The organism is Aeromonas sp. sif2433 (genome assembly GCF_019218705.1).
GTDB lineage: Bacteria > Pseudomonadota > Gammaproteobacteria > Enterobacterales > Aeromonadaceae > Aeromonas > Aeromonas encheleia.
The window spans coordinates 112,486-227,458 of the sequence record NZ_JAHUXD010000008.1 but is presented as its reverse complement, the minus strand read 5'-3'; the positions used below and the strand labels follow the sequence as shown (position 1 = coordinate 227,458).

Genomic DNA, 114,973 nt, shown 5'->3' with positions numbered 1-114,973 from the left:
GAAGTCCTTGCCGGTCTGGCAGAAGAATTCGTAGGAGCTGTCGCCCAGCCCCAGCACGGCGAACTTGAGCCCCTCCAGCTTGCCTATCTTGCCCTTCTTGAGCTGTTCGAACAGATCCACCGCGCTCTCCGGCGGCTCCCCCTCCCCGTAAGTACTCACTACCAGCAGCAGGTGGCTCTCTTTCTTGAGCTGCTTGGGCTTGTAGTCGGCCATGGAGATCAGGGTGACGGGCAGGCCGAGGGCCTGCGCCTGTTGCTGGATGATGCTCGCCACGCCCTTGGCGTTGCCGGTCTGGGAGCCGTAGAGGATGGTCAGGCTGCCACCCGCTGCCGGGCTGGTAGCGGCGCCTGAGATCGGCTGGCTGCCGGATTGGGAGAGGCCATAGAGATAGCCGCTCACCCAGGCCAGTTGCTGGGTGTTGAGGGTCGCGAGGACCTGGTTCAGCTGGCGTTGCTGGTCGCCAGAGAGGGGAGAGATATCCGTAAGTTGCATCACACACGTCTTCCATGGTCTGATTTTTGGTCAGGTTAAGGGGCGCGATGGATAACAACAAAGAATAAAAATGTCTTCTTTATGCGATTTGTGAATTTATAAAGTCAGGATCCGGCTCAAGCCGCCCTTGACCCGTGTTATAAAAGCGCAGTGATGAGTCCTTCCGTCAGCCACACAGGATAGATGTCGATGACCAGATTGTTTCATGTCAATGCCTTCAGCCAGCGCCCCTTCGGTGGCAACCCCGCGGTGGTGGTGCTGGGGCCCGAGCGGTCCGATGCCGAGCTGCAGGCCATGGCGGCGGAGTTCAACCTGTCGGAGACCGCCTTCCTCAGCCCCATCGGGCCCGCGCACTATCGGCTGCGCTGGTTCACCCCGGCGGTGGAGGTGGATCTCTGCGGCCACGGCACCCTGGCGGCCGCCCATGTGCTGTGGCAGGCAGGGGCGGTGGCCCGTGCGCAGACCCTGCGCTTCGAGACCCGCAGCGGCGAGCTGCAGGCTTGCCGTGAGGGGGAGTGGATCCGGCTCGACTTCCCGCGCATCCCGCTGGCCCCCCTGACGCTGGATCCGGCCTACGCCGCAGCGCTCGGTTGCCGGCCGCTGCAAACCCTGGCGGCCGGCGCCAAGTTCCTGCTGGAGCTGGGGAGCGAGGAGGAGGTGAGGGCCCTGGCGCCGGATTTCCACGCCCTGCGCGCCCTGCCCGGTCGCGGCCTGATGGTGACGGCGCCGTCCAGCCGTGGGGACGATGACTTCGTCTCCCGCTACTTCGCCCCCTGGGTCGGGGTGGAGGAGGATCCGGTCACCGGCTCCAACCACTGTGCCCTGGTGCCGTTCTGGGCCGAGCGCCTCGGCAAGACACAGCTGCGGGCGCGCCAGATCTCCGCCCGAGAGGGGGAGCTGAGGCTCAGCCTGGCTGGGGAGCGGGTGCTGATGGCGGGTCAGGCGCTGACCCTGTGGCAGGGGGAGTGGCTGCTGCCACCCGGCGCGTAAGCCGCAAGCCGGCAGTTTCTCTTCGCCATAAAAAACGCCCCGCAGTTGCGGGGCGTTTTTAGTGCTATCGAGCATTCAGGCCAGGCCCGAGGCGATGGCTTATTTCTGTTGTGGGCGCAGGGCCGGGAACAGGATGACGTCGCGGATGGTGTGGCTGTTGGTAAACAGCATCACCAGACGGTCGATACCGATACCCTGACCGGCGGTCGGCGGCAGGCCGTGTTCCAGCGCGGTCACGAAGTCGGCGTCGTAGAACATGGCTTCGTCGTCACCGGCTTCTTTCTGGTTCACCTGATCCTGGAAGCGCTTGGCCTGATCTTCCGCATCGTTCAGCTCGGAGAAGCCGTTGGCCAGCTCGCGGCCACCGATGAAGAACTCGAAACGGTCGGTCACGTCCGGGTTCTGGTCGTTGCGACGGGCCAGCGGGGAAACGGCGGCCGGGTACTCGGTGATGAAGGTCGGTTGCAGCAGCATGTGTTCCACCGTCTCTTCGAAGATGGCGGTGATCACGTGACCCAGCTCCCAGCCCTTCATCAGATCGATGTGCAGACGCTTGGCGACGGCCTTGGCGCTCTCCAGGGTGGACAGATCTTCCAGCGTCACGCCCTCGGCGTACTTCAGGATGGAGTCCACCATGGTGAGGCGCTGGAACGGCTGACCGAAGTCGATGGTCAGGCCCTCTTCGCCCTCTTTCGCGTAATGGATCTTGGTGTCACCCAGGATGTCCTGGGCCAGGGTGCGCAGCAGCTCCTCGGTCAGGTCCATCAGATCGATGTAATCGGCATAGGCCATGTAGAACTCGATCATGGTGAACTCGGGGTTGTGACGCACCGAGATGCCTTCGTTACGGAAGTTGCGGTTGATCTCGTACACGCGCTCGAAACCACCGACCACCAGCCGCTTCAGATAGAGCTCGGGGGCGATACGCAGGTACATGTCGATGTCCAGCGCATTGTGGTGAGTGACGAATGGACGCGCGGAGGCACCACCCGGGATGACCTGCATCATGGGCGTTTCCACTTCCATGAAGCGCTTCTCGTTGAAGAACTTGCGGATGCCGGAGACCACCTGGGTGCGGATCATGAAGGTCTTGCGGGACTCTTCGTTGGCGATCAGATCCAGGTAACGCTGGCGGCAGCGCGCTTCCTGATCGGTCAGGCCCTTGTGCTTCTCGGGCAGCGGACGCAGCGCCTTGGTCAGCAGACGGATGGTGGAGACGTGGACGGAGAGCTCGCCGGTGTTGGTGCGGAACAGGGTCCCTTCCACGCCGACGATGTCGCCCAGATCCCACTTCTTGAACTGCTCGTTGTAGAAGCCTTCCGGCAGATCGTCACGGGTCACGTAGATCTGGATCTTGCCAGCCATGTCCTGCAGGGTCGCGAAGGAAGCCTTACCCATGATCCGGCGGGTCATGATACGACCGGCAATCTTCACCCGTTTACCCAAGGCCGTCAGCTCGTCGGCGCTCTTGTCGCCAAACTCGGCGTGCAGATCGCCGGACAGGCTGTCACGACGGAAGTCGTTGGGGAAGGGATTGCCCTGGGCGCGCAGAGCGGCCAGCTTGGAGCGACGCTCGGTCATCTCGTTGTTCAGTTCGAGCTGATTCTCGACTGCCGGAGTGGTGGTTTGTTCAGACATGGTGATTCCTGCTGCTCTGTTTACAGGCCTGATTTCAGGCTGGCTTCGATAAACTTGTCCAAGTCGCCGTCGAGTACCGATTGGGTATTACGGGTCTCGACGCCGGTGCGCAGATCCTTGATACGGGCATCATCGAGCACGTAAGAGCGGATCTGACTGCCCCAGCCGATATCGGACTTGGTCTCTTCGAGGGCTTGCTTCTCAGCGTTCTGCTTCTGAATTTCCAGCTCGTAGAGCTTGGCCTTCAGCTGCTTCATACACTGATCTTTGTTCTTGTGCTGGGAACGGTCGTTCTGGCACTGCACCACCACCCCGGTCGGGATGTGGGTGATACGCACCGCGGACTCGGTCCGGTTGACGTGCTGACCACCGGCGCCGGAGGCACGGTAGACGTCGATGCGCAGATCGGCCGGGTTGATGTCGATCTCGATGTCATCGTCGATCTCGGGGTAGACGAACACCGAGCAGAACGAGGTATGACGACGGCCACCCGAGTCAAACGGTGATTTACGGACCAGGCGGTGCACGCCGGTCTCGGTGCGCAGCCAGCCGAACGCATACTCGCCGGTGAACTTGACGGTGGCGGACTTGATACCGGCCACGTCGCCGTCAGACAGCTCGATCAGCTCCGGCTTGTAGCCGTGGGCATCGCCCCAGCGCAGGTACATGCGCAGCACCATGTTGGCCCAGTCCTGGGCCTCGGTGCCACCGGAACCGGACTGGATGTCGATGTAGCAGTCGGAGCCATCGTGCTGGCCGGAGAACATGCGGCGGAATTCGAGATCAACCAGCTTGGCTTCCAGCTGATCGGCTTCGGCCACGGCTTCGTTGAAGGTCTCCTCGTCTTCGCCTTCAACCGCCAGGCTGACCAGCATCTCGACGTCCTCAGCACCTTGTGTCAAGACGTCTATGGTGTTGACCACGTTGTCCAGCGACACGCGCTCTTTGCCCAGCGCCTGTGCGCGCTCTGGCTCATTCCAGACATCCGGCTGTTCCAGCTCGGCATTGACCTCTTCTAGACGCTCTTTCTTGGCGTCATAGTCAAAGGTACCCCCTAAGCAGCTCGGTCCTCTCAGACAGCTCCTTAAGCTTGTTTAATACAGGATTGACTTCAAACATCGTGAAAACTCTCGGGGTCGATGTGATTTAAAAACGGGATATTCTAGCCAATTGCGGAAGGAATAGACAGGGTTGGCTGCCCCTGACCGGCTTTGGAGGCCGATTTCCGCGCTCATTTGCCCGCATCAGCGGAAAATATCGCCTGTTACCACATTCTCAGCTTCAGTTTCGACTGGATTGGCCGCTAACAATACATGGTGCTATGCGCCGTCCTGGTAATCCTGTTCCTGACTCACAAGAAGAAAACACGATGAAAAACCTATCACTCAAGCAGAAGATACTGTTGTCTGTGGTGATCGCCCTGTCGCTGGTGATCCTGCTGCTCTCCTGGCAGAGCTATACCAGTCAGAAGTCACTGCTGCTGCAAGGCAGTCAGGAGCAGGTACAACGGCTCGGCAGCCAGCAGGCCGAGCGGATCAGCGACTGGCTCTCCGCCCGTCGCGATGTCATCCAGGCGCTGGGCAACAAGGCCAGCCCCGAGCCCCTCAACGCGCTGCAACAGGCGCAGGTATCCGGCCGCTTCCAGCTCACCTATTTCGGTGAGGGCAGTGGCAAGATGAACGACTCGGATCCCTCCATCAACCGTGACGGTTACGATCCCCGCTCCCGTGGCTGGTATCAGGAGGCCATGGGCAAGGGCGGCATGATAGTGACCAAGCCCTATCTGGATGTGGCCTACAACATCATGGTGGTGACCCTGGCCCAGCCGGCGCAGGGCGGGGTGGTCGGCGGCGATCTCTCCATCGCCTCTCTGGTGGAAGACGTCACCAAGATGAAGCTGCCCGCCGACGGCATCGCCATCATGATACACAAGGACGGCACCGTCATCGCGTACAAGGACGCGGCCAAGGCGATGAAGCCGGCCACCGAGATCGACAACGATCTCTCCAACGCCCTGATCGAGCAGAGCAAGAGCAGCGCTGGCCTGGTGCCCGCCTATTTTGACAACGAGGGCCGCGACAAGCTGCTGTGGGCCATGGATATCCCGGACACCGACTGGGAGCTGGTGCTGGTGCTGGACAAGGCCACCCTGGAGGCGCCGCTCTCCTCCCTGCTGATGACCCAGCTCGGCCTGGCTCTGCTGGTGCTGGTGGGCAGCATCCTCGCCATCTCCTGGCTGGTCAGCCTGCTGCTGGGCCCGCTCGGCAAGGTCTCCCAGGCCCTGGCCCGCATCGCCGACGGTAACGGCGATCTGACTCAGCGTATCAAGATCGACGCCAACGACGAGGTGGGTCAGCTGGCCAACAGCTTCAACCGCTTCGTCGGCAGCCAGCATCAGCTGATCGGCAACATCCGCCAGCTCGCCAACGAGCTGAACGCGGATGCCGAGCGCAGCCTGGTGACCAACCAGGCCGCGGTGGACGAGCTGCAGCGCCAACAGCAGGAGGTGACCATGGTCGCCACCGCGGTGACCGAGATGGCGAGCGCCACCATGGAGATCGCCGGCAACGCCGAGAACACCGCCGCCGCCGCCCAGCAATCTGCCCAGAGCAGCGAGCAGGGCAAGATGCTGGTGAACCAGACCCGTCAGTCCATCAACAGCCTGGCCGAGGAAGTGGGTCAGGCGACCGGGGTGATCGGCGAGCTGAGCCGCCATGCCCAGGCCATCTCCGGCATCCTCTCCACCATCCAGGGCATCGCCGAGCAGACCAACCTGCTGGCGCTGAACGCGGCCATCGAGGCGGCCCGTGCCGGCGAGCAGGGCCGTGGTTTCGCCGTGGTGGCGGACGAGGTGCGGGTGCTGTCGCGCCGCACCCAGGACTCCACCCAGGAGATCCAGTCCACCATAGAGACGCTGCAGCAGACCACGGCCCGTGCGGTCAGCCTGATGCAGACCAGCCAGGGGCTGGCGGACAACAGCGTGAAGGATGCCGATGCCGCCGCCGCCGCGCTGGAGGAGATCACCCAGGCGGTCTCGCTCATCTCCGACATGGCGGGTCAGATCGCCACCGCCGCCGAGGAGCAGACCCAGGTGACCGGCGAGATCACCCAGAACACCACCGCCATCAAGGATGTGAGTGACGAGATCACCGCCGCCGCCATGCGGGATCTGGATCAGGCGCAGGGCCTCAAGGGCCGTGCCGCCAACCTGAACCAGCAGGTCTCGACCTTCATCCTGTAAGGGTGGCTCAGAAGGCGCCACCCCGGCGTCTCATGTAAAAAGCCCCGCACTCTGGTGCGGGGCTTTTTGTTGTCCGCCATCTGGCCATGCTCTGGCGGGGCGGGCCATGGCGGTTACTGGCGTGGGCAGCGTCATGGGCTGCCCGCTCGGCCGCTATGGGGCCGCGCCGGCGGGAGCCAGCAAGCAAAGAGCCCACCAAAAGGTGGGCTCTGTTCATATAGTGTCTAGCGCGGCGCGTTACAGGAAGGGCAGCGCCAGGAACAGCTTGATCACCATGGCATTGATGATGTCGATGAAGAAGGCGCCGACCATGGGCACCACCAGGAACGCCATGTGGGACGGACCGAAGCGCTGGGTGATGGCCTGCATGTTGGCAATCGCCGTCGGGGTGGCACCGAGGCCGAAGCCGCAGTGACCCGCCGCCAGCACGGCCGCGTCGTAGTTGCTACCCATGACCCTGAAGGTGACGAAGACGGCATAGAGCGCCATCGCCACGGTCTGGACGGCCAGCAGGACGAAGATCGGCAGCGCCAGGCTCGCCAGATCCCACAGTTTCAGGCTCATCAGGGCCATTGCCAGGAACAGCGACAGGCTGACGTTGCCGAGCAAGGAGACTTCCCGATCGCTCACCTCGTGCCATTTCAGCAGGGAGAGCAGGTTACGCAGCAAGACGCCGGTGAACAGCACGCAGACGAAGACCGGCAGCTCGAGGGCACCGCCCTTGAGGTAGAGGGAGATCAACTCGCCGCCCTTCAGGCAGATGGCAATCAGCGTCACCGTCTCGATCAGGCTGTAGGTGGTGATTGGGCGCTCTATTTCGGGCATCTCGAAGCCCTGGGGGGCTTCGTCCCTGTTGTGCTCCTCACCGGGCACCTGCACCTTCTTCACCAGGTAGCGGGCGACCGGGCCGCCGATCAGGCCACCCAGCACCAGACCGAAGGTGGCGCAGGCCATGGCGAGTTCGGTCGCCGATTGCAGACCGTACTTCTCGCTGAAGATGGCGCCCCAGGCCGCCCCGGTGCCGTGGCCACCGGAGAGGGTGATGGAGCCGGCCAGCAGCCCCATCAGCGGATCCAGCCCGAGCAGGGTGGCCAGGCCAATCCCCAGGATGTTCTGCATCATCAGCAGGCCGGTCACTACCAGCAGGAAGGTGAACACCGCCTTGCCGCCCCGCTTGAGGTTGGCGAGATCGGCGGAGAGGCCGATGGAGGCGAAGAAGGCCAGCATCAGCGGGGTCTGGAATGCGGTATCGAAGCGCAGTTCCACGTCCATGCTGGCGCGCAACAGCACCAGCACCAGGGCGACGACCAGGCCACCGGCCACCGGTTTGGGGATGCTGAAGGTGCGTAGCACGCCGATCCGGTTGACCAGCGAGCGGCCGAGCAGCAGCACCAGGGTGGCTGCGACCAGGGTGGCATAAGGATCAAGTTGTATCATTCGGTACTCCCATGTTGATTGGCTGTGTCTTCGCTGATGAAGACGCACAGATTCAGCCGGGATGAAAAACAGTGTGGCTAAGACGCCAATTTCAGGAGGGGCGACAGGCCCCACCCCATGTGGATATGGGGTTTATACGAGCCTGATTCCATCAGGCATCCAGAGGTGATTTAATCAAAATCCGCCGGATAGTAGCAAAAAATACCAACTCCATCCATATTTGTCAGATTAATGGTTGTTTTTTAACATTGTTGTGATATTTATCACTTTTTCAGAAAGCCGGAGCCGGCCCTAAAAAACCTGCCGGCGACGCTCCTTTTTGGGCGTCGACTTTGATGCTCAGACGGCTTAGACGCCCTCGACAAAGTGGCGATGACGAGGCCGCTTGCTCACTGCCTCATTCGCCGGTTGTCGGCTCATCGCCAGGCGAGCGACATGATGCGAAACGGCCGCGTTGCCAGCGGGTGACGACTCGCCGCTTTCCCGTCTGAGAGAGGAATAGGAAGTGAAGAAATCGGGTGATCCCTATATGATTTGCCGGTTTCCAGCCCATAGAGAGGAGAGGGTGTGAAGAAGTCTATCTACATCGCCTACACAGGCGGCACCATAGGGATGCAGCGTTCCGACCACGGTTATGTGCCGATGGCGGGCTTTATGGAAGACTGTCTGGCACGGATGCCCGAGTTTCATCGAGCCGAGATGCCCGATTACCACATTCATGAATATGCTCCCCTCATCGACTCCTCCGACATGACCCCGGCGGACTGGCAGCGCATCGCCGAGGACATTCGCGACAACTACGAGAAGTACGACGGCTTCGTGATCCTGCACGGCACCGACACCATGTCGTTTACCGCCTCGGCGCTCTCCTTCATGCTGGAAGATCTGCACAAGCCGGTCATCATCACCGGCTCCCAGATCCCGCTCGCCGAGCTGCGCTCGGACGGTCAGCAGAATCTGCTCAATGCGCTCTATATCGCCGCCAACTACCCGATCCACGAGGTGACGCTGTTCTTCAACAACCAGCTCTATCGTGGCAACCGCAGCAAGAAGGTGCATGCGGACGGCTTCCACGCCTTCGACTCGCCGAACTACCCGCCGCTGCTCAACGCCGGCATCGCCATCGCGCTGGAGGCGGGGGAGCTGGGGGGGCCGTCCGAGCGTGCCCTGGTGCTGCATGACATCACCCCCCAGCCCATCGGCGTGGTGACGCTCTATCCCGGCATCTCCAGCGAGGTGATCGCCAATATCCTGCAGCAACCGGTGCGGGCGCTGATCCTGCTGTCGTTCGGGGTGGGCAACGCGCCACAGAATCCGGCCATGCTGGCACTCTTGTCCGAGGCCTCGGCCCGCGGCGTCATCATAGTCAACCTGAGCCAGTGCCTGCACGGCAAGGTCAACATGGGCGGCTATGCCACCGGCAACGCGCTCTCCCGGGCCGGGGTCATCTCGGGCTTCGACATGACCGCCGAGGCGGCGCTGACCAAGCTGCACTTCCTGCTGAGCCAGGACTTGCCGGCGCCGCGCATCCGCGAGCTGATGCAGCAATCTCTGCGCGGCGAGCTGACGCCCTGAGAAACTGTCCACGATCTTACTGCGAAGCCGTGATCAAGGCTCATGTGCTGCTCGGAATCCTCACGTATATCTATACGCTCCGGTTCCTGCGCTGCTCTTCACCTTGCTGACGCCTTCTCGCGACAGGTCGTGAACAGCTTCTGGCCTCCTCACCATGAGGGGGAGAGGAAAAGAGAGGGGAGCCATTATGGCTCCCCTCTTTGCTATGGCGTGCGAGCCAGGGCTCGCGGCAAGGCTCAGTGACTGATCTCGATACGGACTATCTCTTCCTCGTCACGATACTGACGCTTGAGCTCGCTCTTGCTCTTCATCACGATTTCACCGTCGCGGCCTATGTTCATGTGCTCGGGATCGGCAAGGTGCATCGCCTGCCAGGCCATCACCGCCTGCAGGGAGGTGGCCTTCTGCTCCTCGGTGAGGGGCTGGCCGTCCGGCCACTTGCCCAGCTCGACCGCGGTCTTGAGCCGCTCGTACACTTCCTTGGGCATCTGCCCTATCACCTGTTGAAACGACATCCGGCCTCTCCTTGCAAATTGAGCCATAAACCCGGGCTTATAACCTGTTCACGATCTTACTGCGAGGCCGTGTTCAAGGCTCATGTGCTGCTCGGAATCCTCATGTATTCATATACATTCCGGTTCCTGCGCAGCTCTTCACCTTGTTGACGACCTCTCGCAACAGATCGTAGACAGGTTCTTAGACGGGCAGATCCTGGCGTACCACGCCGGCCATCTGCTCCATCACCCGTACCACCTGACAACTGTACCCGAACTCGTTGTCATACCACACGTACAGCACGCAGTGATCCCCTTCGGCGATGGTGGCCTGGGAGTCCACTATGCCCGCGAAGCGGGAACCCACCATGTCGGAGGAGACCAGCTCGGTGCTGGCGCTGAAATCGATCTGGCGATGCAGGGCCGAGCTCAGCGCCATCTGCTGCAGATAGGCGTTGAGGCTGTCCCGGTCGGTAGCCTGCTCCAGCGACAGGTTGATGATGGCCAGCGACACGTTGGGGGTCGGCACCCGGATGGCGTTGCCGGTCAGCTTGCCCTTGAGCTCGGGCAGCGCCTTGGCCACCGCCTTGGCGGCGCCTGTGCTGGTCATCACCATGTTGAGCGCGGCACTGCGGCCACGGCGCTCGCCCTGGTGATAGTTGTCGATCAGGTTCTGATCGTTGGTGTAGGAGTGCACCGTCTCCACGTGACCGTGGCGGATGCCGTACCTGTCCTGCATCACCTTGAGCACAGGGGTGATGGCATTGGTGGTGCAGGAGGCGGCGGAGATGATCTTGTCATCCGGCCCGATCACCTGGTGGTTGACCCCGAACACCACGTTCTTCATCTCCCCCTTGCCGGGGGCGGTCAGCAGCACGCGGGCGGCGCCGCGCGCCTTGAGGTGCTCGGAAAGACCCGCCTCATCGCGCCAGACCCCGGTGTTGTCGACGATCAGCGCATCCTGGATGCCATAGGCTGTGTAGTCGATGTCGGCCGGGCTATTGGCGTAGATCACCTGGATGAAGGTGCCGTTGGCGATGATGGCGCTGCGCGCTGCATCCACCTCGATGGAGCCGTTGAAGGGGCCGTGCACCGAGTCGCGGCGCAGCAGGCTGGCGCGCTTCTCCAGATCCCCCTCGCGGCCGCCGCGCACTACTATGGCCCGCAGGCGCAGGGAGTTGGCGGCGCCGGTGCGCTCGATCAGCAGCCGGGCCAGCAGGCGGCCGATGCGGCCAAAGCCGTACAGCACCACGTCGGTCGCGGGGGGCACGGTGCCGTGCAGCGCCGGTGCCAGCTGGGCGCGCAGGTAGTCGTCGAGGCCGGCCTCGTCCTGGTGATCCTGCCAGTAACCGACGGCCAGCTTGCCGATGTCTATCTCGGCGGCGGTCGGGTTCAGGGCGAGGATGGCTTGCAGCAGGGGGAAGCTCTGCTGGATCGGGAGAGGAGTGCCCTGGTGGCGGCGAACGACCCTGTGGGCCTTGAGGATGTCGATGGTGGAGGCGTTTTGCAGGGGGCGTCCAAAGATGGTGATCTCTATCCCTTGCTGGCGGTAGAGACGACCGATCAAGGGTTGCATGGCTTCGGCGAGCTCCTGGCTCTCCTGCCACGCCTGCAAGTAGTGCTCGTGGGTCATTAACCAGATCCTTTATTTCACGTTGTTGAAGCAAATTGCCGGGGCAAATTGAAATTCGTCGAATGCAGATCGGTGTAGGGCCGTTCATTTCGTTATATTATTCTGCAGTCGCGGCCTTATACGGCGCGCGCATTGTAATGGATATGTAGCCTGTTTGCTAGTTGGCGGTGGCCATGGCGGGTTGCAATTGTTACCAACCAGAAGTGAGCCATGACCCCATTTTCCCTGCGTCCGTTACTGCTCGGCCTGTCCTGTTGTCTGACGCTGATGGCCTGCGACGGCGATCGGACCCACGACATCTGTGCCCATCATCAGCAGCTCTGCGTGGATCTGGTGGACGACGGCTGGTGTCGCCCCGAGCGCGGTGAGGTCATCCAGGCCCGCTACCGTCTGCAGGAAGAGGGTTCGGACCGGGACAGCTACGTGCTGATGCTGGGTCTGGAGCGCTACCTGCAGTGCGCCGAGCACTCCACCAACGTCGAGTACAAGCGGGCAAGGGAGCAGAAGAGCCCCAGGGTGGAGGGCATGCTGGCCGCCGGCACCCAGCTGGAGCAACTGGCGGTGCAGACCCGGGCCTCCCGGGATCCCTACCTGCTGCTCTGGCACTGGACCCATCACCGCAACCCGCAGGCGCGGGCCGATTTTCTCGCGCTGGAGGGCAGCCCCGCGCTGGAGGAGCCCGAGCTGCAGCTGGCGTTGGGGGGCATCTATGCCCAGCGCGAGCCGCGCAAGGCCATCGCGCTGATGCACCACGCCCTCAGCCTCTATCGGGAGGGGGACAAGGTCAACGGCCGCATCCTCACCTCCCTCAGCACCCTCTACATGAGGCAGCAGGAGTTTGGGCTGGCCTATCAGTGGGGCAAGGTGAGCGAGTCGTTTCAGGACAGCCCCGAGCTCTCGGCCAACCGGCTCGGGATCTACCACGCCATCGGCAAGGGTGAGCAGGATGCCGGCGATCGGCTGGCCGCCACCATAGTCCAGCAGCTCCAACAGGGGGTCTACCGTCCGCTATGAACGTGCTTGAGTCATCACCGGAGTGGAGCGATCCCTTCGACATTCGTCTGTTCCATGCACAGGTCGTCGGCGACGGGCGGGTGCTCGAGCGCACCACTGTCCGGGCCGTGGTGCTGCGCGGCGATGAGCTGCTGCTGGTGCACTCCAGGGTCAATGGCGATCTCATGTTCCCGGGCGGCGGCGTCGAGGCCGGGGAGTGCCACGGCACCGCGCTGGCCCGGGAGCTGCGCGAGGAGTGCGGCGCCGAGCTGCTGGAGGTGGGGGGGCTGCTCGGGGAGACGCGGGAGTTTCGCGCCGCCCGCGAGGCGGATTATGACGCCTACTGCATCCACTCCTTCTACTACCTCTGCCGCTTGGGGGAGGCGTGGAGCGAGCCGCGGCCCCAGCCCTACGAGATCAGGCTCGGCTTCACCCCCGGCTGGTTCACGCTGGATGAGGCGCTGCAGCGCAACAAGACCCAGCTGGCCGGCCCCTGTCCGCAATGGACGGTGCGGGAGACCCGGGTGCTGGCCGAGCTGCAGCACTGGGTCGACGCCGGCCTGTTGTGAGCCGGGCCGCCTGGCCTAAGTTCGCAGATAAAAAAACCGCCAGAAGGCGGTTTTTTTATTGTTGCTGCCGGCTCAGGGCTGGCAGACCGGGCAGAAGGCATAGGTGCCTTGCGGATCGTTGAAGCGGGTCAGCGGATCGAGACCCCGGTTGAGCTCCAGCATGGCCTTGCCCAGACCGGCGGGCAGCCAGCTCTGCAGATGCGGGGCCAGCGCCCGGGCGCTGCTGTCGAACAGCTCGCGCAGGAACCTGTCCCTCGCCGACTCTTCCTGCTCGATGGGGGTCACCTGCCAGCTCTTGAGGTTGGCCAGATCGGCGGCGGCCTTGAGGGCGTCGTCCAGGTTGCCGAACTCGTCCACCAGGCCAAGATCCTTGGCATCCTGGCCGGTCCAGACCCGGCCTTCGGCGGCTTTCTCCGCCTCTTCTGGGCTCAGGCCCCGGCCCTTGCCGACCAGGCCGACGAAGCGCTGGTAGGTGTCTTCCACACTCAGCTGGATGGCCTGACCGACGTGCTCCGGCAGGGCCCGGGTCAGGCCGACGCCGGCGAAGTCGGTGGTGCCGACGCCGTCGGTGTGCACCCCGAACTGGGAGAGTGCCTTGTCGATGGTGGCGAACATGCCAAACACCCCGATGGAGCCGGTGAGGGTGGTGGGGGAGGCGAAGATCTTGTCCGCATCGGCGGAGATCCAGTAGCCCCCGGAGGCGGCGTAGCTGCCCATGGAGATGACCACCGGCTTGCCCGCTTGTTTCAGGGCCAGCAGCTCGGCGCGGATCTGCTCGGCGGCGAAGGCGCTGCCGCCGGGGCTGTCGACCCGCAGTACCAGGGCCTTGACCTGATCGTCGCGGCGGGCATCGGCCAGCAGATCGGCCAGGCTGTCACCGCCTATGGTGCCGGCAGGCTGGACCCCATCCATGATGGCGCCGCTGGCGACGATGAGGCCCACCTCATCCTTGCCGCTCTGGGGGTATTGCTCGGGGAGGGCGGCCAGATACTCCTTCAGGCCGACCCCTTTCCAGCCGTGATCCTCGTCTTCCCCCACTTCCTTGATGACCGCCTGGGTCATCTCGTCGCGGGTGGCGAGCTGATCCACCAGGCCGTTGTCGAGGGCGTAGCTGGCGGCATTGCCACCGGCCTTGCGCAGCAGCTCGAGGAAGCGCTCCTTGCTCGGGGCGACGGCGTCGGGCTCTATCTCCCGCTGCCCGGCCACGTCGGTTACATAGGATTGCCACAGTTGATCCAGCCAGCGCTGGTTCGCCTCCTTGCTCTCCGGGGACATCTCATCGCGGATGTAGGGCTCGACGAAGGACTTGTAGGTGCCAACCTTGAACACGTGGGGGGTGACGTTGAGCTTCTCCAGCGCCGACTTGAAGTAGGTCTGGTAGACGCCGAGCCCCTCGATCAGCACGGCGCCGCTCTGGTTGAGCAGCACGTGATCGGCGTGGGCGGCGATCAGGTAGGCACCCTGGCTGTAATAGTCGGCCATGGCGATGACCGGTTTGCCGCTCTCCTTGAACTCGTCGATGGCGTTCGCCACCTCCTGCAGCTTGGAGAGGTTGGAGCCTTGCAGCCCCTGGGGCTTGAGCACCAGCGCCTTGATACGATCGTCATCCTTGGCGCTGTGAATGGCCCACAGCAGATCGGCGAGGACGATTTCGCTCGGCTGATCGTCGCTCTTGTCCACCTGCTTGAGCAGCTGCACGGTCGGATCGGTTTGGGTGCGCTGTTCGACCAGCACGCCGGCGAGATTGAGGGTGAGGGCGCCCTCGATGGGGGTGTTGGGCGCCTCGGTCTGGCCGACGCTGAAGACGATAACCAGCACTATGATGAGAAACAGCAGATTGACCAGCATCAGCCGGGTAAAATTGAGCAGACGCCAGAGGCTGCGAAACAGCCACCCCAGACCTTTGAAAATAGACATAGCCGCGTTATCGCCCTGTTAATGGGTAGAGAAGGGCCATTATTAACCAGTTGGCCCGTCAATTGCCATTTCCGCTTGGGGGCGATCCGCACCCCACTCTTCGGAACACGCCTGTTCGCTGAAAAAATGTCCAAACATTTGTTTGAAAAAGAAATTTCGATTCTTTACTCTAGCCTCAGTTTGATAACAAAAAATTAACTGGAGGCCCTGTGAGCCGCTACCCGACGTTGCCGACCCCCCTCGATCCAGCTTGTACCCCCTCGCGTCGCAGCGTGCTCGCGATCCCCTGTGCCCCTGTCTTGCAAGGAGCCGCATCATGAGCCGCTACCCGAACCTGCTGGCCCCCCTCGATCTCGGTTTCACCCAGTTGCGCAACCGGGTGCTGATGGGCTCCATGCACACCGGCCTCGAAGAGGAGAAGGGCGGCTTTGACAAGCTGGCCGCCTTCTATGCCGAGCGGGCCCGCGGCGGCGTCGGCCTCATCGTCACCGGGGGCATAGCGCCGAATCTGCGCGGGCGCCTGGTGCCGCACGGCTCGCAGCTCAGCTTCCCCTGGCAGGTCGCCAAGCACAAGAAGGTGACCGCGGCCGTGCATCAGGAGGGGGGCAAGATAGCGCTGCAGATCCTCCATGCCGGGCGCTATGCCTACCATCCGTTCAGCCTGGCGCCGAGCGCCCTCAGGGCCCCCATCTCCCCGTTCAAGCCGCGTGCCATGAGCGAGCGCCAGATCCGTGGCACCATTCGCGACTTCGCCACCACCGCGGCCCTCGCCAAGGCGGCGGGCTATGACGGGGTCGAGGTGATGGGGTCGGAAGGCTATCTCATCAACCAGTTCATCTGCGAGCGCACCAACCAGCGCAGCGATGGCTGGGGCGGCAACAATGACAACCGCATGCGCTTCCCGCTGGAGATAGTGCGCGCCATTCGCGAGCGGGTCGGCACCGACTTCATCATCATCTTCCGCCTCTCCATGCTGGATCTGGTGGAGAAGGGCTCCTCCCTGGAGGAGGTGATTGCCCTGGGCAAGGCGCTGGAGCTGGCCGGGGTGAGCCTCATCAACACCGGCATCGGCTGGCACGAGGCGCGCATCCCCACCATAGCCACCAGCGTGCCGCGCGGCGCCTTCAGCTGGGTCACGGCCGAGCTGAAAAAACACCTCACCGTGCCGCTCATCACCACCAACCGCATCAATACCCCCGAGGTGGCCGAGCGCATATTGGCACAGGGGGAAGCGGATATGGTCTCCATGGCGCGCCCCTTCCTGGCCGACCCCGAGTTCGTCATCAAGGCCGCCGAGGACAGGGCGGACGAGATCAACACTTGCATCGCCTGCAACCAGGCCTGCCTCGATCACGTGTTCAAGCAGAAACGCGCCTCCTGCCTGGTCAATCCCCGCGCCTGCTTCGAGACCGAGCTCAATTTCGGTCGGGTGCCCCAGCCCAAGAAGCTGGCGGTGGTGGGCGCCGGCCCGGCCGGGCTGGCGTTCGCCTGCTACGCCGCCGAGCGCGGCCATCAGGTGAGCCTGTTCGATCAGGCGCAGACCATCGGCGGCCAGTTCAACTTCGCCAAGCAGATCCCGGGCAAGGAGGAGTTTCACGAGACCCTGCGCTACTTCGCCAGGCGGCTGGAGAAGTGCGGCGTCGAGCTCTATCTCGGCCAGCGCCAGAGCGCCGAGAGCCTGCTCGGCGGCGGCTTTGACGAGGTGATCCTCGCCACCGGCATACGCCCGCGCACCCCCAACATTCCCGGCATCGATCATCCCAAGGTGCTGAGCTATATCGATGTGCTGCGGGATCACAAGCCGGTGGGTGACAAGGTGGCGGTGATCGGGGCCGGCGGCATCGGCTTCGACGTGGCGGAGTACCTGGTGGAGGGCAAGGGGGATCGCAGCCGCGATCACTGGCTCAAGGAGTGGGGCATCGACAAGAGCCTCGGCGAGCGTGGCGGCCTGATGACCCCGGTGATCGACGCCCCCGAGCGCCAGATCTGGCTGCTGCAACGCAAGGAGAGCAAGGTGGGGGATGGCCTGGGCAAGACCACCGGCTGGATCCATCGCACCGTGCTCAAGAACCGCAAGGTGCAGATGCTCTCCGGCGTGCAGTACCTGCGCATCGACGACGAGGGGCTGCACATCCAGGTGGGCGATACCCAACAGTGCCTGCCGGTGGATCAGGTGATCATCTGTGCCGGTCAGGAGCCCCTCAAGGAGCTGCAGGCCGGGTTGCAGGCGGCGGGCAAGCCGGTGCACATCATCGGCGGTGCCGACGTGGCCGCCGAGCTGGATGCGAAGCGGGCCATCCGCCAGGGGGCTGAGCTGGCCGCCGTCATCTGAGCCGGCTCATCGGGTAAGGAAGGGACCAATGGGTCCCTTTTTTTATGGCTCACCCCGGCCCGGGCAGTTTCACCGGGGACGGTATTGTTGTATTTGTGGTATGCAAACGTTCTCTGTTTGTATCCATTGCATGGGCGAATGCCATTGGGGCAGGGCGCAGATGGGAATGTCGGCCAGATCCCGGCGAGCCCCGGAAGCGGGCAATGGGCGCCGTCTATCGATGGGAATTCTCTGTCGGGTGCCGGATGCACCTGGATTTGGTAAAGGAAACCAAGCAAATGAGCCTAGCTAAATCACGGATGCCTACCCAGGCGTCGGGTCGTCGCTTGAGTGCCATCGTCTTGGGCATGGCGATGACCCTGCACGGCACCGCCGCCGCCGACCCCGCGGGACGGCTCATCTTCCTCGGCTGGACCGCCGATCAGCAACATTCCGTCTGGCTCTCCGCCATCTCCCCCGGCCAGTTCGAGGTCGAGTCTGCCAAACAGAGCCAGATCTACGACAGCTGGCGACAGGATCACAAGGGGCTGCACCTGACCGTCTCGCCGGAGGCGCAGAACGGGGGCACGCACAAGCTGTATGCCTACGTCGACTCGAGCGGCAAGCGGGTCCTGCTCGACACTGATAACCAGCAATCCGGCCACTTCACCTTCCCGGACCACTTCACCCCGCCTAACCTGCCCTCCAGGCCGACCTCGCCACCCCAGGGGATGATGCCGACCCGGCCCCCTCTCGGCGGCATCACCCGGCCCGGTGGCGTGCAGCCACCGATCGGCACATTGCTGCCCCAGGGAGTGATGCCGACCTTGCCCGGTGGCGTGCAGCCGCCGATCGGCACCCTGCCACCCCAAGGGATGATGCCGACCCGGCCCCCCCTCGGCGGCATCAGCCGGCCCGGTGGCGTGCAGCCGCCGATCGGTACCCTGCCGCCGCAGGGGGTGATGCCGACCCTGCCGGGGGGCGTGCAGCCACCGATCGGCACCCTGCCGCCCCAGGGAGTGATGCCGACCCTGCCCGGTGGCGTGCAGCCGCCGATCGGCACCCTGCCACCCCAGGGAGTGATGCCGACCCTGCCCGGTGGCGTACAGCCGCCGATCGGTACCCTGCCGCCGCAGGGGGTGATGCCGACCCTGCCCGGTGGTGTACAGCCGCCGATCGGCACCCTGCCGCCTCAGGGGCTGATGCCGACCCGCCCGCCTCTGGGGGAGCGGCCCTTTATTCCCCTCCCGGCTCCCGTCACCTTGCCGGGCCGGATGACGGCGGGCCAGCAGGCGAGCGAGCGCGCCCTGAACGAGCGCACCCTGTGCGTGATGGCCGACGAGCGGGACCAGCTGACTCCCGAACAGCGAGATCAGTATCCCGCCTGCCCCTTCACCCGTGCCGAGCTGGCGGCGGGCCAGGTGGCCAGCCAGAGCCAGCCGGTCCCCTTGCCGGAGGGACGGCGCTGGAACCTGTGGGCGGACGAGGTCTATTACGACATCTCGGATCACCGGGAGGGGCTGGACATGTCGGGCTCGACCAATGTGTTCAGCCTGGGGGCGGATACCCGGCTCGACAACGATCTCATCCTCGGCCTTAGCGTCGCCCGGGTCGACAGCAGGGTGGACTCCTTCAATGGCGGCATGCGGCTGTCGGCCGGCGGTTACAACATTGGCCCCTATCTGGCCTATCCGGTATCGGCCAGCTGGATGCTGGATGGCAGCCTGGTGTACGGCTGGATGGATAACAATCAGGACCTCCTGTTCCTGTCCGGCGACTACGGCTCGACCTCCGTTGGCGGCAGCCTGGGGGCCACCGGCCAGTACTTCTGGGAAGAGACCTCGGTGCGCCCGCGACTGGCCATCAACTACAGCCACAACCGCAGCGACGGCTACCGGATGGAGGGAGATTACCAGGGGCTGGCACTGCGGCTGAACCAGGACAGCGACAGTTACAACCAGGGCAACATGACGGGGACGGTCGAATTCAGCCGCGTCTATTACACCAGCCAAGGGCTGCCGCTGATGCCTTATGGGGAGCTGGGGCTGGATTATGGCTTTGAGCGGCCGAACGATGGCTATATCCTGACGGGCGATCTCAGCTCGGCCCGCACCGAACCGCTCAGCGGCACGATGCGACTGGGGATGCGTACCCTGATCGGCGGCGAAGCCACCCTGACCACCAGTGCCGGGTACACCAGCATAGGGCAGGATGGGCTCAACATCTGGGAGTGGCGCATCAACCTCTCCAAGCCGTTCTGACCCTATCGATAGGGCGGTTCACCGCCCTCATGACCAAGAAGGAGCATCGAATGGATGCACTGACACTGCTGCTCAACCGCCACTCCTGTGGCCGCCTGACCACCCCGGCGCCGAGCGGCGAGGTGCTCGACAACATCCTCAAGGCGGGCCTGCGCGCACCGGATCACGGCACCCTGACCCCCTGGCAGTTCATTCTGTTTGAAGGGGAGGGGCGTGAACGGCTGGGGGCCGTGCTGGCCGAGGCCGCCCGCGCCCGTGGCGAAGACGAAGAGAGCATCAAGAAGAGCCGGGAGGCGCCGCTGCGGGCCCCCCTGCTGGTGGCGGTGGCGACCCGTCATCAGGATCACCCCAAGGTGCCCAAGCTGGAGCAGGAGCTCTCCGCCGGTTGCGCCCTGATGGCGATGCAGATGGCGGCCCAGGCGCAGGGGTTCAACGGCATCTGGCGCTCCGGCTGGTTCATCTTCGATGAGCGGGTCAATGCCGGGCTGGGCTTGGCACCGGCGGATCAGCTGGTGGGCTTCCTCTACCTCGGCACCCCCATGCTGGAGGCGCGCAAGCTGCGCGAGCTACCGCTAAACGAGTTCATCCGGCACTTCTAAACGAGGCCTGTTGAAGCAAAAAGCCCTGATGCATCAGGGCTTTTTTCATCTACTGACAGGACCATCAGGCTGTACGCATAAATAGGCGCTTGCCAAGGGGGGAAAAGAGGTTGGCTGGGAATTTTTTAAATAGTGAGAGGCCGTTCTCAATCCTGGTCGATTACGCTACGTAAAACGTTTGCGCCCCGTTATTATTCCTCTCGCCAGTTTAGAAGGCGACCCCTTCTAATTTTCTGCGATGAGAGTCGCAATTCCGTAGCACCTTTTTATAGCCCAACGTCTTGATGACATTGGGCTTTATTTTTATGGGCGTTTTTTGACCTATGTCCCTGGCATCCGGCAGCCCCTTTTTACAGTCCAATGTGGCTCATGACATAGGGCTCTATTTTTATGAGCGGATTTTGAGCTGTTCCCCTAGGTCACTGGCATGGCTGCCTTGGCGGGCAGGATCCGGGCCGGGTTGCCCACCACCCGTGCGCCGGCCGGCACGTCCCGGGTCACCACGGCACCGGCGCCGACGATGGCCTCCCGCCCTATGGTGACCCCCGGCAGCAGTATGGCGCCGCCGCCGATCCAGACCCTGTCCTCTATGGTGACCGGCAGCGCCGTCTCCACCCCCTGGATGCGCTCATCTGCCGCCAGGGCGTGGGCGGCGGTGTAGATCTGCACGTTCGGCCCTATCATGACCGCGGCGCCGATGCAGATCGGGGCGTTATCCAGCAAGGTCGCCCCCATGTTGATGTAGGAATCCTTCCCCAGGCTGATGTGGCGGCCATAGGTGCAGTAGAACGGCGGGCAGATGAAGGCCCCCTCCGCCAGCTCGCCGATCAGCGCCCGCAGCAGGATCTGCTGTTCTGCCTCCTCATCGGCCCGGTTGAAACGACGGTACAGGCGGGCCGTCTCCCGGCGCAGGGTATCCAGCTCGGAGGCCATGCAGTTATAGGGCTGGCTGCTGATCATTTTCTGGTAGTCGCTCATAAATGGCCTCCGGTCGGGCTGGCATGGTTGCCGGCTGATGCCTCATCGCTCCCGGAATGGGCACCATCGGCTGTCGGGAAGGACATTCTACGCGGTTATGGGCGAGAGAAGAGTGAGCCCGGACTCAGCCTTGGCATCCTCATACAGCTCCGTGGGGGGAGGGCAGAGGAGCGGAGCCGGAAAACAACAAGGGCACCCCGGGGTGCCCTTGTTGTTTCAGAGATCTCAGCGCCTTGCCGGTGGCGCCGTACCCATCAGCCCTGCTTGCGGCCGCAGAGTTGATTCAGTACCCATCAACCGTGCTTGCGACCTGAGAGGCGGCACCACTCCTCTTTCACCGCGGTTTGGTCCATGTCGAACCACTGGCCGTAGATGGTCTCCAGCTCTGGCGCCTGGCTTTCCAGCACGCCGGAGAGGGCCATCAGGCTGCCCGCTTTGCCGTGCCCGGCGATGAGTGGCGCCAGCTCGCGCAGCGGGCCGGCCAGGATGTTGGCGACCACCACGTCCGCTTCGACATCTTGCGGCTGATCAGCCGGCAGGTAGAGTTCGATCTGGCCGGCGACGCCGTTGCGTTCGGCGTTGTCATGGCTAGCCTGGATGGCCTGGGGATCGATGTCGATGCCGATGACACGGGCGGCGCCGAGTTTCAGGGCGGCGATGCCGAGAATGCCGGAGCCGCAACCGAAGTCGACCACCGTCTTGCCGGCCAGATCCAGCCCGTCCAGCCACTGCAGGCAGAGCGCCGTGGTGGGGTGGGTGCCGGTGCCGAACGCCAGGCCCGGATCCAGCATGACGTTGACCGCATCCGGGTTGGGCACATCGCGCCAGCTCGGGCAGATCCAGAGCCGCTCGCCGAACTGCATGGGGTGGAAGTGATCCATCCACTCGCGCACCCAGTCCTTGTCTTCCAGCTGCTCGACCTTGTAGCCCACGTCTTCCCCGAAGATCTGCTGGAAGAAGGCGATGGTGGGGGCCGGGTCGGTTTCGGCGTCGAACAGGCCCATCACCTCGGTCTCACCCCAGAGCGGGGTCTCGCCGGGCAGGGGCTCGTAGACGGGAACATCCTGGGCATCCATAAAGGTCACGGCCTGGGCTCCACGCCCCAGCAGCATGTTGCTCACCTTGTCCGCGGTCTTGGCGGTGGCGTTGATTCGAATTTGTATCCAGGGCATGGCGTCGACTCTTCATAAATGTGAAACCGCGGAAGTCTATCATCATGGGCCTGTGCTGTCGTGGTTTGCCCATGTCGGCATGGTGCAGGAAGAGAACTCTGCCGAGTTGGCACGGTTAATGTATTCCTCATTGGGTGACGGGAAGCAACCTGTTCCCGCTGAATGCTTTGCTCTATGAAAGTTCCGTCATCTTTTTTCAGCCACCTTCGGGTGGCTTTTTTTGATGGGCGCTAATGGCCGGGAAAAGGGAGTGATCGGGTGGAAAAACGGCGGGTTGGCACGCAAGCTGCAAAGCTTAGTCTGTCCTGCATAAGGATATGTGTGTGATTGTTACCCCAACGTTCAGGTATTTAGGGCCATCCCGGCGGGATGGCCCCTTTTTTATGCCGCTTTCGCGGGGAGGCTGGGTGGTGAGGGTCTGGCGCTAGGCCGAGCTGTGCACTCTTGGGGCCTATCACTGGTGAGTCCACCCCATGATGGTGCAGTTTTTACCCATTAGGGATTAGTCTGCAAACCCGGCCATGTCGATCACCAGCTTGCCCACCATGCGACCCGCCTCCACCTCGGCATGGGCCTGAGCCAGGGTAAGCGCGGTCAGCTCGGGGATCGTCTTGGTGAGCGTGGTCTTGAGCGTGCCGTCATCCAGCAGCGCGGCGACCCGGCCGAGCAGATGGTGCTGCTCTATCATGTCCGGGGTCTGGAACAGGGAGCGGGTGAACATGAACTCCTGGCTGAAGGTGGCGCTCTTGGGCTTGAGCAGGCCGAGATCCCAGGGCTCGTTGGACTCGGCGATGGTGCAGATGTGGCCGAACGGGCGAATGAGACTCGCCATGGCGGCCCAGTGCTGCTCGGTGGCGTTGGTGCAGAAGATGGCATCGAGCTGGCTGATGCCGAGCCCCGCCAGCTCAGCCTGCAGGTTGTGATGACTCACTACCTGGTGGGCGCCCATGGCCAGGCACCAATCACGGGTTTCAGGCCGAGAGGCGGTGGCGATCACCTCCATCCTGGTGAGCTGGCGAGCGAGCTGGATGGCGATGGAGCCGACGCCGCCGGCGCCGCCGATGATCAGCAGCCGTCCCTCGCTCTCGCGGTTGAGGCCGATGCGCTCGAACAGCGCCTCCCAGGCGGTGATGGCGGTCAGCGGCAGGGCGGCGGCCTCCACATCCGTCAGGCTGGTCGGGGCGAGGGCGGTGATGCGCTCATCGATCAGCTGCAGCGCACTGTTGCTGCCGGGACGGCTGATGTCGCCGGCATACCAGACTCTGTCGCCGGCCTTGAACAGGGTCACCTCGCTACCGACGGCCACCACCTCTCCCACCGCATCCCACCCCAGCACCCGCGGGCTCGCTTCCACCTTGGCCTTGGGGGCGCGCACCTTGGTATCGACCGGGTTGATGGAGGTGGCCTTGACCCTCACCAGCAGATCCCGTGGGCCCGGGGTCGGGGTGGGCAGGTTGGCCTCGATGAAGCAGTGGGGGTGATCGCTGGGCAGGTAGTGGGTCAGGGCGATGGCTTTCATGGCAATTCCTTTCAAATCGGTATGAGTGGGATTGCTTGCCAGTCTAGTCTGGTTAATTATCCTCATTAAGATGGGTAATCAAGAAAGACTGTTTGAATATATGAACAATGTCGAACTGGAGTTGATGGGGCTGTTCGCCACAGTAGTGGAGCAGGGCAGTTTCACCGGGGCGGCCGAGGTGCTCGGTATGCCCAAGTCGTCGGTGAGCCAGAAGATCTCGCGCCTCGAATCCCAGCTGGGGGTGCGCCTGCTGCAGCGCACCACCCGCAGGCTCAGCCTGACCCCGCAGGGGGAGCTCTATGTGGAGCACTGCCGGGGGCTGTTGACCCTGGCGCGCAGCGCCAATCTCGCCATGGCCAGGCTGCGCAGTGCGCCGGCCGGCCGGGTGAGGGTCACGGCACCGGAGGCGACCGGTACCCTGCTGCTCGGCAAGATACTGGCGGAGTTTCGCGCCCTCTACCCCGAGGTGGTGCTGGAGTTGACCCTGAGTGACGAGCAGTTGGATCTGGTGGGGGAGGGTTACGATCTGGCGCTGCGGGCGGCGCCGCTGAAAGACTCCAGCCTCATCTGCCGGCGCATCGGCCAGGTGGCGCGCCATCTGGTGGCGGCCCCCGGCTATTTAGCTAGCCACGGTGCGCCGCAGCAGCTGGCGGAGCTGGGGCGCCATGCCTGCCTGGTGCATTCGGCGCTGCCGGTGTGGCCGCTGCAGGAGGGAGGCTGGCGGCCGCAGGGGGCCTGCATCAGCAACAGCCTGCTGGCGCTGCGGGAGCTGGCCCTGCATCAGGGGGGGATAGCCCTGCTGCCGGATCACGTCTGTCGGGACGATCTCAGTGCGGGGCGGCTGCTGAAGGTGCTGCCGGATCACCCCATACCGCCCAACCCCTTCTACCTCATATACCCCAGCCGGGAGCACCTGGCGCCCGCCCTGCGCAGCCTGATGGACTTCGTCGCCGAGCGGCTGCCCTTCGCCTGATCAGAGACTCTGGCTGAGGGGGGCCTGGCTGGGCTCGAGGCCGAGCGGCACCGACTGACGCTCGGCCAGCATGCGGATCTGCCCCTCGACCAGGCTGGCGTTGGGGCCCAGCACCAGCACCAGCTGATGCTCGTTCAGCTCGATCCAGGAGAGGCAGCCGAGCCCGGTCAGGCGGAGCTGATCCACCAGCATCATGTCGCGCACCCGCAGGCTGAGGCGGGTCAGGCAGACGTTCATGGCCAGCAGGTTGTCCATCCCCCCCAGCACCTTGAGGTACTGGATGGCCAGCATCTGCGGATCGGTCGGTGCCACGTTGGCGAGCCGTGGCAGCTCATCGGCGATGGGTCGGCTCGGCAGGCTGAGGGGGGCGTGATCCAGCAGCAGGGAGAAGATCAGGGCATAGGCGACGAAGAACAGGATGCCGAGCGGGATCAGCCAGAAGCTGTGCTCGCCGGCAGAGTAGCTGAGCACCAGATCCAGCAGCCCGGCGGAGAAGTAACTGCCCACCTTGATGCCGAGTGAGCTGCAGATGCCCAGCGAGATCCCGGTGAGCAGGGCATGGGTCAGAAACAGCCAGGGGGCGACGAAGGCGAACAGGAACTCGATGGGCTCGGTGATGCCGACCAGGGCCGAGGTGAGCGCCAGGGTGAGCAGCAGGCCCCCCTGTGGCAGCCGTTGCAGGCGCTGGCGGTGCAGCCAGATGGCGAAACAGGCACCGGGCAGACCGAACATGATGATCGGGTAGAGCCCGGCCACATAGCCCTCGTGCAGGGGCTGGGCGGTGGCGAGCGCCTGCAGGTTGCTCTCGCCGAGGCCCACCAGGCTGCCCAGCACCTGATGCAGGCCGAGGGGGATCAACAGCCGGTTCAGCACGCCGTAGCAGAAGGCGCCAAACGGCGTGGTGAGCAGATCGGAGGCGACCAGTGTGATGCCCTGCTCCAGCAGCGGCCAGAGGAGCGAGAGGGGGAGGACCAGCAGCAGGCAGATCAGGGCCGAGAGCAGCAGGCCCGGCAGCTCCCCCTGCAACTGTTGCAGCCAGGCGGGCAGGGGCAGGCTGCGGGTCCAGGAGCAGACCAGCGCCGTGGTCAGCCCCGCCAGCAGGCCGCAGATCATGTCCGCATGCAGGCCGGGGGCCAGGGTCGCCAGGGCCGAGCTCAGCAGCAGGAAGTTGACCGCCCCGGCCATCGCCTGGGCGCCTTGCCCCTGCCGGCTCAGGCCGAAGGCGATGGCCACCGCATAGATGAGCGGCATCTGGCTGAACAGGGCACGACCCGCGAGGGAGAGCACCGCCAGATCCAGCACATCCGGCTGGCCGAGCCGATAGAGCAGGGCGGCCAGCGGCAGGATGGAGACCGGCAACAACAGGGCATAGCCGAGTCGTTGCAGGGATTGAGTCAGGATCTGTCTGGCGTTCTGTACGGGCATAAACGGGCGCTATTTTGTGATGCAGCGCACAGTTTACCTGCAAGGCACCCATTTGGGGATAGGTGCCTGCCTTTTATCGAGCCATTTATTATTTCTGATCAAATAAACGGCGCACGGCCTGATCCGGTGGCGGCGTCAGCAGGCTGACCAGGATGAAGGCGACCAGCCCCAGCCCCAGGCTGGGCACTATGGCGTGCAAGCCGGCCAGCTTGATCCCCCACTGGCTCAGGCCCCCATAGCAGAGGATACCGCTCAGCATGCTGGCCAGCGCCCCCGGGCCATTGGCCCGCGACCAGTAGAGGCCGAGCACCAGCGGCCAGAGGAACACCGCCTGCAGGCCGCCGAAGGCGAGCAGGTTGAGCCAGATGATCATCTCGGGCGGCTGCAATGCCGCCAGCAGCACCAGGGTGCCCAGGATCAGGGTACAGAGCAGGGAGAGGCGTGGAATGCGCACTTCCAGCTTCTCTTGGCGAGGATTGAGGTAATTGAGGTAGAGATCCTTCACCAGGGTCGCCGAGGCCTGGATCAGCTGGGAGTCGATGGTGGACATGATCGCCGCCATCGGCGCCGCCAGGAAGACCCCCGCCAGCCAGGGCGGCAGCACCTCCATCATCAGCGAGGGCATGATCTTGTCCGGGCTGTCCATGCCGGGCAGGATGGCGCGCCCCAGGGCGCCGGCCAAATGCATGCCGAACATCAGCAGGGCGCTGACCACGGTGCCGATGAGGATGCCTCTGTGCAACGCCTTGCTGTCCCGGTAGCCGAAGCAGCGCAGGGCCGAGTGGGGCAGGCCCACCACCCCGATGCAGACCAGCACCCAGAAGCTCAGCATGAAGGGCTGGGTCAGCATGTCGCCTGCCCCCTGCGGGCTGACCAGCTTGGGATCGATCACCTTGAGCTGATGGATGAGGTTCGGCAGGCCGTCTCCGGCGATCAGGATCCCGGCCAGCAGGGCGCCGGTGCCGATCAGCATGATGATGCCCTGCAGCGCATCGGTCATCACCACGGCGCGAAAGCCGCCGATCACCGTGTAGAGCAGCACGCAGCTGGCAAACAGGAAGAGTCCCTGCTGATAGCTAAGGCCGGTGGCGGTCTCCAGCAGGCGGGCGCCGCCGATGAACTGCACCACCATGGTGGCGATGAAGGCGAGGATGATGGTCACCGAGCCCAGCACCACCACCCACTTGCTGCGGTAGCGGGCCCACAGCATGTCGTTGATGGTCACCGCATTGACCCGGCGGGCGATGATGGCGAACTTCTTGCCGAGCACCCCCAGGGTGAGCCAGACGGTGGGCAGCTGGATCATCGCCAGCAGCACCCAGCCTAGGCCTATCTTGTAGGCGGCGCCGGGCCCGCCGATGAAGGAGGAGGCCGAGGTATAGGTGGCCACCAGCGTCATGGCCAGCACCAGGCCGCCCATGCTGCGGTTGCCGATGAAGTACTCCTGCACGAAGTCCCCGTTGCTGCGATGGCGGCTGGCCCAGAAGCCGACCCCCAGCACCAGCACCAGATAGATGACGAGGGGGAGCATCAACTCAAGATTCATGTGACGACTCCTCGGTATCCAGCGGGATTTCGATGAACAGGCGATCCACCATCAGCCCGCACAGGCCGATAAACAGCAGTGGCATCAGCATGCAGCTGAGCAGGAACCAGAGCGGCATATCCCAGAGTTCTATCTCTTCCGGGATGAAGTAAGCGGTGCCATACCAGGCAACGAAGTAAAGCAGGGTGAGCAGCAGGCAGAAGGCTGCTTCCCGACGGGCGAGAGCGAAACGGTTCACCTTGGCCTCCGACGATTGAGAGGGGCGCAAGAATAACAAAAAAGGGCCATGTCGCCATGGCCCTTTTTTCGTTGCCGATCCGGAGGGACCGGACAATCTCTGTTGAAGAGTCCTTACAGACCCAACTTCTTGTGCAGATGGTGGCTGTTAATGCCACCGTGCGGCAAGTCATCGGGTCCTGGCACCTCTTACAGACCCAACTTCTTGTGCAGATAGTGGCTGTTAATGCCACCGTGCGGCAAGCCGTCGGGTCCTGGCACCTTTTACAGACCCAACTTCTTGTGCAGATAGTGGATGTTGGTGCCACCGTGCTGGAAGTTTTCGTCCTTCATGATCTCTTTTTGCAGGGCGATGTTGGTCTTGATCCCTTCCACCACCAGCTCGTCGAGGGAGTGACGCATGCGGGCGATGGCGATGTCGCGGTTCTCACCGTAACAGATTAGCTTGCCGATCATGGAGTCATAGTAAGGCGGCACCTTGTAGCCCGCATAGATATGGGACTCCCAACGCACGCCCAGACCACCCGGCGCATGGAAGCGCTGGATCAGGCCAGGAGACGGCATGAAGGTGGCCGGATCTTCGGCGTTGATCCGGCATTCGATGGCATGGCCACGGATGCGGATGTCCTGCTGGGTGATCGACAGGGGCTGGCCGGCGGCGATGCGCAGCTGCTCCTTGATCAGATCCACGCCGGTGACCATCTCGGTGACCGGGTGCTCGACCTGGATCCGGGTGTTCATCTCGATGAAGTAGAACTCGCCGTTCTCGTACAGGAACTCGAAGGTACCGGCACCGCGGTAGCCGATCTCGAGACAGGCACGCACGCAGCGCTCACCGATGAACTTGCGCATCTCTTCGGTGATGCCGGGAGCCGGCGCCTCTTCCACCACCTTCTGGTGACGGCGCTGCATGGAGCAGTCCCGCTCACCCAGGTAGAGGGCGGTGCCCTGACCGTCCGCCAAGATCTGGATCTCGATGTGACGCGGGTTCTCCAGGTACTTCTCCATGTAGACCATGTCGTTCTTGAAGAACTGGCCTGCTTCGGATTTGGTCAGGGCGATGGCGGCGGCCAGTTCGGCCTCATTGCGCACCACGCGCATGCCACGACCACCACCGCCACCGGCGGCCTTGATGATCACGGGGTAACCGATCCGCTTGGCGATGGTGGCGTTGCGCTTGGTATCGTTGTCCACCGGGCCGTCGGAGCCGGGTACGCAGGGCACGCCGGCCTTCTTCATCGCCTCGATGGCGGAGACCTTGTCACCCATCAGGCGAATGGTCTCGGCGCGCGGGCCGATGAAGATGAAACCGGATTTTTCGACCACTTCGGCGAAGTCGGCGTTCTCGGAGAGGAAGCCGTAGCCAGGGTGAATGGCGACGGCACCCGTCACCTCGGCGGCGGCGATGATGGCCGGCACGTTGAGGTAGGAGTCCCCACTGGCAGGCTTGCCGATGCAGATGGTTTCGTCGGCCAGCAGCACATGTTTGAGCTCCCGATCGGCGGTTGAGTGAACGGCCACTGTCTTGATCCCGAGCTCTTTGCAGGCGCGCAGGATCCGCAGGGCAATTTCACCTCGGTTGGCGATGACTACTTTGTCCAACATGGGTGGCGTCTTCCCTTATTCGATGATGAACAGCGGCTCGTCAAACTCGACGGCCTGACCATTTTCAGCCAGGATCGCTTTGATCACTCCGGCCTTGTCAGACTCGATTTGGTTCATCATTTTCATGGCTTCGACGATGCACAGGGTATCGCCGACATTGACGTGCTGACCAACTTCCACGAACGGCTTGGCTTCCGGGCTGGAGGAGCGATAGAAGGAGCCAACCATGGGGGAGCGCATCAGATGACCACTCGGGGTGGTATCGGCAGCCGGAGCGGCGGCCGCTGCAGCTGTAGCGGCAGGGGCGGCAACCTGTTGCATGGGCGCCTGCTGCATCATCATCTGCGGGGCAACGCTAACCTGGCCGGAGAAATTACGGCTGATGCGAACAGATTCTTCCCCTTCGGAGATTTCCAGCTCGGCGATGCCGGACTCTTCAACCAGTTCAATCAGCTTCTTGATTTTGCGGATATCCATTAGCATTCTCTTTCTTCTTTATCTGATCAGTGATTATCAAGCCGCGCGCAACTGATGCACGGCCGCGGTTAAAGCGAATTGGTAGCCATCGGCACCCAGCCCACAGATCACCCCCTTGGCGACATCAGACAGATAGGAGTGATGACGGAAGGGCTCCCTGGCGTGCACGTTTGACAGGTGCACCTCGATGAAGGGAATGGCGACACCCAGCAGGGCATCGCGCAGGGCGACGCTGGTATGGGTGAAGGCGGCCGGGTTGATGATGATAAAATCCACCTGGCCCATGGCCTGGTGGATGCGGCCGACCAATTCATGTTCGGCGTTGGATTGCAGGTGATCCAGAGTGACACCGAGTTCGCTGGCGCTTAGCTGCAGATCGGCGACGATCTCATCGAGCGTCTTGCTGCCGTAGATACCCGGTTCCCGCTTGCCCAGCAGATTCAGATTGGGACCGTTGAGCAGGAGAATTCGGTGATGTTGCGACATATTGAGTACATCCTCGATGATAATGCTGCTATCTATCAGCTATCTTGCGGATGACCAGAAATCTAGCCATTTTCTGCGCAATTCGGTGTGCACTGGCACACAGATTTCGCAATTATATTGATTTCGTGAAAATTAGCAGCACTTTACTGGTCTAATCTCTACATCTGTCTATTTTTTGAGCTTTTCAGCGCCTGCCGGCAAAGGTGGGCGGCAGGGATGACAAAGCCGGCGCAAGGCCGGCTTTAGGGGTCGTAGGCAGGGACCTGCGTCAGGCCGCTTCGGACTTCTCGCGGATGAGCTTGTCGACTACGCCCGGATCCGCCAGGGTGGAGATATCCCCCAGGCTGTCGGTCTCGCCGGTGGCAATCTTGCGCAAGATCCGGCGCATGATCTTGCCGGAACGGGTCTTGGGCAGCCCCTCGGCCCAGTGGATCACGTCCGGGGTGGCGATGGCGCCTATCTCCTTGCGCACCCACTCCTTCACCTCTTTATGCAGCTCACGGCTCGGCTCTTCCCCGGCGATCAGGGTGACATAGGCGTAGATGCCCTGGCCCTTGATCTCGTGGGGAACGCCCACCACCGCCGCCTCGGCGATCTTGGGATGGGCGACCAGCGCCGATTCGATCTCGGCGGTGCCCATGCGGTGACCGGAGACGTTCAGTACATCATCCACCCGACCGGTGATCCAGTAGTAGCCATCCTCGTCGCGACGGGCGCCGTCGCCGGTGAAGTAGCGACCGGGGAAGGTAGAGAAATAAGTCTGCTCGAAGCGATCATGATCGCCGAACACGGTGCGCATCTGGCCCGGCCAGGAGTCGGTGATCACCAGGTTGCCCTCGGTGGCCCCCTCCAGCGGCTCGCCCAGGTTGTCCACCAGCGCAGGTTGCACGCCGAAGAAGGGGCGGGTGGCCGAGCCCGGTTTGAGATCGGTCACACCGGGCAGCGGGCTGATCAGGATGCCGCCGGTCTCGGTCTGCCACCAGGTATCGACGATGGGGCAGCGCTCGTCGCCTATGGTGCGGTAGTACCACTCCCAGGCTTCCGGGTTGATGGGTTCCCCCACAGATCCCATGATGCGCAGGCTGGAGCGGGAGGTACCCTCGATCGCCTCCTTGCCCTTGGCCATCAGGGCGCGGATCGCGGTCGGCGCGGTATAGAGGATGCTGACCTGGTGTTTGTCCACCACCTGGCTCATGCGGTTGGTGGCCGGGTAGTTCGGCACCCCTTCGAACATCAATGTGGTGGCGCCGTTGGCGAGCGGGCCGTAGACCAGGTAGGAGTGGCCGGTGACCCAGCCCACGTCGGCGGTACACCAGTAGATGTCTTCTTCGTGATAGTCGAACACGTATTTGAAGGTGAGGGCGGCATAGACCAGGTAGCCGCCGGTGGTGTGCAGCACCCCCTTCGGCTTGCCGGTGGATCCCGAGGTGTAGAGCACGAACAGCGGATCCTCGGCGCCCATCGCCTCGGGCGGGCAATCCGGGCTGGCCGTGGCGATGGCGTCGTGCCACCAGATGTCCCTGTGACCGTGCCAGGCGACGTTGCCGCCGGTGCGTTTGAGCACGATCACCTTGCTGATCCGGGTGTCCGGGTTGGTGAGCGCCTCGTCCACGTTCTTCTTGAGCGGGATGGGGCGACCGCCGCGCAGCCCCTCGTCGGCGGTGATGACGACGGAGGAGCCGGAGTCGATGATGCGGCCGGCCAGGGCCTCCGGCGAGAAGCCGCCGAAGACGATGCTGTGCACGGCACCGACCCGGGTACAGGCCAGCATGGCGATGGCAGCCTCAGGCACCATGGGCATATAGAGGCAGACCACGTCGCCACGCCTGACCCCTTGCGCCTTGAGCACATTGGCAAACTTGCACACCTCGCCATGCAGCTCGCGGTAGGTCAGCTTGCGATCCTCGGCCGGGTTGTCCCCCTCCCAGATGATGGCCACCTTGTCGCCGCGTTCCACCAGATGGCGATCCAGGCAGTTGGCCGAGACGTTGAGCAGGCCGTCCTCATACCACTTGATGGAGACGTGGCCCGGATCGTAGGAGGTATTCTTGACCCTGGTGTAGGGCTTCATCCAGTCGAGGATCTTGCCCTGCTCCCCCCAGAAGGCGTCCGGATCCTGTACCGACGCCTGGTACATGGCCTCATAACCCGCCTTGTCCAGCAGGGCACCCTTGCTGATGTGGGCCTTGACCGGGTAGACCTTGTGCTCGCTCATCTGTCACTCCTTTGAATACATTCTCGTCATGATTAGATAACAACTTATACCTTTGGTGTGTGAGGGCAATTAGACTTTTGGATAGCGACGAGAGGATGAGGAGAGGGGCCCCTGGGCCAAGCGGGATGACAGCAGAAAGGGAGCCAGGGGCTCCCTTTTTCGCGCCATGGGGGCGCTAGCAGCAGAGGCCGCCGTCTGGGGCCAGCTTGCTGGCCAGGTGGGACTTTGACAGCGGGTGGCTGAACAGATAGCCCTGCCCCTCCTCGCAGCGCAGTGACTGCAAGAACTGGCGCTGGGACTGGGTCTCGATGCCTTCGGCGGTGACCGCCATGCCGAGGCTGCCCGCCAGATGGACTATGGTGCGGCACAGCTCCCGGCTGTGCTTGTCATCGGGCAGGGCCTGGACGAAGGTCCTGTCTATCTTGATGCGATCGATGGGCAGGCTTTTCAGCAGGCTCAGAGAGGAGAAGCCGGTGCCGAAATCATCGATGGCGATCTGCACCCCCAGCGCCTTGAGACGGGTAAACAGCTGCAGGCTCTGATCCACGCTCTGGATGATGCTCTCGGTCACTTCTAGCTCCAGCAACGCCGGCGGGAAGCCGGTCTCCGCCAGGATGGCGGCTACCCGCTCCACATAGTCGAGGGCGCGCATCTCCCTGACCGACACATTGACGGACAGGCGGGGCACCGAGAGGCCGTTCGCCAGCCAGCGCTGACCCTGCTGACAGGCGGTGCGCATCACCCACTCGCCGAGCCGCTCTATCAGGCCGCACTCCTCCGCCACCGGGATGAAGCGGGCGGGGGAGATGACGCCCTCGCTCGGGTGTTGCCAGCGCACCAGGGCCTCCAGCCCACTGAGCCGATCGCTGGCCAGATCCGTCATGGGTTGATACAGCAGGCGAAACTGCTGCTGGGCCATGGCCTTGATCAGCCCCTGCTCCAGCAGCATGCGCTCTCTGCGCTGCTCGGCCATGGCGGGGGAGTAGAACAGATGGCCATTATGGCCCTGGCGCTTCGCCTCGTGCATGGCGCTGTCGGCCGCGCTGATGAGGGCGTCCGCGCTCTGGCCATGATCCGGGTAGAGCGCTATGCCGATGCTGGCCGAGACGGCCACCTGCTCCTGCCCCAGCTCGACCGGCTCGTGCAGGCTGAGCAGCAGCTGCTCGGCCAGGGCCACCAGGCGCTGTGGCTGCTCGACCCCGGGGATCAGCAGCAGAAACTCGTCCCCGCCGAGCCGGGTGGCCAGATCGCCTGGGCGCAGGCGATGGCGGATGCGCCGGGCCAGCTGCTTGAGCAGTTGATCCCCGGCGTCGTGCCCCAGGTTGTCGTTGATCAGCTTGAAGCCGTCGAGATCGATGAACAGCAGGGCAAGCTGGTGCTGGTTGAGCCTGGCCGCCTCGAGCTCCAGCACGAGTCGCTCCTGCAACAGGCGTCGATTGCCGAGATCGGTGAGGGGATCATGGTAGGCGAGGTGCTGGAGCCGGGCCTCGGCCTGTTGCAGCCGCGCTTCCTGGCTGCGGCAGATGGCCTCCTGATCGATATTGCGCATGGTGACGAGGAGGCTCTCCGGGGCGCCCCTGGCATTCAGCATGGGACTGCAACTGGCCTGCCAGTATCGCGACCGCGCCGGATGGAGGGGGTTGATCCCCTTCAGGATCAGTGAGGAGTGCGGTAGCACTTGAGTGATGGGGGGCGTCTGCAGGGTGGCGAGATCAGGGTTTATCTCGAGCAGGCTCTTGCCGAGCAGTTCCGCCAGGGGAAGGCCATGGATCTCGGCGAAGGTCCCATTGACGCTGCGGCATCTGAGCTCACGATCGAATACCCCGATGCCAAACGGCGCCAGATCGAATAACTGCTGCAATTCATGGAGGGACAGCTGCGGGAGACAGGGATCCTGAACCGATTCGGGTAGCGCTTTTGCCATGGAGGCTCCTGAATTGATGTTGTTGTCATTTACTGCTGAGAGTCAGTATGGCAGGAAGTCACCGGAGGGAAAGCAAGCCAGGGAATGGAGTCAAATCAAGGGGATGTCAGCCTTTCTGGCGACCGAATGCCTGGATGCCGCGCACCAGTACCAGCAGACCCAGCAGGTGAAAAGGCAGGGCGAGGGCGAGCAACAGCAGCCAGTGGGCGGTGCTGCCGCTGCAGTTGATGAAATCTGCCCAGGCCACCAGCAGGGTGAGCATGCCGGCTATCTGGAAGCGGCGGCGCAGCACGACCTCCACCCCCAGGTTGGCGAGATAGAGGGTCAGCAGTATGCCGGCGAAGCCGGTGAGCTGGGCGGCGCCGTAGAGCTCCCTGTCCGGGTTGAACAACAGGGCCGCCAAGGGAAGCAAGCCCTGGTCCACCGGAATAAAGGTGAGCAGCCAGCAGGCGATCAACAGCAGGGCCGTCTTCATGGCATCGAGCGTCGGCAGATCATGAACAGCGGGCCGTTTTCATCCGATCAGTCGGCGGCTTGCGCCGGCTTGATCAGGTTGAGGTAGTTGGCATCCATGCCGAGGAAGACCCCCAGCAGGCGGGCGCTGGCGCCGTAGAAGCCAAACCGGTCGGCCTTGCGGCAGGCCTGCTCGAAGTCGGCAAACCAGCCGAGCAGGTGTTGATGCAACAGCGCCTCCTGCTCCTGCAGCCACTGCGCTCGCTCTGCGGCGGTGCTGGCCTCGGCGGCGCGGATGATGAGACTGCCCATCAGGTCCAGCTCGATGGCCAGGTGATCGGCAGGCTCCTTGTACTTGTCGCTGACGTCTATGCCCAGCCGCTGCAGGCGAGCCTGCATCTCGGTCATGGGCGCCTGCATCAGCAGCCTGACATCGCCCCGATAGAGGGACTCGTAGGGCAGGGCCCCCTGCGTGGGATCGACCAGGAACAGAGCGGCGAAGTCGGCGGCCAGCTCCCGCTGGCGATCCGGGCGCACCAGCAGGCGGGCGATGGCGTCGTTGAGCTCGGCCACGGCGTCGCGCATGGGATCCAGCGTGGAGAGACTCTTCAGGAAGCTGCGCACATCGTAGCTGTCATACTCGGCGATCTGATCATCGTTGAGCTCGGCGGCAAACAGGGTGGAAAACCACCAGTAGAGTTCGGCCCGGCGTTCGCTGGTAGCCATAAATTCCTGCATTTTTCCTCCGTGGATGACAATCGGGAGCCTGGATGGCCCCCGATTCTAACGACTTTAAAAATAAAGGAAACTCAAGGGGCGGTTTTGACCGGTACCGCTCACAGTGCCGGGAACATGGGATCGATGCCGGTGAGCCGATACCGGTGGGGGACTGCTGGCGCCTGGCCCTGGAATTGCTCGATAGCCTGGTGTGGGCCCTGGTGGTCTGGGCCAGGCTCCCGGGCGCTTGTCCCCGAACATCGAAGAGCAGACGGGATCAGGCCGGTGGCCGGCTCTCGAACTGCGGGCAGTCGTCTCCGATCTGGTGCCAGGGCGCCTTGGAGCCGACGAAGATGTGAAAGGCCGGTTGCTGGCTCGGCACATCATCGAGCACGCCGAGCCGCAGGTTGATCTTGCTGCTGCTGTGCTTCTGGCTGAACAGGCTGGAGCCGCAGTGGCGGCAGAAGGCGAGGGAGGTCTCCGCCGACTTCTGGAAGCGCGCTATGGCCTCGGCTCCCCGCACTATGGTCACCTTGTCCCCGTCCAGCCCGCCGACCGAGGCGTAATCCGACCCCGAAAACTTGCGGCACTCGCTGCAATGGCAGTTGCCCATGTAGTCGAATCGATCCGGCAGGCTCAGGCCGACGGCCCCGCACAGGCAACTGGCGTGTAGCATCCTCATCTCTCTTCCTCGTATTGGGTTGGTGGCTCAGGCCATGTTAGTCGTCCTTCGCGCGAAACAGGACCCGCTTGCACTTGGCGCAGGCCCACTCGCGCCGAAAGTCGGCCAGATGGACCAGACCGACCTCCAGCTGCTTGTGGTGACCGCAGTGGCAGCAGAACACTATCTTGCCGTCCACCGCGTCCGGATGGGCCGCCAGGTATTGGGCCCGGGTGGGCAGCTCCTCCCAGTGGGTGCTCGGGACGCGCTTGCGTTGATGGGTGTAGTAGACCCAGTAGAACAGAAAGAAAGCAACCAGGATGATGAAGGTCAGCAGATGATCCATCGCGATGTTCCCCGTGTCGGTGTGCCCAGTATTCAATCAAAATTCGATTCGAATGAATATGTTACAAGAGCGGGTCTGCCCCGGTTGTGATCCGCTTCGGATTTTGGCTCAGGGAGCCCCCGCGTCCGTGCCGACCCGCTAGACGGGGCGGAAGCCGCCATCGGAGCGGGCGTCGCCGGGTTCGCTCAGGGGGGCTGGATACCGATCTGGCCCTGCTCGGCCAGCCGAGGTCCGGCAGTTGATCGCGCAGGTGTTGTTTGCCGAACACTTCGTAAAACTGGAGACGGGCGGGTCTGAAACGGGGGCGCCAGCGCCACAATTTGCGGCTGAGGTGGGGGAGTGGCACGACGGGCTGGCAGGGAAAATGGCGTCGCCGACCTAAATTACTTTGCATTTTATAACATGGATTCAACATTTTTTTGGGTGGTCGGACTGTCTCTTTGATCCCGCTCCGGTTACAATGCGCGGGCCCACTTCACCTATCGCGCAAACGATTTTCAGGAGATAAACGGATGTTGAAACGTGACATGACCATCGCCGGCTACGATCCCGAGCTGTGGCAGGCCATCACAGACGAAACCCGTCGTCAGGAAGAACATATCGAGCTGATCGCGTCTGAGAACTACACCAGCCCCCGCGTCATGGAAGCCCAAGGCTCCCAGCTGACCAACAAGTACGCCGAAGGCTATCCGGCCAAGCGCTACTACGGTGGTTGCGAGTACGTCGATGTGGTCGAGACCCTGGCCATCGAACGCGCCAAGGAACTGTTTGGTGCCACTTACGCCAACGTGCAGCCGCACTCCGGCTCCCAGGCCAACAGCGCCGTCTACATGGCCCTGCTGCAGCCGGGCGACACCGTGCTGGGGATGAACCTGGCCCACGGCGGTCACCTGACCCACGGTTCCCCGGTGAACTTCTCCGGCAAGCTGTACAACATCATTCCTTACGGCATCGATGAGTCCGGCAAGATCGACTACGAGGAGATGGAGCGTCTGGCGGTCGAGCACAAGCCGAAGATGATGATCGGCGGTTTCTCCGCTTACTCCGGTGTGGTCGACTGGGCGCGCATGCGCGAAATTGCCGACAAGATCGGTGCCTGGTTGTTCGTCGACATGGCCCACGTGGCGGGTCTGATCGCCGCCGGCGTCTACCCGAACCCGGTGCCCCACGCCCACGTGGTCACCTCCACCACCCACAAGACCCTGGCCGGTCCCCGTGGTGGTCTGATCCTCTCCGCCGCTGATGACGAAGATCTGTACAAGAAGCTGAACTCCGCCGTCTTCCCGGGCGGCCAGGGCGGCCCGCTGATGCATGTCATCGCCGGCAAGGCCGTGGCCTTCAAGGAAGCGCTTGAGCCGGAATTCAAAACCTACCAGGCCCAGGTCGTCAAGAACGCCAAGGCCATGGTCGAGGTGTTCCTGGCCCGCGGTTACAAGATCGTCTCCGGCGGTACCGACAACCACCTCATGCTGGTGGATCTGATTGGTCGCGAGCTGACCGGCAAAGAGGCCGATGCGGCCCTCGGCAAGGCCAACATCACCGTCAACAAGAACTCGGTGCCCAACGATCCGCGCTCCCCGTTCGTGACCTCCGGCGTGCGCCTTGGTACCCCGGCCATCACCCGCCGCGGTTTCAAGGAAGCCGAGAGCAAGCAGCTGGCCGGCTGGATCTGTGACGTGTTGGACAACCCTGCCAACGACGAAGTGCTGGCCAACGTGCGTGAGCAGGTGCTGGACATCTGCCGCCGCTTCCCGGTCTATGCCTGATAAGTCGGTTGTGCCGATGTGAGACCAATGCCACCCTCGGGTGGCATTGTTTTTTGGGTCTCGGTGCCGCCATGGGCCGAGCGTCATAGGCAGACAGAGGAGGCCCCATGTCCCATGCCACCGATGAGGAGTCGATCCTCTCCATCCGTGCCCAGTACCACTTTCGCCCCGCGCCTGAGGGGTTGCTGGCGTGGGACGTGCGCAGGCTGGTGAGGCTCAGCCGTGAGCTGCCGGTTCAAGCTGTGCCGCTGGCACAGCTTGTCGAATTGGATTCCGAGCACTGGTACGGGCATGGGAATATCCGGCCCACGGTGCGCAGCATCATAGAGCACTGTCAGCTGATGCTGGCCGCCGATCTTGCCTATCCCATCATCCTGGACAGTGCCGGGCGGGTCATGGATGGCATGCACAGGGTGAGCAAGGCCTTGATGCAGGGTCACACCCATATCGATGCCGTACAGTTTGGGCAAGACCCCGTTCCAGACTATGTGGATTGCGACCCCGACTCCCTGCCCTATGACGACTGATTGGCGCCGCCGTAGCGAGCCCGATGCCACCCTGGGGTGGCATTGTTTTTTCTGGGCTTTTACCGGTTTTGGGTGGCCGTGTTACACTGGCTGACCAAGATCCTGACCCTAGTGGCAGGTGACCCTTTACTTGCCATGAGTTTGCGCCGGAGGTCCGATGCATTGCCCTTTCTGTAGCGCCGTTGATACCAAGGTGATCGATTCCCGTCTGGTGGCAGAAGGCCATCAGGTGCGCCGTCGCCGCGAGTGTTTGCTCTGCCACGAGCGGTTCACCACCTTCGAGATGGCCGAGCTGGTGATGCCGCGCATCATCAAGTCCAATGGTTCTCGCGAGCCCTTCAACGAAGACAAGCTGCGGGGCGGCATCTTGCGGGCACTGGAAAAACGCCCGGTGAGCATGGAAGCCATCGAGAAGGGGGTCAATCACATCAAGTCCCGCCTGCGCGCCACCGGTGAGCGGGAGGTGGCCTCCCAGCTGGTGGGCAACCTGGTGATGGACGAGCTCAAGACCCTCGACAAGGTGGCCTATATCCGCTTCGCCTCCGTCTATCGCAGCTTCGAAGATATCCGCGAATTTGGCGAAGAGATCGCCAAGCTGGAAAAGTGATGGTATCGGGTGGGCAAGCTGATATCCGCTTCGTTTCCACCTATCGCAGCTTCGAAGACATCCGTGAGTTCGGCGAAGAGATCGCCAAGCTGGAGAAGTAATGGTATCGGGTGGGCAAGCTGATATCCGCTTCGCCCCCTCTACCTCAGGATTCGAAGACATCCACCTTGTTTATGACAAGAAGCGGTGAAGAGATCGCCAAGCTGGAGAAATAAGCTTCCCCAACGTCCGATTGCGCTGCGCTAATCGAACCAACAACGCCCATTTTCTCGCTTTGAACGGGAGCCCTGATGTTTAGTCAAGATGATTACCAATGGATGAGTCGGGCCCTCGAACTGGCCCGCCGTGGTCGTTACACCACGGCCCCCAATCCCTGCGTCGGCGCCGTGCTGGTGAAGGCCGGGGTGGTGGTCGGGGAGGGTTGGCACCAGCGTGCCGGCGAACCCCATGCCGAGGTCTATGCGCTGCATGCCGCCGGTGAAGAGGCTCGCGGCGCCACCGCCTACGTGACCCTGGAACCCTGTTCCCATCATGGTCGCACCCCGCCCTGCGCCGAGGCGCTGATCAAGGCCGGGGTGACCCGGGTGGTCGCCGCCATGGTGGATCCCAATCCCCAGGTGGGGGGCCGTGGCCTGCGCATGCTGTCGGAGGCCGGCATCAAGGCCGATTTCGGCCTGCTCAGCGCCGAGGCCGAGGCGCTCAACCCGGGCTTCTTCAAGCGGATGCGTACCGCCTTCCCGCAAGTGACGGTCAAGCTGGGCGCGAGCCTGGATGGCCGCACCGCCATGGCGAGCGGCGAGAGTCAGTGGATAACCGGCCCCCTGGCCCGCGCCGATGTGCAGCGCCTGCGGGCCCGCCACGACGCCGTGCTCTCCAGTGCCGAGACGGTGCTGACCGATGGCGCCTCCCTCAACGTGCGTTGGGACGAGCTGCCCGCCTCCGTCAAGGCGGTCTATCCCAAGGAGGCCCTGCGCCAGCCGCTGCGGGTCATCATCGACTCCCAGAACCGCTTGACCCCTGACTTGCCGCTGTTCAAGACCACGGGGCCCGTGCTGCTGGCCCGTCACAAGGTCGGCGGTGACTGGCCCGACTGGGTGCAGCAGCTGGAGCTGCCGCTGCTGGATGGCAAGCTGGATCTGGTCAGCCTGTTCATGCTGCTGGCCAAGCAGAACATCAACTCAGTGCTGGTGGAGGCGGGGCCGCGGCTGTGCGGCGCCCTGTTGGGCAAGGGGCTGGTGGATGAGCTGGTGCTCTATCAGGCTCCCAAGCTGCTGGGGGATGAGGGGCGCGGCCTGTTCCATCTGCCCGAGTTGACCCGCCTGTTCCAGGCACCCAAGCTCAACATCAAGGATGTGCGGCTGGTGGGGCAGGATATCCGCATCACGGCCCGGGTGGTCTGATTCTTCAACTCTTGGCCGGGGCTGATTGGGCCCCGTCATCATCAAGGTGATCTGCATGTTTACCGGAATTATCGAAGCGATGGGCACCCTGGCCGCCTTGCGCCGCCAGGGGGAGGACATGGCCCTCACAGTGCACGCCCCTGGCCTGGACTTCAGCGACATAAAACTCGGCGACTCCATCGCCACCAACGGCGTCTGCCTGACGGTGGTGAGCCTGGGGGACAAGAGCTACACCGCCGACGTCTCCCTGGAGACCCTGTCCCGCACCGGCTTCGCCGCGGCCAAGGTGGGCGATCCCGTCAACCTGGAGAAGGCGCTGATGCCGACCTCCCGCCTCGGCGGCCACCTGGTCTCCGGCCACGTGGACGGGGTGGGGGAGGTGAAGAGCAAGTCCAGCAGCGGCCGCGCCATCGAGTATTGGATAGCGGCGCCGGCGGAGCTCTCCCGCTACATCGCCGAGAAGGGCTCGATCGCGGTGGATGGCATCAGCCTCACGGTCAATGCGGTGCAGGGCAACCTGTTCCGCCTCACCATAGTGCCCCACACCGCCCAGGAGACCACCATAGCCCGCTGGAAGCCGGGCCATCGCGTGAACCTCGAGGTGGATCAGATAGCCCGTTATCTGGAGCGACTGATGCAGGGCAAGGCGCAGGAAAGCTCGGCTTCTACCCTGACCCTGGAGAAGCTGGCGCAATCGGGCTTCCTGTGAGGAGGTGGCGGGCAACGAAAAGGGTTTTCTGTGATCCCGCCCCGGTTGAAATGGGGGCCAGCGCCCCCATCTAGGACAGAATGACGCAGTATCAAGTCGAGCCCGCAGGCTCAATCCCCGAAGCATGTTGATGGAGTAGCCCATGGCGCTGAGCACAACCCAGGAAATCATTGCCGATATCAAGGCTGGCAAGATGGTGATCCTGATGGATGACGAAGACAGGGAGAATGAAGGGGACCTCATCATGGCCGCCTCCTGTGTCCGGCCGGAAGACATCAACTTCATGGCCCGTTACGGCCGTGGGTTGATCTGCCTGACCCTGACCCGGGATCGCTGCAAGCAGCTGGCGCTGCCGCTGATGGTTGATCGCAACAACGCCCAGTTCTCTACCGCCTTCACCGTGACCATAGAGGCCGCCGAGGGGGTGACCACCGGTATCTCCGCCGCCGACCGCGCCGTGACCGTGCAGGCCGCGGTGGCACCGAACGCCAAGGCCGCCGATCTGGTGCAGCCTGGCCACATCTTCCCGCTGATGGCGCAGGATGGTGGCGTGCTGACCCGCGCCGGTCACACCGAGGCGGGTTGCGATCTGGCCCGGCTGGCGGGCCATGAGGCGGCCTCCGTCATCGTCGAGATCCTCAACGAAGATGGCACCATGGCCCGTCGCCCGGATCTGGAAGTGTTCGCCGAGCAGCACGGCATCCGGCTCGGCACCATCGCCGACCTCATCGAGTACCGCAACCAGCACGAGACCACGGTCGAGCAGGTGGCCGAGTGCAAGCTGCCCACCGAGCATGGCGAATTCGACCTCATCACCTTCCGCGACACCATCGACAACCAGGTGCACTTCGCCCTGAAGAAGGGACATATCCAGGCCGATACCCCGACCCTGGTGCGGGTCCATCTGCACGACGTGCTGAGCGATCTGCTGCTGACCGACCGCCACAGCGCCCGCAGCTGGCCTCTGCCCAAGTCCATGGCGCGCATCGCCGAGGAGGGCGGCGTGCTGGTGATCCTGGGGGCGGAAGCCCAGGGCGATGAGCTGCTGGCCCGGGTCAAGGCCTTCGAGGCCGCCGACAAGGGGCTGCAACCGGAAGGGGCCAAGTGGCAGGGCACCTCGCGCCGGGTCGGCGTGGGCTCCCAGATCCTCAAGGCGCTCGGCGTCGGCAAGATGCGGCTGCTGAGCTCCCCCAAGAAATATCACGCCCTCGGCGGCTTCGGCCTGGAAGTGGTGGAGTACGTCGGCGAATAAGCGGCGGACGGAGGAGGCGGCGGCTGCCGTGCCCGCCCGGGACGTACTGTACGCTCCCCTGGCGGATCAACGTGGCGGCCGCATGAATCGCCAAACCATGCTCGCCTCGTGCGGGCATGGTTTTTGTCGTGGGTCTGTTGTGCTAGAATGTGCGCACTTTTGACTCCGGCCCTTTTTGATTGCACAGAGACAGGATTTCCAATGAAGATTATCGAAGGAAATATCGCCGCTCCCGAGGCGCGTGTTGCTATTGTCGTTGCCCGTTTCAACAGCTTCATCAATGAAAGCCTGGTGGATGGTGCGGTGGATGTACTGAAGCGTCAAGGCCAGGTCCAGGACAGCAATCTGACCCTGGTACGAGTGCCGGGTGCCGTCGAAATTCCCTTGGCTATCAAGAAGCTGGCCAAGAGTGGTCAATACGATGCCATCATCGCGCTGGGCACCGTCATCCGCGGTGGTACCTACCACTTCGAGCTGGTGGCAAGCGAGAGCAGCAAGGGCATGGCCCAGGTAATGATGGAATATGAGATTCCGGTTGCCTTCGGTGTGCTGACCACCGAAAACATTGAACAAGCCATCGAGCGCGCCGGTACCAAGGCGGGTAACAAGGGTGCAGAGGCTGCACTGAGCGCGCTCGAAATGATCAACGTCCTGAAACAGCTTGAGGAATAAATACATTGAAACCGTCCGAGCGCCGTAAAGCCCGCCATTGCGCCACCCAGGCCATCTACCAGTGGCAGATGACCAAGGCCAACGTGGGCGACATCGAAGAGCAGTTCAAGATCGATCAGGACACCAAGGGTGTGGACCTGAGCTATTTCCGCGATCTGCTGTTCGGGGTAGCCGTTCACTGCAACGAGCTGGACAAGGTGTTCTCACCTTTCCTCTCCCGTCCGCTGGAAGAAGTGGACATGGTGGACAAGGCGATCCTGCGTCTGGCGACCTACGAGCTGACCCGTCGTGATGATGTGCCGCCCCGTGTGGTGATCAACGAAGCGATCGAGCTGGCCAAAGCCTTTGCTGCCGATGACAGCCACAAGTTTGTCAACGGTGTACTGGACAAGGTGATCAAGACGCTGAGCAAGCGTTGATCCTGCCGTCCATCAGCATTAAGAGAGGAGCCAGCCTAACCGCTGGCTTTTTACTGTATGGGTGAATTTGAGCTGATTGAGAAGTACTTCAAGGTCCCCCACGCCCGCAAGGACGTGGTGATGGGCCCTGGAGATGACTGCGCCCTGCTGACCCTGCCCGCCGATACCCAGCTGGCGGTGAGCACTGATACCCTGGTCAGCGGCGTGCATTTCTTTCCCGACATGGATCCGGTGGATCTCGGCTACAAGGCGCTGGCGGTCAATCTGTCCGATCTCGCCGCCATGGGTGCCGAGCCGCGCTGGGTCTCCATGGCGCTGACCCTGCCTGCCATCAACGAGGCCTGGGTCGCCGGCTTTGCCGAGGGTTTCCTCGAGCTCGCCGAATACTACAACGTGGCGCTGGTGGGCGGGGACATGACCCGAGGGCCGCTCTCCATCACCGTCTCGGTGAAGGGATCCGTGCCGACCGGGCGGGCGCTGCTGCGCAGCGGTGCCAAGGCCGGTGACGGCATCTATGTCACCGGTACCCTGGGGGACGCGGCCCTGGCACTGTCCCACCTGCTCGGCAAGCGGGCACTCAACGAGAACCAGCTGGCCGCGGTGCTGCCGCGCCTCGATCATCCCCATCCCCGCATCCTGGCGGGGCAGGCGCTGCGCGGGCTGGCGAACAGTGCGCTGGATCTCTCCGACGGCCTGGCCTCGGATCTCGGTCACATCCTCAAGGCCTCCGGGGTGCGGGCGCAGATCGATCTCGGTCTGTTGCCACTCTCGCCGGTGCTGCAGGATGCGGTGCCCGAGCGGGATGCCTGGCAACTGGCGCTGGCCGGCGGCGATGACTACGAGCTCTGCTTCACAGTGCCGGAGGATCATCGTGGCGTGCTGGACACGGCGCTCGCCAACTGTGGCGTCAAGTTCACCCGCATCGGTCGCATCCTGGCGGGCGAGCCGGGCATCGACTACGTGCGGGGCGAGCTGCCGGTCGAGCTTCACCTCAAGGGTTGGGATCACTTCGCATGATAAAACCCGAGCTGAAGAAGCTGAACCTGAAGAATCCCCGCCACCTGCTGGCGGTGGGGTTCGGCGCCGGTCTGTCACCCAGGGCGCCGGGCACCATGGGGACGCTGGTGGCCATACCGCTCTACCTGCTGGCGAGCGGGCTCTCCACCCCCTGGTTCATCGCCCTGCTGGCGGTGGGCTTCGTGGTGGGGATCTGGCTCTGCCAGGGGGCTACCGACGCCATCGGCATGCCGGATCACGGCGCCATCGTCTGGGACGAGGTGATAGGCTTCGGGGTGACCATGATAGCGGCCCCCGCCGGTTGGGAGTGGGTACTGGCCGGATTCGTGCTGTTCCGGCTGTTCGATGTGCTCAAGCCCTGGCCCATCTCCTGGTTCGATCGCCGCATTCACGGCGGCGTCGGCATCATGCTGGACGATCTCATCGCCGGCCTGTTCGCCCTGCTGTGCATGCAGCTGCTGGCACTCTGGTGCCTGTGAGTCTGCGCCCTACCAGATGAGTGCAGGCCCGGCTTCATGCCGGGCCGATTTGCCCCCCTTGTTTTGTATGCAATTATGGCCGCTTCCGCTCCCTTGGGCCGATCGGCCCTGCGGCGGAACATGCTGCTTTCCCCCTATTTACCTCTGCTTACTTTTCCTTCATCCAGATATGCTGTCGTTAAAAAATCATTTCACATAAATATTCACTACTCATTCGAGCCTTGCCAGGCCAGGTGGAATAGTTGATACGGTTGCTTGTTGCGTCATTGTTGAAATTTAAATAAGACAATCGCTCGCATCGCCATCACAATCTCTGGTAATGTGATTTATATCGACATTTTACGCCTGTGGTCAGTGTGTTATCTGCGCAAAGTATTGCGAAATTGTATAACTGGATCATTTACACCCGCGGGCAAACCGACTAACTTACTCGCGGGTTATTCCAAAAAAATGCAAAAAACCCGCCCGGATCGCTGGTTTGGCTGCCTCATGGATTGAGCGTTTCTTACTCACACTAAGCACTCAAGATAAGTACCCAAGGCACAACCAGCATCTGCGGCTGATTTACGGACGAATTATTTGGGACGGATGTCCCCCGCAGAGGTAACCATGTCCTTGCTCGAAGTGAAAAACTTGCGGATCGAGTACCCCTCCCGCTATGGGGTGCTGGCCGCGGTGAAGGATCTCTCTTTCTCTGTCGAAAAGGGAGAGATCGTCGGAGTGGTCGGCGAATCAGGTGCCGGCAAATCTACCATCGGCAATGCCGTCATCGATCTGCTGAGCCCGCCCGGCCGCATCGCCCGGGGTGACATCTACCTCAATGGCGAGCTCATCTCCGGCAAGAGCCAGAACGAGATGCGGGCCATTCGTGGCTCCCGTATCGGCTTCATCTTCCAGGATCCCATGACCTCCCTCAACCCGCTGTTCACCGTCGAACAGCAGCTGGTGGAGACCATCCTGGCCAATACCGAGCTCTCCCGCGACGCTGCCTTTGCCAAGGCGCTTGAGCTGATGGGCGCGGTCGGGATCCCGCAGCCGGACGTGCGCATCAAGCAGTATCCTCATCAATTCTCCGGTGGCATGCGCCAGCGGGTAGTCATCGCCATCGCCCTGTCGGGGGATCCCGAGCTCATCATCGCCGATGAACCGACCACGGCGCTGGACGTTTCCATTCAGGACCAGATCCTGCAGCTCATCCGCAACCTGTGCAAGGAGCGCCAGGTGGGTTGCATGCTGGTGACCCACGACATGGGCGTGGTCTCCAACGTCACCGACAAGGTGGCGGTGATGTATCGCGGCGATCTGGTGGAGTTCGGCACCACCGAACAGGTGCTGGGTAGCCCCAGCCACCCTTATACCCGCAGCCTCATCTCGGCGGTGCCCCGCTCCGACGTCAAACTGGTGCGCTTCCCGCTGGTCTCCTACATCGAAGACGCCAGCGCGCCGGATCTCAGCATCGATCTCAAGACCCACTGGCTCGGCCAGAGCCAGGACGAGCGCAGCTATGAAGGCGCGCTGCTGCGGGTGGAGAACGTGGATCTGAGGTTCGTCACCAAGAATTCCATCTTCCCGAGCCGTCGCCAGTATGTGCGTGCCTGCAACAACATCAGCTTCGAGATCTTCGAGGGGGAAACCTTCGGTCTGGTGGGGGAGTCGGGCTCCGGCAAGTCCACCATAGCCCGTGCCATCACCGGCCTCTATCCGCCCGATACCGGCAAGATAGTGTTCGAGGGGATCGACCTCACCGCCCTGAAAGGGGAGCATGAGCGCCGACCGTTGCGCCGCCAGATGCAGATGGTGTTCCAGAACCCTTACTCCTCGATGAACCCGCGCATGAAGGTGCGTGACATCATCGCAGAGCCCATTCGCTTCCATAAACTGGCCAGCAGTGAGAGCCAGATCCAGGGGATAGTGAGCGACTTGCTCGATCACGTCGGCCTCGGCCGGGGCGCAGGGGTCAAGTACCCCCACGAGTTCTCCGGTGGTCAGCGCCAGCGCATCTCCATCGCCCGCGCCCTGGCGACCCGGCCGCGCTTCCTCATCTGCGACGAACCGACCTCGGCGCTGGACGTCTCGGTGCAGGCCCAGATCCTCAACCTGCTCAAGGATTTGCAGCAGGAGCTTGGGCTCACCATGCTGTTCATCAGCCACGACCTGCCGGTCATTCGCCAGATGTGTGATCGCATCGGGGTGATGCAGCACGGTCATCTGGTGGAGGTAGCCGAGACCGAGAAACTCTTTACCAATGCCGAACATGAGTACAGCCGCAAGCTGATCTCCCTCATGCCGGAATTTAAGGGAATGTCCCGCGAGGGGCTGGAAATCGCAAGCTAGGAAAGCACCGGCTCGCCGGTCTGTTTATCAACGATAGTGTCAATAAAAAAGCCAAAAGCATGGAGAAAGACATGAAGAAAGGATTATCCAAGATTGCCATGGCGCTGTTCGCCGCTGGTCTCGCGTTTAACGTCTCTGCCGCCAACATCACAGTGGCCGTCGCCTCCGACGCCACCTCGCTGGATCCGCAGGAGCAGCTCTCCGGCCAGACCCTGGAGATGTCTCACCTGGTGTTCGATCCGCTGATGCGTTACACCCAGGATCTGCAGTTCGAGCCGCGCCTGGCCGAGAAATTTGAGCGCATCGACGACAAGACAGTGCGTTTCCACCTGCGCAAGGGCGTCAAGTTCCACTCCGGCAACGCGTTCACCGCCGATGACGTGGTATGGACCGTCAACCGCCTGAAGGCCTCTCCCGACTTCAAGGCCATCTTCGACCCCATCGCCGAGGTGAAGAAGGTCGATGACCTGACCGTCGATCTGATCACCGCCAAGCCGTTCCCGCTGGTGCTGCAGACCGTCACCTACATCTTCCCGATGGACTCCAAGTTCTACACCGGCAAGGATGAAGCCGGCAAAGACAAGGCCGAGATCGTCAAGAACGGCAGCTCCTATGCCTCCACCCATGTCTCCGGGACCGGTCCGTTCAGCGTCAAGTTCCGTGAGCAGGGCGTCAAGCTCGAGTACGTTCGCAACGCCAACTACTGGGACAAGGCTTCCAAGGGTAACGTCGAGAACCTGACCGTGGTGCCGATCAAGGAAGATGCGACCCGCGTAGCCGCCCTGCTGGGTGGTGACGTGGACATGATCTACCCGGTCGCCCCGAACGATCTGGAGCGCGTGAAGAACGGCAAGGATTCCCAGCTGGTCACCCTGTCCGGTACCCGTGCCATCATCATCGAGCTGAACCAGAACACCAACCCGGCGCTGAAAGACAAGCGTGTGCGTCAGGCGATCAACTATGCCATCAACCAGGTGGGCATAGTCGACAAGATCAACAAAGGCTTCGGCACCCCGGCCGGCCAGCTGAGCCCGAAAGGCTATGCCGGCTACAACGAGGCACTCAAGCCCCAGTATGATCTGGCCAAGGCCAAGGAGCTGATGAAGGAAGCCGGCTACGAGAAGGGCTTCAAAGTGAGCTTCATCTCCCCGGCCGCCCGTTACGTCAACGACGTCAAGATCGCCCAGGCGGTCTCCGCCATGCTGTCCAAGATCAACATCAAGGTGGATCTGAAGACCATGCCGGTGGCCCAGTACTGGCCCGAGTTTGACAAGTGCGCCTCCGACATGCAGCTGATTGGCTGGCATGCGGACACCGAAGACAGTGCGAACTTCTTCGAGTTCCTGACCTTCACCAAGGATGCCAAGACCGGTATGGGTCAGTACAACTGCGGCGGTTATGCCAACGCAGAAGCTGACAAGATGGTGATGGAAGCGAACACCGAGACAGATCCGGCCAAGCGCGCCGCCATCCTGCAGAAGGTGGAAGCCATGCTGATCGATGACGCTGCCTATGTGCCGTTGCACTGGGAAGACCTGGCCTATGGCGCCAAGAAGAACGTCGACATCAAGCCGGTGGTCAACGTGATGAACTTCCCTTACCTGGGTGACCTGGTGGTCAACAAGTAAGTAGAGTCGCAAGGAAGGACCCGGCGGGGGCAGCCATTGGCGCCCCCGCCATTAACAGAAGCCTGTGCCAAGACATAGGCCACGTAGAAGGACAAGCATGTTTACATTCCTGCTGAAACGGTTCTATCAGGCCGTGATAGTGATGTTCGTCATCAGCCTGGTCGCCTTCTCCATCCAGGACAACCTGGGGGATCCGCTGCGCGAGCTGGTGGGACAATCCGTCTCCGAGTCCGTGCGCCATGAGTTGCGCGAAAAGATGGGCCTTAACGATCCCTTTTTGGTGAAATACAGCCGCTTCTTGCAAAACGCAGTGCAAGGGGATCTGGGCACCTCCTACTTCTTCAAGCGACCAGCCCTTGAGGTCATCCTCGACAAGCTGGTGGCTACTCTTGAGCTGGTCTTTGCCGCCGCGCTGATCATCGTCGCCGTCTCCATTCCGCTGGGGGTTTACTCGGCGATAAGGCCACGCAGCTTCCTGACCAAGCTCATCATGGCGGTGAGCAGCATCGGCATCTCGATCCCGGTCTTCCTGACCGCCATCATGCTGATGTTCGTGTTCTCCATCCAGCTCGGCTGGCTGCCAGCCTATGGCCGTGGCGAGACCTACAACCTGCTGGGCTGGGAGTCGGGCTTCTTCACCTGGGATGGCATCAAGCACTTGATCCTGCCCGCGGTGTCGCTCTCCTCCATCATGCTGCCGCTGTTTATCCGGCTGGTGCGCTCCGAGATGCTGGAGCAGCTCTCCTCCGAGTACGTCAAGTTCGCGCGCGCCAAGGGGCTGGACAACAACAAGGTCTACTATCAGCACGCACTCAAGAACACCATGCTGCCGGTGATCACCGTCGGCGGCGTGCAGATCGGCACCATGGTGGCCTACACCATCTTGACCGAGAGCGTGTTCCAGTGGCCGGGCACGGGCTTCCTGTTCCTCGAGGCGATCCACCGGGTCGATACGCCGCTGATCACCGCCTACGTCATCTTCGTCGGGCTGATCTTCGTGGTGACCAATACCCTGGTCGACCTGCTCTACGGGTTCATCAACCCGACCGTTAACTTGACCGCCAAGGGGTAACACATGACTAATGCTGTGACTGTGAGCCGCTGTTTGACATGGCGCAACCATGCTGGCCGTGTCATCAACCCGGCTGTCTACCTGGCTACGAAGGGGTAAGCGCATGAGTAATGCAGTAACTGCGAGCCCAAGCCGCTGGGCTCGATTCAAGAACTCCGACATCGTCTACTACTTCCTGCGCGATAAAGTAGCCATGTTCAGCTTCGCCGTGTTCGTGGTGTTCGTGCTGGCCGCGCTGCTGTCGCCCTGGATCGCGCCGCACAACGTCTACGACCAGACCAGCTTCGATCTGATGGATGCGGAGCTGCCCCCCTCCTGGCTGAGTGGTGGCGAGGAGCGCTTCTGGCTCGGCACCGACAACCAGGGCCGCGACATCTGGAGCACCATCCTCTACGGCGCCCGCATCTCGCTGACCATAGGGCTGTTCGCGGTGGGGCTGCAGTTGGTGCTGGGCATTGTCATCGGCCTCATCGCCGGTTACTTCGGTGGTCGTATCGACAACCTGTTGATGCGCTTCGCCGACGTGCAGCTGTCGTTCTCCACCATGATGGTGGCGATCATCATCTCCGCCATCTTCCAGGCCAGCTTTGGCTCCGAGGTCTACTCCGAGTTCGCCATCGTCATGCTGGTGGTGATCATCGGCATCGCCGAGTGGCCGCAGTACGCCCGTACCGTGCGCGCCTCGGTGCTGGCCGAGAAGAAGAAGGAGTATGTGGAAGCGGCGCAGGTGATGGGCTTCCGCGCCCCGCGCATCATGTTCCGTCACATCTTGCCGAACTGCCTGTCACCCATCCTGGTCATCTCCACTGTGCAGGTGGCGAACGCCATCATGAGTGAGGCCGCGCTCTCCTTCCTGGGTCTCGGCATGCCGGTGGATCAGCCGTCGCTCGGCTCCCTCATCAGCGTGGGCTTCAACTACATCTTCTCCGGCTCCTGGTGGATCACCGCCTTCCCGGGGATCTGTCTGGTGGTGCTGGTGCTGGTGATCAACCTGCTCGGCGACTGGCTGCGGGATGTGTTCAACCCGAAGATCTACAAGGGCTGATGGCCTGATCCAGATCGCATCAAGCAATAAAAAAGGGCGCCTGTTCGGCGCCCTTTTTCTATCTGTGTGCTGGCTCGTCAGGCCTGCTGCCAGGCCTGGATGCTGGCCAGGATGCCTGCGTCGTCGAGTCCCAGCAGCGCGTAGATCTCCTCCTGGGTGCCCTGCTCGATAAAGCGGTCGGGCAGGCCCAGGTTGAGCACCGGCTTGCACTGCTTGGTGCGCATCAGCAGCTCGTTCACCGCCGAGCCGGCACCGCCCATGATGGCGTTGTCTTCCAGGGTGACAAACTGGGCGTGGGTGGCGGCCAGGGAGAGCACCAGTGCCTCGTCCATGGGTTTGACGAAGCGCATGTCCACCAGGGTGGCGTCCAGCGCCTCGGCGGCGGCCTTGGCCTGATGGAGCAGGGTACCAAACGCCAGTATGGCGGTGCCCTTGCCTTCACGAAGGATGCGGCCCTTGCCCAGCTCCAGCGCTGTCATCTCGCTCATGATCTCGGTGCCAGCGCCGCTGCCACGGGGATAACGCACCGCCGCCGGCTGATTGCACTGGTAGCCGGTGTAGAGCATCTGGCGACACTCGTTCTCGTCGGAGGGGGTCATCACCACCATGTTCGGCACGGTGCGCAGGAAGCTGATGTCGAACGCGCCCTGGTGGGTGGGGCCGTCGGCCCCCACCAGACCGGCGCGGTCGATGGCAAACAGCACCGGCAGCCCTTGCAGCGCCACGTCGTGGATCAGCTGGTCATAGGCTCGTTGCAGGAAGCTGGAGTAGATGGCCACCACCGGCTTCTGGCCGGCGATGGCGAGGCCGGCGGCGAAGGTGACCGCATGCTGCTCGGCGATGGCCACGTCGAAGTAGCGATCCGGGTACTGCTGGCTGAACTTGACCAGCCCAGAGCCCTCGCGCATGGCGGGGGTGATGCCGACCAGCTTCTCGTCTCTGGCGGCCATGTCGCACAACCACTGGCCGAAGATGGCGGAGAAGGTCGGCTTGCCGCCGCCGCTCTTGGGCAGGGCACAGTCGTCCGGGTTGAACTTGGGCACGGCGTGATAACCGATGGGATCCTTCTCGGCCGGCTCGTAACCCTTGCCCTTCTTGGTCTTGACGTGCAGCAGCTGCGGCCCCTTGAGGTTGCGCATGTTGCGCAGGGTCTCGACCAGGGCGTTGATGTCATGGCCGTCGATGGGGCCTATGTAGTTGAAGCCGAACTCCTCGAACAGGGTGCCAGGCACCACCATGCCCTTGAGGTGCTCCTCGGCCCGCTTGGCCAGCTCCTTGACCGGAGGCAGACCCGCCAGCACCTTCTTGCCGCCTTCGCGGATGGTGGTGTAGAGCTTGCCGGACATCAGCCGGGCCAGATGGTTGTTGAGCGCCCCCACGTTCTCGGAGATGGACATCTCGTTGTCGTTGAGCACCACCAGCATGTCCTTGTGAACATCACCGGCGTGATTGAGCGCCTCGAAGGCCATGCCAGCGGTGATGGCGCCATCGCCGATCACCGCCACCACCTTGCGACCCAGCCCTTCGCGCTCGGCGGCGACCGCCATGCCGAGTGCCGCACCTATGGAGGTGCTGGAGTGGCCGACGGAGAGCACGTCATACTCGCTCTCGTCGCGCCAGGGGAAGGGGTGCAGGCCGTCTTTCTGGCGAATGGTGTGAATGCGTTCGCGCCTGCCGGTCAGGATCTTGTGGGGATAGGCCTGGTGGCCCACGTCCCACACCAGCCGATCGAAGGGGGTGTTGTAGACGTAGTGCAGCGCCACCGTCAGCTCGACGGTGCCGAGACCGGAGGCGAAGTGGCCGCTGGAGCGGCTCACCGAGCGCAGCAGGTACTCGCGCAACTCGTTGCACAGCACGGGCAGCCGCTCGAAGGGCAGGGATCGCAACTCGACCGGCGTATCCGCGAGGGCCAGGTTGGGGAAATTGCTTATATCAACGCTCATATTGTTACTGTTATCCAGCGTTTAGTGGGTTCGCTCGATGATGTAATCGGCAAACGCTTCCAGAATGTCGGTATTGTAGGGCAAGGATTGCAGTGCTGTTAAGGCCTTGTCATGCAGTTCGCGAGCCAGCTCACGGGCATTGTCGAGCCCGAGCAGGGCCGGATAGGTGCTCTTCTCCTGCGCCAGATCCGAGCCTTGCGGCTTGCCCAGGGTCGCGGTGTCGCCGGTGATGTCGAGGATGTCATCCTGCACCTGGAAGGCGAGCCCGATGGCGGCGGCATAGGCTTGCAGCGCGGCCAGGGTGGCCGGGGCCACATCGGCCTTGCACAGGGCACCCAGGGTGACGGCGCACTCGATCAGCGCCCCCGTCTTGTGGCGGTGCACCTGCTCCAGCTCGGCGAGGCTGATCTGGCGGCTCTCGGCCTCCAGATCCAGCGCCTGACCGCCGCACATACCGAGATAACCCGAGGCGCGCGCCAGGGTACTCAACATCTTCACCCGGTTGGCCAGAAGCGAGTCGGGCAGGGGATGGTCCGCCAGGATCGAGAACGCCAGGGTCTGCAGGGCATCGCCGGCCAGGATGGCGGTGCCTTCATCGAACGCCTTGTGCACGGTCGGCTGGCCGCGACGCAGATCGTCGTTGTCCATGGCGGGCAGATCGTCGTGCAGCAGGGAGTAGGCGTGAATGCACTCCACCGCGGCGGCCGGCCCGTCGAGCCGTTCGCTCGGCACCCCCAGCATCTCGCCAACGGCGTAGACCAGGAAGGGGCGCACCCGTTTGCCGCCGAGCAGCAGACCGTATTTCATGGCGTCCCGCAGGCGGGGCGCCATGGCGGGCAAGGCGTCAAGCTGCGCCGACAGACAGTCGTCGATGCGACGACGGTGCAGGCGGGAGAAGTCGTCCAGCGTCACTCACTGCTCTCCTTGCTCTGGTCGAAAGGGGGTCAGTTGCTCGCTGCCATCGGCCTGCGTCAACAGGATCTGGATCTTCTGCTCGGCCTGCTCCAGCTTCTGCTGACCGGCCCGGACCAGATGGATGCCCTGTTCGAACTGCTTGAGCGCCTCCTCGAGGGGGAGTGACCCCTGTTCAAGTTGATGCACTATGGCTTCCAGCTCTTCCAGGGTGGCATCAAAACTCAGACGGTCGATTTTTTTACTGGCCATGTCCATCCTCGGGGATTGAAAAAAACGGCTCATCTTAACATCGACCGGGCAGCGGGGGGAGGCAGAAAAGCGCGCCGCGCTCAAACTATCGCGACCGCGGCCGATAAGAACGGGCCGGCAATCATGCATCGCATGCCGGCCGTTGAGCTGTGTCAGGCTTGCCGCCCGAGGCGCAATAGCAGAAAATTCAACAAAGTATAAATAAATGGCAAGTTCGGCGACAGGAGTAGGGATGTGGATTTAGGCAGTCTGATAGGCATAGTGCTGGGGTTCGGGGTCGTGGTGTACGGTATGTCGTTGGGTGGCCCCATGACCATGTACGTGGATATGCCCTCGGTCTATATCACCATACTGGGTTCCCTGTTCATCGCCATGATGAAGTTCAACCTCAGCCAGTTCTTGATGGCGTTCAAGGTGGCGGGCAAGGCCTTCATGTACAAGGGCGACAAGCTGGATGATCTGATCACCAAGGCGGTCGAGCTGGCCGACTCGGCGCGCAAGGGGGGCTTCCTGGCCCTGGAGGCGGCGGAGATCCCCAACACCTTCATGAAGAAGGGCATCGACATGCTGGTGGACGGCCATGACGCCGACGTGGTGCGGGCCGTGATGGAGAAGGACATAGAGCTGACCTCGGAGCGTCACGTCATCGCCATCAAGGTGTTTCGCGCCCTCGGCGACCTCGGCCCCGCCATGGGCATGATAGGGACGCTGGTGGGGCTGGTGGCCATGCTGGCCAACATGAGCGACCCCAAATCCATCGGCCCGGCCATGGCGGTGGCCCTGCTGACTACCCTGTATGGCGCCATCGAGGCCAACATGATCGCCATCCCTATCGCCGACAAGCTGGAGCTGCGCAGCGGCGAGGAGCGCCTGAGCCGGACCCTGATCCTTGACGCCATCATGGGCATCCAGGATGGCCAGAATCCCAGGGTGATCCAGGCGATGCTGCAGAACTATCTGCATCAGTCCAAACGCAACAACGGGCTCGAGTAGGAGGCCGCATGTCAAAGTGCAAGTGTCCGCCACCCGGCTTGCCCGGTTACATGGGTACCTTCGCCGATCTGATGTCGCTGCTGATGTGCTTCTTCGTGCTGCTGCTCTCCTTCGCCGAGATGGACGTGCAGAAGTTCAAGCAGATCGCCGGCTCCATGGAGAAGGCCTTCGGGGTGCAGAATATCCTGGAGGTCAAAGACATTCCCAAGGGGACCTCGGTCATCGCCCAGGAGTTCAGGCCGGGCCGGCCCGAACCGACTCCCATCGATACCATCATGCAACAGACCATAGACCTGACCCAGACCGAGCTGGAGTTCCAGCCCGGTGAGGCGGATCAGGCCGGTGGCAAGGACAAGACGGATGGCAACCTGAGTGGCGGCGAGACCGCGCAACTGGCCCAGAAGGCGCAGGCGCAGTCCAACGAGCTGGCCAAGATGCTGGCCGAGCAACTGCAGGCCCAGATCCAGGACGGGGCCATCGAGATAGAGGCGCTCGGTCAGCAGATCATCATCCGCATTCGCGAGAAGGCGGCCTTCCCGGCGGGCTCGGCCTTCCTGCAGCCCCAGTTCTGGCCGGTGGTCCGCAAGGTGGCGGTCCTGCTCAAGGATGTGCCGGGGGAGATCACCGTCTCCGGCCACACCGACGATGTCGCCACCGAGGACGAACTGTTCGAGTCCAACTGGGAGCTGTCATCCCAACGGGCGGTGGCGGTGGCCCATCAGATGATCAAGGTGCCCGGCTTCGACGGAGGACGCCTGGTGGTGCAGGGCATGGCGGATTCCCAGCCGCTGGTCCCGCACAACAGCCCGGAGAACCGGCGCATGAACCGGCGGGTGGAGATCGCCATCATGCAGGGTAAACCGACGGTGTCGGCACCGATCGGCGTGTCCGGCCAGAAGTAGCATTAGGCGCAAAGCGCGATCCTGCTCGCAGGGGCTGACATGGATTTTGTGGCGGCTTCATATTAAGATGCCTCATCCGAACCGATAGCTGCGGCTCTCTTTGATTGCCGCAGCTTCTCTTTATAAAGCAACCCAGGTTTCGACTATGAATCATACTCCGATGACTGTTCGCGGCGCCGAAAAGCTGCGTCAAGAGCTCGACTATCTGAAGAGCGAGCTGCGTCCCCAGATTATCGAAGCGATTGCTGATGCCCGTGAACATGGTGATCTGAAAGAAAACGCCGAGTACCATGCCGCTCGCGAGCAGCAGGGTTTTTGTGAAGGCCGCATTCAGGAGATCGAGAGCAAGCTCTCCAATGCTCAGGTGATCGATATCACCAAGATTACCAACAATGGCCGCGTCATCTTCGGTGCGACCGTGACCCTGCTCAAGAGCGAGACGGAAGAGGAAGTGGTGTATCGCATCGTGGGTGATGACGAGGCGGACATCAAACAGAACATGATCTCCGTGAACTCCCCCATCGCCCGTGCCCTGATCGGCAAGGAAGTGGACGATGTCGCCATCGTCAAGACGCCAGGCGGTGATGTGGAGTACGAGATCCTGGAGGTTGTCTACCTCTAAGCTGGAGGGGCGACTGACAGACAGGGGAGCGAGGCTCCCCTGTTGTATTTAGTCCGCTTGGTATTCCTGGACGAAGGCGTCCTGGTGACGCTGGAAGATCCAGTCTCGCAGCTGTTCCCGGTCCGTTTTGTCCAGCTCGAACTGCAGGGCCCAGTCGTGCCGCTGCTTGCGCGAGCGGATGCGCCTGATCAGGGTGCCGCTCAGTGGCAGAGGGGGCAACCCATCGATCTGCAGGCTGCCGTTGAGGGCATCCCCCTTGGTCAGCGCCGCTGGCAGCCCTTCGACGATCAGGCCGCCGACCGACAGGCTGTGGACCGAATAGTCGCCATCGGCCGTCTGCAGGCTGGCCTTCTCATCGAGGCGCCAGGCGCGCAGGTGAGGGTAGCCCAACTCGGCGATGCTCGGGGCGGCGATGCGCAGCTCGGTGTGACCCTCCTCGTCTTCGGTGCAGTGCAGCGGAAAGCGCAGCTGATGGCCGGCGATCCGGGCCTCGAGGACCAGGGGATCGGCCCGTTGCAGCAGGCTGAGCAGGGGGAGGTTCAGATAACCGCGCAGGAACTGGCCGGCGGCCTTGTCCTCGGTGTCTCCCAAGTCCTGCAGCATGGCCAGCTCTTCTTCGGTGAGGATCTGATGCTTGTCCATAGTGGATGTCCGCAAGTATTCATCGCAGGTTAAGGGCCTGACGACTATTTTGGCAAGCGACTTGGGAAGAAGGGAAATGAAGGAAAGAGCGAATGCTCTTTCCTGTTACTTGCGCGGTAATTGGATCTTGGGTTCAGTCGCCTGACGATAGATGGTCAGCACATGGCCCATGCTCTGTACCTTGATGGAGCCGGTCTCACGGACGATGGCTTCCATCACCAGCTGTTTCATCTCACGATCTTCAGACGACACCTTAACCTTGATCAGCTCGTGGTGGTTCAGCGCCAGATCGATCTCGGCCAGCACACCTTCAGTCAGGCCGTGTTGTCCCAAGAGGACGACCGGCTTCAGGCTGTGGGCAAGGCCCTTGAGGTACTGTTTCTGTTTATTGTTGAGAATCATGGCAATTTCTTCATAAGTCAGGGTTGAAAGGGGCGTATTCTACCCCCACTTAGCCCTTAATACTAATAACCCTTGTGGTTTTTTAAAGTCGACAATCATGACCCAGAAAAAACATTCCCCCAGTTCAACCCGCTGGTTAAAAGAACATTTTGACGATCATTACGTCAAAAAAGCCCAGAAGTTGGGACTGCGTTCCCGCGCCGTGTTCAAGATCGATGAGATCCAGGGCAAGGACAAATTGCTCAAACCGGGCATGACGGTGGTGGATCTGGGGGCGGCCCCCGGTGGCTGGTCCCAGTTTGCCATCAATCAGGTGGGTGACAACGGGCGGGTGATCGCGTGCGATATTCTGCCGATGGATTCCATCGCCGGTGTCGATTTCCTGCAGGGGGACTTTCGGGAGGAAACTGTGCTCGGCGCCTTGCTGGCACGGGTGGGCCCGGACAAGGTTGATGTCGTCATGTCTGACATGGCGCCCAACATGAGCGGTACCCCGCAGGTGGACCAGGCACGCTCCATGTATCTGATCGAGCTGGCGCTGGACATGTGCAATCAGGTCCTGCGTACCAACGGCAGTTTCGTGGTCAAGGTGTTCCAGGGAGAGGGTTTTGATGCCTATCTCAATGAAATTCGTAAACTTTTTTCTGCCGTCAAGATACGTAAACCAGACTCCTCCCGTGCCCGTTCACGAGAAGTCTACATTGTGGCTACCGGTTTTAAACTGTAGTACCCTAACCCTCATCGTTAACTGTCAGTCTGCGAGGTCATTGATTTGAGTGACATGGCGAAAAACCTAATCCTGTGGCTGGTCATCGCCGTCGTGTTGATGTCGGTGTTCAATAGCTTCAGCCCCAGCGATACCACCAGTCGCCAGCTGGACTATTCCAGCTTCGTTAAAGAAGTGACCCAAGAGCAGATCCGTGAAGTGCGGATGGATGGCAAGGTCATTAATGGCGTCAAGCGCACCGGTGAGCGTTTCACCACCATCATCCCGGCGCCGGATCCCCAGCTGCTCAACGACATGCTCAATCACAATGTGAAGGTCATGGGTGAGAAGCCGGAAGAGCCGTCTCTGATCACGTCCATCTTCATCTCCTGGTTCCCGATGCTGTTGCTGATCGGTGTCTGGGTCTTCTTCATGCGTCAGATGCAAGGCGGCGGTGGCAAGGGTGCCATGTCGTTTGGCAAGAGCAAGGCTCGCCTGATGAGTGAAGATCAGATCAAGACCACCTTCGTCGACGTCGCAGGCTGTGACGAGGCCAAGGAAGAGGTCAAAGAGCTGGTCGACTACCTGCGTGATCCGACCAAGTTCCAGAAGCTGGGTGGCAAGATCCCCACCGGCGTGCTGCTGGTTGGCCCGCCCGGTACCGGTAAGACCCTGCTGGCCAAGGCCATCGCGGGCGAGGCCAAGGTGCCTTTCTTCACCATCTCCGGTTCTGATTTCGTCGAGATGTTCGTGGGTGTCGGTGCCTCCCGGGTACGCGACATGTTCGAGCAGGCCAAGAAGTCGTCCCCCTGCATCATCTTCATCGATGAAATCGATGCGGTCGGTCGTCAGCGTGGCGCCGGTCTCGGTGGCGGTCACGACGAGCGTGAGCAGACCCTGAACCAGATGCTGGTCGAGATGGATGGTTTCGAAGGCAACGAAGGCGTCATCGTCATCGCCGCCACCAACCGTCCCGACGTGCTGGATCCTGCGCTGCTGCGTCCGGGTCGTTTCGACCGTCAGGTCGTGGTCGGCCTGCCGGATGTCCGTGGTCGCGAGCAGATCCTCAAGGTACACATGCGTAAGGTGCCGTTGGCGGATGACGTCAATGCCGCTGTGATTGCACGTGGTACCCCGGGCTTCTCCGGTGCCGATCTCGCCAACCTGGTCAACGAAGCCGCCCTGTTCTCCGCCCGTGAGAGCCGTCGTGTGGTCTCGATGCTGGAGTTCGAGAAGGCCAAGGACAAGATCATGATGGGGGCGGAGCGTCGCTCCATGGTGATGAGGGACTCCGAGAAGGAGATGACGGCTTACCATGAGGCGGGTCACGCCATCATCGGTCGTCTGGTACCGGATCATGACCCCGTCTACAAGGTCTCCATCATCCCGCGCGGTCGTGCGCTGGGGGTGACCATGTACCTGCCCGAGCAGGATCGCTGGAGCCACTCCAAGCAGCATCTGGAGTCCATGATCTCCAGCCTGTACGGCGGTCGTCTGGCGGAAGAGCTGATCTACGGTGCCGAGAAGGTATCGACCGGTGCCTCCAACGACATCGAGCGCGCGACCGACATCGCCCGCAAGATGGTCACCCAGTGGGGCATGTCCGAGCGTCTCGGTCCCATGCTCTATGCGGAAGAAGAGGGCGAAGTGTTCCTCGGCCGCAGCATGGCCAAGGCCAAGCACATGTCTGACGACACCGCCCGGGTCATCGACGCCGAGGTCAAGCAGGTCATCGATCGCAACTACGCCCGCTCCAAGCAGATCCTGCTGGACAACATGGACGTGTTGCACACCATGAAAGATGCGCTGATGAAGTACGAGACCATCGACGCCAAGCAGATCGACGATCTGATGGCCCGTCGCGAGGTGCGTGCTCCCAGCAACTGGCACGACGAGCACGGTGATACCCCGCAAGGCGGCGCCAGCGTGAGCAGCGAGCCTGAGGCCAAGAGCCCGGCCGATGACAGCAGCGCACCGCTGACCGACATCGACAAGGCCAACGACATCCCGGCCAAATAATTTGTCATGATCCAAACCCCGGGCTTGCCCGGGGTTTTTCTTTATGCGGATGCTCGGATTTTCTTTATACAGGTGGAAGCAAAGATGCAACTGAACAGCAAGGGGCGCAGCCTGTCCCTCGATCGCCCCCATGTCATGGGGATCCTCAACGTGACCCCGGACTCCTTCTCCGATGGCGGTCGCTTCAGTCAGGTGGAGCAAGCCCTGGCCCACGCGCGCCAGATGATGGAGGAGGGGGCCACGCTCATCGATATCGGCGGCGAGTCGACCCGCCCCGGGGCGCCCGATGTGAGCGTGCAGGAAGAGCTGGACCGGGTGATCCCGGTGGTTGAGCGGATGGGGCAGGAGCTGGATGTCATGATCTCCCTCGACACCTCGAAAGCGGTCGTGATGCGCGAAGGCTGCGCGGCAGGCGGCCATCTCATCAACGACGTGCGGGCCCTGCTCGAGCCTGGCGCCTTGTCCGCCGCGGCAGAGGCTGACGTGCCCGTCTGCCTGATGCACATGCAGGGGCAGCCGAGGACCATGCAGGCGGAGCCCCATTACGACGATCTGCTGGGGGAGGTGAGGGCCTTCTTCGATGAGCGGATCGCGGCCTGCCTGGCCGCAGGCATAGCGCGCCAGCAGCTGTTGCTGGATCCGGGCTATGGCTTTGGCAAGACGGTGGCGCACAACTATCGGCTGCTGGCCGAGCAGCAGAAGTTGCTCGATTACGGCCTGCCGCTCTTGGTGGGGATGTCGCGAAAGTCTATGATAGGTGCACTGCTCGGTCGCTCGGTTGATGAGCGGCTGGCCGGCAGTCTGGCCTGCGCCCTGATCGGGTTGCAACATGGCGCCAGGATCATCCGGGTGCACGACGTGCGATCCACCATGGATGCGCTGCGCGTCGGCTGGATGACAATGACGGGACAAGATTTCGTATCCAGATAAAATAACGAGAACAGACAATGACCAGAAAGTATTTCGGCACAGACGGTGTGCGCGGCAAGGTGGGTGAATTCCCTATCACCCCGGATTTCGTGATGAAACTGGGTTGGGCCGCGGGCAAGGTGCTCTCCAAGAAGGGCACCAAGAAGGTGCTGATCGGCAAGGATACCCGCATCTCCGGCTACATGCTGGAGTCGGCCCTGGAGGCGGGCCTCTCCGCCGCCGGTCTCAAGGCCATACTGATGGGGCCCATGCCCACTCCGGCGGTCGCCTACCTGACCCGCACCTTCCGGGCCGAGGCTGGCATCGTCATCAGCGCCTCTCACAACCCCTATTACGATAACGGCATCAAGTTCTTCTCCGCCGATGGTACCAAGCTGCCGGACGACGTCGAACTCGCCATCGAAGCCGAGCTGGATCACGAACTCAAGTGCGTCGAGTCGGCCGAGCTCGGCAAGGCGCAGCGTATCGACGATGCCGCCGGTCGTTACATCGAGTTTTGCAAGAGCACCTTCCCCACCCACCTGAGCCTGGAAGGGGTGAAGATGGTGGTGGATTGTGGTCATGGCGCCACCTATCACATCGCCCCCTCGGTGTTCCGCGAGCTGGGTGCCGAGGTGATCGCCATCGGCTGCAGCCCGGATGGCCTCAACATCAACGACGGGGTCGGCTCTACCGCCCCGGAGGCGCTGGCCGCCAAGGTGCTGGAGTGCAAGGCTGATCTCGGTGTCGCCTTCGACGGTGACGGCGATCGCCTGGTGATGGTGGATCACACCGGTTACATCATCGACGGGGACGAGATCCTCTACATCATCGCCCGTGATGCGCTGCGCAATGGTCGCCTCAAGGGCGGTGTGGTCGGTACCCTGATGGCCAACATGGGCCTGGAGCTGGCGCTGCAGACCCTTGGCATTCCGTTTGCGCGGGCCAAGGTGGGCGACCGTTACGTGCTGGAGATGATGAGCGAGAAGGGCTGGCGCATCGGCGGTGAAAACTCCGGCCACATCATCTGCCTGGATCAGACCACCACCGGGGATGGCATAGTCGCCGCCCTGCAGGTGCTGACGGCGGTGTGCTCCGCCGAGATGCCGCTGGCCAAGCTGCGCTCCGGCATGAGCAAGTTCCCGCAGGTGCTGGTGAACGTGCGCTTCGCCGAAGGCAAGGATCCGTTGACTTCGCCAGCCGTGCTCGCCGAAGTCAGCAAGGTGGAGCAGGAGCTGGCCGGTCGCGGCCGCGTCTTGCTGCGCAAATCCGGCACCGAGCCGCTGATCCGGGTCATGGTGGAAGGGGAGCATGAGCAACAGGTGCTCGACATGGCGAACCGCATTGCCCGACAGGTCGAATCGGCGTTTTAATGAGCAAAAGGGGCGGCTTTTTAGCCGCCCTGGTTGCATCTTGTTCAAACGATTCGAAAATTCAAAAATAGCGCTTGTCAGCTGACATTCCTCTGGATATTATCAGCCCGCTTTCGCAAGGGAGTTGCCGATGGGACATCGCAAGCCGATTGTAGCCGCCAACTGGAAGTTACACGGTAGTAGGTCGCAGTTAGAACAGTTTACTGGCCAGTGCCTGCAAGGCATCGATGAGCAAGTAGATGTGGTTTTGTGTCCATCCCATGTGCATCTCGACTTCACGGCTTCGCTGCTCGACGGGCAGAGGATGATGAAGTTGGGGGCTCAGAATGTGAGCCAGCACCAATCAGGCGCTTACACGGGTGAAGTCTCGTGTCGGATGCTGGTTGAGGCAGGGTGCCGTTACGTACTGGTAGGGCACTCCGAGCGCAGGCGTCTCTTTGGTGAGACCAGCTTTATCGTCGCAGAGAAGTTTGCGGCAGCCAGAGCGGCAGGCTTGATCCCCATCCTCTGTTTGGGGGAGTCAGGTGCGGCGAGGCAGGCGAGAAGAACCTTCGAGGTTATCGCCGAAGAGCTGGATATCGTCATAGAGAAAAATGGCGCGATGGCTTTCGATAATGCTATCATCGCCTACGAGCCGATTTGGGCTGTAGGTACAGGTAAATGCGCCACACCCGAGCAGGCACAAGAGGTTCATTCCTTTATACGCGGTCGCTTGGCGGAGGATACTCCGGTAATAGGTGAGAAAGTAAGAATCATCTATGGTGGGAGCGTGACACCGGCCAATGCACGAGATTTGTTTGCCCAGCCCGATATTGATGGCGGTCTGATTGGCGGTGCGAGTCTCGATGACAAGGCGTTTTTAGGAATTGTTGAAGCGGCAAAGGGTGCAAGTTAAATGTACGAGATTCTTTTAGTCGTTTATCTGTTGGTGTCATTGGCCCTGATTGGTCTGGTGATGATTCAGCAAGGTAAAGGGGCTGACATGGGCGCCTCCTTCGGCGCAGGGGCATCGAATACCGTATTCGGCTCCGGTGGTTCAGGCAGTTTCCTGACCCGAACAACAGCAATTTTGGCCACTCTGTTCTTTTTGATTAGCCTGGTATTGGGTTCCATGTCCAGCAACAAGGTGAAACAGGGTAGCGAATGGGAAAATCTGCAACAGACTCAACAAGTTGAGCAGACCAAAGCGCCAGTCAAGAAAGACACTGACGTTCCCGAGTAAAGAGTTTTTGCCGTGGTGGTGGAATTGGTAGACACGCTATCTTGAGGGGGTAGTGCTCTAGGGTGTGCGGGTTCGAGTCCCGCCCACGGCACCAATTAAGTAGTGAGCTCGGGTAACCGGGTATATTATAGCCAGTCAGTCTTGTATGACGAGAGTGAAATGGCTATAATCTCGCACGATTTCGGACGCGGGGTGGAGCAGCATGGTAGCTCGTCGGGCTCATAACCCGAAGGTCGTCGGTTCAAATCCGGCCCCCGCAACCAAATTTCACGCATTTCCTACGCTCAGGAAGGCGGTCGCTGCGAGGCGACAATCAGGGTAAAGCGCCAAGCCCCGATTTGACATCGGGGCTTTTTGTTATGTGCGATTTACTCTGAATCGATTTCTATCTGGGCTTTATGCCCTTTTTTTGTTTTTCGGAGGGTGACTTTGGCTACGTTGGAACAACGTTTGACCGATCTGCTCGAGGCTCCGGTCGTTGCCTTGGGTTTTGAACTTTGGGGTGTTGAGTTTATCCGTGCGGGTAAACACTCGACCTTGCGCGTCTTTATCGACTCGGAGCAAGGCGTGACGGTGGAAGACTGTGCCGAGGTGAGCCGCCAGGTTGGCGCCATCATGGACGTTGAAGATCCCATCACCGAGGAGTACTTCCTGGAAGTCTCTTCGCCCGGTCTGGATCGTCCGCTGTTCAAGGTTGCCCAGTTCGAAAAATACGTTGGCCAAGAGGCGGCGGTTTCGCTCCGGATGGCAACAAATAACCGCCGCAAGTTCAAAGGCGTGATCAAAGCTGTGCAGGGCGACATGGTCACCCTGACAGTGGATGGTAAGGACGAGGTGTTGGCTTTCACCAATATCCAAAAAGCGAACATAGTGCCGAACTTTGGTTAACGAGGCTATCGGATATGAATAAAGAGATTTTGCTGGTCGTTGACGCTGTGTCCAACGAGAAGGCTGTTCCCCGCGAGAAGATCTTCCAGGCTCTGGAGACTGCGCTGGCGACTGCGACCAAGAAAAAATACGAAGGCGAGATTGAAGTTCGCGTCGAGATCGATCGCAAGACCGGTGACTACGACACCTATCGCCGCTGGGTAGTGGTGGCCGATCAGGCCTCCATGGAGAACGCTTACGGTGAAATCACCCTGGAAGCGGCCCAGATAGATGACCCCGAAATCCAGGTGGGTGAGTATGTTGAAGACCAGATCGATTCTGTCACCTTCGACCGCATCACCACCCAGACCGCCAAGCAGGTTATCGTGCAGAAAGTGCGCGAAGCCGAGCGTTCCCAAGTCGTTGACCAGTTCAAGGACAAGGAAGGCACCATCATCAGTGGCGTGGTCAAGAAGAGCAACCGTGACAACGTGATCCTGGATCTGGGCAGCAATGCCGAGGCGGTGATCTTCCGTGACGACATGCTGCCGCGCGAGACCTTCCGTCCGGGCGACCGCATCCGTGGCCTGCTCTATGCCGTACGCCCCGAAGCCCGTGGTTCCCAGCTGTTCGTCAGCCGTTCCAGCCCGGACTTCCTGAAAGAGCTGTTCCGCATCGAAGTGCCAGAAATCGGCGAAGAGATGATCGAAATCATGGGCGCCGCCCGTGATCCGGGTTCCCGCGCCAAGATCGCGGTCAAGACCAACGATCGTCGTATCGACCCGATCGGTGCCTGTATCGGCATGCGTGGTGCCCGGGTGCAAGCCGTCTCCGCCGAGCTGAGCGGTGAGCGTGCCGACATCGTGCTGTACGATGACAATCCCGCTCAATACGTGATCAATGCCATGGCGCCGGCCGATGTGGCCTCCATCATCGTCGATGAAGACAACCACACCATGGACATCGCCGTGGAAGCCGCCAACCTGGCCCAGGCCATCGGTCGCAACGGTCAGAACGTGCGTCTGGCGTCCCAGCTGACCGGTTGGGAGCTGAACGTCATGACCGTCGAGGACATGCGTTCCAAGCACCAGGCCGAGAACGATCGCATCCTGACCCTGTTCACCAGCGCCCTGGACATCGACGACGATTTCGCCGGTCTGCTGATGGAAGAAGGTTTCTCCACTCTGGAAGAGATCGCCTTCGTACCCGTCAATGAGCTGCTGGCCATCGACGGTCTGGACGAAGACATGGTGGAAGAGCTGCGCAAGCGTGCCAAGGATGTCCTGACCACCAAGGCCCTGGCCAAAGAAGAATCCTTCGACGGCGTAGAGCCTTCCGAAGACCTGCTCAATCTGGCTGGCCTCGGTCGCGACATGGCATATGCCCTGGCCGCGCGCGGTGTTGGCACCCTGGAAGATTTGGCAGAGCAAGGTATCGACGACCTTGCCGACATTGAAGAGCTGACCGCTGAGAAAGCCGGTGAGCTGATTATGGCTGCTCGCAATATCTGTTGGTTCGGAGAAGAGCAGTCTGAATAAGATCAAACGGAGGAAAATGAATGGCAGAAGTATCAGTCAAACAACTTGCCACTGACATCGACACGCCGGTTGATCGTCTTCTCCAGCAGTTTGTCGATGCCGGTATCAGCAAGAGCAAGGCCGACGACCTCGTCAGCGAGTCTGAAAAACAGACTCTGCTGGCTCACTTGAAAAAACAGCATGGAGGTGACGAGCTCACCGCACCTGCCCGCATGACTTTGCAGCGCAAGACCAAGAGCACCATCAGTGTTCAAGGGACCGGCGGCAAGAACAAAGAAGTGCAGGTTGAAGTGCGCAAGACTCGCACCTATGTAAAACGCTCGGCGCTGGAAGATGAACAGCGTCAAGCGGAAGCCGAGGAAACAGCGCGTTTGGAAGCAGAAGAAAAAGCTCGTCACGAGGCCGAAAACAAGGTCCGTCTCGATGCTGAAGAGAAGGCTCGCCGTGAGGCTGAGCAGGCTCGTCGTGAAGCTGAGGAAAAGGCGCGGATCGAGGCACAATCAAAGGCTCGACAGGCTCCACAGCCCGCCAAAGTAGCCGCTAGCACAGCTCAGCAAGAGGCAGAAAAGATGGCCAAGCGCGAAGCAGAAGAACTGAAGCGCCAACAGGAACAAACCGCTTTGCAAAAAGCAGAAGAACTCGCCGCGAAGAAAGCCGAAGAGGCTCGCGTCATGGCGGAACAGAACGGCCCTCGCTGGGCTGAAGAAGAAGCTGCTCGCGCCAAAGAGAGCAGTGATTACCATCTGACCACCAACAAGCATGCGCAAGCCGCAGAAGACGAGTTGGACCGGAAGGAAGAGACCAGTCGTCGCACTGCTGCTGCAGCAGTCAAGGCCCCGAAAAAGGCCACTCGCCGCGAAGACGACCGTGACTCCCGCAACCCTCGTGCCCGCAAAGGCAAGCGCGGCAAGATGGCCATGCCAAACGCCATGAAGCACGGCTTCAACAAGCCGGCTGCCGTGGTGAACCGTGACGTGGTGATCGGCGAGACCATCACAGTGGCCGAGCTGGCCAACAAGATGGCCGTCAAGGGTGTCGAAGTCATCAAGGCGATGATGAAGATGGGCGCCATGGCCACCATCAACCAGGTGATCGATCAGGAAACTGCTCAGCTGGTCGCCGAGGAGATGGGCCACAAGGTGTTGCTGCGTCGTGAGAACGAGCTGGAAGAGGCGGTACTGTCCGATCGTGACGAGACCTCCGAAGCCAAGCCGCGCGCTCCGGTCGTGACCATCATGGGTCACGTCGACCACGGCAAGACCTCGCTGCTGGATTACATCCGCAAGGCCAAGGTCGCCGCTGGCGAAGCCGGTGGCATCACCCAGCACATCGGTGCCTACCACGTCGAAACCGACAGTGGCATGATCACCTTCCTGGATACCCCAGGTCACGCTGCCTTTACCTCCATGCGTGCTCGTGGTGCCAAGTCGACCGATATCGTGGTACTGGTCGTGGCTGCCGATGACGGCGTCATGCCGCAGACCATCGAAGCCATCCAGCACGCCAAGGCGGCAGAAGTGCCCATCGTGGTGGCGGTCAACAAGATCGACAAGCCTGAAGCGGATCCGGATCGCGTCAAGACCGAGCTGGCCCGTTACAACGTCATGTCCGAAGACTGGGGTGGCGATAGCCAGTTCGTGCACGTCTCCGCCAAGTCTGGCGAAGGCATCGACGATCTGCTGGAAGCCATCCTGATCCAGTCCGAAGTACTGGAGCTGAAAGCGGTTGTCGATGGCATGGCCAGCGGCGTCGTGATCGAGTCCTTCCTGGACAAGGGTCGTGGTCCTGTTGCTACCGTGCTGGTACAAGAAGGTACCCTGCGCCAGGGCGACATCGTTCTGTGTGGTCTGGAATACGGTCGGATTCGTGCCATGCGTGACGAACTGGGTCGCGAGATCAAGGAAGCGGGCCCGTCCCTGCCGGTCGAGATCCTGGGTCTGTCCGGGGTGCCGTCTGCCGGTGACGAAGCTACCGTCGTACGTGACGAGAAGAAGGCCCGTGAAGTGGCACTCTATCGTCAAGGCAAGTTCCGCGACGTCAAGCTGGCACGCCAGCAGAAGGCCAAGCTGGAAAACATGTTCGCCAACATGACCGAGGGCGAAGTGTCCGAAGTGAACGTGGTGATCAAGGCCGACGTACAGGGCTCCGTACAAGCTATCTGCGATTCGTTGGTCCAGCTCTCTACCGAGGAAGTCAAGGTCAAGATCGTGGGTTCAGGGGTCGGTGGTATCACCGAAACCGACGCCACCCTGGCCGCGGCATCCAGCGCCATCCTGGTGGGCTTCAACGTCCGTGCCGACGCTTCTGCGCGCAAGGTCATCGAATCCGAGAGTCTGGATCTGCGTTACTACTCCGTCATCTATGATCTGATCGACGAAGTGAAGCAGGCCATGAGCGGCAAGCTGGCCCCTGAGTATCGTCAGGAGATCATCGGTCTGGCTGAAGTGCGTAGCGTCTTCAAGTCACCGAAGTTCGGCGCCGTTGCCGGCTGTATGGTTACCGAAGGTGTGGTCAAGCGTTCCAACCGTATCCGTGTTCTGCGTGAAAACGTGGTCATCTATGAAGGCGAGCTGGAGTCCCTGCGTCGCTTCAAAGATGACGTCAACGAAGTCCGCAACGGTTACGAGTGTGGTATCGCGGTCAAGAACTACAACGACGTACGCGAAGGCGACCAGATCGAAGTTTACGAGACTGTTGTCATTCAACGGACTCTGTAAGCCGAGCATTAGACAAAATAGGGGGCTGCGGCCCCCTTTTATCGCAGGATAGAAATATGGCCAGAGAATTCAGCCGGACCAGCAGGGTCGGCCAGCAGATCCAGCGCGAAATTGCACTGATCTTGCAGCGTGAGGTGAAAGACCCGCGCATCGGCATGGTAACCGTCTCGGACGTGGAAGTGTCCAAGGACCTTAACTACGCCAAGATATACGTCACCTTCTTGCAGCTGGATATCGATGCCGAGCGCATCGCGGAAGGGCTCAAGGGCCTGACCGAAGCAGCTGGCTACATCCGCAGCCTGCTCGGCAGCGCCATGCGCCTGCGGGTGGTGCCCGAGCTGCGTTTCTACTACGACCAGACCCTGGTCGAGGGGATGCGCATCTCCAACCTGGTGTCCAACACAGTGCGTGACGACAAGCGTCGCATGGCCGAAGCCGGCCGTGAGGAAGACGAAGCCGCGCCGGATGATACAGAGGATAAAGCCTGAGATGTCTCGTAGACGCCGTTTCAAGGGTCGTGACGTACACGGCATCCTGCTGCTGGACAAGCCGACCGGTCTGACCTCCAACGATGTGTTGCAGAAGGTCAAGCGTATCTACAACGCCGCCAAGGCCGGTCACACCGGTGCCCTGGATCCGCTGGCGACCGGCATGCTGCCGATCTGTCTCGGTGAGGCCACCAAGTTCTCCCAGTATCTGCTGGAGGCGGACAAGCGCTATGAGGTGACCGCCAAGCTGGGCGAGCGCACCAACACCAGCGACTCCGACGGCGAGGTGGTCTCCACCCGGCCGGTGAACGTGGCCCTGGGTACCCTGATCGAGTCGCTGGACCAGTTCCGCGGCCCCATCATGCAGGTGCCATCCATGTACTCCGCCCTCAAGCACAACGGTCGCCCGCTCTATGAGTACGCCCGTGAAGGCATCGAGATCGAGCGGGAAGCCCGTCCCATCACTGTGTTCGAACTCAAACTCCTGAGTTTTGAAGGGGATGAGGTGCGGCTGGAGGTGCATTGCAGCAAGGGTACCTACATTCGCTCCCTGGTGGACGATCTGGGCGAAGTGCTGGGCTGTGGTGCACACGTCAGCCAGCTGCGTCGTACCCAGGTGGCGAACTACCCCTATGAGCGGATGCTGACCCTGGATCAGCTCGAGTGCATCTTCGAGCAGGCCAAGGCCGAGAGCATTCCGCCGCGGGAACAGCTCGATCCCCTGTTGCTGCCGATGGACACCGCCGTGGCGGCCCTGCCCGAGGTGAACATGCTGGCGGCGGTGGCTGCCTATGTGAACCAGGGTCAGGCCGTGCAGGTGGCCGGTGCCCCGCAAGGCGGCCAGGTCCGCATGACGGTCGGTCCTGAGCGCGAGTTCATCGGCGTCGGCGAGATCGACGACGAAGGGCGGGTCGCCCCCAAGCGGCTGGTACGTTATCACGACGAACAAGACGAGGAGTGATCCTCAGGCGGTATCGGGGCAGCTCGTCCATCGCACATCTTTCCCGTCGCGCGTCTTTCTCGTTGCGAAAGGGGGCGGGTGCGATTATGATACCGCCCTCATTTCACGGCTGAATTAGAGATTGGCTGTGAACCTTTAAACACTCTACTGGAGTAATACCATGTCTCTAAATGCTGAGATCAAAGCTTCCATCGTTGCTGACAACGCTCGTTGCGCCAACGACACTGGCTCCCCCGAAGTGCAGGTTGCCCTGCTGACTGCCCAGATCAACCATCTGCAAGGTCACTTCAAAGAGCACGCCAAGGATCACCACGGTCGTCGTGGTCTGCTGCGCATGGTTTCCCAGCGTCGCAAACTGCTGGACTACCTGAAGCGTAAAGATGTTCAGCGTTACGCTGCTCTGATCGCCAAGCTGGGTCTGCGTCGTTAATCGACCATCAGATTTCGCGAAAAAGGGGAACCGTGAGGTTCCCCTTTTTTATGGATCATTTTTATCGCGCTGCAAAGCGTTGCCTGCCTCACAGAATGTGTGCCACCGCTTACCTTTTGGTTCGAATCAAGTATACTTGCACGCGAATTTAAAGAGCCAAATTGTAAAAAGGAAATTCACGTGAATCCTATTGTAAAGTCATTCCAGTACGGTCAACACACCGTTACCCTGGAAACCGGTGTGATGGCCCGTCAAGCCACTGCGGCCGTAATGGTCAGCATGGACGATACCTGCGTATTTGTGACCGTCGTTGGCAAGAAAGAGGCCGATCACGGCCGTGATTTCTTCCCGCTGACCGTCAACTACCAGGAGCGTACCTATGCTGCTGGTCGTATCCCGGGTGGTTTCTTCCGTCGCGAAGGCCGTCCGAGCGAAGGCGAGACCCTCATCTCCCGTCTGATCGACCGTCCTATTCGTCCGCTGTTCCCGGAAGGCTTCCTCAATGAGGTTCAGGTGGTTGCCACCGTCATGTCCGTGAACCCGGCCGTGTCCCCCGACATCGTTGCCATGATCGGTGCCTCTGCTGCACTGGCCATCTCCGGCATCCCGTTCGGCGGCCCGATTGCTGCTGCCCGCGTCGGTTACATGAACGGCCAGTATGTGCTGAACCCGACCACTCAGGAACTGCCGCAGAGCGATCTGGACCTGGTCGTCGCCGGTACCGCCAACGCGGTGCTGATGGTGGAATCCGAAGCGGCCATCCTGTCCGAAGAAGTGATGCTGGGCGCCGTGGTCTATGGCCACGAGCAGATGCAAGTGGTGATCAACGCCATCAACGCATTCGCCGCCGACGTGGGTACCCAGCCGTGGGATTGGACCCCGCCTGCGACCAACGAAGCGCTGAAGGCCAAGATTGCCGAGCTGGCCACCGCCGAGCTGGGTGAAGCCTACCGCATCACCGAGAAGGCCGTGCGTTACGCCGCCATCGGTGCCATCAAGCAGCGTGTGGTCGAGCAGGTCATCGCTGCCGGCGTGGAAGACGATGCCAAGAAGATTGGCGAAGAGTTCCACAGCCTGGAAAGCCGCATCGTCCGTGGCCGTGTGGTCCGTGGCGAGCCGCGTATCGATGGTCGTGATCCGGAAATGATCCGCGCCCTCTCCGTCGGCACCGGCATCCTGCCGCGCGCTCACGGCTCCGCCCTGTTCACCCGTGGTGAGACTCAGGCCATCGTGGTTGCGACCCTGGGTACCGAGCGTGACGCCCAGAACATCGACGAGCTGGCTGGCCACCGCGCCGACCGCTTCATGCTGCACTACAACTTCCCGCCGTACTGCGTCGGCGAGACCGGCATGATGGGTAGCCCTAAGCGTCGTGAGATCGGTCACGGTCGTCTGGCCAAGCGCGGCGTTGCTGCCGTGATGCCGAGCGCCGCCGAGTTCCCGTACGTGGTGCGCGTGGTGTCTGAAATCACCGAATCCAACGGTTCCTCCTCCATGGCCTCCGTCTGTGGTTCCTCCCTGGCGCTGATGGATGCGGGTGTGCCGATCAAGGCCTCCGTTGCCGGTATCGCCATGGGTCTGGTGAAGGAAGAAGAAGGTTTCGTCGTGCTGTCCGATATCCTGGGTGACGAAGATCATCTGGGCGACATGGACTTCAAGGTGGCCGGTACTACCCAGGGTATCACCGCGCTGCAGATGGACATCAAGATCGAAGGCATCACCAAAGAGATCATGGAGATTGCCCTCAAGCAAGCCCGTGGCGCTCGCCTGCACATCCTGAAGGTAATGGACGAAGCCATCCAGGCTCCCCGTGCCGAGATCTCCGATTTCGCCCCGCGCATCCACACCATCAAGATCAATCCTGAGAAGATCAAGGACGTGATCGGCAAGGGTGGTTCCGTGATCCGTGCCCTGACCGAAGAGACCGGCACCAACATCGAGCTGGATGATGACGGCACCGTCCGCATCTCCGCCGTTGCCAACGAAGCCGCCATGGAAGCCATCCGTCGCATCGAGGCCATCACCGCCGAGATCGAAGTGAACCGCATCTATGAAGGCAAGGTTGTGCGTCTGGCCGATTTCGGCGCCTTCGTCAACATCCTGCCGGGTAAAGACGGTCTGGTACACATCTCCCAGATCACCGATGCCCGCGTGCAGAACGTGGCCGACTTCCTGAAGATCGGTGACGTTGTGAAGGTGAAGGTACTGGAAGTGGATCGTCAAGGCCGCGTGCGTCTCTCCATCAAGGAAGCGAATGCACCGACCGAAGCCGCCGCCCCGGTTGCTGACGTGGCCGTTGCCGCCGTCGAAGAGCCGACTGCCGAATAAGGCTGCCGTGCCGTCAAGAAGCCGACCTCAGGGTCGGCTTTTTTGTGCCCGCGTCTCGGCGGCGTTGTTTCTTATGAGCCCCTCTGCTACAACAGTGGGCTCCCCGTGCGACGGGTAACAAGGAGCAGTACGATGTCGTGGGCCCTCCTCAGGCAGTTTCCCCCCCTGGTCTGGACCGTGATCCTGGGCACCTTCCTGGTGCGCACCAGCTATTACATGGTCTGGCCCTTTCTCTCCATCTTGCTCTATCGGGAGTATGCGCTCTCGGCCACCAGCATCGGTGCCATGCTGGGCGCGAGTGCGGCGCTCTCGACCCTGACCAGCTTCTACGGCGGCTGGCTGTCGGACCGGCTGGGGCGGCGCAACATCCTGCTGGCGGGCTGCCTGGTCGCGCTGCTCTGCTATGGCCTGCTCGGTTTCTCCCACTCGGTGCTCTGGTTGGGGCTCGGGGTGATCGGTAGCGGCCTCGCCTCCGGGCTCATCGATGCCCCCGGCAAGGCGCTGATGGCCGATAGCCTAGATTCCCCCAAGGCCCGCGAGCTGGCGCTGCACCTGCGTTACTTCCTGCTCAACCTGGGGGCGGCGATCGGACCTCTGCTCGGGGTGACCCTCGGCATCAGCGCCCAGCAGCAGACCTTCCTGCTGCTCTCCGGCAGCTATCTGTTGCTGGGCGCAGCCTTTGTCTGGGGCTTTCGTCGGCTGAGGAAGCAAGAGGTGCGTAGCAGCGGGCTGGGCCTGCGCGATGCCATCAGGGTGCTGTGGCTGGATCGGGGCTTTCTGTTGCTGGTGATGGCCAACCTGCTGATGGTGCTGGTCTATTCCCAGTTTCATTCGCCGCTGGTGCAGTACCTGACCCGGGCCGAGACCCCCGAGGTGGCGCGGCTGGTCGCCATCCTGGTGACGATCAATGCGCTGACCGTGGTGGTGCTGCAATTCCCGCTGCTGCATCTGCTCGCGCGCTGGCCGGGCAAGGTGCGGCTGCAGCTCGGCATCATGCTGTTTCTGGGGGCTCAGGTGCTGTTTGCGCTGGGGGATCCCGCCCAGTGGTCGCACTGGATCGGGGCCGTGCTGCTGCTGAGTGTGGGGGAGACCATCTTGTTCCCGCTGCTCAACGTGCTGATCGATCAGATGTCTCCCCCTCATCTGAAGGGGAGCTATTTCGGGGCCGGCGCTTTAGCCGGACTGGGCGGCGCCATAGGGGCCGTGCTGGGGGGCTGGATCATCGAGCAGTGGAGCGGGCAGTCGCTCTACATCCTGATGACGCTGCTCTGTGTGCTGACTTCCTTGCTGTATGCCTGGGGAGCGCGGATCCCGCGCCCCGCCCTGGCGAGATCCGGCGCCGGCTCCTGACGGCTAGAAGCTCAGCACCTTGTCGGCCGCCAGGGTCCACTGGGCCAGCAGGGGCAGGGTGCCTATCTCTATGCCCTCGATGAGGGGCAGGGTACTGATGCCGCGTGCGTCTGTGCAGCTCTTGCACAGCCGGATCGCGGTGCCCTGTGCCAGCAGGATCTCCAGCATCTGGCGCAGGTTGTAGCCCTCGGCCGGCGCCTGGCTCGCCAGCGCGGCGCCGACGGCGTCGGACATCAGGAACAGTTTCAGGATGACGCCGCCCTGCTCGTTGAGGGCGATGGCAAGGCGCAGGGCATTGAACAGGGATTCGCTGCCGTAGGGGGCACCGTTGGCGATGATGACGAACTGTTGCTTCATGTGAGACTCCATGCTGAAAGCCGTTATTGTAGCGCCATCTCGCGGGAACTGGCGTGATGTTGCGCAAACCCTGTCGTACCCTTTGAGTCTTCGGCTTGACCCGGGGAGATGAGTCGGGTCTGATAGGCGGCCATCAAAAATGGCAGGTTCATGAGGTTGTTATGTGGAAGTTTGTCGGAATTAGCATGCTGTTGTTGGCCGGTCAGGCCTATGGCAGTGAGGAAATTGGCTGCAAGGCGCAGCATCAGGCCGTGACCGAGCAGCTGGCCTTTGCCAAGGCCCATGACAATGGGGCCCAGGTGGCCGGGCTTGAGCAAGCCTTGCGCAACATCGAGGCCCATTGCACCGATGCCGGCCTGCTCAAGGAGCAGCAGCAAGAGGTCGCCAAGCAGAAGGAAGAGGTAAACGAGCGACTGCTCGATCTGCAGAACGCCCGGGTGTCGGGCAAGCCGGACAAGATCGCCAAGAAGCAGGCCAAGCTGGAGGAGGCGCAGGCCGAGCTGCTGGAGGCCCAGCGCAAGCTGGAGGCGTTGCAGAAACTGGTCAAACCCTGACATCGCTGTTGTGTCATAAAAAAAGCCGGGATCTCCCGGCTTTTTTTATTCGTTGACGGTGCATGTCGACCAACGTCTCCAGCAACCGCTCCTCGGTCCCCACATGAGCGGGGTCTCGGATGATGCAGTCTCTGAGCCGCAGACGCCGAGACCGACGTTACGGCCTGTGCATGCCGACAAACTTATCCAGCAACTGCTCTTCTGTTTCCACGTGAGCGGGATCCGGAGGATGCAGTCCACAAGGCGCAGACGCTGATGCAAATTTTACTGCCTGTGCATCAGAACAAACTTCTCCAGCAACTGCTCTTCGGTCTCCACGTGAGCGGGATCCCAGATGATGCAGTCGATGGGGCAGACGCTGATGCAGGTGGGCTTCTCATAGTGGCCGACGCATTCGGTGCAGCGATCCGGGTCTATCTCGTAGATCTTGTCCCCCAGGCTGATGGCCTGGTTCGGACACTCGGGATCGCACATGTCACAGTTGATGCACTTGTCGGTGATGAGCAGCGCCATCTCAGGCCGCCGAGTGCGGCTGGCGGGTATCCTGACGATCGCCGAGGTTGCGCAGTAGTATGCCGTAGTTGATGTCGATCTCTTTCGGGACCGGCACATAGACCACGTGGCCGTTGCCAGGCGCCGTGTCGATGAGCTCGCCCTTGCGGTTCTGCATCTGCTCCAGGTTGAAGCTGACGTTGCCCTGGGGCGTCATCAGCTCCAGGCTGTTGCCCACCAGGAACTTGTTCTTCACTTCCACTTCCACCATATCGCCCTGACGGCCGGTGATCTCGCCGACGAACTGCTGGGTGTCGGAGACGGAGTAGCCGTAGTCGTAGTTCTGGTACTCACTGTGGTTGTGGCGACGCAGGAAGCCCTCGGTGTAGCCGCGGTGGGCCAGATTCTCGAGGGTACCCATCAGGGTCGGATCGAACGGACGACCGGCGACCGCATCGTCGATGGCCTTGCGATAGACCTGGGCGGTGCGGGCACAGTAGTAGAAGGACTTGGTGCGGCCTTCGATCTTGAGGGAATGCACCCCCATCTTGGTCAGACGCTCGACGTGCTCGACGGCGCGCAGATCCTTGGAGTTCATGATGTAGGTGCCGTGCTCATCCTCGAACGCCGTCATGTATTCGCCGGGACGGTTGGACTCTTCCAGCAGCACCAAGGCATCGGAGGGCTTTCCGAGCCCCAGGGTGTTGTCCGGACGCACTTTGATCGGCTCCTGACGGTGGACTATCTGGCCCACGTCATCTTCCTTGCCCTCGTGCACCTTGTACTCCCAGCGGCAGGAGTTGGTGCAGGTGCCCTGGTTGGGGTCGCGCTTGTTGATGTAACCGGAGAGCAGGCAGCGGCCGGAGTAGGCCATGCACAGAGCGCCGTGGACGAAGACTTCCAGCTCCATCTCTGGCACCTGCATGCGGATCTCTTCGATCTCGTCAAGGGAGAGCTCGCGGGACAGGATGGCGCGGGTCAGGCCCATCTGATGCCAGAACTTCACCGTGGCCCAGTTGACCGCGTTGGCCTGCACCGACAGGTGGATGGGCATGTCCGGGAAGGCTTCGCGCATCATCATGATGAGACCGGGGTCGGACATGATCAGCGCATCCGGCTTCATCTCCACCACGGGGCGCATGTCGCGGATGAAGGTCTTGAGCTTGGAGTTGTGGGGCTGGATGTTGGCCACCACGTAGAACTGCTTGCCGAGCGCGTGCGCCTCGTTGATGCCGAGTTGCAGATTTTCGTGATCGAATTCGTTGTTGCGTACCCGCAGGCTGTAGCGGGGCTGGCCCGCATAGACGGCGTCGGCGCCATAGGCATAGGCGTAACGCATATTCTTGAGGGTACCGGCGGGGGAGAGCAATTCTGGTCTGAACATGTTGGACTCTTTCTATCTGATTGCAAATCAGGACGGCGCCACCTGATGGCGTCGTATAGGTTGATGGCGTTGCGCGACCGTACTCGACGCACGGCCACCCAAAGCGGGTACACCCTGAGCACTAAATGGCTCGATACTGCGGATATACGGGGTGCGAGATTGTACTCGTCACAGGCCCATCATGCAATTTGAGCCGGCGGGCAGGATGAGTATCCTTGTTCATTTTACGCTCAGACAGCCGATGCTAGCGTGTCAGGGACCCGGTACGGGACATAGTTGGGCGATAAATAGATCTTTTCCTCTAAAAAGCCCATCTCCAAGTTGAAATTTTGTCCGACTCGGGAAAGAATGCGCGCTCGGTATTGGCCTCGGGCGAGAGCGACTCGTGACAAGGGACAGACCGAGGATGAACCGGCTTCAGGCCAACAGGTACAGGAAACCATACAGGAACTTTATGAATCCCCTTCGCTTTGCCGCTTCGGCCCTTTTATGTACTCTGACCCTGGTCAGCCAGCAGGCCGCAGCCGTCGAGTACGCGCTGCCTGCCGACAACAGCCGTCTGATCGGCGAGAACCAGGAGTACGTAGTGCCCGCGGACAATCGCCCGCTGGAGCAGATCGCCTCCGACTTCCAGTTGGGCCTGACCAACATCATGGAAGCGAACCCGGGCGTCGACCCCTATCTGCCGACGCCGGGTAGCAAGCTGACCATACCCCATCAGCTGATCCTGCCGAATGCGCCCCGTGAAGGGATCGTCATCAACGTGGCCGAGATGCGGCTCTACTACTACCCGAAAGGCCAGAACGTGGTGCAGGTGCTGCCCATCGGCATCGGCCAGCTGGGGGTGAATACCCCGGAGAACTGGATCACCAAGGTGGAGCGCAAGCGTGCCAACCCGACCTGGACCCCGACCGAGAACATCCGTCGTCGTTACGCCGCCCAGGGCAAGACCCTGCCCGCGGTCTGGCCGGCCGGTCCCGATAACCCCATGGGTCTGCACGCCCTCTACATCGGCAACCTCTACGCCATCCACGGTACCAACGCCACCTTCGGCATCGGTCTGCGGGTGAGCAGCGGCTGTGTGCGCCTGCGCGCCGACGACATCAAGTACCTGTTCGACAAGGTGCCGGTCGGTACCCGCGTCCAGTTCGTCAACCAGCCGGTGAAGTCCACCATCGAGCCGGATGGCGGCCGCTACATGGAAGTCCATGAGCCGCTCTCTCGCAACGAGGCGGAGTTCAACTCCACCGAGTCTGTGCCACTGCCCATGACCCCGGCCATCAGCCGCTTCATCGCCCACGCCGAGAGTGACTCCAACGTGGTCAAGCAGGTGCTGGAACAGCGTACCGGCATGCCGACCCGCCTCAACCCGCAGGTCTGAGCGTCTCGTCAAGAGACCCGATAACAACAACGGCGACCCCAGGGTCGCCGTTGTTGTTTGTCAGGCCGCTCAGGCTGCGGGCGGGGCATAGAGCGCGAGCCGGTTGCCCTCGGTGTCTTCGATGATGACCCGGGAGCCGTGGCCGCTGCCGATGGCGTGCAGGGGCTCGAGCACCCGCCCGCCGAGCCGGGGGATCATCTGTTCTGCTTCTTTTATCCTATCCCCGAGGGAGAGATAGATGAGGGGGCCGGTGCCACCGGGCTGGTGGTACTCATCCATGGGGCCGAGGCAGGCCGCCGCGTTGTTGCCATCGTGGCGCAACATGGCGAAACGCATCTCCTCCTCCTGTATTGGCGTGACCGGCACGTCGAGCAGGGCCGAATAGAAGGCCATGGCACGATCCAGATCCCGTGTCGGAATGTCGGCCCAGACCAGAGTGTTGTCCATCTTCGTATTCTCCAGACGTTCCCGGCCGATGCGGCCGGTGGCTCTTAGAGGGTAGGAGCGGCCGCAGAGGGGCGCCAGCAGTGAAAAAACGGCGCCTGATGGCGCCGTTTTGGAGTGGGGAAGAGAAGTGCTTTCCGCTCTGTATACAGTCACTTGCCTGCGATGTTCAGGCCACTTAAGCGGCTCTGCGCCGGCGCGTAGTAGCCCTCTTCATCCTGGGCGTAGTCACTTGCCGGCGATGCTCAAACCGCCGAAGCGGCTCTGCGCAGGCGCGTGGCGGCCCTCCTCATCCTGAGTGCCGTCACTTACCGGCGATGCTCAACCCACCGAAGCGGATCAGCGGGGCGTAGAAGCCCTTGCCATCGTCGTGGTGCAGCCGGTCGCCGACTGCCTCCAGCTCCCCCAGCAGGCGGTAGAAGTTGCCGGCCACCGTGATGCCGCGCACCGGCTGGATGCGCACGCCGTCCCGGCACAGGAAGCCGGAGGCGCCGAACGAGAAGTCGCCGCTCACCGCATCTGCCCCCGAGTGCAGGCCATCGAGTTTGACCAGCTCCAGATACTCGCCCGCCTTGACCTCGGCCTCGCTGTGGGGACCTGTGCCAAACACCAGGTGGCGTGGGCTCACGTCCAGCGCGCTGCGGGCGCTGCGGGCCGCCGCACCGTTGCTCTGAAGGCCGAAGTGGTGGGCGGTGGCGCTGTTGTGCAGCAGGGTTTTGAGCTCCCCCTCGCCAATCAGCAGCAGATCCCGGGTGGGGGCACCTTCACCGTCGAAGGCCTTGATCTTCATGCCGCCCGGCATATGGACCCGGCTCTCCAGGGTGAGCCAGCGGGAGGCCACGCCCTGGCCGACCTTGTCGCGCCAGGGGTTGATCCCCTGCTGGGCCCACTTGCCGGACAGCGCGGCCTGGAAGCAGCCGAACAGGCTGGCCAGGCAGTTGAGGGTGAAGAGGGCGCTGTAGCGGCCGCTCGGCACGGCTTCCCCCAGCAGCAGGCCATCGGCCACGGCATGGATCTGCTCGATGAGGGGAGCCGCGTCCAGCTCGTCGAAGCGGCGCGCATACTGCCCCTGATAGTGCATGGACTGGCGCCCATCACGCTCGATCAGCGCCGAGCTGTGGCAACCGACGCTGAACTCCCGATGCTGGCAGAGGCTGCCCTGGCTGTTGGCGAGCCAGAGTCGGCTCTCCCCTTCGAAGAAGCCGTTGTAGGGGGCGCCGGTCACATCGGGCAAGGCGAGCATGTCCGCCTCGAGGCGCAGGGTCAGGGCTATCTTCTCCTCCACCGGGGTGCTGTCGGGCTGGTTGATCTCGGCGCAGTCGGTGTGGAGGTGGCTGTTGCTCACCCGGATAGCCTGATCTGCATCCACCTTGGCGAAACGGCTGGCGTCGAGCGCATCCTGCAACATGGCATCGAGGGCGACCTCATCCAGGGATTCCGAGTAGGCGATGCCGACCCGACCATCCTTGATGAGGCGGATGCCGAGCTGCTGGCTGCTGGTGACCTTGTATTCCCCCAGCTCGCCCTTGTCGGCCTTGAGGGAGAAGGCCCTGTCCTGATTGGCGATGAGGTCCGCCTCGGCGCCAAGATCGGCAACCTTGTTGAGCAGGCTGCCGAGCAGATGATTCATATCGAGTTGGCTCATCAGGCGTTACCTCCGACCAGAATATTGTCGACCTTGAGCTGTGGCTGGCCCACCGAGGCGGGAATGGAGCCGGAGACGGAGCCGCACATGCCGGCAGAGATGGCGAGATCGCGGCCCACCATGGAGATCTCTCTCAGCACCTGAGGGCCTGTGCCGATCAGGGTCGCCGACTTGAGCGGTTTGGTTATCTTGCCGCGCTCGATGAGGTAGGCCTCCTGCACATTGAAGTTGAACTCGCCGGTGCCCGGTTGCACCGAGCCGCCGCCCATCCGCCTGGCATAGATGCCGTGCTCCACCGTCGCCAGCATCTCCTCGAGGCTGTGGTTACCCGCCTCGATATAGGTGTTGCGCATGCGTGAGGCGGGGGCGAACTTGTAGGACTCGCGCCGGCCCGAGCCGGTGCGGGCATAGCCGGTCTTCAGCGCCCCCATGCGGTCGGCCAGGAAGCCGGTCAGCACGCCGTCCTTGATGAGCTGGGTGTGCTGGGTCGCCATCCCCTCGTCATCGACGTTGATGGAGCCCCAGGCATTGCCCTGCAAGCCTTCGTCCACCGCGTTGACCACAGGGTTGGCGATGAGTTGCCCCATCTTGTCGTGGAACACCGAGGCCTTCTTGGCCACCGAGGTGGTCTCCAGCAGGTGGCCGCACGCCTCGTGGAAGATGACGCCGCCAAAGCCGCTCTCCAGGATGACAGGCAGTTTGCCGCTCGGGCAGGGGGCGGCGCCCAGCTTTACCAGCGCCTGACGGGTGGCGGAGAGGGCCAGCTCGCGCGGATCGATGAGGGCGGCATGCTCCCAGCCCATCATGGCGCCGGGGGCCTCATAGCCCACGCTCTGCTCGCTCCCTTCCATGGCTATGCTCTGGGCCGTGATGCGGTTGTAGTGGCGACGATCGGCCACCTGCAGCCCTTCGCTGTTGAAGATCTCCACCTCCTGCTCCCAGCCCAGCGCATTGGCGGAGAACTGGCTCAGCTTGCTGCTCTCGGCGCGAGCCGCGGCATCCATGGCGTGCAGGTAGGCGATCTTCTGCTCCAGCAGCTTGTCTACCGACAGCGGCAGGGCGATGGGGTGATGGTCGGTGAGACGGCTGAAATCGAAGGCGGTGGCGGTCACCACGGGATCGCGCCTGTCTTTGGCCGCCAGCAGGCTGACGATGCGCAGCAGCTCATCGCGATCGGCCAGGTTGGTGTAGCCGTAGAGCACCTTGTGGCCGTAACACAGGCGTACGCCTATGCCGAAATCGAGGCCGCCGCTGATGGATTCTATCTGGCTGGAGAGAAGGCTGAGCTGGCTGCGGCGCTTGCGCTCCACAAACAGCTCGGCGAAGTCGGCGCCCAGCGCCAGCGCGTGGTCGAGCACGTCGCGGGCAATGGTGGATGCCAGCAGAGAAATCTGGGTCATGGAATATCCTTTTCTGGTCTGTTTCCTGTTTGCTTCCGACACCCTTCTGATTGTGTTATTGGGGTCGAAGTCATTGTTGCAGACCGGCACAAAAAAGTCGCTATAGCGTCATTGAATGATACCGATTGGGGTAATCGGTTCGATAACTGCGCCCGGCAGCCCAGATATAGGCCGCCGGCAGGGGAGATGAAAGCAGCTCGTGGAGCTCGCTTAAGGTCTGATCGACCCAGGGCTCGATGCGGGGCTCGATCTGGTCATCCTGGCTGGCATCGCCCAAGGCCAGCCGACGACATAGTCGTTTCGCTGCTGGAGGAGCCGGGCAGGCGAGATCAGAGCAGCTCGTGGATTTCGCTCAGGATCTGATCGACCCACTGCTCGATGCGAGGCTCGGTCTGGTCGTACTGGTTGGCATCGTCGAGGGCCAGGCCGACGAAGTGGCGGCCATCGTCGATCAGCGCCTTGGAGGCATCGAACTCATAACCCTCGTTGGGCCAGTAACCCACCAGCTTGACCCCCTTGGGCACCAGCTGATCGTGCAACAGGCCGAGGGCATCCTGATACCACTCGCCGTAGCCCAGCTGATCGCCGAGGCCAAACAGGGCTATGATGCGCCCCTCCAGCTCGAGGTCGGCGATGTCTTCCCAGCGGGATTCCCAGTCTTCCTGCAGCTCACCAAAATCCCAGGTGGAGATGCCGAGGATCAGGATGTCGTACTCCTGCATGCGGGCGAGGGGCACGTCCTTGATGTTGTGGATATCGACCAGCTCGGGGCCGATGAGGGCACGGATCTTCTCGGCAGCCATCTCGGTGTAGCAGGTGGTGGAGCCGTAAAACAAACCTATCTTCATCGCTCTTCTCTTGAATCGCAGTGGGCAACAATGTGCTGGGTAACCTAGGGGAGGGGGCCAGTTTAGCAGATTGCCCGGCCCCCTTCACCGGGCAAGCTCCCCTCTTCGTCTCTCCCCTGTGCCTGCCGGCACGGGCCCGCTACAATGAGTCTCCGTTTGCCCAAGATCCAGCACCATGACCAAGCCAGCCCCCGCCGTCCACGACCATCCCCTGATCGAACCCTTCCTCGATGCCCTTTGGCTGGAGCGGGGACTGTCTGACAACACGGTCGGCTCCTACCGCACCGATCTGGAGAAGTTTGCGCTCTGGCTGGACGGGCAGGGCGGCTCCCTTCTGCTGGCCGGCATGGACGACATCCAGCACTACCTCGCCTGGCGGGTGGATCGGCAGTTTGCCCCCAGCAGCACGGCCCGCTTCCTGTCGGCCCTGCGCCGCTTCTACCAGTATCTCAACCGCGAAAAATTGCGCAGCGACGATCCCACCGTGCTGCTGGAGGGGCCCAAGCTGCCCAAGAAGCTGCCCTCCGATCTGAGCGAGGCCGAGGTCGATGCGTTGCTCACGGCGCCTCTGGTGGACGATCCGCTGGAATTGCGAGACAAGGCGATGCTGGAGCTGCTCTATGCCACCGGGCTGCGGGTCTCCGAGCTGGTGGGGCTCACCGCCGAGCATGTCAGCCTGCGCCAGGGGTTGGTGCGGGTGGTGGGCAAGGGCAACAAGGAGCGGCTGGTGCCCATGGGGGAGGAGGCCATCCACTGGCTGGAGCGTTACTACCGGGAGTCGCGCACCCTGCTGCTCGGCGGCACCAGCTCGGATGTGGTGTTTCCTTCCAAGCGGGCGCAGATGATGACCCGTCAGACCTTCTGGCACCGCATCAAGCTCTACGCCACGCGGGCGGGCATCGCCGGTGAGCTCTCCCCTCACACCCTGCGCCACGCCTTCGCCACCCATCTGCTCAACCATGGCGCCGACTTGCGGGTGGTGCAGATGTTGCTGGGTCATGCGGATCTCTCCACCACCCAGATCTACACCCATGTGGCGAACGAGCGCCTCAAGACGCTGCACGGCGAGCATCATCCCCGCGCCTGAGCCGGACTGCCGCCTCCTGGTGCCTGCTCGGCCATGCCGTTATCGCCGTCATAAAAAAGCCGCCCTATGTTGACCATGGGGCGGCTTTTTCAATCACAGGGCAGGATGAGCGGTTACTTGCCCTGCTGGGACTTGAGCAGATCGCGGATCTCGCTCAGCAGCTCCTGATCCTTGGTGGGACCGGCCGGGGCAGGGGCTTCCTCTTCCTGCTTCTTCTGCAGGGTGTTGACGGCCTTGAGCCCCATGAAGATGGCGAAGGCGATGATCAGGAAGTCGATGACGGTCTGGATGAATTTGCCGTAGGCGATGACCACTGCGGGCACCTCGCCTTCGGCGGCCTTCAGGGTCACGGCGAGATCGCTGAAGTCCACGCCACCCAGGATTAGGCCGATGGGCGGCATGATGACGTCACCCACGAAGGAGGAGACTATCTTGCCGAAGGCGGCACCTATGATGATACCGACCGCCATGTCGATGACGTTGCCTCTGGCCGCAAAGGCCTTGAACTCTTTAATCAGACTCATGTTCCCCTCCAAAAATGGGTTCTGAGCGGCCGCTACCGCTCCTTTGATTTGAATAATAAATCAGCAGGAGAGCAGAGGGCTGACCGTCGTGTCTCCTGTCGTCCCGATTAGCTTGCTGGGCCTCGGCCCAATTGGCAACCTGCATGAATGGGAATTTTTTACATCTGGCGCTATTAACGCATCGATAACTAAGAGAATTCTGGGGGATTGGCCGGGGGATCTGGCTGGGCCTGGCGCCCTCCCTGGGAGGGCGGCGGGGCAATCCGGCGGGTCGAGCAGATGCCCAGGATGCCGGTCAAGATCGAAGCCTCAGGGGAGAGCGGCGGCCTGCCGCGCCATGAAAAGGGGCCATGTATCATGGCCCCTGTGGTTAAACCTTGTTAGCTCCCGTTAGGGTGAAGGGGTTGGGCAATCCGGACAGGTCGGGCAGAGCGGACAGGTAGCGGTTGCCGAGTCTGTGTCACTGCCAAAGCCTAGCGGTGCTGTCCCCGTGGCGGTCACGGTATCGCTGAAGGCGATGGAGCCCGGGCTCTCCGAGCCAGCGCTGGCGGGCGTGTAGGAACCTGAGTAGTCCTTGCAGTCGGCCGCAGCCAGGGTGCCTATGTTATGCACATTGCCGCTGGGATCGTCGGTGACGGTGACATTGTTCAGGCTGAGAGGCGGTACGCCGCCCACCCCTGTGGTGTTGCAGACCTGGCCACTGTATTCGACCCTGACCACCAGTTGGTCACCCGCATCCACGACCTTGGTGCTGCAGGCCTTGGTGACGCGGATCCCTGGCTCTCTGTCGACGGTGGGGCAGGCGGCCGTGGTGGCATCGGTGATCGACTGCAGGCCACCATCGCTGGAGGCTGCCTTGACACTGATGCCGTTGGTCGGCCCGTTACCGGCGGAGTCAAAGCTGCCGGTGTAGTTCTCCGATCCCCCTTTCGGTATTGAATCGAAGTTCGCGACCACGAAGTCATCGCTGGTATCGGCCGGGGTGCCGTTATCGTCGGTGACGACGACGTCATGGATGGTGCCAAAGCCTTCGTTGGTGACTGTGCCCTCGAAGCTGAAGGTAAAGCCGGTTTCAGCACTGTTGATATCACCGCTGGTACAGACTTTGGTGATCTCGACCTTGCACAGCTCGAAGTTATCCAGCACGAAGTCTTTCAGTGCCGCGGTAAAGGAGCTGGAGGAGCGGGTCTCGGCCATGAAGCTGCTGAAGCAGCCGTCGCTGCCCCCCACGATCTGGCTGAGGTTGATCCCCCCCTCGAAGAAGCTCTCGAAGGGGAAGGTTCCCTTGGTGCCACTCTTGGGGGTGTAGTCGCTCCACAGGCCGCTGACACCATTCGCCAGCGTGCTGGCGGGGACGGGCACGTCACCCGTGTTGGTCAGGGCGCAGGCGAGGTTGGCGCCGCCCTGATTGGCGCAGACGACGTCGTTGGCGCCCGAGCCTTGCAGCCTGAGTCGCAGGTTGGTGGCGGCGCACTGCCCCGGCTGCGGGCTGTTGTTGGCGGCCTTGCTACAGGTCGGGTCCCAGGTCACCACGGCCAGGTAGGGAAACGCGTTGCTCGCCTGCGGGAAGTTGATGAGAACCAGGGTGTCCCCCACAGTGTGTTTACCGCTGAAACTGCCGTTGGGCAGGGCGGTGACCTTCTGTTTGAAGAACCAGAAGCCCATGAAGGCATCACCGGCATTGGCGATGCGATCGGCGCCAAAGTAGAGCAACAGATCGCTATTCTCGTTGTAGGCGGCGGCATAGGCGTGGGTCAGGTCATCCTTGTCGGGGACGGAGCCATCCTTCCAACTCCACTTGTCGATGTCCAGGATGTCTTTATCACCCCCGCCGAAGATGGTTCTGGGGGCTGTGTCCTGGATGATGCCGGTGAACTTGGTGGCTCCTCCGCTGTCGGGCGGGGTGTCCCAGTCATCGCTCATGACGGCACCGGTGTCGATGTTATCCTGCGGATTTGCATCCAGTTCGAACGGCGATTCTGCCGTGGCGGCCATGGTCAGTGCCGGTGCACAGAGCACCAGCAACAGGGCCATGAACTTTAGACCATGCTGCCAACAGCGCGGCCAAAGATTCATTGCTCGGGTATCCATGTTGCATTCCTCTTGCTTGTTGTTGTCCGTGTCGTCCGGCTCTCTTGGGCAGACGGATCGGCGCTGCATCGGTGCAGGCTTCGTTCCAATATTTCAACCCATTGAAATTAAAATGAAAATGCTTGAGATGGGGTGAGAGAAAGCGGGATCGTTGTTAGCGGAATGAAGCGGATTTTCATGCACGTTTGGCGCCGGGGCAGACTGAGCGCAAAAGAGGGTCTGTTGAGGCTGTCTCAGGAATGGAACAGGGGATGACGCCAGTTGGCGTGGTTCGCTGCCGCAGGGGCGGTGAAACTATGTAATTGGTTGATTTTGTTTTGTTTGTATTCATTTCATGAGATCGTCAGCCGTTCGTCCTGTTGTTCCATAAGCGCTAATAGGCTACTCGCTTGGCTAACATTCTTGGCCAGCATGGCTGGCCTCACAGTAGCAGGGCGTCTTCAGCGCTCGCGCATCACTGGCGTCCAGCGGGCATAGTGCGGCGAGCATCCCCACGCAGCCGACCCAGTAAAAGGGCGATGGCTCAGCCATCGCCCTCGAACCGACCGGTACTCTGGTCGCCATTATCAACTCATTACTCCACTGTCTGGATGGTGACCTCCACTTCGGCCTTGACCTCGTTGTCTTCGTCATCCTTCAGGGTGACCACCAGCGGATCCGGGTTGGTCGCCTGCAGGTTGATGTTGCCAAGATCGGCCAGACCAGGCTCGAGCTCCAGGATGAAGGCGCAGTCATAGTGCGCGCCGGGCAGGATGGTGCCGCCTGCGGTGCAGAGCGAGAAGGGTCCGAAGCCATCGGCGTCGGCCTCATGGGTGCTCACCCCGGGCTCATCGTAGAGGGTGAAGCTGCCCGAGACCCCGTTCCCATCCGCCACATTGACCCCCTTGAAGGTCAAGGCGGTGATGGTCAGGGTGTCTACCCCATTGTTGCTGATGCGGACAAAGCCGGCGGCCTTGAGGGCGAACAGCCTGGTGATGTCGGGTTCCTCATCGGTGAACGCCACGGTGGCATCGTCGCTGTCAGTCACTGTTACATCGTCCTCATCCTTGCCTGCGATGGTGGCCGTGTTGGTGTGACTGTCGCCAGCATTCCCCTGCAGTTCTTTGGAGATGGTACAGCTGGCGTTGTGCCCCGGACTGAGTACGAAGCCGACGAGAGTGGTAGGCGTGATCCCTACCCCGTCCTTCTTATTCACTATGCACAGGTTGGTCAGACTGCCGAATATGTCGTCCTCCAGGGTACTGAAGGTGACATTGTCCACGCCGCCGGCATCGACGGAGAAGGTGAAGGTATAGGCCACGGTGCGAGTCTCGGCGGAATCGCCGGTTTCGAGGACGCTGACGGGCAAGGCATCTTTTAGCAGCGTGATGGTCGACGCCACGTCATTGATGTTGACGGTGGCGCTGTCAGCCGCCGTCGCCTCGTCCCCTTCGTCGTCCAGGGCCTTGGCGGTCGCCTCGTTGGTATGCACATCGCCTTGGTTGCCACCCACAAACTGGGTGAAGCTGCACTCGAATGGAGAGGCCTTGGCCAATACCACGCCGCCGCTGCCCAGGTCGCAGGTGCCCTGTCCATCCAGATCGCCGAATTTATCGTCCATCAGGCTGGTCAGGGTGAGCGGGTCGTCGTGATCGCCCGAGGTGTTGGTGACCTTGACGGTGTAGGTCACGTTGGCTCCCGGTTCCAGCACCTCGTCGGTGGAGGCCGTTTTCTCCACCGCTATGGTCGGCGGGAGGTTGGTGATCTCGACCGTTTTCGCCGGGCTGCAGTTGTTACCCGCCGCCTGGAAGCCAGCCGGGCAGGTACTGCCGCTGCCGACCGTGCCGCCATTCTTGTCCTTGAACAGGGCCACTATGTTGTCGACGTACTTCTCGGGGCTCTGATCGTCGGGCAGATTGCGATCCTTGATATGCAGGGTGAACTGACAACTGTAAGTGGCGCTGGGCAACACCTCCTTGGTCGTCGAGCCCGCGGCGGGTTTCGCGCAGGTGGTGCTGAGCAGGTAGATGCCGTCCGCAGCCCCGACGCTCTCGATGGATCCCCAGAGGTCCACGCTCTTGTCGTAGGTGCCATCCCCGCCAATGTCTATCTCATCCTTCAGGCTGGCGATATACAGGGAGGCGGCACTCGAGTTGGTAAAGCTCAGGTTGTAGGTGAACACGCCACCCGGCTCGGGCAGGCTGGCGGGGGTGACCGTCTTGGTGATGGCAGCCGGCTCAGGCCTGATGAACACGTTGATGGCGAAACTGTCGCAGTTACACTTGGATTTGGTGCCGGGCACAGCGCCGGGAGGGTTGGTGTCCGCACTGCAACTCAAGGTCTTCGATTGGTCCCAGGCCGCACAGTAGGTGAACAGGGCCCTGTTGGGATCGGTAGGGCTGGGCTGGCAGAGCATGGTGACGGGTTGATTCATGAGGGTGTACGAGTCGGTGCCGTTGGCCTTGGTGATATCGCCACAGGTATCCAGGAAATCGGTGGCTTTCACTTTCGGCTCCAGGTTCACATAGGCCACCTGGCCATTTTCCCCGGCGTCACTCGCCTTGGGCAGCAACAGGCTGCAGTTTGGTGCGCCGCCTTGAAGCTCCATCGGGCTCTTGGTTGTTCTCGGCAGGTAGAAGGTGGTGTCATACCGCACGCTGGCGTTGGTTTTGACGGTCACGTTGGCGTTGAAGGTGAACACCTGGCCGTTGACGCACTCCTGGTTCGGATTGACCGGAACCACCTGCGAGACCTCAATGTCTTTGGCCGTACAGTTGAGGCTTCCGCCGAAGGCGTCAGCCATGCATTTTTCCTGCTCCAGACCCGGGAAGATACCGGCCCAGGCCGGGGTGAGACTGGAGAGTCCCCCCAGCGAGGCCACCCCGAGCAAGGGGATCGCCAGCGATCTGAGCAGGCGATTGTGCGTACTTGGTTTCATAGCATTTTCCTCTTCCTATCCTTTGGTTTTTTGTTCCATTCCATTCGGCCGCGACTGCCTGAACCGAGGGGCTTGACTATGAGCAGAGGGGCGGTCCTATGCCCTGTGCGCGAAATCGTGGATAGGGGGCCACTTTGGTGAGGCTGGCATAGATCGACAGCCCAACCCCGAGAGGGGGGAATAACGTATCCATGTTGCATTCCTTTTGCTTCTTGCTTGTTGTTGTCCGTGTCGTCCGGCTCTGTTGGGCAGCCGGCTCGGCGCAGCATCGGTGCAGGCTTTGTTCCAAGAATTCAATTAATTGAAAAGTAAAGAAAAACTAGATGCGGGGTATGAGCGGAGGCGGGAGGGTTGTTAGCGGAATGGAGCGGATTTTCATGCCGGCTCGGCGCCGGGGCAGACTGAGCACAAAAGGGGGGCTTTTGACGCTGTCTCAGGGATGGAACAGAGTGGGTCATGCCCCTTGCCTTGGCGGCTGGTTAATTCATTGGCGGTTTAAGGTATATATTTGATTTTATTTTATTTATTTTATTTTTTAAGCAAAGGGACTCGCTTTCTCCCCCTGTCTCATCGAGTGGCGTAAGTACGCCATCTATCCAATACTTTGCACATTGTTCAGCCGCCGTATGGCGAGGTGTATTAGATGGAGATGCGTACGCTACTGTGTGTCAACACGAGTGGGGTGTGGTGCCCTTCGTCACAGGCATCCTCGCTCGGCTGGCGCTTCTGCTCGGCCTCGTCGCCGCAGGAAGCCTTCGGTCACTATGCACAACATGCGCCCAGGGTGGGCCTGGTGCTGCTGAATGAAGGCGCCACCGAGGCGCTGGAGGCGCTCTTTCGCCAGACCTGCGGCACCATGGTCTGGGTGGCGCTTGCCCCCCCTCATCTGCTTGCCCAGCCCAGGATGCAGGAGCTGCTCCTGAACTACTGCTTCGACTACCACAGCCTGCCGGTGGGGGATGAGCGCCTGCTGGCAGTGCTGGGGCACGCGTTCGGCATCGCCTGCCTGAGGGGCAGCGTTCACCACCCTTGCCGTCATGGCAAGGAGACGGGGGGGCTGATTGGTGCCAGCCCGGTCATGCAGCAGATCATGAGTCGGGTGGAGCGGCTGGCCAAGGTCGACTCGTCGGTGATCCTGCAAGGGGAAAGCGGCACGGGCAAGGAGCTGGTGGCCCGCCAGATCCACCGCCACTCCCTGCGGGCGGATGGCCCCTTCGTTGCCATCAACTGCGGCGCCATTCCGCCCTCCCTGATCCAGTCAGAACTCTTTGGTCATGAGAAGGGGGCCTTCACCGGCGCCTGTCGGCGCCACATCGGCTGCGTGGAGATGGCGCACCATGGCATCCTGTTTCTCGATGAGATAGGGGATCTTCCCCTGCCGATGCAGGTCAACCTGCTGCGGTTCCTGCAAGAGCGCACCATAGTGCGAGTCGGTGGTGCTGGGCCCATCGAGGTGGACATCAGGGTGATAGCCGCGACCAACAGGGTGCTGGATCAGGAGATGGAGCAGGGACATTTTCGGAGCGACCTCTTCTACCGGCTCTGCGTGCTGGATCTGACGCTGCCCCCCCTGCGTGAGCGGGGGGAGGACATCATGCTGCTTGCCCAGTATTTTCTGACCAAGATGGGCGGCATCTTGAATCCCCGGGTACAGGGATTCACCGCCGGCGCCATGCGCCAGATGTTGCAATATCACTGGCCTGGCAATGTGCGGGAGCTCAAGAACCGGCTGGAGCGGGCGCTGGTCCTGTGCGAAGGGCAGCGCATCGATCATCAGGATCTGGGGCTGGCCCTGCCGCAGGCAGAGGGAGGCATACGCCCCCTGAACCTGGTCAGGGCCGAGGCGGAGTGCGAGGCCGTGCGCCGGGCCCTGGTGCTCTGTGGCAACAATGTGACCGAGGCCGCCCGTCATCTCGGGATCTCCCGGCTTACCCTCTACCGGGTGCTGGAGCGCTCCACTCCCACTCTGCCGTCCGAGCCCCAGCTCTCCTGAGCAGGGGCGCGAGCCTCCTCGCCGTCCCTGCCGCTATGACCCGCTCGTCTCGGGCGTGTATGATACCGCCTTGCCATCGGCTCACCGTATTAGAAGACAGGATCGAATTCATGCCCCTGCAAATCCGTCGTCGTCCCCGAGTGGATGACGCTCACCTGCCCGATACCCTGCATCCTCTGCTGCGCCAGATCTTCGCCAGTCGCGGAGTCCTGGACTCCGCTCTGCTGGAGCGCAGCGCCAGCCAGCTGCTGCCGCCCCAGCGCCTGTTTGGCATGGAGCAGGCGGTGCCGCTGCTGGCCGCCGCCCTGATTGCCCAGAAGCGCATCCTCATCGTCGGCGACTTCGACTGTGACGGCGCCACCAGCTCGGCCCTGTGCGTGCTGGCGCTGCGGGCCATGGGGGGGAAGAGCATCGACTTTCTGGTGCCCAACCGCTTCGAGTTCGGCTACGGCCTCACCCCGGAGATCGTCGAGCTGGCGGTGGCCCGTGGCGCCGAGTTCCTGATCACCGTGGATAACGGCATCTCCAGCATCGCCGGGGTGGCCGCCGCCAAGGCCGCCGGCATGCAGGTGCTGGTCACCGATCATCACCTGCCGGGTCATGAACTGCCCGTTGCCGATGCGATAGTGAACCCTAACCAGCGTGGCTGCGACTTCCCCTCCAAGTCCCTGGCCGGGGTCGGGGTCGCCTTCTACCTGATGGCGGCGCTCAACACCCATCTGCGGCAGGCCGGCTGGTATGAGCGTCAGGGCATTCGCGCCCCCAATGTGGCGGATTACCTGGATCTGGTGGCGCTCGGCACCGTCGCCGACGTGGTGGCGCTCGATGGCAACAACCGCATCCTGGTCCATCAGGGGCTGCAGCGGATCCGGGCCGGCCGCTGCCGCCCCGGCATCCAGGCGCTGGTGGATGTGTCGGGCCGCGACGGTCGCCGCTTGTGCGCCGCCGATCTCGGCTTCGCGCTGGGCCCCAGGCTCAATGCGGTCGGCCGGCTGGATGACATGTCCCTCGGGGTCGCCTGCCTGCTGTGCGATGACATCAATCTGGCGCGCCAGCTGGCGGCGGAGATGGACAGCCTCAATCAGGAGCGCAAGGAGATAGAGCAGGGCATGCAGCAGGAGGCGCTCGCCACCCTGGAGCAGATCCGTTTTCGCGATGGCGAGGTGCCAAGTGGCATAGTGCTGCACAGAGACGAGTGGCATCAGGGGGTGGTGGGGCTGGTGGCCTCCAAGATCAAGGAGAAGTACTACAGACCCGTAATCGCCTTCGCCGAGAGCAGCGACACCGAGCTCAAGGGCTCCGGGCGCTCCATCCCCGGCGTGCACCTGCGCGATGCGCTGGAGCTGCTCGATACCCGCCATCCCGGTCTGATGGGCAAGTTCGGCGGTCACGCCATGGCGGCGGGGCTGACCCTGCCCAAGGCAAACATAGAGGCGTTCGGCCGGGCGTTTGAAGCCGTCATCGCCGAGCTGGTGACGCCGGAGCTGCTGACCGGGGTGCTGCTCACCGACGGCGAGCTGCTGCCGGACGAGCTGAGCCTGGAGCTGGCGGAGCTGATCCGCGCCTCCGGCCCCTGGGGTCAGGCCTTCCCCGAGCCGCTGTTCGACGGCGAGTTCGTGCTGGTACAGCAGCGGCTGGTGGGGGAGAAGCACCTCAAGATGATGCTGACCACGGACTCGGGCCGCGCGGTGGATGCCATCGCCTTCGGGGTCGATCTCAAGCGCTGGCCCGATGCCTCGGTGAAGCGGGTGAGACTGGTCTATCGGCTCGATGTCAACGAGTGGCGCGGCAACCGCAGCGTCCAGCTGCTGGTGGAGCATCTGGAAGCCGCCGGCGCCTAAGCCTCGTCTCTTCGTGTGCCACGCGAGCCAACGGCCACCCCAGGGTGGCCGTTGGCGCTCTGTATGCTCATATCTTGATGCCAGATTAACCGATAAAAAGGGTGTTAAGCATCAAGCCAAGCTAACCAATGGCAACGAAAGCCCAATAATGGCATGAGTTATGATATATTCGACTCATCTCGTTATTTGCCTTTTCAAGGTGCTGATCTCTTGCCACCCCTCGGCCGATTACCGACAGGGCTGATGGCCCTCGCCGTCGCCTGCCTGCTGTGGCTTGCCGCGTTCGCGGCAGGCGGGGTCGGTGCATCCGGTCAATCGGCAGCGAGCGAGCTGGCTGCCTCGATGCAGCTGCATCAGCCATCTGACTCCGGCCTCGTCGACAGCGTCAGCCTGCTGCCGGGCGGCCAGTGGCGGCTCGGTGTCGAGCAGGGGCGACGGCTGGAGAGTGGCGCCGCCCCTGAGCGTTACCAGATGCTGCTGGCCTGGTTCCAGCACGACATCCTCGGCCTGCTCTGCGGCCTGCTGTTCTTCCTCCCCCTCATCTACCTCAGGCGGCGGCCCGACTACTTCGGCCATCTGCACCAGCGGCGGCTGCTCTGCCATCACCTGCAATTTCGCTTCTGCCACGGCGACTCGCGCCCGGTTTGTCGTTAAGCGCGCGTTCGACCCCACATAGCTCTGATCTGAGTCATCGCAAGATGTCGGCACATGGCCGCTGTGCGTCGGCGCGCGTTGTGATCCCGTCCCCACCGGCATGATGGTCGCCCGGGACGGGCCTTGCCTGCGCAACCTGTGAGCCTGCCCGATGGAATATTATGTAACCCTGTTCATTCATTCGATTTTTGTCGAAAACCTGGCCCTGGCCTTCTTTCTCGGCATGTGTACCTTCCTGGCCGTGTCCAAGAACATCAACACCGCCTTCGGCCTCGGCATGACGGTGCTGGTGGTGATGGTGATCGCCATTCCCCTCAACAACCTGATCTACCGCCATATCCTGCGCCCGGAGAGCACCTTCCTCGGGGAGTTCGATCTCGGCTTTCTCGATTTCATCGTCTATATCGGGGTGCTGGCGGCGCTGGTGCAGGTGATGGAAATGGTGCTCGACAAGCACTTCCCGGCGCTCTATCACGCCCTGGGGATCTACCTGCCGCTCTTGACGGTGCACTGCGCCATCTTCGGCGGTGTGATGTTCATGGCCCAACGGGATTACGATTTTATCGAATCCGTAGTGTATGGGGCGGGTTCCGGGCTGGGCTGGCTGCTGGCCATCGTCGCCATCGCCGGCCTGCGCCAGAAGATGAAGTATTCGGATGTGCCCGAGGGGCTGCGGGGGATAGGCATCACCTTCATCGTGGCCGGCCTGATGTCGCTCGGCTTCATGTCCTTCTCCGGCATCTCGCTCTGAGTCATGCACCCGCTGACGGCCACTTTGCAGGCCGTCAGCCCAGATGCCTGACCATGTTGTAACCCGTGATGCTGAAGCCCAGCTCCTGATAGAGCGCCAGCGCCCGCGGGTTGTCATGGGCCACCCTCAGCTTGATCTGGTGGATGCCCAGCGCCTGCAAGCTGGCCTCCAGTGCCGCCATGGCGGCCTTGCCATAGCCCAGGCCGCGCCGGGACGGCGTCATGTAAAAGTCGCAGATAAAGGTTTCGCCCTGAGCGGTGTCGATGGCGTGCCAGAGGTAGCCGAGTGGCTGGGTATCTATGTCGAGCGCGCCGTCATCGGCCCCCGGCCCGCCTGCGGGCACTATGCAGAGCAGGTGGTGGTTTGGCGTGGCAACCCCCTGGGGCAGGGACTGGTGCAGGCTCTGTTCGGCCTTGTGGCGGGCGGTGGGCAGATCATGACCATGATTGCTGGCGAGATCTTGCGCGTAATCCTCGATGAAGTAGGCGCAATAGACGGGGTAGTGCTGCTCGCTCATGGGGAGCAAACGGACGAGGGGGGTCGGCATCCTGCGGATCACTCAAAGAGAAAATGAGCGGTCACGTTAACCCGCTAAGGGGGAGCAGGGCAAACAGTGTGGCCAAGACTGATGGCAATGGGAGTGATCGAAGAGCACCCATAAAAAAGAGCGCCCCAGGGCGCTCTTTTGTTGATGAAGGAGGGAGGCAGTCTGGCCTCTCTTCCTTGCGAGGTTATTTGACCTCTTCGCCCTTGGCTTGCAGATCCGCATGGTAGGAGGAGCGCACGAAGGGGCCGCAGGCGGCGTGGGAGAAGCCCAGCGCCATGGCGACGTCTTTGAGCTCGTCGAACTCTGCGGGCGGCACGTAGCGCTTCACCGGCAGGTGGTGGCGGCTCGGCTGCAGATACTGGCCCAGGGTCAGCATGTTGACGCCGTGCTCGCGCAGATCGGTGAGCACCTGCACGATTTCCTCGTTGGTCTCGCCCAGACCCATCATGACGCCGGACTTGGTCGGCACATGGGGGTGCATCTCCTTGATGCGGCGCAGCAGCTCCAGCGACCACTTGTAGTCGGCGCCGGGGCGGGCGACGCGGTACATGCGCGGGGCGGTTTCCAGGTTGTGGTTGAACACGTCCGGCGGGGTCTCGCGGAACACTTCCAGCGCCTGCTCCATCCGGCCACGGAAGTCCGGGGTCAGGATCTCGATGCGGGTCTGGGGGCTGTGCTCGCGGATCTGCTTGATGCAGTCGGCGAAGTGCTGGGCACCGCCGTCACGCAGATCGTCGCGGTCCACCGAGGTGATGACCACGTATTTCAGCCCCATCTCCTTGATGGTGAGCGCCAGCTTGTGCGGCTCGTCGGGATCCAGCGCCAGCGGGCGGCCGTGGGCCACGTCGCAGAAGGGGCAACGACGAGTACAGATGGCACCCATGATCATGAAGGTGGCGGTACCGTGGTTGAAGCACTCCGCCAGGTTGGGGCAGGAGGCTTCCTCACAGACCGAGTGCAGCTTGTTTTTGCGCAGCGTGCTCTTGATGTGCTCGATCTTCTGGCTCGACGGCGGCAGCTTGATCCGCATCCAGTCCGGTTTGCGCAGCACTTCCTCGTTGGGATCCGGCATGAATTTCACCGGGATCAGGGCCATCTTGTCGCCATCGCGCAGCTTGACGCCCGGCTCCATACGAACGGGTTTGCTCATGATTCACTCTCGGTGTTTGTTATTGTCAGGTTGATAGCCGCAAGGGTCATTTTCATACCCTCGTGGCCGCATGCCACGGGCTCGCTCATGGGGCTTCGTCGACATGGCTGATGCTCTGATAACCAATCAGGCTGGCCAGTTCGGCCACCAGAATGGCTTGCGCCTCGGCCACGCTCTGCGGGCCGCCCAGGGCGCTGGTCTGGGTCATGGCCATGCCCGCATAGCCGCACGGATTGATGCGCAGGAAGGGGGTCATGTCCATGTTGATGTTCAGTGCCAGCCCGTGAAACGAGCAACCCTTGCGGATGCGCAGGCCCAGCGAGGCCAGTTTGGCCTCCATGCCCAGCTCGTTCTGCACGTAGACGCCGGGGGCATCGGGCTTGGCATAGGCTTCGATGTCGCTCCTGGCCAGGGTCTTGATGATGGCGGTCTCCAGACAGGTGACCAGCTCCCGTACCGAGAGCTTGCTGCGGCGCACATCCACCAGCACATAGAGCACCAGCTGGCCGGGGCCGTGATAGGTCACCTGGCCGCCGCGATCGCTCTGCACCACCGGGATGTCGCCGGGGGCGAGCAGGTGCTCGGCCTTGCCTGCCTGACCCTGGGTGTAGACGGGATCGTGCTCCACCACCCAGAACTCATCCGGGGTATCGCTGGTGCGACCGTCGGTGAAGGCCTTCATGGCATCCCATACCGGCTGGTAGGGGCGGCGGCCCAGCTGTCTGACTAGCAGCTGTGGCTGAGCGGGGATCTGGGGTGACATCTTTTCCTCACAGGCTGGCGCTTGAGTCGGCACCATGGGTCAGCTCTCGGGGGTGACGCAAAATCAATCGCCCCTGGCGGGGCGAGAGAGAAATTACAGTACGTATTTCACCAGCTCGATCTTGCCAAGGGCGTGGTACATGGCTTCGATGTGCTCTTTGCTCTGGGCGGTGACCGTCACTCGAACCGAGTGATACTTGCCCTTGGAGCTGGGTTGGACAACGGGACTGTAAGTACCGGGGGCGTGCTGCTGCAGCACTTCCACCACCTGGTCCGGCAGGGTCGGGTCGGCAATGCCGAGCACCTTGAACGGGAACTTGCAGGGGAACTCCAGCAGTTCATCAAACTTGGTATTCATTTACTCACCTTTTGGCGTCGTCGTGAAACGACTTCATCTTTAATCTTGTGTGGCCTGGTGGCCGATGGCCCATCGGGGCCGCCAGTACGAGTCAATATGGGCACGGCCCACGCCGGGATCAAGGCCCGGGCTGGTCGACAAGACGTGGAGATGCTGCTTTTTACCACAAATCGACAGTCGGCGGAACCTGCAGTTTGCAGGGGTATTCGCTGGTTGAACCAGCCAATAACAGAGCGGCGCCATAAGCGCCGCTATCATGTCACTATTTTTCGCTGTGGCTTACTTGAACCAGCTGGAGACCAGCATCACCAGGTAATCCCACAGGCGGCTCATCAGCCCACCTTCCTGCACTTCTTCCAGGGCGACCAGCGGGACCTGCTTGATCTCCTTGTCGCCTTGCTTCAGGTAGACGGTACCGACCCGTTGGCCCTTGGCCAGCGGTGCCTTCAGCTCGCTCTCGAGCTGGAAGTCGGCTTTCAGGTTGTTGCCCTGACCGCGGGTGACCAGCACGGACACGTCCTTGTCGACGCCGAGTTTCACTTCAGACTTGTCGCCCATCCAGATCTTCTGGGTGACCAGCTCGGTGCCGGCCTTGTAGGGGGTCAGGCTCTGGAAGAAACGGAAGCCATAGGTCAGCAGCTTCTTGCTCTCGGCGGCGCGGGAGCCTTCGCTGCTGGCACCCAGCACCACGGCGATCAGGCGCATGCCTTCGTTGTTGGTGGCGGAGGAGACCAGGTTGTAGCCGACCTGGCTGACGTGGCCGGTCTTGATGCCATCCACTTGCAGGGATTGATCCCACAGCAGGCGGTTGCGGTTGTGCTGGGTGATGCCGTTGAACACGAACGACTTCTGGGAGTAGATCTTGTACTCCTCCGGCAGATCGCGGATCAGGGCCTGACCCAGACGGGCCATGTCGTGGGCGGTGCTGTAGTGGCCTTCCGCATCCAGACCGTGCGGGTTCTTGAACTGGCTGTCGTTCATGCCGAGCTTGGCGGACCAGGAGTTCATCAGGCTGGCGAAGGAGTCGGTGCTGCCAGCCAGGAATTCGGCCATGGCGACGCAGGCGTCGTTGCCGGACTGGATGATGATGCCCTTGTTCAGGTCATCGACCGAGACCTGCTTGCCCACCTCGATGAACATCTTGGAGGAGTCGGAGTAGTTCTTGGACCAGGCGTTCTGGCTGATGGTCACCATGTCGGTGCGCTTGATGTTCCCCTTCAGCAGCTCCTGGCCGATGATGTAGGAGGTCATCATCTTGGTCAGACTGGCGGGCGGCAGACGCTCTTCGGCGTTCTGCTCGGCCAGCACCTGACCCGAGTAGTAGTCGATCAGAATATGGGCCTTGGCGGAGATCTCAGGCGCGGCGGGAACGACCATGGGGGCGGCGTTTGGCGTCGGCAGGCCGGCCTGGGGGACGTCTCTGGTCGGTACTGGCTGGTTGGCGTCCGGCGTCGGCACCGGTTGGTTGGCCTGAGCGGTGGCGCTTAACAGGGAGGCCAGAATAACGGAACGGGCAAATTTGGACATCTTGGAATTCCTGGAGCCTGGATGGGTTGTACCCAAGTTAAAAAAAGCGGGTTTCACTATACCAGATGCGCTCGCCGGTCATAGCCCGGCATGCGATCTTGAACGGGTTTTTATCCATTTCCCGCGCCGTCACGCCGGGATACGACGTGACGGCGCGGGCCATGGTGGCGCCGATGATCAGGGGACGATGAAGGCCTGCTCCAGCCCCCCCTGCCGGATCTGCTCCAGCAAGGTGCTCTGCTGATCGGCCGCGACCGGCCCCAGCAGCACGCGGAAGAGGGCGTCGTGCGCCACCACCTGGTAGGGCACGCCATAGCGCTGGGTCATCACCTTGCCCAGGGCCTCGGCCCTGGGTTGGGAGCCACTGGCCAGCACCTGGATCATCTTGCCCTGGCCGCTGGCGGCCTTGGGGGCAGAGAGGGTGCTGGTCGCCGTGGCGGCGGGCTTGGCGGGGGCTTCGGCCTGAGCGGTGGCCGAGGGAGCCGCAGGCTGGGGATCTCCCAGGAAGGCGCCCTGCTCGGCGGGCGCCGCCGGCTGCAGGGGCTGCATCGGCGTCATGGGCACCATCTCGACCATCTGATCCGGCCTGTCGTTGATGAGATCCAGTCGAACTCGCGCCTCACCCCCTTCTATCATCCCCAGCTGCTGGGCGGCGGCATGGGAGAGATCGATGAGGCGATCGCTGTCGAACGGGCCGCGATCGTTGACCCGCACTATGGTCTCCAGCCCGTTGTCCAGGTTGGTGACCCGCACATAGCTTGGCAGCGGCAGGTTGCGGTGGGCGGCGCTGAACAGCTTGCTGTCCAGCACGTCGCCGTTGGCGGTCTTGTTGCCATCGAGCTCCAGCGCCAGCCAGCTGGCGGTGCCTTCTTCTTGATAGTTCTTGATGTCGCGCCACACCTCGTACTTCTGCTTGCCGATCCAGTAGTCCCGGTTGCCGCTGGCGCTCATGGGTTCGGGGCGCGGGATGGCGCCGGTCGCCTGCGGGATCTCGATCACCGGCGGTTTTTCCTGCGAGGCGGGTTCCTGGGGCAGGGGCTGCTCCGGCTGGCTGCTACAGGCGGCCAGCAACAAGCTCAGGCTGAGCGGGAGAAGTTTGTGGCTGTAATGCATACGCTTCCTGGATTGCTTGACTGAGTTGATGCACCGCCATCGCATACAGAGGGCTGCGGTTATAGCGGGTGATCACATAAAAATTGTGGCGCGCGACCCAGTATTCCGGTCCGTCGGCCTGTTCCAACGCCAGCAGTTTGACCGGCGTGTCCGGTGCCAGCGGGGTGGCGAGCTCGATGCCCGCCGCGGCCAGCTCGGCCCACTGCTGCCTGAGCTCGGGCTCGGGCCGAAGCAGGGTACCTACTGGAGCCAGTCCGATCAAGGCGGGTTCGACGGCCGACTCCCCCCAGCGCCAGCGATGCTGGGCAAAATAGTTGGCCACGCTGCCGATGGCATCCACCGGGTTGGCAAACAGATCCCGCTTGCCATCCCCGTCAAAGTCCACCGCGTAGTGGCGGTAGCTGGACGGCATGAACTGGCCCATGCCCATGGCGCCGGCATAGGAGCCCTTGAGGCGGGTGAGCGGCCACTTCTCCTCTTTGGCCAGCAGCACCAGCTGGGCAAACTCCTTGGCGAAGAACTCCTCGCGCGCTGGGTAGTGAAAGCCCAGGGTGTAGAGGCTGTCGAGCACCGAGTGGCGGCCCATCTGGCGGCCATAGAAGGTCTCGATGCCGATGATGGCGACGATGAGGGCGGCGGGCACTCGATAGGTCTGCTCGGCCCGCGCCAGCACCTCGGCGTGACACTGCCAGAAGTCGACCCCGTTGCGGATCCTGTCCTCGGTCACGAACAGCGGGCGGTAGCGGTGCCAGGGCTTGGCCTCCCAGGGCCGGCCTATGGTATCGAGGATCTCCTGGCGCAACTGCGCCTGGGCGGCGGCGGCCTGCAGCTCGGCCAGCGGCACGGCTTGCTGCTCTGCCAGCCGCTCCAGTCGCTCGGACTCCGGGGCTGCACTCGTCGTCAGCGCCCAGCAGCAGAGCATCCAGCCCCATCTCATCAGGCGAGCAGCCTTCTATGGGTCTGAATGGACATCAAGATGCCGAAGCCGGCCATCAGGGTCACCATGGAGGTGCCGCCGTAGCTCACCAGCGGCAGGGGGCCTCCACGACAGGCAGAATATATCCACCTCATCAGGCCAGTAGCCTTCTATGGGTCTGAATGGACATCAAGATGCCGAAGCCGGCCATCAGGGTCACCATGGAAGTGCCGCCGTAGCTCACCAGCGGCAGGGGCACCCCCACCACCGGCAATATGCCGCTCACCATGCCCATGTTGACGAACACATAGACGAAGAAGGTGAGGGTCAGGGCGCCGCCGAGCAGGCGCTCGAAGCTGTTCTGGGCCTGCATGGAGATGAACAGGCAGCGGCTGATGATGTACAGATAGATCACCAGCAGCAGGGCCACGCCCACCAGGCCGAACTCCTCGCTGAACACCGCGAAGATGAAGTCGGTATGGCGCTCCGGCAGAAACTCCAGCTGGGACTGGGTGCCCTGCAGCCAGCCTTTGCCGAACACGCCGCCGGAGCCGATCGCTATTTTGGACTGGATGATGTGGTAGCCACGGCCGAGGGGATCCTTCTCCGGATCCAGCAGCATCAGCACCCGCTGGCGCTGATAGTCGTGCATCAGGAAGAACCAGAGCACCGGCATGAAGGCGGCGATGAGCAGCACCGCCAGGCCGATCAGCCACCAGCTGATCCCCGCCAGGAAGATGACGAAGAAGCCGGAGGCCGCCACCAGGATGGAGGTGCCGAGATCGGGCTGGGCCGCGATCAGCAGGGTCGGCAGCAGCACCATCACCAGGGCGATCAGCACATGGCTGAACTTGGGGGGCAGGGAGTGCCGGCTGAGCCAGGCGGCCACCATGATGGGCATGGAGAGCTTCATCACCTCGGAGGGCTGGAACTTCATGAAGCCGAGATCCAGCCAGCGCTGGGCCCCCTTGCCGATGTGGCCGAACACATCCACCGCGATGAGCAGCAGCACTACCACGACGAACAGCGGCACCGACCAGCGCGCATAGAGGGAGGGCGGCAGCTGGGCCAGGCCGATCATCAGGCCGAAGGCGAGGCCGCCGCGCACCAGCTGGCGCACTATGGAGTCGAGATCCTGGCCCGAGGCGGAGTAGAGCACCACCATGGAGAGGGTCATCAGCGCCAGCAGGCCGAGCAGCAACGGCAGGTCGATGTGCAGTCGGTACCAGAGGCTCTGTTGGCGAGCGGAGTTACTCATGATGGGAGAAGCCCTCGTGCTGCATGGATGGCCTGGGGTGGCAAGATGCTCTGCTGGTGTGCGGAGTTACTCATTGGGGGACGGCCTCGCTCTGATCCGGGCTAAGGGTGGGCGGCTTGCTGGGGGCGGGCGGCAGCTGGGGCTCCGGCGGCAGCAGGTAGGCATCCAGCATGTGACGGGCGACAGGCGCGCCCATGGAGCTACCACCACCGGCGTTCTCCAGCACCAGGGCGACCACCGCCTTGGGCGCCTCGAACGGCGCGAATGCGACGAACAGCGCGTTGTCGCGGTGCTCCACCTTGGTGGTGGCCGCGTTGTAGACCTGGTTCTCTTTCAGGCCCACCACCTGGGCAGTACCGGACTTGCCCGCCGCCTTGTAGGGGGTGTTGGCGAAGGCGCGACGGCCGGTGCCCTCGTGGCCGTTGATGACGCGCCACATGCCGTCCTTGGCCACCTGCCAGTAGGTGTCGCTCTTGGCGGCGATGGCCACGTTCGGGTTGATGGGGGCGTTGACCACCCCGTCCGCCGAGGCGGTGCTCTTGAGCAGGTGCGGCGTCACGTCGTGACCGTTCTGGGTCAGTATGCTGATCGCCTTGGCCAGCTGGATCGGGGTGGAGCTCCAGTAGCCCTGGCCGATGCCGATGGAGATGGTGTCCCCCTGATACCAGGGCTGACGCCAGCGCGCCATCTTCCAGTCGCGGGACGGCATGACCCCCTTGGTCTCTTCATAGAGGTCGACGCCACTGTATTGACCGAAGCCGAACTTGGTCATGTAGGCGTGGATCTTGTCGATGCCGACCCGGTAGGCGAGATCGTAGAAGTAGGTATCCGCCGATACCTCGATGGCGCGGTAGACATCGAGCCAGCCATGGCCCCAGCGGCGCCAATCGCGAAACTTCTTGGTGGTGCCCGGGATGGAGAAGCTGGGGCCGCCGAAGTAACGGTAGTTGGGGGTGATGGCCCCCTCGTTCAGCCCCATCACCGCCATCATGGGTTTGACGGTGGAGGCGGGGGCATAGATGCCCTGAGTGGTGCGGTTCACCAGCGGGCGGGCCGGATCGTTGAGCAGCGCCGAATAGTTGGTGTTGGAGATGCCGGTCACGAACAGATTGGGGTCGTAGCTCGGGCTCGACTCCATGGCCAGGATGGCACCGGTGTTGGGATCCATCATGACGATGGCGCCCCGGCGACCGGCCAGCAGCTCCTGCGCCTTCAGTTGCAGGCGGATGTCGATGTTGAGGTAGATGTCCTTGCCGGGCTCGGGGGGCTGGAACTTGAGGGTGCGCACCACCCGGCCGCGGTTGTTGACCTCGACCTCCTGATAGCCCGCCACGCCGTGCAGCTGATCCTCGTAGAACTTCTCCACCCCCTGCTTGCCGATGTCTTTGGTGGCGGCATAGTTGGCGAGTTTTTCCTCTTTATCGAGGCGCTCCACGTCGCGGGTGTTGATCTTGGCCACATAGCCGAGCGCATGGGTCAGGGTATCGCCAAACGGATAGTAACGCTTGAGATAGGCCTCGATGCTGGCGCCCGGGTAGTTGTGCTGGTTGACCGAGAAGAGCGCGACCTGATACTCGGTCAGCTTCTCGAACAGGGGAACCGGCTTGAAGCGGCGCTGGCGCTTGACCTCCGCCAGGAACTTCTCCTTGGTCCCCTCCGGCAGCGCCAGCAGGGTGATCAGCTCGTCGGCGGTCTTCTCCAGATCGCCGGTCTCTTCGGGCACGATTTCCAGGCTGTAGACAGGGCGGTTCTCCGCCAGCAGCACGCCGTTGGCGTCATAGATGAGGCCCCGTGGCGGCGCCACCGGTACCACCCGGATGCGGTTGTCGTTGGAACGGGTCTGATAGGTGTCGTAAGACTCTACCTGCAGGTAGTAGAGGTTCCCCAGCAGCACCAGCATGAGGATGACCATGCCGATGTAGGCGACCAGGGTGCGCCGGAAGAACAGCCGTCCCTCGGCACTGTGATCGCGCATCTCGATGCGATTCTTCAGCATGCCGTTACCTTATGGCCGATGAAGGGTAGCGACTGAAACCCGGTGGGGCCGCTCCCTGTGACATGAATGAACATGGGGGGGTGATGCACCAGAGACTCATGGCTCACTCCCTGTGATACGGATGATTGGTGGTGATGCTCCAGGCGCGATAGAGGCTCTCGGCCACCAGCACCCGCACCAGCGGATGGGGCAGGGTCAGCGGTGACAGCGACCAGCTCTGCTCGGCGGCGGCCTTGCACTCGGGGGAGAGACCCTCGGGCCCCCCCACCAGCAGTGCCACGTCGCGACCATCCAGCTTCCAGGCTTCCAGCGAAGCGGCGAGCTGCTCGGTGGTCCAGGGTTTGCCCGGGATGTCCAGGGTCACGAGGCGGGAGCGGCCGGCGGCGGCCAGCATGGCTTCCCCCTCCTTCTGCAGGATGCGGGGAATGTCGGCATTCTTGCCGCGTTTGCCTGCGCCTATCTCGACCAACTCGAACGGCATGTCTTTCGGGAAACGGCGACGGTACTCTTCGAAGCCACGCTCTACCCAGGCGGGCATCTTGGTGCCCACCGCAATCAACTGGATCTTCATCTTTTATTACACTTGCACCCTTTGTTACGCCTGCACACTCTATTGCGTTGGCACTTGGGCGCCGCCCCAGAGTTTTTCCAGTTGGTAGAAGTCGCGGTATTCGTCCTGCATCACATGCACTATGACGACCCCCAGGTCTACCAGCGCCCATTCACCGGTGAGCTGACCTTCCACGCTGAGCAGCGCGATCCCGGCGTGGCGGGCCTCGCTGGCCAGATGGTGGGCGATAGAGCTGACATGGCGACTGGAGTTGCCGGAGCAGATGATCATGGTGTCCGTGATGCTGGATTTGCCGCGTACATCCAGGGTGATGATGTCGCGACCTTTCATGTCATCGATCTTGTCGACGATAAAGGCGAGTAATTCTTGGCCTTGCAATGTCTTCTCCTATCTTCCGGCGCGCTTGTACAGCATGAGGGCGGCGGATTATATCATGGTCATTCCCGTTTCCCAGCTTGGTAAAGGGCAAGGGAGCCGGGGTCACCGCCGACGGGCGGGGCCCTTGTTGATCACTATAGTGCGCAACCGGGCCAGACAATAGTCAAGCCGATGCTGGCTGCGCCTCAGGGTGTCGGCTCTGCCGAGCACGGGATTGTGGTCGGGGGCTATGCCTTGGCCCTGTCCGGCATTCAGGGTGCGGGCTGGTAGAGCCCTTGCTGCCGGATGTAGCTGGCCACCGATGCCGGCAACAGGTATCTGGGATCCTGACGCGCGGCCAGCAGGGCCCGCAGCCGGGTGGCCGACAGCTCTATGGGCAGGTTGTCCGCCAGCCAGATGTGGCCGTGGCGGTGGCGGTGCAGATCCGACACCTGCCTGCTCTGGTGGCGGGCCAGCAGGCTGGCCACCTCGGCCGGGTAGTCCGGTTGCCAGCCCGGGCGCATGCTCACCACCAGGTGGGCATAGTCGAGCAGCTCCCGCCAGCGGTGCCAGCCCGGCAGGCCGAGCAAGGAGTCCATCCCCATCAGGAAGCAGAGCGGGGTGTCCGGCAGCTCCCGTCGCAGTTCGATCAGCGTCTCTATGGTGTAGGAGGGGCTGTTTCGCCTGAGCTCCCGCTCATCCACCACGAAGCCCGGGGTCTCCGCCGCCGCCAGCCTGACCATGGCGAGGCGTTGCTCGCCGGTGCAGAACGGACTGGCTCTGTGGGGCGGGATATGGTTCGGCACCAGGCGCACCTCGGCCAGCCCGAGCGTGCCCTGGGCCTCGATGGCGGGTCTCAGATGGCCGATGTGGATGGGATCGAAGGTGCCACCCAGGATGCCGATGGGCGCCTTCAGCATGTTTCTGTCCCTGTTAGCTCAAGGAGCGCGATATGGATGGGAGCGAAGGTCCCTCCCGATATGCCGATGGGTGCCTTCAGCATGCTGCCGACTCCAGCAGGGGCAGTGGCGCGCCATCGCGAAAACCGAGCGCCAGGGTCTGCAGCATCAGCCAGGCCCGCTCGGTATCGAAGCGGCGCTGGGCATCGTCCAGCTGGGCCATCAGTTGCCACAGCTGCTGCAGCTTGCTAAACGGCAAGCGGGTCAGGGCCTGCTGGATCAGCTGCTGGCGACTCTGCCAGATACGCAGCCGGGAGAAGTGCTCCACCAGCGGCTGACCGGCGCGGGCGGCCAGCGCCAGCTCGGTGAGCTGCTCCAGCTCGCGGCACAGGGCCCAGGCCAGCATGCCGGGCTCGGTGCCTTCGGCCCGCAGCGCCAGCAGGATGCGCTGGGCCCGGTTCACCTTGCCCTCCAGCAGGGTATCGATGAGCTGGAACGGCGTGAAATGGGCGTGACGTATGATGGTCTCTTGTAGATAGGCGACGCTGATGGGCTGGGGCGGCGCCAGCAGGGTCAGCTTCTCTATCTCCTGGCTCGCGGCCAGCAGGTTGCCCTCATAGGCGTGGCACATGAAGTTGATGGCGTCCGGCAGGGCCTTGAGGCCGAAACGCTGAAAACGGGCGCTCATCCAGCGCGGGAAGAAGCGGGGCTCGGGGTGATTGACCGGCACATAGGTGCCGTTCTGGCTCAGCTTGTCGAACCAGGCTGCCTTCATCTGGGTCTGGTTGAGGCGATTGCCGCTCAGCACCAGCAGCAGGTCGGGATGCAGCTGCTTGCCGATCTCGGTGATGCGGGCGGCGAGATCCTTGTCGACCTTGGCGGGCAGCTCCAGCTCGATGATCTGGCGGGCCGAGAACAGGCTCATGGCCTGGCAGGCATCGTAGACCTGGTTCCAGTCCAGCCCGGCTTCGACCACGAAGCTGTGGCGTTCGTCGAAACCCTGCTTGCCGGCCACCTGCCGGATGGCGTCGATGGCCTCCAGCTTGAGCAGCGGCTCGTCACCAAAAACGAGATAGCAGGGCTTGAGCCCTGCTTTGAGATGGTCCGCAAACTGCTCGGGGTAGACTCTCATCAAGATACTCGCATCAGAACTTGACCTGGCTGAGCTGACGGATCACCAGGTTCGCGGCCTGCTCCTGCATCTCCTTGCCGAGCTGCTCCTGCTCGCGAGACGAGGCGAGCGCCGCATCCGGCTTGTTCAGGAAGCTGCGGTTGAAGGTGATGGGGAAGACCTGGGTCGGCTTGCCCGGCACAGTGATGCTGAACTGGGTGCTGTAACCCAGCAGGTACTCACGCTCCTGACCGATGGAGTCGACGGAGGCAACCTGACTGCTGCTGCGAACGCCTGCCAGGGTCAGCACCGGGATGCCTTCCTTGTCCGCCAGGGTCACCCCTGAGGCCTTGAGGCGGGTGGTCACCAGCCGGTAGAAATCGCTCTTGTTGTCACCGACCACCTTCATGGTCATCAGCTCGGGGGGGATGGCGGTGCCCCGCATCTGAAAACCGCAGGCCTGCAGCAGCAGGCCCGTCAGCGCGATGGCAATCCAGCGAGTAAGGGACATGCCCATGTGAATTCCTCTTTGAATGGCTGGAACGACGGCGGGCACCAGCCCGCCGTCGGATCATCAGTTGGCGACGATGTTGAGCAGCTTGCCCGGTACGTAGACCACCTTGCGCACGGTCAGGCCTTCGGTGAACTTCTGCACCGAGGCATCGGCCATGGCCAGCTTCTCGACTTCGGCCTGGCTGATCTCGGCCGGCACTGTCAGCTTGCCGCGCATCTTGCCGTTGATCTGCACCACCACCAGCTTCTCGGTCTCGACCATGGCGCTCTCGTCGGCCACCGGCCAGCTGGCTACGTCGATGTCTCCTTCCTTGCCCAGCATCTTCCACAGCTCGAAGCCGATGTGCGGGGTGATGGGGTAGAGCATGACCACGACCGCTTCCAGCGCTTCCTGCATCAGGGCTCTGTCCTGCTCGCCGGTATCCAGCTTGGAGAGATTGTTCATCAGCTCCATGATGGCGGCGATGGCGGTGTTGAAGGTCTGGCGACGGCCCACGTCATCGCTCACCTTGGCGATGGTCTTGTGCAGTTCGCGGCGCACCGCTTTCTGATCGCCGGTCAGGGCGGCCAGGTTCAGCGCGGGGGCGCTGCCGGCACTGACGTGCTCGAAGGTCAGGCGCCACAGGCGACGCAGGAAGCGCTGGGCCCCTTCGACGCCGGAGTCGGACCACTCCAGGGTCATGTCGGCCGGGGAGGCGAACATCATGAACAGGCGCACGGTATCGGCGCCGTAACGCTCCACCATCAGCTGGGGATCGATGCCGTTGTTCTTGGACTTGGACATCTTGGTCATGCCGGAGTGGATCACCTCACGGCCCTCAAGGTCGATGGCCTTGGTGATGCGACCCTTGTCGTCACGCTCCACCTTGACCTCGGTCGGGCTGACCCAGACGTTGCCGCCCTTCTCGTCCTTGTAGTAGAAGGCGTCGGCCAGCACCATGCCCTGGCAGAGCAGGCGCTTGAACGGCTCGTCGCTGTTGACCAGACCGGCATCGCGCAGCAGCTTGTGGAAGAAGCGGGCGTAGAGCAGGTGCATACAGGCGTGCTCGATGCCGCCTATGTACTGATCCACTGGCAGCCAGTGGTTGGCGGCCGCGGGATCCAGCATGCCCTTGTCGTAGTCCGGGGAGCAGTAGCGGGCGTAATACCAGGAGGACTCCATGAAGGTGTCGAAGGTATCGGTTTCCCGGAAGGCTTCCTGGCCGTTATAGGTGGTCTTGGCCCAGGCGGCATCGGCCTTGATCGGGCTCTGGATGCCATCCATCACCACGTCTTCCGGCAGCAGCACCGGCAGTTGATCCTCCGGGGTTGGTACTACTGTGCCGTCGGCCAGGGTCAACATGGGGATGGGGGCGCCCCAGTAGCGCTGACGGGAGACGCCCCAGTCGCGCAGGCGGAAGTTGACGGTGCGCTTGCCCTTGCCGATCGATTCCAGCTTGGTGGCGATGGCATCGAAGGCGGCCTGGAACTCGAGGCCGTCGAACTCGCCGGAGTTGAACAGCACACCCTTGTCGGTGTAAGCGGCGGCAGCAACGTCCGGCACCTCACCCTCGGCGGGCTTGATGACGGCCTTGATCTCGAGGCCGTACTTGGTGGCGAACTCATGGTCGCGCAGATCGTGGCCGGGCACCGCCATCACGGCGCCGGTGCCATAGTTCATCAGCACGAAGTTGGCGACCCAGACCGGCACCTTGCGGCCATCCAGCGGGTGAATGGCGTAGAGGCCGGTGGCCATGCCCTTCTTCTCCATGGTCGCCATCTCAGCCTCGGCCACCTTGGTGTGCTTGCACTCCTCGATGAAGGCGGCCAGCTCAGGATTGGTCGCGGCAGCCTGGGCAGCCAGCGGGTGACCGGCGGCGATGCCCACATAGGTCACGCCCATGAAGGTATCCGGACGGGTGGTGTAGACCTCGAGGTCGCCATCCTGATCGGCTATCTGGAAGTGGATGTTGACCCCTTCGGAGCGGCCAATCCAGTTGCGCTGCATGGTCTTGACCATCTCTGGCCAGCCGTCCAGGTTGTCGATGTCGTTGAGCAGCTCTTCGGCATAGTCGGTGATCTTGATGAACCACTGGGGGATCTCTTTCTGCTCCACCGGGGTGTCACAGCGCCAGCAGCAGTTGTCGATCACCTGCTCGTTGGCCAGCACCGTCATGTCGTTCGGGCACCAGTTGACGGAGGAGGTCTTCTTGTAGACCAGGCCCTTCTCGTGGAGCTTGGTGAAGAACCACTGCTCCCAGCGGTAGTAGTCCGGCTTGCAGGTCGCCAGCTCGCGATCCCAGTCGTAGCCGAGCCCCAGCATCTTCAGCTGGTTCTTCATGTATTCGATGTTTTCGTAGGTCCAGGGCGCCGGTGCCGTGTTGTTCTTGATGGCGGCGTTTTCTGCCGGCAGACCGAAGGCATCCCAGCCGATGGGTTGCAGCACGTTCTTGCCATTGAGCCGTTGATAACGGGAGATCACATCACCTATGGTGTAGTTACGCACGTGCCCCATGTGTAGGCGACCAGACGGATAGGGGAACATGGAGAGGCAGTAGAACTTCTCTTTGTCTACTTTCTCCACGGCCTTGAAGGTTTTCTTGGCATCCCAGTGCTGCTGCACTGCTGGTTCTATGGATTGGGGAACGTATTGCTCTTGCATTGGTGACATCCGGATCTGTGAAATGAATAGATAAATCAGCTGGGAAATCCCGATAGAATACCCATATCCTGCGGCGGCAACAACCGCCAGCATCCGCCCCGCCTCGTGCCAGGCACGATCAGGGTTCAGCAGAGGAGTAACGACCATGGACAAACGTCGACAAGGGTACGAAGCCTTCATCGCTCAGCTTAAAAAGCAATGGCAGGAGACCGAAGAGTTCCAGGGGGAGCGCCTCAACCGGATGATCGACAAGGTGCAGGCCTATCTGGAGGCGGCCGGCGATCTGACCCAGGACGAACTGGCGCTGATCGCCGAGTATGTGAAGCGGGATCTTGGCAACTACGACGAGGGGCGGGCCGAGGCGCCGGAGTCTGCCTTCATGCTGGCGTTGAAGGATACCGCCTGGTCCTGGCTGGCGGACGTGACCGACCGGGCCCAGGTGGAGTGGAGTGAGCTGGCGGAGGAGCTGGAACACAAGGGCATCTACCGGGCCGGCGACTGGGTCGGGCTCGGTGTGCTGGTGTGCGACCACTGCGAGTGGCGCCATACGGTGCTGCACCCGGAGCGACTCGGCACCTGCCCTGAGTGCGGCGCCAACGAGTATCACCGCGAGCCGCTGTCACCCTGAGTGCTACCACCCGACCCAATGAAAAGAGGCGCCCCTGGAGGGCGCCTCTTTTATGGGCGAGCGTTGGCTCAGAGCTGGCGCGCCCAGGGGTGGGCACGGGGGCGCAGCGCCAGCGCCAGCCCGAGCAGCAGGGCGGTCAGGCCGTACAGCGGCCAGCTGCCGAAGCGCAGATAGGGGGTCGAGCCGTGGGCCGGCCGCACCTCGGTGCGCAGCACCCCTGCCTCGAACTGCGGGATCTGGGCGATGATGCTGCCGTCGATCTCGGTGACTATGGTGATGCCGGTGTTGGTGTCGCGCAGCAGCGGGCGGGCCAGCTCGAGGGCGCGCATGCGGGCTATCTCCATGTGCTGCCAGGGGCCAATGCTGGTACCGAACCAGGCATCGTTGGAGACCGTCAGCAGGAAGTCGGTATCCGGCTGGACGTTGCGGCGCACCTCGTCCGGGAAGATGATCTCGTAGCAGATGGCGGCGGCGAACTTGAGCCCCTTGGCGATCAGGTTCGGCTGCACCGCATCCCCCGGGCTGAAGGAGGACATGGGCAGGTTGAAGAAGGGGGCTATGGGACGCAGCCAATCTTCAAACGGCACATATTCCCCTATGGGCAGCAGGTGATACTTGGAGTAGCGGTTCTTGTGCTCGTAGTGGTAGGACTCCTTGCCGTCCAGATCCTGCACCCCCATACCCAGCACTGTGTTGAAGAAGCGCTGCTGCACCGGATCGTAATGGATGATGCCCGCCAGCAGGCCGGTGTCGTTCACCTTCATCGCCTTGTCCAGGCTCTCCAGATAGCTGCCCATCTCCTTCTCGATGGCCGGGATCGCCGATTCGGGCCAGATGATGACGTCGGCATCCTGGTTCTCGCGGCTGAGATCCTGATAGGTACGCACCGTCGGCACCAGGGCCTCCGGATCCCACTTGAGGGACTGGGCTATGTTGCCCTGCACCAGCGCCACCTTGACCGGTTCGCCCCGGGTCACCCAGTTGAGCTGCATCAGCCCCTGAGCGGCGCCCACCAGGGCGACGGGCAACAGCAGCCAGGCCGGCTTGCGGCTCTGCCAGGTCAGCCAGAGCGCGGAGGTACACAGCAGCAGCGCCAGCGTGATGCCCTGCACCCCGAGGATGGGGGCGAAGCCCTTGAGGGGGCCGTCGATCTGGGTATAGCCAAACCAGAGCCAGGGGTAGCCGGTCATCACCCAGCCCCGCAGCCAGTCGGCCAGCAGCCAGAGCGCCGGGAAGGCGAGCAGCCAACGGCTCCAGTGGCGGCCGCTGAAGAAGCGGGCAAAGACCCAGCAGGCCAGGGTCGGGTAGAGCGACAGATAGGCCGCCAGCCCCGCCAGCAACACGAAGGCCGCCGGCAGCGGTATGCCGCCGAACTCCGTCATGCTGACGTGGATCCACCACTGACCCGGCAGGAAGAGCCCCATGGCGTAACCAAAACCGCGCCAGGCGGCCTGTTTGGGGTTGGCCTTGTCCAGCAGGGCATAGAGGCCGAGCAGGGAGGGGATCACCAGAGGCCAGTAGCCGAAGGGGGAGAAGGCCAGCACGGCGAGTGCGCCACAAGCAAAGGCACATAGGCTTGTCAGAAGTTTCGATTTCACTGGGCTAGGGGCTCGAATTGGGCTGAATAAAAGTTAAGTGGCCGACATCTTAACCGCAAAGCGCGCCAACGGCGAGCCTCCCGGCCATCGGGATTTCGACACCGTATTGAGGCGGGGTTGATGGTGGCGAGCAGGCGAGACGGCAGTGCTGAAATGACAAGCGCCCCTGCAAGCAGGGGCGCTGAATCGTCAGATCATGATGACGCGGGATCAGGACTCGGGCTGGGCCGCCGCGTGATTCTCCGGGATCTTGACTTGTAGTTGCTGCAGGCGACGGCGGTCGGCATGCATGACCTTGAACAGGTAGCCGTCCAGCTCGATCTCCTCGCCCTTCTTCGGCAGGTGGCTGAAGGCGTGCATCACCAGGCCGCCGACCGTGTCCACCTCTTCATCGCTGAACTGGGTGCCGAAGAAGTCGTTGAAGTCTTCGATCTCGGTGAGGGCGCTGACCGAGAAGACCCGCTTGCTGATGCGGCGGATCTCTTCCTGTTCATCCTCTATGTCGTCAAATTCGTCGTCGATCTCGCCGACGATGAGCTCCAATATGTCCTCGATGGTCACCAGACCCGAGACCCCGCCGAACTCGTCCACCACTATGGCCATGTGGTAGCGCTCCTCGCGGAACTCCTTGAGCAGCCGATCGACCCGCTTGCTTTCCGGCACTATCACAGTGGGGCGCAGGATCTGCTCGAGCTGCAGCGGCTCGCTGGCATGATGGCCGCCGAAGCCGAATGGCAGCAGATCCTTGGCGAGCAGAATGCCTTCCACATGATCCTTGTCTTCGTTGATCACCGGGAAGCGGGAGTGGCCGGATTCGATGATGACCGGCAGGAACTGGTCCACCGGCTGGGACTTCTCGATGGTCACCATCTGGGAGCGGGGGATCATGATGTCGCGCACGCGCAGCTCGGCTATTTCGAGCACGCCTTCGATCATGTCCTTGGTGTCCTGATCGATGAGGTCTCGCTCCTCGGCATCGGCGATCACGTCCACCAGATCGTTACGGTCTTTTGGCTCGCCCTGGAAGAGTTGGCTGAGTTTGTCGAGCCAGGTTTTCTTCGGCGAGCCGGTACTAGGGTGTTCGTCGGTCATTTTTTCTCTTGGTTACTCATTGAACATAGGGGTTCTTGGCTGTGCTAAGTGAGGATGGCCGCAGTCTGTTTCAATACTGTGACCCGCCTCCTCGGCACTCATTCTTCATCGTCAATATTAGGTGTTGGGAAGCCGAGTTTCTGCCGGATGTCGCGCGCCTGCGGTGCGCCATCGCCTCGGCTTTCC

At 62.2% G+C, this 114,973-nt stretch carries 103 protein-coding genes and 2 tRNA genes (1 of these 105 cut by a window edge); 50 read left to right on the top strand and 55 right to left on the bottom strand.

Annotated elements, in window-relative coordinates; genetic code table 11:
* Positions 1–492 carry the start of an assimilatory sulfite reductase (NADPH) flavoprotein subunit gene (locus tag KW825_RS14410; protein ID WP_218329589.1) on the bottom strand. Its footprint begins 1,299 nt before the window's first position, so only the first 492 of its 1,791 coding nucleotides appear in the window; its start codon is at positions 490–492; its stop codon lies beyond the left edge, outside the window.
* A gap of 183 nt (positions 493–675) precedes the next feature.
* On the opposite strand from KW825_RS14410, the gene KW825_RS14405 reads away from it, so the two are divergent.
* On the top strand, positions 676–1,482 hold the full coding sequence (locus tag KW825_RS14405) for a PhzF family phenazine biosynthesis protein (RefSeq protein WP_218329588.1): 807 nt from the start codon (positions 676–678) through the stop codon (positions 1,480–1,482).
* A gap of 99 nt (positions 1,483–1,581) precedes the next feature.
* Here the strand turns inward: KW825_RS14405 and lysS are convergent, their stop codons facing one another.
* Both lysS and prfB read right to left on the bottom strand, forming a co-directional pair.
* Entirely contained in the window at positions 1,582–3,120 is a 1,539-nt protein-coding gene (gene lysS / locus KW825_RS14400; protein ID WP_033132420.1) for a lysine--tRNA ligase, read from the bottom strand.
* A 20-nt stretch (positions 3,121–3,140) separates the two neighbouring features.
* Positions 3,141–4,239 (bottom strand): peptide chain release factor 2 gene (gene prfB, locus KW825_RS14395; protein WP_126623275.1). Its coding sequence is split into 2 segments (ribosomal slippage): positions 3,141–4,163 and positions 4,165–4,239, totalling 1,098 coding nucleotides; the frame shifts between segments, so codons are not numbered across the junction.
* Between the two features lie 250 nt (positions 4,240–4,489).
* On the opposite strand from prfB, the gene KW825_RS14390 reads away from it, so the two are divergent.
* A complete protein-coding gene (locus KW825_RS14390; protein ID WP_218329587.1) occupies positions 4,490–6,361 on the top strand; it encodes a methyl-accepting chemotaxis protein in 1,872 nt (623 codons plus the stop codon).
* 237 nt (positions 6,362–6,598) lie between these two features.
* Here the strand turns inward: KW825_RS14390 and gltS are convergent, their stop codons facing one another.
* Positions 6,599–7,798 (bottom strand): sodium/glutamate symporter, encoded by a 1,200-nt coding sequence (gene gltS, locus KW825_RS14385; RefSeq protein WP_042651741.1) that lies wholly within the window; start codon positions 7,796–7,798, stop codon positions 6,599–6,601.
* A 567-nt stretch (positions 7,799–8,365) separates the two neighbouring features.
* Here gltS and ansA point away from each other — a divergent pair.
* Entirely contained in the window at positions 8,366–9,373 is a 1,008-nt protein-coding gene (gene ansA / locus KW825_RS14380) for an asparaginase (protein ID WP_042651742.1), read from the top strand.
* 236 nt (positions 9,374–9,609) lie between these two features.
* On the opposite strand, the gene KW825_RS14375 is transcribed toward ansA, so the two are convergent.
* Both KW825_RS14375 and KW825_RS14370 read right to left on the bottom strand, forming a co-directional pair.
* Positions 9,610–9,888 (bottom strand): YeaC family protein, encoded by a 279-nt coding sequence (locus KW825_RS14375; protein ID WP_218329586.1) that lies wholly within the window; start codon positions 9,886–9,888, stop codon positions 9,610–9,612.
* A 181-nt stretch (positions 9,889–10,069) separates the two neighbouring features.
* Positions 10,070–11,500, bottom strand: a complete 1,431-nt coding sequence (locus KW825_RS14370) for a glyceraldehyde-3-phosphate dehydrogenase (RefSeq protein WP_218329585.1) — start codon at positions 11,498–11,500, stop codon at positions 10,070–10,072.
* A 210-nt stretch (positions 11,501–11,710) separates the two neighbouring features.
* Here KW825_RS14370 and KW825_RS14365 point away from each other — a divergent pair, with 210 nt between their 5' ends.
* The gene (locus tag KW825_RS14365) at positions 11,711–12,514 is read left to right on the top strand and encodes a DUF2989 domain-containing protein (protein ID WP_218329584.1); all 804 of its coding nucleotides are present in this window, start codon (positions 11,711–11,713) and stop codon (positions 12,512–12,514) included.
* The gene (locus tag KW825_RS14360; RefSeq protein ID WP_218329583.1) at positions 12,511–13,062 is read left to right on the top strand and encodes an NUDIX domain-containing protein; all 552 of its coding nucleotides are present in this window, start codon (positions 12,511–12,513) and stop codon (positions 13,060–13,062) included. Before KW825_RS14365 ends, KW825_RS14360 begins: the two co-directional genes overlap by 4 nt.
* Positions 13,063–13,134: 72 nt before the next feature.
* On the opposite strand, the gene sppA is transcribed toward KW825_RS14360, so the two are convergent.
* Positions 13,135–14,979: a signal peptide peptidase SppA gene (gene sppA / locus KW825_RS14355; RefSeq protein WP_218329582.1), complete on the bottom strand. Its 1,845-nt coding sequence runs from the start codon at positions 14,977–14,979 to the stop codon at positions 13,135–13,137.
* Between the two features lie 316 nt (positions 14,980–15,295).
* On the opposite strand from sppA, the gene KW825_RS14350 reads away from it, so the two are divergent.
* The 3 genes from KW825_RS14350 to KW825_RS14340 all read left to right on the top strand — a co-directional run bounded on the left by KW825_RS14350 (position 15,296) and on the right by KW825_RS14340 (position 20,150).
* Positions 15,296–17,311 carry an NADPH-dependent 2,4-dienoyl-CoA reductase gene (locus KW825_RS14350; protein ID WP_218329581.1) on the top strand — a complete coding sequence of 672 codons (2,016 nt, stop codon included), beginning with the start codon at positions 15,296–15,298 and terminating at the stop codon, positions 17,309–17,311.
* Positions 17,312–17,589: 278 nt separating this feature from the next.
* A complete protein-coding gene (locus KW825_RS20580; RefSeq protein WP_256353862.1) occupies positions 17,590–19,551 on the top strand; it encodes an autotransporter outer membrane beta-barrel domain-containing protein in 1,962 nt (653 codons plus the stop codon).
* Between the two features lie 50 nt (positions 19,552–19,601).
* Positions 19,602–20,150 carry an NAD(P)H nitroreductase gene (locus KW825_RS14340; protein ID WP_042652833.1) on the top strand — a complete coding sequence of 183 codons (549 nt, stop codon included), beginning with the start codon at positions 19,602–19,604 and terminating at the stop codon, positions 20,148–20,150.
* Between the two features lie 414 nt (positions 20,151–20,564).
* Here KW825_RS14340 and KW825_RS14335 read toward each other — a convergent pair whose 3' ends face one another.
* From KW825_RS14335 to KW825_RS14325, 3 genes are all read right to left on the bottom strand, one after another.
* Positions 20,565–21,128, bottom strand: coding sequence for a sugar O-acetyltransferase (locus KW825_RS14335; protein ID WP_218329580.1), 564 nt, complete (start codon positions 21,126–21,128; stop codon positions 20,565–20,567).
* Positions 21,129–21,421: 293 nt separating this feature from the next.
* A complete protein-coding gene (prmA, locus tag KW825_RS14330) occupies positions 21,422–22,300 on the bottom strand; it encodes a 50S ribosomal protein L11 methyltransferase (protein WP_218329579.1) in 879 nt (292 codons plus the stop codon).
* Between the two features lie 502 nt (positions 22,301–22,802).
* Entirely contained in the window at positions 22,803–23,819 is a 1,017-nt protein-coding gene (locus KW825_RS14325; RefSeq protein ID WP_218329578.1) for a zinc-binding alcohol dehydrogenase family protein, read from the bottom strand.
* A gap of 100 nt (positions 23,820–23,919) precedes the next feature.
* Between KW825_RS14325 and KW825_RS14320 the strand changes: the two genes are divergently transcribed.
* On the top strand, positions 23,920–24,792 hold the full coding sequence (locus tag KW825_RS14320; protein ID WP_042652828.1) for a LysR family transcriptional regulator: 873 nt from the start codon (positions 23,920–23,922) through the stop codon (positions 24,790–24,792).
* Here KW825_RS14320 and KW825_RS14315 read toward each other — a convergent pair whose 3' ends face one another.
* The 12 genes from KW825_RS14315 to KW825_RS14260 form a co-directional block, all read right to left on the bottom strand.
* Positions 24,793–26,217, bottom strand: a complete 1,425-nt coding sequence (locus tag KW825_RS14315) for a PTS transporter subunit EIIC (protein WP_042652827.1) — start codon at positions 26,215–26,217, stop codon at positions 24,793–24,795. It lies immediately after the preceding gene.
* Positions 26,218–26,305: 88 nt separating this feature from the next.
* Positions 26,306–27,763: a sodium/pantothenate symporter gene (panF, locus tag KW825_RS14310; RefSeq protein ID WP_042652826.1), complete on the bottom strand. Its 1,458-nt coding sequence runs from the start codon at positions 27,761–27,763 to the stop codon at positions 26,306–26,308.
* Positions 27,753–28,001: a YhdT family protein gene (locus KW825_RS14305; protein WP_218290538.1), complete on the bottom strand. Its 249-nt coding sequence runs from the start codon at positions 27,999–28,001 to the stop codon at positions 27,753–27,755. Before KW825_RS14305 ends, panF begins: the two co-directional genes overlap by 11 nt.
* A gap of 263 nt (positions 28,002–28,264) precedes the next feature.
* On the bottom strand, positions 28,265–29,605 hold the full coding sequence (gene accC, locus KW825_RS14300) for an acetyl-CoA carboxylase biotin carboxylase subunit (RefSeq protein ID WP_218329577.1): 1,341 nt from the start codon (positions 29,603–29,605) through the stop codon (positions 28,265–28,267).
* 15 nt (positions 29,606–29,620) lie between these two features.
* Positions 29,621–30,082, bottom strand: a complete 462-nt coding sequence (accB, locus tag KW825_RS14295) for an acetyl-CoA carboxylase biotin carboxyl carrier protein (protein WP_042652823.1) — start codon at positions 30,080–30,082, stop codon at positions 29,621–29,623.
* A 36-nt stretch (positions 30,083–30,118) separates the two neighbouring features.
* On the bottom strand, positions 30,119–30,568 hold the full coding sequence (aroQ, locus tag KW825_RS14290) for a type II 3-dehydroquinate dehydratase (RefSeq protein WP_218290539.1): 450 nt from the start codon (positions 30,566–30,568) through the stop codon (positions 30,119–30,121).
* A gap of 268 nt (positions 30,569–30,836) precedes the next feature.
* On the bottom strand, positions 30,837–32,783 hold the full coding sequence (acs, locus tag KW825_RS14285; RefSeq protein ID WP_218329576.1) for an acetate--CoA ligase: 1,947 nt from the start codon (positions 32,781–32,783) through the stop codon (positions 30,837–30,839).
* A 175-nt stretch (positions 32,784–32,958) separates the two neighbouring features.
* Positions 32,959–34,707 carry a bifunctional diguanylate cyclase/phosphodiesterase gene (locus KW825_RS14280; RefSeq protein WP_218329575.1) on the bottom strand — a complete coding sequence of 583 codons (1,749 nt, stop codon included), beginning with the start codon at positions 34,705–34,707 and terminating at the stop codon, positions 32,959–32,961.
* Positions 34,708–34,813: 106 nt separating this feature from the next.
* Entirely contained in the window at positions 34,814–35,182 is a 369-nt protein-coding gene (locus KW825_RS14275) for a hypothetical protein (protein WP_042652819.1), read from the bottom strand.
* Between the two features lie 47 nt (positions 35,183–35,229).
* On the bottom strand, positions 35,230–35,898 hold the full coding sequence (gene torD, locus KW825_RS14270; protein ID WP_218329574.1) for a molecular chaperone TorD: 669 nt from the start codon (positions 35,896–35,898) through the stop codon (positions 35,230–35,232).
* Positions 35,899–36,154: 256 nt separating this feature from the next.
* The gene (locus KW825_RS14265) at positions 36,155–36,559 is read right to left on the bottom strand and encodes a GFA family protein (protein ID WP_218329573.1); all 405 of its coding nucleotides are present in this window, start codon (positions 36,557–36,559) and stop codon (positions 36,155–36,157) included.
* A 37-nt stretch (positions 36,560–36,596) separates the two neighbouring features.
* The gene (locus KW825_RS14260) at positions 36,597–36,884 is read right to left on the bottom strand and encodes a hypothetical protein (protein WP_042652816.1); all 288 of its coding nucleotides are present in this window, start codon (positions 36,882–36,884) and stop codon (positions 36,597–36,599) included.
* A gap of 512 nt (positions 36,885–37,396) precedes the next feature.
* Here KW825_RS14260 and glyA point away from each other — a divergent pair.
* From glyA to KW825_RS14185, 14 genes are all read left to right on the top strand, one after another.
* On the top strand, positions 37,397–38,650 hold the full coding sequence (gene glyA, locus KW825_RS14255) for a serine hydroxymethyltransferase (protein ID WP_042652815.1): 1,254 nt from the start codon (positions 37,397–37,399) through the stop codon (positions 38,648–38,650).
* 107 nt (positions 38,651–38,757) lie between these two features.
* Positions 38,758–39,177: a hypothetical protein gene (locus tag KW825_RS14250; RefSeq protein ID WP_218329572.1), complete on the top strand. Its 420-nt coding sequence runs from the start codon at positions 38,758–38,760 to the stop codon at positions 39,175–39,177.
* Positions 39,178–39,334: 157 nt separating this feature from the next.
* On the top strand, positions 39,335–39,784 hold the full coding sequence (nrdR, locus tag KW825_RS14245) for a transcriptional regulator NrdR (protein WP_042652812.1): 450 nt from the start codon (positions 39,335–39,337) through the stop codon (positions 39,782–39,784).
* 290 nt (positions 39,785–40,074) lie between these two features.
* A complete protein-coding gene (gene ribD, locus KW825_RS14235) occupies positions 40,075–41,184 on the top strand; it encodes a bifunctional diaminohydroxyphosphoribosylaminopyrimidine deaminase/5-amino-6-(5-phosphoribosylamino)uracil reductase RibD (protein WP_042652811.1) in 1,110 nt (369 codons plus the stop codon).
* 55 nt (positions 41,185–41,239) lie between these two features.
* On the top strand, positions 41,240–41,893 hold the full coding sequence (locus tag KW825_RS14230) for a riboflavin synthase (protein ID WP_218329571.1): 654 nt from the start codon (positions 41,240–41,242) through the stop codon (positions 41,891–41,893).
* A 142-nt stretch (positions 41,894–42,035) separates the two neighbouring features.
* Complete coding sequence (ribBA, locus tag KW825_RS14225) at positions 42,036–43,145, top strand: bifunctional 3,4-dihydroxy-2-butanone-4-phosphate synthase/GTP cyclohydrolase II (RefSeq protein ID WP_218290546.1); 1,110 nt, start codon at positions 42,036–42,038, stop codon at positions 43,143–43,145.
* Between the two features lie 201 nt (positions 43,146–43,346).
* Positions 43,347–43,817 (top strand): 6,7-dimethyl-8-ribityllumazine synthase, encoded by a 471-nt coding sequence (gene ribE, locus KW825_RS14220; protein WP_042652809.1) that lies wholly within the window; start codon positions 43,347–43,349, stop codon positions 43,815–43,817.
* Between the two features lie 5 nt (positions 43,818–43,822).
* Positions 43,823–44,236 carry a transcription antitermination factor NusB gene (gene nusB, locus KW825_RS14215; protein WP_042652808.1) on the top strand — a complete coding sequence of 138 codons (414 nt, stop codon included), beginning with the start codon at positions 43,823–43,825 and terminating at the stop codon, positions 44,234–44,236.
* A 57-nt stretch (positions 44,237–44,293) separates the two neighbouring features.
* Complete coding sequence (gene thiL, locus KW825_RS14210; RefSeq protein ID WP_042652807.1) at positions 44,294–45,253, top strand: thiamine-phosphate kinase; 960 nt, start codon at positions 44,294–44,296, stop codon at positions 45,251–45,253.
* Entirely contained in the window at positions 45,250–45,732 is a 483-nt protein-coding gene (locus tag KW825_RS14205; protein WP_218329570.1) for a phosphatidylglycerophosphatase A, read from the top strand. Before thiL ends, KW825_RS14205 begins: the two co-directional genes overlap by 4 nt.
* 609 nt (positions 45,733–46,341) lie before the next feature.
* The gene (locus tag KW825_RS14200) at positions 46,342–48,066 is read left to right on the top strand and encodes an ABC transporter ATP-binding protein (RefSeq protein ID WP_218290547.1); all 1,725 of its coding nucleotides are present in this window, start codon (positions 46,342–46,344) and stop codon (positions 48,064–48,066) included.
* A 71-nt stretch (positions 48,067–48,137) separates the two neighbouring features.
* Positions 48,138–49,694 carry an ABC transporter substrate-binding protein gene (locus KW825_RS14195; RefSeq protein ID WP_218290548.1) on the top strand — a complete coding sequence of 519 codons (1,557 nt, stop codon included), beginning with the start codon at positions 48,138–48,140 and terminating at the stop codon, positions 49,692–49,694.
* Positions 49,695–49,791: 97 nt separating this feature from the next.
* Complete coding sequence (locus KW825_RS14190; protein WP_042652803.1) at positions 49,792–50,766, top strand: ABC transporter permease; 975 nt, start codon at positions 49,792–49,794, stop codon at positions 50,764–50,766.
* A 103-nt stretch (positions 50,767–50,869) separates the two neighbouring features.
* Positions 50,870–51,811, top strand: a complete 942-nt coding sequence (locus KW825_RS14185; RefSeq protein ID WP_042652802.1) for an ABC transporter permease — start codon at positions 50,870–50,872, stop codon at positions 51,809–51,811.
* Between the two features lie 77 nt (positions 51,812–51,888).
* On the opposite strand, the gene dxs is transcribed toward KW825_RS14185, so the two are convergent.
* The 3 genes from dxs to xseB are packed head-to-tail and all read right to left on the bottom strand — an operon-like array spanning position 51,889 to position 54,918.
* A complete protein-coding gene (dxs, locus tag KW825_RS14180; protein WP_218329569.1) occupies positions 51,889–53,754 on the bottom strand; it encodes a 1-deoxy-D-xylulose-5-phosphate synthase in 1,866 nt (621 codons plus the stop codon).
* A 21-nt stretch (positions 53,755–53,775) separates the two neighbouring features.
* On the bottom strand, positions 53,776–54,666 hold the full coding sequence (ispA, locus tag KW825_RS14175) for a (2E,6E)-farnesyl diphosphate synthase (protein ID WP_218290550.1): 891 nt from the start codon (positions 54,664–54,666) through the stop codon (positions 53,776–53,778).
* Positions 54,667–54,918 carry an exodeoxyribonuclease VII small subunit gene (gene xseB, locus KW825_RS14170; RefSeq protein WP_042652799.1) on the bottom strand — a complete coding sequence of 84 codons (252 nt, stop codon included), beginning with the start codon at positions 54,916–54,918 and terminating at the stop codon, positions 54,667–54,669.
* Between the two features lie 234 nt (positions 54,919–55,152).
* On the opposite strand from xseB, the gene pomA reads away from it, so the two are divergent.
* The 3 genes from pomA (at position 55,153) to greA (ending at position 57,435) form a co-directional block, all read left to right on the top strand.
* Positions 55,153–55,911: a flagellar motor protein PomA gene (pomA, locus tag KW825_RS14165; protein WP_042652798.1), complete on the top strand. Its 759-nt coding sequence runs from the start codon at positions 55,153–55,155 to the stop codon at positions 55,909–55,911.
* 8 nt (positions 55,912–55,919) lie between these two features.
* Entirely contained in the window at positions 55,920–56,813 is an 894-nt protein-coding gene (locus KW825_RS14160; RefSeq protein WP_218329568.1) for a flagellar motor protein MotB, read from the top strand.
* A gap of 145 nt (positions 56,814–56,958) precedes the next feature.
* On the top strand, positions 56,959–57,435 hold the full coding sequence (gene greA, locus KW825_RS14155; RefSeq protein WP_042652796.1) for a transcription elongation factor GreA: 477 nt from the start codon (positions 56,959–56,961) through the stop codon (positions 57,433–57,435).
* Between the two features lie 48 nt (positions 57,436–57,483).
* Here greA and KW825_RS14150 read toward each other — a convergent pair whose 3' ends face one another.
* Positions 57,484–58,077, bottom strand: coding sequence for a PilZ domain-containing protein (locus KW825_RS14150; RefSeq protein WP_218329567.1), 594 nt, complete (start codon positions 58,075–58,077; stop codon positions 57,484–57,486).
* A gap of 105 nt (positions 58,078–58,182) precedes the next feature.
* Positions 58,183–58,479: a ribosome assembly RNA-binding protein YhbY gene (gene yhbY / locus KW825_RS14145; RefSeq protein ID WP_042652794.1), complete on the bottom strand. Its 297-nt coding sequence runs from the start codon at positions 58,477–58,479 to the stop codon at positions 58,183–58,185.
* A 97-nt stretch (positions 58,480–58,576) separates the two neighbouring features.
* Here yhbY and rlmE point away from each other — a divergent pair, with 97 nt between their 5' ends.
* From rlmE to KW825_RS14065, 16 genes are all read left to right on the top strand, one after another.
* Entirely contained in the window at positions 58,577–59,206 is a 630-nt protein-coding gene (gene rlmE / locus KW825_RS14140; RefSeq protein WP_042652793.1) for a 23S rRNA (uridine(2552)-2'-O)-methyltransferase RlmE, read from the top strand.
* A gap of 45 nt (positions 59,207–59,251) precedes the next feature.
* The gene (ftsH, locus tag KW825_RS14135; RefSeq protein ID WP_218290553.1) at positions 59,252–61,204 is read left to right on the top strand and encodes an ATP-dependent zinc metalloprotease FtsH; all 1,953 of its coding nucleotides are present in this window, start codon (positions 59,252–59,254) and stop codon (positions 61,202–61,204) included.
* An 84-nt stretch (positions 61,205–61,288) separates the two neighbouring features.
* Positions 61,289–62,134 (top strand): dihydropteroate synthase, encoded by an 846-nt coding sequence (folP, locus tag KW825_RS14130; protein ID WP_218329566.1) that lies wholly within the window; start codon positions 61,289–61,291, stop codon positions 62,132–62,134.
* 17 nt (positions 62,135–62,151) lie between these two features.
* Positions 62,152–63,486 carry a phosphoglucosamine mutase gene (gene glmM / locus KW825_RS14125; protein ID WP_042652790.1) on the top strand — a complete coding sequence of 445 codons (1,335 nt, stop codon included), beginning with the start codon at positions 62,152–62,154 and terminating at the stop codon, positions 63,484–63,486.
* Between the two features lie 130 nt (positions 63,487–63,616).
* The gene (gene tpiA, locus KW825_RS14120; RefSeq protein WP_218329565.1) at positions 63,617–64,381 is read left to right on the top strand and encodes a triose-phosphate isomerase; all 765 of its coding nucleotides are present in this window, start codon (positions 63,617–63,619) and stop codon (positions 64,379–64,381) included.
* Positions 64,382–64,708: a preprotein translocase subunit SecG gene (secG, locus tag KW825_RS14115; RefSeq protein WP_025326063.1), complete on the top strand. Its 327-nt coding sequence runs from the start codon at positions 64,382–64,384 to the stop codon at positions 64,706–64,708.
* Between the two features lie 9 nt (positions 64,709–64,717).
* Positions 64,718–64,802, top strand: a tRNA-Leu gene (locus KW825_RS14110).
* Between the two features lie 92 nt (positions 64,803–64,894).
* Positions 64,895–64,971: transfer RNA gene (locus KW825_RS14105), tRNA-Met, on the top strand.
* A 166-nt stretch (positions 64,972–65,137) separates the two neighbouring features.
* Positions 65,138–65,596, top strand: coding sequence for a ribosome maturation factor RimP (gene rimP, locus KW825_RS14100; RefSeq protein ID WP_042652788.1), 459 nt, complete (start codon positions 65,138–65,140; stop codon positions 65,594–65,596).
* Positions 65,597–65,610: 14 nt separating this feature from the next.
* Positions 65,611–67,113, top strand: coding sequence for a transcription termination factor NusA (nusA, locus tag KW825_RS14095; RefSeq protein ID WP_042652787.1), 1,503 nt, complete (start codon positions 65,611–65,613; stop codon positions 67,111–67,113).
* 20 nt (positions 67,114–67,133) lie between these two features.
* Positions 67,134–69,830 (top strand): translation initiation factor IF-2, encoded by a 2,697-nt coding sequence (gene infB, locus KW825_RS14090; protein WP_042652786.1) that lies wholly within the window; start codon positions 67,134–67,136, stop codon positions 69,828–69,830.
* 56 nt (positions 69,831–69,886) lie between these two features.
* The gene (gene rbfA / locus KW825_RS14085; protein ID WP_033131613.1) at positions 69,887–70,318 is read left to right on the top strand and encodes a 30S ribosome-binding factor RbfA; all 432 of its coding nucleotides are present in this window, start codon (positions 69,887–69,889) and stop codon (positions 70,316–70,318) included.
* 1 nt (position 70,319) lies between these two features.
* Complete coding sequence (gene truB / locus KW825_RS14080) at positions 70,320–71,279, top strand: tRNA pseudouridine(55) synthase TruB (protein ID WP_218290556.1); 960 nt, start codon at positions 70,320–70,322, stop codon at positions 71,277–71,279.
* Between the two features lie 160 nt (positions 71,280–71,439).
* Positions 71,440–71,709: a 30S ribosomal protein S15 gene (gene rpsO / locus KW825_RS14075; RefSeq protein WP_005317514.1), complete on the top strand. Its 270-nt coding sequence runs from the start codon at positions 71,440–71,442 to the stop codon at positions 71,707–71,709.
* A gap of 180 nt (positions 71,710–71,889) precedes the next feature.
* Positions 71,890–74,037: a polyribonucleotide nucleotidyltransferase gene (gene pnp, locus KW825_RS14070; protein WP_218329564.1), complete on the top strand. Its 2,148-nt coding sequence runs from the start codon at positions 71,890–71,892 to the stop codon at positions 74,035–74,037.
* A gap of 105 nt (positions 74,038–74,142) precedes the next feature.
* Positions 74,143–75,387, top strand: coding sequence for an MDR family MFS transporter (locus KW825_RS14065; protein WP_371315813.1), 1,245 nt, complete (start codon positions 74,143–74,145; stop codon positions 75,385–75,387).
* 3 nt (positions 75,388–75,390) lie between these two features.
* On the opposite strand, the gene KW825_RS14060 is transcribed toward KW825_RS14065, so the two are convergent.
* Entirely contained in the window at positions 75,391–75,744 is a 354-nt protein-coding gene (locus tag KW825_RS14060; protein WP_042652781.1) for a DsrE/DsrF/TusD sulfur relay family protein, read from the bottom strand.
* Positions 75,745–75,905: 161 nt separating this feature from the next.
* On the opposite strand from KW825_RS14060, the gene KW825_RS14055 reads away from it, so the two are divergent.
* Positions 75,906–76,298, top strand: a complete 393-nt coding sequence (locus tag KW825_RS14055; RefSeq protein ID WP_042652780.1) for a DUF1090 domain-containing protein — start codon at positions 75,906–75,908, stop codon at positions 76,296–76,298.
* Positions 76,299–76,562: 264 nt separating this feature from the next.
* Here KW825_RS14055 and KW825_RS14050 read toward each other — a convergent pair whose 3' ends face one another.
* Positions 76,563–76,811: a YfhL family 4Fe-4S dicluster ferredoxin gene (locus KW825_RS14050; protein WP_218329562.1), complete on the bottom strand. Its 249-nt coding sequence runs from the start codon at positions 76,809–76,811 to the stop codon at positions 76,563–76,565.
* A gap of 1 nt (position 76,812) precedes the next feature.
* Positions 76,813–78,174 carry a tRNA 5-hydroxyuridine modification protein YegQ gene (gene yegQ / locus KW825_RS14045; protein ID WP_218329561.1) on the bottom strand — a complete coding sequence of 454 codons (1,362 nt, stop codon included), beginning with the start codon at positions 78,172–78,174 and terminating at the stop codon, positions 76,813–76,815.
* A 454-nt stretch (positions 78,175–78,628) separates the two neighbouring features.
* Here yegQ and KW825_RS14040 point away from each other — a divergent pair, with 454 nt between their 5' ends.
* Complete coding sequence (locus KW825_RS14040) at positions 78,629–79,555, top strand: L,D-transpeptidase family protein (RefSeq protein WP_218329560.1); 927 nt, start codon at positions 78,629–78,631, stop codon at positions 79,553–79,555.
* Between the two features lie 69 nt (positions 79,556–79,624).
* On the opposite strand, the gene KW825_RS14035 is transcribed toward KW825_RS14040, so the two are convergent.
* The 4 genes from KW825_RS14035 to fldB form a co-directional block, all read right to left on the bottom strand.
* Positions 79,625–80,002: a VOC family protein gene (locus tag KW825_RS14035; protein WP_218329559.1), complete on the bottom strand. Its 378-nt coding sequence runs from the start codon at positions 80,000–80,002 to the stop codon at positions 79,625–79,627.
* Between the two features lie 301 nt (positions 80,003–80,303).
* Positions 80,304–81,644, bottom strand: a complete 1,341-nt coding sequence (locus KW825_RS14030) for a TldD/PmbA family protein (RefSeq protein WP_218329558.1) — start codon at positions 81,642–81,644, stop codon at positions 80,304–80,306.
* On the bottom strand, positions 81,644–83,044 hold the full coding sequence (locus KW825_RS14025) for a TldD/PmbA family protein (protein ID WP_218329557.1): 1,401 nt from the start codon (positions 83,042–83,044) through the stop codon (positions 81,644–81,646). Before KW825_RS14025 ends, KW825_RS14030 begins: the two co-directional genes overlap by 1 nt.
* A gap of 329 nt (positions 83,045–83,373) precedes the next feature.
* On the bottom strand, positions 83,374–83,892 hold the full coding sequence (fldB, locus tag KW825_RS14020) for a flavodoxin FldB (protein ID WP_042652773.1): 519 nt from the start codon (positions 83,890–83,892) through the stop codon (positions 83,374–83,376).
* Between the two features lie 175 nt (positions 83,893–84,067).
* Here fldB and xerD point away from each other — a divergent pair, with 175 nt between their 5' ends.
* Positions 84,068–84,979: a site-specific tyrosine recombinase XerD gene (gene xerD / locus KW825_RS14015; RefSeq protein ID WP_218329556.1), complete on the top strand. Its 912-nt coding sequence runs from the start codon at positions 84,068–84,070 to the stop codon at positions 84,977–84,979.
* Between the two features lie 113 nt (positions 84,980–85,092).
* Here the strand turns inward: xerD and mscL are convergent, their stop codons facing one another.
* The 3 genes from mscL to KW825_RS14000 form a co-directional block, all read right to left on the bottom strand.
* On the bottom strand, positions 85,093–85,503 hold the full coding sequence (mscL, locus tag KW825_RS14010; RefSeq protein WP_033131098.1) for a large-conductance mechanosensitive channel protein MscL: 411 nt from the start codon (positions 85,501–85,503) through the stop codon (positions 85,093–85,095).
* 390 nt (positions 85,504–85,893) lie between these two features.
* A complete protein-coding gene (locus KW825_RS14005; RefSeq protein ID WP_218329555.1) occupies positions 85,894–87,537 on the bottom strand; it encodes a hypothetical protein in 1,644 nt (547 codons plus the stop codon).
* A 631-nt stretch (positions 87,538–88,168) separates the two neighbouring features.
* Positions 88,169–90,511: a hypothetical protein gene (locus KW825_RS14000; RefSeq protein ID WP_218329554.1), complete on the bottom strand. Its 2,343-nt coding sequence runs from the start codon at positions 90,509–90,511 to the stop codon at positions 88,169–88,171.
* A gap of 649 nt (positions 90,512–91,160) precedes the next feature.
* Here KW825_RS14000 and KW825_RS13995 point away from each other — a divergent pair.
* The 4 genes from KW825_RS13995 to nqrE all read left to right on the top strand — a co-directional run bounded on the left by KW825_RS13995 (position 91,161) and on the right by nqrE (position 95,750).
* Entirely contained in the window at positions 91,161–92,504 is a 1,344-nt protein-coding gene (locus KW825_RS13995) for a sigma-54 dependent transcriptional regulator (protein ID WP_232018907.1), read from the top strand.
* Positions 92,505–92,614: 110 nt separating this feature from the next.
* On the top strand, positions 92,615–94,345 hold the full coding sequence (recJ, locus tag KW825_RS13990) for a single-stranded-DNA-specific exonuclease RecJ (RefSeq protein ID WP_218290566.1): 1,731 nt from the start codon (positions 92,615–92,617) through the stop codon (positions 94,343–94,345).
* Between the two features lie 243 nt (positions 94,346–94,588).
* Entirely contained in the window at positions 94,589–94,999 is a 411-nt protein-coding gene (locus KW825_RS13985; protein WP_256353322.1) for a hypothetical protein, read from the top strand.
* Positions 95,000–95,150: 151 nt separating this feature from the next.
* Entirely contained in the window at positions 95,151–95,750 is a 600-nt protein-coding gene (gene nqrE / locus KW825_RS13980) for an NADH:ubiquinone reductase (Na(+)-transporting) subunit E (protein WP_042652767.1), read from the top strand.
* A gap of 34 nt (positions 95,751–95,784) precedes the next feature.
* Here nqrE and KW825_RS13975 read toward each other — a convergent pair whose 3' ends face one another.
* The 16 genes from KW825_RS13975 to leuS form a co-directional block, all read right to left on the bottom strand.
* Positions 95,785–96,297 (bottom strand): GNAT family N-acetyltransferase, encoded by a 513-nt coding sequence (locus KW825_RS13975; RefSeq protein ID WP_218329553.1) that lies wholly within the window; start codon positions 96,295–96,297, stop codon positions 95,785–95,787.
* Between the two features lie 184 nt (positions 96,298–96,481).
* Positions 96,482–97,447 carry a lipoyl synthase gene (gene lipA / locus KW825_RS13970; RefSeq protein ID WP_042652765.1) on the bottom strand — a complete coding sequence of 322 codons (966 nt, stop codon included), beginning with the start codon at positions 97,445–97,447 and terminating at the stop codon, positions 96,482–96,484.
* 85 nt (positions 97,448–97,532) lie between these two features.
* A complete protein-coding gene (gene lipB / locus KW825_RS13965) occupies positions 97,533–98,210 on the bottom strand; it encodes a lipoyl(octanoyl) transferase LipB (RefSeq protein ID WP_218329552.1) in 678 nt (225 codons plus the stop codon).
* 93 nt (positions 98,211–98,303) lie between these two features.
* On the bottom strand, positions 98,304–98,567 hold the full coding sequence (gene ybeD / locus KW825_RS13960) for a DUF493 family protein YbeD (RefSeq protein ID WP_042652763.1): 264 nt from the start codon (positions 98,565–98,567) through the stop codon (positions 98,304–98,306).
* A 279-nt stretch (positions 98,568–98,846) separates the two neighbouring features.
* On the bottom strand, positions 98,847–100,094 hold the full coding sequence (locus tag KW825_RS13955; RefSeq protein WP_042652762.1) for a serine hydrolase: 1,248 nt from the start codon (positions 100,092–100,094) through the stop codon (positions 98,847–98,849).
* A 177-nt stretch (positions 100,095–100,271) separates the two neighbouring features.
* On the bottom strand, positions 100,272–101,207 hold the full coding sequence (locus KW825_RS13950; RefSeq protein ID WP_218290569.1) for a septal ring lytic transglycosylase RlpA family protein: 936 nt from the start codon (positions 101,205–101,207) through the stop codon (positions 100,272–100,274).
* The gene (gene mltB, locus KW825_RS13945; RefSeq protein ID WP_371315811.1) at positions 101,149–102,144 is read right to left on the bottom strand and encodes a lytic murein transglycosylase B; all 996 of its coding nucleotides are present in this window, start codon (positions 102,142–102,144) and stop codon (positions 101,149–101,151) included. Before mltB ends, KW825_RS13950 begins: the two co-directional genes overlap by 59 nt.
* The gene (locus tag KW825_RS13940; protein WP_106887594.1) at positions 102,144–102,278 is read right to left on the bottom strand and encodes an FtsW/RodA/SpoVE family cell cycle protein; all 135 of its coding nucleotides are present in this window, start codon (positions 102,276–102,278) and stop codon (positions 102,144–102,146) included. The genes mltB and KW825_RS13940 overlap by 1 nt, the downstream gene beginning before the upstream one ends.
* Entirely contained in the window at positions 102,278–103,381 is a 1,104-nt protein-coding gene (gene rodA, locus KW825_RS13935) for a rod shape-determining protein RodA (RefSeq protein WP_042652759.1), read from the bottom strand. Before rodA ends, KW825_RS13940 begins: the two co-directional genes overlap by 1 nt.
* Positions 103,382–103,451: 70 nt before the next feature.
* The gene (mrdA, locus tag KW825_RS13930) at positions 103,452–105,377 is read right to left on the bottom strand and encodes a penicillin-binding protein 2 (protein WP_218290570.1); all 1,926 of its coding nucleotides are present in this window, start codon (positions 105,375–105,377) and stop codon (positions 103,452–103,454) included.
* Between the two features lie 103 nt (positions 105,378–105,480).
* Positions 105,481–105,948: a 23S rRNA (pseudouridine(1915)-N(3))-methyltransferase RlmH gene (gene rlmH / locus KW825_RS13925; RefSeq protein ID WP_042652757.1), complete on the bottom strand. Its 468-nt coding sequence runs from the start codon at positions 105,946–105,948 to the stop codon at positions 105,481–105,483.
* Positions 105,949–105,987: 39 nt separating this feature from the next.
* A complete protein-coding gene (gene rsfS / locus KW825_RS13920) occupies positions 105,988–106,326 on the bottom strand; it encodes a ribosome silencing factor (RefSeq protein WP_042652756.1) in 339 nt (112 codons plus the stop codon).
* Between the two features lie 251 nt (positions 106,327–106,577).
* Positions 106,578–107,225 (bottom strand): nicotinate-nucleotide adenylyltransferase, encoded by a 648-nt coding sequence (nadD, locus tag KW825_RS13915; RefSeq protein WP_218329551.1) that lies wholly within the window; start codon positions 107,223–107,225, stop codon positions 106,578–106,580.
* 76 nt (positions 107,226–107,301) lie between these two features.
* Complete coding sequence (gene holA, locus KW825_RS13910; protein ID WP_218329550.1) at positions 107,302–108,336, bottom strand: DNA polymerase III subunit delta; 1,035 nt, start codon at positions 108,334–108,336, stop codon at positions 107,302–107,304.
* A gap of 13 nt (positions 108,337–108,349) precedes the next feature.
* Positions 108,350–108,832, bottom strand: coding sequence for an LPS assembly lipoprotein LptE (gene lptE / locus KW825_RS13905; RefSeq protein ID WP_218290573.1), 483 nt, complete (start codon positions 108,830–108,832; stop codon positions 108,350–108,352).
* A gap of 57 nt (positions 108,833–108,889) precedes the next feature.
* Entirely contained in the window at positions 108,890–111,469 is a 2,580-nt protein-coding gene (gene leuS, locus KW825_RS13900; protein ID WP_218329549.1) for a leucine--tRNA ligase, read from the bottom strand.
* A gap of 145 nt (positions 111,470–111,614) precedes the next feature.
* On the opposite strand from leuS, the gene KW825_RS13895 reads away from it, so the two are divergent.
* Positions 111,615–112,097 carry a zinc ribbon-containing protein gene (locus KW825_RS13895; RefSeq protein WP_218290575.1) on the top strand — a complete coding sequence of 161 codons (483 nt, stop codon included), beginning with the start codon at positions 111,615–111,617 and terminating at the stop codon, positions 112,095–112,097.
* A gap of 68 nt (positions 112,098–112,165) precedes the next feature.
* Here the strand turns inward: KW825_RS13895 and lnt are convergent, their stop codons facing one another.
* Together lnt and corC are read right to left on the bottom strand one after the other, a co-directional pair.
* Positions 112,166–113,695, bottom strand: a complete 1,530-nt coding sequence (lnt, locus tag KW825_RS13890) for an apolipoprotein N-acyltransferase (protein WP_218329548.1) — start codon at positions 113,693–113,695, stop codon at positions 112,166–112,168.
* Positions 113,696–113,905: 210 nt separating this feature from the next.
* A complete protein-coding gene (gene corC, locus KW825_RS13885) occupies positions 113,906–114,787 on the bottom strand; it encodes a CNNM family magnesium/cobalt transport protein CorC (RefSeq protein WP_042652749.1) in 882 nt (293 codons plus the stop codon).
* Between the last annotated feature and the right edge of the window lie 186 nt (positions 114,788–114,973).

Coding starts and splice junctions, on each gene's coding strand:
- KW825_RS14405 (WP_218329588.1), top strand. CDS start 676: ATGTCGATGACCAGATTGTTTCATGTCAATGCCTTCAGCCAGCGCCCC.
- lysS (WP_033132420.1), bottom strand. CDS start 3,120: ATGTCTGAACAAACCACCACTCCGGCAGTCGAGAATCAGCTCGAACTG.
- KW825_RS14390 (WP_218329587.1), top strand. CDS start 4,490: ATGAAAAACCTATCACTCAAGCAGAAGATACTGTTGTCTGTGGTGATC.
- gltS (WP_042651741.1), bottom strand. CDS start 7,798: ATGATACAACTTGATCCTTATGCCACCCTGGTCGCAGCCACCCTGGTG.
- KW825_RS14375 (WP_218329586.1), bottom strand. CDS start 9,888: ATGTCGTTTCAACAGGTGATAGGGCAGATGCCCAAGGAAGTGTACGAG.
- KW825_RS14370 (WP_218329585.1), bottom strand. CDS start 11,500: ATGACCCACGAGCACTACTTGCAGGCGTGGCAGGAGAGCCAGGAGCTC.
- KW825_RS14365 (WP_218329584.1), top strand. CDS start 11,711: ATGACCCCATTTTCCCTGCGTCCGTTACTGCTCGGCCTGTCCTGTTGT.
- KW825_RS14360 (WP_218329583.1), top strand. CDS start 12,511: ATGAACGTGCTTGAGTCATCACCGGAGTGGAGCGATCCCTTCGACATT.
- sppA (WP_218329582.1), bottom strand. CDS start 14,979: ATGTCTATTTTCAAAGGTCTGGGGTGGCTGTTTCGCAGCCTCTGGCGT.
- KW825_RS14350 (WP_218329581.1), top strand. CDS start 15,296: ATGAGCCGCTACCCGAACCTGCTGGCCCCCCTCGATCTCGGTTTCACC.
- KW825_RS20580 (WP_256353862.1), top strand. CDS start 17,590: ATGAGCCTAGCTAAATCACGGATGCCTACCCAGGCGTCGGGTCGTCGC.
- KW825_RS14340 (WP_042652833.1), top strand. CDS start 19,602: ATGGATGCACTGACACTGCTGCTCAACCGCCACTCCTGTGGCCGCCTG.
- KW825_RS14335 (WP_218329580.1), bottom strand. CDS start 21,128: ATGAGCGACTACCAGAAAATGATCAGCAGCCAGCCCTATAACTGCATG.
- prmA (WP_218329579.1), bottom strand. CDS start 22,300: ATGCCCTGGATACAAATTCGAATCAACGCCACCGCCAAGACCGCGGAC.
- KW825_RS14325 (WP_218329578.1), bottom strand. CDS start 23,819: ATGAAAGCCATCGCCCTGACCCACTACCTGCCCAGCGATCACCCCCAC.
- KW825_RS14320 (WP_042652828.1), top strand. CDS start 23,920: ATGAACAATGTCGAACTGGAGTTGATGGGGCTGTTCGCCACAGTAGTG.
- KW825_RS14315 (WP_042652827.1), bottom strand. CDS start 26,217: ATGCCCGTACAGAACGCCAGACAGATCCTGACTCAATCCCTGCAACGA.
- panF (WP_042652826.1), bottom strand. CDS start 27,763: ATGAATCTTGAGTTGATGCTCCCCCTCGTCATCTATCTGGTGCTGGTG.
- accC (WP_218329577.1), bottom strand. CDS start 29,605: ATGTTGGACAAAGTAGTCATCGCCAACCGAGGTGAAATTGCCCTGCGG.
- accB (WP_042652823.1), bottom strand. CDS start 30,082: ATGGATATCCGCAAAATCAAGAAGCTGATTGAACTGGTTGAAGAGTCC.
- aroQ (WP_218290539.1), bottom strand. CDS start 30,568: ATGTCGCAACATCACCGAATTCTCCTGCTCAACGGTCCCAATCTGAAT.
- acs (WP_218329576.1), bottom strand. CDS start 32,783: ATGAGCGAGCACAAGGTCTACCCGGTCAAGGCCCACATCAGCAAGGGT.
- KW825_RS14280 (WP_218329575.1), bottom strand. CDS start 34,707: ATGGCAAAAGCGCTACCCGAATCGGTTCAGGATCCCTGTCTCCCGCAG.
- KW825_RS14275 (WP_042652819.1), bottom strand. CDS start 35,182: ATGAAGACGGCCCTGCTGTTGATCGCCTGCTGGCTGCTCACCTTTATT.
- torD (WP_218329574.1), bottom strand. CDS start 35,898: ATGCAGGAATTTATGGCTACCAGCGAACGCCGGGCCGAACTCTACTGG.
- KW825_RS14265 (WP_218329573.1), bottom strand. CDS start 36,559: ATGAGGATGCTACACGCCAGTTGCCTGTGCGGGGCCGTCGGCCTGAGC.
- KW825_RS14260 (WP_042652816.1), bottom strand. CDS start 36,884: ATGGATCATCTGCTGACCTTCATCATCCTGGTTGCTTTCTTTCTGTTC.
- glyA (WP_042652815.1), top strand. CDS start 37,397: ATGTTGAAACGTGACATGACCATCGCCGGCTACGATCCCGAGCTGTGG.
- KW825_RS14250 (WP_218329572.1), top strand. CDS start 38,758: ATGTCCCATGCCACCGATGAGGAGTCGATCCTCTCCATCCGTGCCCAG.
- nrdR (WP_042652812.1), top strand. CDS start 39,335: ATGCATTGCCCTTTCTGTAGCGCCGTTGATACCAAGGTGATCGATTCC.
- ribD (WP_042652811.1), top strand. CDS start 40,075: ATGTTTAGTCAAGATGATTACCAATGGATGAGTCGGGCCCTCGAACTG.
- KW825_RS14230 (WP_218329571.1), top strand. CDS start 41,240: ATGTTTACCGGAATTATCGAAGCGATGGGCACCCTGGCCGCCTTGCGC.
- ribBA (WP_218290546.1), top strand. CDS start 42,036: ATGGCGCTGAGCACAACCCAGGAAATCATTGCCGATATCAAGGCTGGC.
- ribE (WP_042652809.1), top strand. CDS start 43,347: ATGAAGATTATCGAAGGAAATATCGCCGCTCCCGAGGCGCGTGTTGCT.
- thiL (WP_042652807.1), top strand. CDS start 44,294: ATGGGTGAATTTGAGCTGATTGAGAAGTACTTCAAGGTCCCCCACGCC.
- KW825_RS14205 (WP_218329570.1), top strand. CDS start 45,250: ATGATAAAACCCGAGCTGAAGAAGCTGAACCTGAAGAATCCCCGCCAC.
- KW825_RS14200 (WP_218290547.1), top strand. CDS start 46,342: ATGTCCTTGCTCGAAGTGAAAAACTTGCGGATCGAGTACCCCTCCCGC.
- KW825_RS14195 (WP_218290548.1), top strand. CDS start 48,138: ATGAAGAAAGGATTATCCAAGATTGCCATGGCGCTGTTCGCCGCTGGT.
- KW825_RS14190 (WP_042652803.1), top strand. CDS start 49,792: ATGTTTACATTCCTGCTGAAACGGTTCTATCAGGCCGTGATAGTGATG.
- KW825_RS14185 (WP_042652802.1), top strand. CDS start 50,870: ATGAGTAATGCAGTAACTGCGAGCCCAAGCCGCTGGGCTCGATTCAAG.
- dxs (WP_218329569.1), bottom strand. CDS start 53,754: ATGAGCGTTGATATAAGCAATTTCCCCAACCTGGCCCTCGCGGATACG.
- xseB (WP_042652799.1), bottom strand. CDS start 54,918: ATGGCCAGTAAAAAAATCGACCGTCTGAGTTTTGATGCCACCCTGGAA.
- KW825_RS14160 (WP_218329568.1), top strand. CDS start 55,920: ATGTCAAAGTGCAAGTGTCCGCCACCCGGCTTGCCCGGTTACATGGGT.
- greA (WP_042652796.1), top strand. CDS start 56,959: ATGAATCATACTCCGATGACTGTTCGCGGCGCCGAAAAGCTGCGTCAA.
- KW825_RS14150 (WP_218329567.1), bottom strand. CDS start 58,077: ATGGACAAGCATCAGATCCTCACCGAAGAAGAGCTGGCCATGCTGCAG.
- yhbY (WP_042652794.1), bottom strand. CDS start 58,479: ATGATTCTCAACAATAAACAGAAACAGTACCTCAAGGGCCTTGCCCAC.
- rlmE (WP_042652793.1), top strand. CDS start 58,577: ATGACCCAGAAAAAACATTCCCCCAGTTCAACCCGCTGGTTAAAAGAA.
- folP (WP_218329566.1), top strand. CDS start 61,289: ATGCAACTGAACAGCAAGGGGCGCAGCCTGTCCCTCGATCGCCCCCAT.
- glmM (WP_042652790.1), top strand. CDS start 62,152: ATGACCAGAAAGTATTTCGGCACAGACGGTGTGCGCGGCAAGGTGGGT.
- tpiA (WP_218329565.1), top strand. CDS start 63,617: ATGGGACATCGCAAGCCGATTGTAGCCGCCAACTGGAAGTTACACGGT.
- secG (WP_025326063.1), top strand. CDS start 64,382: ATGTACGAGATTCTTTTAGTCGTTTATCTGTTGGTGTCATTGGCCCTG.
- nusA (WP_042652787.1), top strand. CDS start 65,611: ATGAATAAAGAGATTTTGCTGGTCGTTGACGCTGTGTCCAACGAGAAG.
- infB (WP_042652786.1), top strand. CDS start 67,134: ATGGCAGAAGTATCAGTCAAACAACTTGCCACTGACATCGACACGCCG.
- rbfA (WP_033131613.1), top strand. CDS start 69,887: ATGGCCAGAGAATTCAGCCGGACCAGCAGGGTCGGCCAGCAGATCCAG.
- truB (WP_218290556.1), top strand. CDS start 70,320: ATGTCTCGTAGACGCCGTTTCAAGGGTCGTGACGTACACGGCATCCTG.
- rpsO (WP_005317514.1), top strand. CDS start 71,440: ATGTCTCTAAATGCTGAGATCAAAGCTTCCATCGTTGCTGACAACGCT.
- KW825_RS14060 (WP_042652781.1), bottom strand. CDS start 75,744: ATGAAGCAACAGTTCGTCATCATCGCCAACGGTGCCCCCTACGGCAGC.
- KW825_RS14055 (WP_042652780.1), top strand. CDS start 75,906: ATGTGGAAGTTTGTCGGAATTAGCATGCTGTTGTTGGCCGGTCAGGCC.
- KW825_RS14050 (WP_218329562.1), bottom strand. CDS start 76,811: ATGGCGCTGCTCATCACCGACAAGTGCATCAACTGTGACATGTGCGAT.
- yegQ (WP_218329561.1), bottom strand. CDS start 78,174: ATGTTCAGACCAGAATTGCTCTCCCCCGCCGGTACCCTCAAGAATATG.
- KW825_RS14040 (WP_218329560.1), top strand. CDS start 78,629: ATGAATCCCCTTCGCTTTGCCGCTTCGGCCCTTTTATGTACTCTGACC.
- KW825_RS14035 (WP_218329559.1), bottom strand. CDS start 80,002: ATGGACAACACTCTGGTCTGGGCCGACATTCCGACACGGGATCTGGAT.
- KW825_RS14030 (WP_218329558.1), bottom strand. CDS start 81,644: ATGAGCCAACTCGATATGAATCATCTGCTCGGCAGCCTGCTCAACAAG.
- KW825_RS14025 (WP_218329557.1), bottom strand. CDS start 83,044: ATGACCCAGATTTCTCTGCTGGCATCCACCATTGCCCGCGACGTGCTC.
- fldB (WP_042652773.1), bottom strand. CDS start 83,892: ATGAAGATAGGTTTGTTTTACGGCTCCACCACCTGCTACACCGAGATG.
- xerD (WP_218329556.1), top strand. CDS start 84,068: ATGACCAAGCCAGCCCCCGCCGTCCACGACCATCCCCTGATCGAACCC.
- mscL (WP_033131098.1), bottom strand. CDS start 85,503: ATGAGTCTGATTAAAGAGTTCAAGGCCTTTGCGGCCAGAGGCAACGTC.
- KW825_RS14005 (WP_218329555.1), bottom strand. CDS start 87,537: ATGGCCCTGTTGCTGGTGCTCTGTGCACCGGCACTGACCATGGCCGCC.
- KW825_RS14000 (WP_218329554.1), bottom strand. CDS start 90,511: ATGAAACCAAGTACGCACAATCGCCTGCTCAGATCGCTGGCGATCCCC.
- KW825_RS13995 (WP_232018907.1), top strand. CDS start 91,161: ATGCGTACGCTACTGTGTGTCAACACGAGTGGGGTGTGGTGCCCTTCG.
- recJ (WP_218290566.1), top strand. CDS start 92,615: ATGCCCCTGCAAATCCGTCGTCGTCCCCGAGTGGATGACGCTCACCTG.
- KW825_RS13985 (WP_256353322.1), top strand. CDS start 94,589: ATGGCCCTCGCCGTCGCCTGCCTGCTGTGGCTTGCCGCGTTCGCGGCA.
- nqrE (WP_042652767.1), top strand. CDS start 95,151: ATGGAATATTATGTAACCCTGTTCATTCATTCGATTTTTGTCGAAAAC.
- KW825_RS13975 (WP_218329553.1), bottom strand. CDS start 96,297: ATGCCGACCCCCCTCGTCCGTTTGCTCCCCATGAGCGAGCAGCACTAC.
- lipA (WP_042652765.1), bottom strand. CDS start 97,447: ATGAGCAAACCCGTTCGTATGGAGCCGGGCGTCAAGCTGCGCGATGGC.
- lipB (WP_218329552.1), bottom strand. CDS start 98,210: ATGTCACCCCAGATCCCCGCTCAGCCACAGCTGCTAGTCAGACAGCTG.
- ybeD (WP_042652763.1), bottom strand. CDS start 98,567: ATGAATACCAAGTTTGATGAACTGCTGGAGTTCCCCTGCAAGTTCCCG.
- KW825_RS13955 (WP_042652762.1), bottom strand. CDS start 100,094: ATGTCCAAATTTGCCCGTTCCGTTATTCTGGCCTCCCTGTTAAGCGCC.
- KW825_RS13950 (WP_218290569.1), bottom strand. CDS start 101,207: ATGCATTACAGCCACAAACTTCTCCCGCTCAGCCTGAGCTTGTTGCTG.
- mltB (WP_371315811.1), bottom strand. CDS start 102,144: ATGAGATGGGGCTGGATGCTCTGCTGCTGGGCGCTGACGACGAGTGCA.
- KW825_RS13940 (WP_106887594.1), bottom strand. CDS start 102,278: ATGAGGTGGATATATTCTGCCTGTCGTGGAGGCCCCCTGCCGCTGGTG.
- rodA (WP_042652759.1), bottom strand. CDS start 103,381: ATGAGTAACTCCGCTCGCCAACAGAGCCTCTGGTACCGACTGCACATC.
- mrdA (WP_218290570.1), bottom strand. CDS start 105,377: ATGCTGAAGAATCGCATCGAGATGCGCGATCACAGTGCCGAGGGACGG.
- rlmH (WP_042652757.1), bottom strand. CDS start 105,948: ATGAAGATCCAGTTGATTGCGGTGGGCACCAAGATGCCCGCCTGGGTA.
- nadD (WP_218329551.1), bottom strand. CDS start 107,225: ATGCTGAAGGCGCCCATCGGCATCCTGGGTGGCACCTTCGATCCCATC.
- holA (WP_218329550.1), bottom strand. CDS start 108,336: ATGAGAGTCTACCCCGAGCAGTTTGCGGACCATCTCAAAGCAGGGCTC.
- lptE (WP_218290573.1), bottom strand. CDS start 108,832: ATGGGCATGTCCCTTACTCGCTGGATTGCCATCGCGCTGACGGGCCTG.
- leuS (WP_218329549.1), bottom strand. CDS start 111,469: ATGCAAGAGCAATACGTTCCCCAATCCATAGAACCAGCAGTGCAGCAG.
- KW825_RS13895 (WP_218290575.1), top strand. CDS start 111,615: ATGGACAAACGTCGACAAGGGTACGAAGCCTTCATCGCTCAGCTTAAA.
- corC (WP_042652749.1), bottom strand. CDS start 114,787: ATGACCGACGAACACCCTAGTACCGGCTCGCCGAAGAAAACCTGGCTC.